A 112,921-nucleotide genomic window follows, 5' to 3' on the forward strand; every position below is an offset into this window, starting at 1 on the left:
GTCGGCCGAGATGATGGTGATGTGAAAATATCATATATTTCAAATATATGCATCATATGAGACGGGCTATTGCCTTCCCAATTTTTGGGTACGTGTTTCAATGAATTGAAAAATCTAACCCGACTGCATCGGGTCACCAGGGCCGATCTCCTTTCAGAGCGGCAACGAATCTAGTACTCATGGTTGCAAAAGCTCCATTGAGGTCCGACGGTGCCAAAGCTCCAACGAATTAGAGACCCATTGCACGACCTTATCGAATTCGACACATCCGATTTCGAGCAAATGATATGGTCTGCCATCGATTCCGATGAATTCCAGAGATTGCGCAGGATAAAGCAACTTGGATTTTCTGAGCTTGTATATCCAGGCGCGTCGCACACTCGATTTATACATTGTATCGGCGTATTTCACACATCGAGACAATTATCATCCCACGTAAAGCACATACTTGGAAGTGAGTTTGACGAACATCGTGCGCAAGTATCTATGGCAGCGGCACTTGTGCATGACTTAGGTCACGGCCCATTTAGCCACGCGTTTGAAGATGCCATAAAAGAGATAGATAGAAATAAATTAAGAAAAACAAAAAAACATGAACTATGGACAGGCGACATTATATCTGGAGACACCAGCGTCGGGAATGTGATTGAAACTAATTTTGGAAGTTCATTTAGATCAGATGTTGCGTCTTTATTAACGACAGAGCCAAGAGATATATATTCGTCTATTGTATCTAGTCAATTTGATGCCGATCGACTTGACTATATAAGGCGCGATAGATTGATGACAGGAACTCAACATGGAGGATTTGATTATTCCTGGCTGCTCGCGAATCTGGAAGTAGACACGATTACATTATCAACAGATAATGAACGATTTGCTGAGGTGCAAAGCCTTGTGCTCGGCAACAAAGCGCTGCAAGCTGCAGAGGCTTATGTTCTCGGTTTGTTTCAAATGTACTTTGCTGTATATTTTCATAAGGCGACGCGGTCAGCAGAGAAAATGCTCACTGCCATTCTCTGCCACCTGGGCGATCTGTGCGAGAGGGAAGAGTGGGAGAGTGTCGGGCTACCAGAAAACAACCCGCTTGTGGCATTTCTCCGCGAGCGCTCTTTGAAGACCTATCTTGCATTGGACGATTTTGTGATATGGGCCGCGCTGGGTGTTATATCAAGTAGCAGCGATTCAGAATGCGCGCATTTGGCTCAACGTTTACGAAGCAGGAAGTTATACAAGGCTATTGACGTAGGGACTGCCTTTGCCGGGAGGGATGATTCGGTCGTCAGGTTCAAGGCGGCCCTAAAGAAGGCAAAAGACTCAAATGAGATTGATAAATTTTCCGTGTTCGAAGACGAGCCATCCCGAGATCCCTACAAAAGGAGGGGGTACGAGGGGATGGAAGCGCTTCAGAAAGTGCTGATTCGCCGCGAAGATGGAAGCTCATATGAGGATTTGTCAAATCGCTCAGAAGTGGTCAAGGCACTTAGTAAAAAGTCTGTATATCGTGTGTACGTGCGAGACGCAGAGGCAAAAGAAAAGATCTGGAAAATGATAGAGGGTATGAAAAATGGTCAACGCCCCTGAAGCAATCGCTGAAGTTGTATCCCTTAACGGGGGGAAGATTGTTGGCCGGACGAGGTTGCAGAAGACTCTCTATTTTCTAGAAGTTGCGCATTTAGGGTATGGATTTGATTACGATTATTACCATTATGGCCCCTATAGCGAAGAGGTAGCAACCTCTGCCCGCGATGCTGAAGTCTTGCAGATTCTTAATGTGGATTGGCGAAGCACCGCCGATGGCATAGAGTATGCAGTATATACGGCGCCAATTGTCGGCATTGAAGAGCCTGAGTCGCAGCAAAAGCGCGCGATCTTGGGCAAGCTCGCATCGGTTGATTCAATTACCCTTGAGCTCGCAGCCACAGCGAACTTCCTCGAAAGGAATGGTTTTGCGGCTGATCCCTGGGCGGAAACAGCCATTCGGAAGCCATCTAAAGCTACGCCAAAGAGGATTGAAAAGGCGAAAGCGCTGCTGGCGGATCTCGGTTCATTTTTGGTTTAAACTGCCATAGGAACAGCTTATATTTCCGAAATGATTGGCTAATTCAAATATTGTGTTTTCGGAGGACTGTTTATTAGGATGGTCGCGTGAGGAAATCTTACTCTTAGATCCGCTTATGGACGCTCGCCCACGCAACGATTACGTCTCAAGCGTTTGTTCTCGCCTCTCTGAGCGTCTCACCATCGGACATACGGCCGGGCAGAGAAGGCACGCGCGCGAGGAAGCTCCCGCCATCCTCTTCGGCCAGCGGTCGATGACGACGCGACACACACAATGCGTCACCGCCCCGTTTCCACTGCCTCAAGCCCACCATCTCGCGGTGGACTTGAGGCGCACCGCACGAACGTGAGCACAACCGCTCGAGCCTACGGCAATTAGCCCTCAAGCCGCGCGCGTGTCGGGACGTGTCTGATCGCGCCGGCCTGCCAGGATGCCATTGATGGAGATATCCTCATCCAACGCATCCCAATGCAGACCGCTGGGGCTGATGAAATAGTCTGCGCGCTGTTCCAGGGCCCCGCGAAGCAGGCGCGGGAACCACACCAGCGGAACGCCGATGGTCCGCCCATCCTCAAGCGCGCCCCACATCTATACATCATCAAACCAGACAAAGGTCGCCCTAGCCGAAATGTCCATGCCTTCCTTCGAATAGAAATGGAAGCGGAAGCCCTCGGCGCGGAAAACGACAGACGTTGTCTATGCCATCAGAAACGACGAGGGCGCGCTGAAACGACTTCGTCCGGCGCGCCCTGCCATCGCGAGATGGTCTTTCAAGCCCGATGAACGGGAACGCTCATTCTCCTGCCGGGAGATGCTTGCCGTGATGCTGCGCCGCCTCACGGCGGGCACGCAAACCGACCACCACCCCGAACGCTGCAATGGCGGCGGGCAGGATGACAAGCGCAAACCATTGAATGCTAGTCATCGGAAAGGCCCTTCAACACACCGGATGCCCCATAATGTAGGCTGAAAGCCGCGCCGATCCAAGTGGCGCAGCCCGTGGCCATGATCAGCAAAGACGGCAGCGCATCCTCTGGTCCGTAATAGGCCGCGGCCATTGGGGCCAGAAAACCAACCGTGAGGCACGCGGTGGATGCTCTGTCCAACGCATTCGCCAACAGCTTCAAACGTTCGTCTCGCACCCTGCTCATTCAGCCGGCGCCTTCCGCAGCCGCACACCGGCCCCGCCGCCATTCTCGGGGATGAACTCGACGCCGGCGGCTTCCAGGGCATGCTGGATCGCCTCGACCGTGCGGGGAAGCAATACCTCTCCCCTCTCCAGCCGGCTCACTGTGTCGACTGAAACGCCAGCAGCCTTCGCGAGATCGCGCACTCCCCAGCCCACAGCGGCTCTCGCCATGCGGCATTGAACAGCCAACATCGTGACAGTGTCCTGATTTCCTATTGACGTACTGACGATGTACAGTTATCAGTACGATGCACTGAAATCAGTTCTACCACAGGAGCACGCGCATGGGCACCCATGTCCGCGAACGGGAGACGCTTGCCAACTGCGGCCTGCCTTTCAAAGCCGCCGCCGCCCGCTTCGTTGCGGGCGCAACGCGCACGAACGGGGAGATGCACTGATGTCGATCATCCCCAAGCGCCACACCCTCCTCACCGATCGCCGCAATTTCCTGGTTCGGGCCCTCGGCTTCACGGCAGCGGGCGCCACGCTTGCGGTGCCCGTGGTAGCGATGGAAACCCCGGAAGAACGTATCCGCCACCACATGAAGGGCCTGCAGGAAGCCTTCGCCGACTATTACGGCGCGGATATGCCGATCACGCCCACCTTCAGCGGCACGACACCGGAGATGATGCAGCGAGGCCCCCACATGGCTGCCTATGCCATCGTTCGCGCCGGCCCCCGACTCTATCCCAATGCCAGGACCTTCTACGGCGTCGATGATGGCCCTCTCTTCGCGGAGGATCGCTGAAATGGGCAAGAGCATCCGCACCTTCGAGATGGTGGAGACAAGCCGCTTCCGCGCCCGCGTCGCCGCAGCCATCGAAAGCTTGGTGGACCTCCTCGACAGCTTGGAGGACGACCCGGACCTTGAGCCCGACAATGACGACGAGCCCAGCCTCAGCTGGGAAGGAGGACAACCGGGCCGATACTTCCCCGAGGGCTCACCGGGCGTCGGCATTGTTCGGTACGATGATGCTGACCGGGAGCGAGACGCTGGGGATGGGCCTGAAGGCCCAGACGCCGATCGCGAGTTCACTTCGCTGGAGCGTCATGGCAGCGGCTTCGTCTATTCCGGCCCGGACGATTGCGAAATGAACGGCGATGAGGACGACGACGACGGCGATACAGAGCCAAGCCTTGGCTGGGTGACCCGCGAGAACGGAGGGACGTATTGCGGGGTGTGCTCGGACCGCGAGCAAGATGCGCGGTGACGGATCTTGGCATTCAGAGAATGCCACTGTTGCACCGCGGCTAAAATTCAAAACGTAGCCCTTCCAACGATTTTTGAATCGTGGTAGACACTACGTATGGCAACGATCGTTCCCAGCCTCAACCTCTTTCGCCCTGCTGAGGCAGAGGCCGTCACCGGCCTTTCCACGGCAATGCAGCGCGACTATCGGCACCGCGGCTTTCTCCCGAGCTTTACCGGACACGCCCGCTTCAATGTGTTCGACCTTGCGGAGATGTACGCACTCAAGCAGCTGTCCGACCACGGATTTGGGCCGGACACGTTCGGAAGTTCCGCGAAGATCGTAGCGAGGGGGCTTGTCTATCATGCCCTCAAGTTTGCGGATGCGTATGAGGGTGAAGCACAGGACATCGAAAGGTTCTGCGTCGAATCAAATACGCCGGAAGAGAAAGTATTTTCCGATTGCGGACTCGACACTGATTTTCGCCGTTACCTCGTCATTTGGTCGTGGTCATTTCCCCACAATGAACACGAATTCACAGACGATCTCAATCGTTCATTCTCCGAAGACATGAAGGGAAACAAGGCGTTTCTTCAGCAAAGCGGTCCAGTTACAGTATACAATTTAAAATATATGGGCGTGCAATTCCTCGCACAGCGTCTTGAAGGCAAGGCATTCGTCCGACTTTCCCGTCGCGGCGACTGACGCAATGACCATGCCGAATGAAAATCGCCCCCTGAAGACCGCAAAGCAGATCGCCCACGAGCTGGGCGTCTGCGAGCGCACCGTAACCCGGATGGTCCGCAAGGGCATTCTCCCCGCCACCAAGGGCGGCTGTGGCGGACGCACAAGCCCGCTGATCCTTGAGCGCGAAGCGCTGAAAAACCTCAACCGCAAGAAAGGATGACCTCATGGCGCGCCGTCCCGTGCCCTTCAAGCAAGCCGATGTCGCCCGCGCCGTGAAGGGCGTTGCATCTGCCGGTGAGAAGGTGTCGCGCGTTGAGATCGATCCGGCCGGAAAGATCACGATCATTACCGCCGAGGCCACTTCCGCCCCGGCGGCCACGTCCTTTGATAAATGGATGAACAATCGTGGCTCGCGTTAGGCTCAAGGGCCTGAACTCCAAGCGCAAGGTGCTCGCTGATGGCACCCTGAAGACCTACTGGTATGCCTGGAAGGGCGGCCCGCGCCTGCCCGGTAAGCCGGGTGATCCGAAGTTCATGGACGCGTACAACGAGGCGGTTTCGCGCAAGCATCAGCCGCCGGCTGGCGTGATGCTCTCCATTCTTTCGGCCTATCAGCAGAGCGACGATTTCCGCCAGCTCGCCGAGCGCACCCGCTTCGACTATGTGCGCCAAATCAAGAAGATCGAGGCCGAGTTCATCGACTTTCCTCTCTCCGCGCTCGCCGACCGTCGCAGCCGCGCCGTCTTCATGGAATGGCGCGACCAGCTCGCCGCCAATTCCCGCCGACAGGCGGATTATGCTTGGAGCGTGCTGGCCCGCATTCTGTCATGGGCACATGACCGGGGCCTGGTGGTGGCCAACCCCTGCACCCGTGGCGGGCGCCTCTATCGTGGCTCACGTGCGGAGAACGTCTGGACGGCCTATGACGAGGCGCAGTTCATGCAGCACGCGCCGGCCCATCCCCGTCTGGCCTTCATGCTCGCCCTGTGGACGGGGCAGCGCCAGGGGGACCTCCTGTCCTTGGTGTGGTCCGCCTATGACGGGGGGAAGATCCGCCTTCGTCAGAACAAGACCGGCGCGCGCGTCGTCATCCCCGTTGGCGCGCCGCTGAAGGCGTTGCTTGACTCCGCGCCGCGTCGCAGCCCGGTCATGCTGGTGACATTGGAGGGGAAGCCTTGGACGCCGGACGGCTTTCGCGTCTCGTGGCGCAAGGCCTGCACGAAAGCCGGCATCGTGGGCCTCACTTTCAACGATTTGCGCGGCACCGCTGTCACGCGCCTAGCGCTCGCTGGCTGCACTGAAGCGGAAATCGCCACCCTCACCGGGCACAGCCTGCGCGACGTGCGCTCGATCCTCGACGCGCACTACCTCGCCCGCGATCCGGCCTTGGCCGAGAGCGCAATCAGGAAGCTCGAAACGAGAACGAAAATTCCCGACTGAGCGTCCGACCAACGCATTTTGTTCTGTTCTGAGAAAGAGAAAAGCGTAGCGAAATCAATTGGCTGGGGGACCTGGATTCGAACCAGGATTAACGGAGTCAGAGTCCGCGGTTCTACCGTTGAACTATCCCCCACCATTTGGCTCCGGATCGCGCTTCGGCGGCGGGCCAATTGGCTAGCTCCTCATGAGGAGGAGGGCTCTATACGCAATCCTCCGCAGCCGGTCTAGCCCCTTTTGACGTCATCCACAGGCCAGCTGCCTGCTTCACGCATTCGGCGCCCGCAATGGTGCTATGCACAAATCCATCTGTTGCATTGCACGCAAGAGGCCTATCTCAAAGTCAACAGATGGAGATGACGATGGCTTCCGTAACCGCCGACATGGCGAACATTCATCATCATGGGTTCCTGGCGCGTATCGGCACCGCAATGGTGGAGTTCTTTGGTGCGGTTGCCGAAGCTCGGCGCATGGCTGACCGCTACGAAGACTTGGCGCATCTGAGCAACAGCGAGCTGGAGCAGATGGGCCTGAAGCAGGAAGACATTCCGCAGGTCGTCGTTTTCGGTCATCATTGACGGTAGCTGTGGTGTTCCACTTCCGGGGCCATGTCCCGGAAGACCACAGCACGGGATCTATAATAGGTGGCGCCGATGTGCTTCACCCGTTGATAGCCTGCTCTTTATCGTTTCCTCCCAGTGCCTCATCCCGCCACCTTCGGTGCGCGGGATTTTCTTTGGCCGCAACGGCCCAGTTGCAACGGCCCAGTTGACGCCTATTCGACCCGCACCATGACACTGTCGGTCAGCCCGGCGGCGTCGATCACGGTGAGCCGTGCGAAGCCCTTGCCACGGGGCGTCCAGAACAGCACCCGGCGCTGGCTGGCCGCTGCAACCGGGCGTCCGTCGAGCAGCAAGGTCAGCGGCAGAACGCCCCCCTCCACCTTCACCACCAGCCCGTCGACGTCACGCCCCGCCGCGGCGCCGTCCGCATCCTGGGAGAGGCGAGCGCCCTCCGGCGGATAGACCAGTTGCAGGCCCCCCCCGCGGCCATCGCTGGCAAAGTGCCGCTGCGGCGGCGGCAGGCGCGGATTGGCGGCCACCACGGCGCCGCGCGGGGCCAGCGCCAGCGGCGCCGGGCGGCGAACGATACGCGCGAAGGCATCGAACAGCAGCGGCGCGGCGGCGGCCCGCCCGGTGAGGTCGGCCACCGGCTGTCCATCGGGCCGCCCCACCCACACCGCCACGGTGCGCCGGCCGTCGAAGCCCACCGCCCACGAATCCCGGTAGCCGTAAGAGGTGCCGGTCTTGAAGGCGATCCGTCCACCGAGCGCGTTCTCGGGCGCCGGGGTTCCGAGCAGGCACTGGCCGACGTACCAGGCGGCCACCTCGCCCACCAGTTCCGCCCGCCGCGGCGCTGCCAGCGCCCCCTCGTCCAGCCGGTAGACCAGCGGATGCGCCGTTCCCCCGCGCGCCAGGCTGGCATAGAGCATAGCGAGATCCACCAGGCGGATGCCGACGCCACCGAGCCCCATGGGCAGCCCTGGGGCGGCGCCCGGCGGCAGTTCCAGATGGGCGCCGGCCTCGCCCAACCGGCTTGCCAATCGCTGCGGCCCCACCGCATCCAGCAGGCGCACGGCGGGAACGTTGAGGGACAATTGCAGCGCCTTGCGCACCGACAGCGTGCCCTGGAATCCGCGGTCGAAATTCTCCGGCCGCCACGCCCCGAACCGCACCGGCCGATCCTCGATAAGGGTTTCGGGGTGGGCGATGCCGTCATCGAAGGCGAGGGCATAGATGAAGGGTTTCAAGGTGGAGCCGGGCGAACGCACGGCGCGGGCGAGATCCACCTCGCCGGCCCGCGTGCGATCGGTGAAATCAGCACCCGCCACATAGGCCCGCACCTCGGCGCTGGCGTTGTCCACCACCACCATGGCCGCCGACAGGCCCCGGCCCAGCGCCGCCGTCCGCTCCCGCACCAGGCTTTCGAGCCGCTCCTGCAAGCCACCGTCCAGCGCCAGGTGATGCCGGGACAGGGTGGGCCGCGCTGCCACCATGTCCTCGGCCAGATGCGGCGCCCGCTGCGGCATGGGCCGGCGCGCCCGGGGCACCGGCTCGGCCTTCGCCACCCGCACCTCATCGGCGGAGAGCACCCCTTCGCGCAGCAGGCGCTCCAGCACCCGGTCGCGGGCGGCGCGGGCGCGCTCGGGATGCCGGTCGGGCCGGCGCGCCTCCGGCGCCTGGGGCAGCGCCACCAGCAGCGCCATTTCCCCCAGCGTGAGCCGCCGGGGCTCCTTGCCGAAATAGGTCAGGGTCGCCGCGCGGATGCCCTCGATATTGCCGCCGTAGGGCGCAAGGGTGAGGTAGAGAGTGAGAATCTCCGCCTTCGACAGCCGCGCCTCCAGCTCCAGCGCCCGGCGCATCTGGGCGAGCTTGGCGGCGAGGGTGCGCGGCCGCGGCGGCTCCAGCAGGCGCGCCACCTGCATGGTGAGGGTGGATCCGCCGGACACCACCCGCGCCGCCCCCAGCCCCTGCCCCGCTGCCCGCAGGAGCGCCAGGGGATCAACGCCGCCATGGCGAAAGAAGCGTTTGTCCTCATAGGCTTCGAGCAGGGCGAGAAAGCGCGGGTCCACCGCGTCGACGGTGGCGGCGAAACGCCAGCGCCCATCAGGCAGAGCGAACGGGCGCAGCAATTGGCCATCCCGGTCCACCACCTCGCGCGCCACCTCCGGCTGCGGCGCGCGCGGCGCGGCGGCCCGCACCCCGGCAAGGCCGGCGACGCCCGCCCCCACCGCGCAGGCAGCGACGATGAACGCGATGCCAGCCCCCCGCGCCACAGCGCCGTGGCGCACCGGGTCGGCGGACCGAGGCACACCCGAGGGGGGTGGACACGACGGGCTCATCGCGCCGCTCCCACCTCCACCATGCCGGTGCCGGTGCGGGCAAAACGATCGGGGCGGTACATATCCTCCACCACCGCCGGAGGATGGGCATAGCGGCCCGGCGAGACCGCGCGCACCACATAGGCCACCACGAACGGCGCATCCCCTTCCTGGCGGGTGACGGCGGCGACGAAGCGGTCGTCGCGGAACTCCACGTGGCTGGTTTCGCTGGTCTCATCGAGCCAGGCGAAACCGCCATCGGCGCCCCCCTGCACCAGGCTGGGATTCTCGATCTCGAAGCCGGCCGGCAGATAGTCCACCAGCAGGATGTCGGCCAAGGCGCTTTCGGTCTCCTCCACCTTGAGGACCACGGCGAAGCGTTGGTTCTGCGCCGCCTTGGCGGGATCGGCGGGCTTGCCGTCGAGGCTGTAGTAGCGCCGCTCCAGGCTGAAGCCATGGGCGGTGGCAGGTTCGGGCGCCACCGGCGCGCCGAGCACGGAGACCACCACCTTCACCGGTTCCGCCCCGGTGTTGCGAAGGGTCACCGTGCCGGCATCCAGGTCCGCCCGAGACAGGGTGCGGCCGAACACGCCGTGCTCCACCGCGCCGTTCACCTCTAGCGTCATGGCCTTGGCGCGCTCCACCAGGGACGCCGCCGCCAGCACCATCCAGGCATTCTCCTGGGTGGAGGTGCGCCCGGTCACGCTCCGCGCCGCGTCGACCCGGGCCAGGGCGCGGCTGGCGTCCTGGGCGAAGCCGGCCTCGCGGGCCAGCACGGTGAGGGCGGCCGCATCACGCAGCAGCGATCCGAAATCCGCCCGCCCGGCCACGGGCGCGACCGGCGTCGCCGGCAGGCCGCCGAGGGCGGTGTTGAACACCCGCTCCGCCCGGGTGCGGTCGCCCAGCAGGGCCAGCGCGGCACCCACCTGCCCCTGAGCCAAAGGCGACGACAGATCCTTCAGTCGGGTATCGGCGAGATAGCGCAGATCGCCCAGCGGAGCCCGGCCGTTGCGCGCCAGCACGTAGAGGGCATAGGCCACCCCCTCGCCGGAGGACTGCATATTGGCCCCGGCCATGTTGACCACGTTGCGCAGGCGATCAAGGGCGAGGGCGAAGGCCTGGTCCGGCACCGCATAGCCCTTCTCCTTCGCCCGCGTCAGGAAATCCGCCACATAGGCGTCGAGCCAGGCATCATCGCCGCCCGCCGCCCACAGGCCGAATGAGCCGTCCGAGCCCTGGCGCGCCATCAGCCGCGTGATGGAATCGCGGATGCGCCCGCCGGCGTCGGGATCGCTGGCGCGGCCCACCAGCGCCGACAGCTCGTTGAAGGAGAGCAGCGGCAGCGCCCGGCTGGTGATCTGCTCGGAGCAGCCATAGGGATAGCGATCGAGGGCGGCCAGCAGGGCCGGCACATCAAGGGCACTGTCGGGGCTCACGCTCACCGCCACCGCGCCGGTGCCGGGCAGCACATCGCCCAGCAGGGCCTTGGACAGGGTGAGGCTCTCCCCCGGCGCAAGGCTGCGCACCGTGCGCCGCTCGATCTCCGGATAGGCCGGGCGCACGGTGAAGGCGAAGCGGCGCACCAGGTCCACCCCATGCCCGCTCAACCGCACATCGACATGCGCCGGGCCGACGCTTTGGCCTTCCACCGGCAGCCGCAGGGTCTGCCGCTGCTTTTCCCCGAGGCTCACCGCCGGTGCCGGCGCGGTGATGCGCGCGCCACCGCTGGCCGTCACGTCCAAGGCATAGGTGCCGGCCGGCGCCTCCACATTGGTGAGGTCCAGGGTGAGGGTGGAACGATCCCCAGCGGCAAGGAAGCGCGGCAGCGTGGCAAGCACCACCACCTTGTCGCGCACCACCACGTCGGTGGCGGCATGGCCGAGCTTCTCCGCGCTCCAGGCCATGGCCATCAGCCGCACGGTGCCGTCGAAGGCGGGGATGGGGAAGGTGACGAGGGCGGTGCCATCGGCCGCCACCGGCACGATGCCCGAGAACAGGGCGAGGGGCGCCTGGGTGGGCGGGCTCGCCTGCAGCGCCTGCTCCATGCCGTCGCCGCCCGAGCGCAGCCGCCCGCTGTTGCCCTGCATGCCATCGATGAGAGCGCCATAAAGGTCGCGGATCTCGCTGGAGAGCCGCCGTTGGCCGAAGATCACGTCATCGGGCGCGGGAGTCTTGAAACCGGTGAGGTTCAAGATGCCCACATCCACCGCCGCAATGGTGATGAAGGCACGGCCGCCGGGCTCCACTCCGCTCACCCGCACCGGCACCGCAAGATCGGCATCGGGCCGCATCTGCGCCGGCGGGGTCAGCTCCACCTGCAAGGTGCGCTCGGCTCGATCCACCGAGAACCAGGCGAGGCCGATGGCGCGGCCGGGCATGCGGCCCGCCGCCACGTCCAGCGGCCGGTGCATGAAGGCCACCAGGTAGGCCCCCGGCCCCCAGCTCGGGTCGGCGGTAAAGCTCACCCCGTTGGCGCCGGCCCGCACCGGCAGCGTCTGCTGCGCCAGCAGGCCCTCGTTCACCACCATGACGGTGGCGGTGCCGGCAGTGCGGGCGGTGAGGGTCGCCTTTACCGTATCGCCGCTGCGATAGGCGGAGCGATCCAGACTGAGCTCCAGCTTGTCCGGGGTGTCGGCGGTGCCGTCGCCACCGAAGCCGGCATCGAAATAGAAGCTCGTCAGCGGCAGGCCGTCGCCAGTGAGATCAAGCCGGTAGCGGCCATAGGTGGTGGGCACGGTCAGGCGCGCGGGTCCGCCCGCCACCGCATCCATCTGCCCCTCGCCAACCCGGCTGACGATCTTGACCGGCTCGTAATCCCACGAGCCGCCAACCTTGTACCATTGGTAGCGGGTCTCCAGCCGCGACAGGCGCCACGTGAGGCCGGGCGCCGCCAGCAGGGTATCGTCGACGCCCGCCACCACCACGTCGAAGCTGGCGGGCTCGCCCTCGCGCACGCGATCGGAGAACAGCGGCTTCACGCCAATCACGCTGCCGGCGGGCGCCACCGGCAGCACCAGGGTGCGCTGGACCGCGCGGCCCCCCGCCTCCACCAGCCGCACCAGCGCCTGCATCTCCAGCGGCCGGTCGGTGCGCGGCAGGTCGCCGGTGGTCAGCCGCAGGGTGGAGCGGCCGGTGGCATCGGTGCGGGGCGTCTCCGCCACCGGCTGGCGATCGGCCAGCACCTCGTCATCCCCATTGCCGAAGCGATAGCCGTCGAAGCCCTTGCGCGCGCTGGCCAGGCGGATCTCCGTCTCGGCCTCCACATCGAGGGCGGCGGCGGGTGCGCCGAACAGGAAGCGCCCTTCCAGCAGCACCTCCACCGGCCGGCCACGGGACACCTGAGGGGCACCGGTGGAGAGGGTGAATTCCACCCGGTCCGGCACATAGTCTTCCACCAGGAAGGCGGTCTCGCCGATGGCCGCCGCCTTGGGGTCGCTGAACGCCTTCACCCGCCAGGTGCCGGTCATGGCGCCCTTCAGCAGGTCGAGATCCACCACCCGCCCGCCGGCGGCGCGCGGGTTGAGCACCAGCCGGCGATCCTCCACCCCATCCGGCCGCTGCAGCACCAGGGTCACCGGCACGTCGGAGGCGCGGCCCTGGGCATCGCGCAGCAGCGCGGTGAGATGCACCGTCTCGCCGGAACGGTAGACCCCACGCTCGGAGGTCAGGAACGCATCGAGGGCGCGCGGCGCCTCGCGCCCGGCCACACCCCGGTCAGTCAGATCGAAGGCGCTGTCCTTGAGCGAAAGGAAGGCATAGTCGCCGGCCGTGGTACGGGCGATCACCACCTCCGGCTCCAGCCCCGCGGCCCCGCGCGACAGGCCGGGGTCGAAGCGGGCATAGCCGGCGGCGTCGGTGGTCACCTCCCCCAGCACCTCATTGGAGCGCGCCACCAGTTGCAGGCGGGCACCGGCCATCGGCTCGGCACTGCTGAGCGCCCGCACCAGCACATGCACGCCATCCTGACCCGACAAGGCGGTCAGGCCGAGGTCGGAGACGATGAACCATTGGGTCGCCTCGGCGCCATAATCGTCCTCACCCAGCTCGTGCTCGGGCTTGGCGGTCATGACATAGACGCCCGGCAGCAGCGGCCCGACCGCCTCGGTGATGGGCACCGCCGTGGTGACATCGGTATTGAGCGGGCTGTCCACCTCCAGCACCCCGGAATAGACGGTAATGGCGCTGCCATCGGCCAGCCGCTCGCGCACATAGCTGTCGAGCCCCTGGCGGAAATCTCCCTGCAGCGCCGTGGGCACCAGGGCCCGATCGCCGATGCGCAGGATGTTGACCGCCACCGCCCGTGTGTTCACCGACACCAGCGGAATGCCTTTCTGGCCGGTGCGCGGCAGCACATAATTGCGGCCGGTAAAATGCACGCCGGGCCGGCGATCACGCACATAGATGGAGAGTTCGGTGGGGCGGCGGGTGCGTTCGCCATTGGCGGCGGGCACGCCGGGCCGCACATTCAGCGTGTAATGCTCACCATGCGTGAGCCCCTCCACGCAGATCTGCCGCGCCTCTGAGGTGAGGGCCGGCTTATCGCGATCGCGCACCTGCAGGAAGGGCGAGAAATCCGTCGCCGGCGCCAGGTCATCGGAAAACTGCACGCACACGCGGGGCGCGGCGGCATCGGATTCCACCGTGTAATCCACCAGCCGAAAGCCGTGCTCGTCGCGCAGCTTGTCATAGAACGCCCGCTCCTCCGGTGTGTCGCGCAGGGCGAGCGCCGTCTTCATGGTCTCGAGCGCCGCGCTCCACAGGCCCCGCGCCGCATATTGGCGGGCCAGGAAGGCCAGCGCCTCCGCCTCGCCGGCGCGGGTCGGGGCGCGGCGATAGGCGATGTAGGCAGCGGCAAACGCGTTGTCGGTGAAGGCGCTGCCGTCTTCCGTGTCGGTGGGGCGGATGGCCGCCAACGACCGGGCGAGGCGCATCCACACCGTGGCATCCTGCGGCGTCGCCAGGGCCAGGGCGGCATAGGCCGCGGCGGCGGAACGGGCATCGTTGCGCTGGAAGGCCTGGTCCGCCTCCCGCCGGGCCCGCTCCAGCGGCACCGCGAGCGGCCGGGCCTCGCGCCGCAGCTGACGCTCGTAACGTCTGGCGCCAGTGACCAGGTCGCTCCGCTGGAAGGTCTTGGCGCCGGCGGGCTCCGCCGGTGCCATGGTCGCCGGCGCCGGGCGCGGCACCGGCGGGCGCTGCGGCTGGGCCCAGGCAAGGCCGGCCATCCAGCTGGATGCGACCACGCAGCCGACCGCCAGAACGCCCGTGAGCAGGCCCTTCATCGCCCGGGCACGCCGGCGCCCTTCAGCCTTCGCGAGACGACGTTCCATGGCCCCTCCCTCGACGCGATGCGCCGTGGCTTGGAGGGTCTGCGCGCGGGCGGTGGTCCGGGCAAGGGTGCGATGGTCGTGCGGGTTTAGGGCACTTCCGGCACATGGGCTCCGCGCTGCGCGTCATCCCCTCATGTCATCAGAAATGGCTCACCGGCACCGGCTCACCGCATCCCGCGACGAACCGGCCCGACCCCGCGCCGTCATCTAGGCGCAAGGCGCGTCGCTCGCCAAGGGGGAATCGTTCCCTCGCGGAATTTCGCTGCCGCTCAGGTTGGATCGGGCAGGAGCACGTGGGTCCGCAGCAAATGGATGCGGCGCCGGCCGATGCGCGATGCCAGCCGCCGTTCCGCCCGCACCCCTGCAGGATGTCCGCCCAGCCGCTCGTAATGCTTGCGGGAAATGAGCAGGCCCTGGGGGGGCTGGGGCAGCCCCAGCAGCGCCAGCCGCGCCGCCGCCATGGCCTCGCCCAGCCGCGGGCGCAGGCCATAGCCATCCACAGCCAGGCGGAAGGTGGCGGCCACCCGCTCGGACTGCCCGCGACGCTCTGCGGTTTCGATGAAATTGGCCACCTCGCGCACCCAGCCTTCTTCCAGCAGAGACTGGGGGGCGAGAAACAGCAGCCAGCGCCCGCGCGACTGGGCAGCGCCCTGCTTCAGCCGCACGCCCACGTCGCTCACCGTATGCAGAAAGGTGCAACCTGCCGCATCGGCGATGGCGGCGGTGTCGTCGGTGGAGCCGTTGTCCACCAGCGCCACATCCCGCAGCACGCCGGCCGTGACCCCCGGAACGAGGGCCGACAACACCGGCACCAGCTGGCGTTCGGAATTGTGCGTGGCGATGACGACCGACAGCAAGGACAAGGGCTCCGCAACTTTGTGACAGCTATATCTCCTGTGCATGGCAACGTCGATGCCGCAATGCAACCGAAGGGGCGTGAAACCGTACCGGAATGGCGCAAAATCACCGCTCTGCGACCCCAGCCCTGCGCCATTCGCCCATCATCACAGCCAAAAGCCACTTATTTGCATACACGCAATCTGTAATTGCATGGCCCGTCAGCTGCCTCGCCCTGGCCTCGGCGATGTGGCAAGCCCTCGGGTGAGGGTGCCGCCGTGAGATTCGCGTCCTCCAAGCCATGCCGGAAAGCCGCTATGAAATCGTCCGACACGTCCATCCTCATTGTCCCCGGCTGGAACGATTCCGATGCCGATCACTGGCAGAGCCGTTGGGAAAGCCGGCTGACCACCGCCACCCGCGTGCGCCAGGCGGATTTCTCCCAGCCGAGCCGCACGGCCTGGACGCAGGCCGTGGTGGAGGCGGTGGCCGCGGCGCCGCGGCCGGTGGTGATCGTCGCCCACTCGCTCGGCGTCACCACCCTCGCCCATGCCGCGCCCCTGCTGCCGGCCGGCAAGGTCGTGGGGGCCTTCCTGGTGGCACCGCCGGACCTGGAGGCCGAGCCGCGCAACCCGCTGTTCGCCAGCTTCGTCCCCATGCCGCGCCAGCCCCTGCCCTTTCCCAGCGTTGTGGTAGCGAGCCGCACCGACCCCTATTGCAGCTACGAGGCGGCCGAAAAGTTGGCTGCAGCCTGGGGCGGCGAGCTGGTGGATGCCGGCGATGCCGGCCACATCAATGGCGGTGCCGGATTCGGCCCCTGGCCGGAAGGCTCCATGCGGTTCATGGGCTTGCTGCAATCCCTCCGCTAGGCGCGGCGGCGTTAACAACCTTTTAACCGTTTTTGTGGACCGCGCCCGCGTTTGCCGCTACCTCTTGCGCCATTGGACAGCGAGCAGGAGCCGTCATGCGGGCACCAGAGGCCATGGTCGACAATCCGAAGGCCCCCGCCACGCCCGACCACCCCTCACGCCACCCGTCGAACGGCCTGCGTGCCGCACCCGCCGTGCTGCGCACCGGCATGCTGTTGATGAGCCTTGCGCTCGCCGCATGCCAGACCGACGGAGCCGGGATGTCCGCCAACGGCGCGCTTGCCTTCGACTCCATCGACGGACCGCCCAAGGCCACGTTCGACAAGCTAGTGGGCCACTTGTCCGATGAGGCCCAGAGCCGGCAGGTGAAGGTGGCCTCACGGGAGGACCAGGGCGCCTATCGCGTCAAGGGCTACCTGTCCATGCACGTGGAACGGGGCAAGGCGAGCTGCGCCTATGCCTGGGATGTCTACGACCCCGGCAAGACCCGTGTGGTGCGCATCACCGGCGAGGAAAAGGGCGCGTCGACAAAGGGTTCCGCCAATTGGTCGGCGTGTGACGACGCGGTTCTGGCCCGCATCGCCGATCGCTCGATGGCCGATTTCGCGCAGGCGCTCGGCGTCGGAGGCAGCACCGCCCCGGCGGCCCAGCCGGCGCCGGTGGAAACCGCCGCGACAGCCGCGCCGGCGGCAACGGGTGCCGACGCGGCACCGGCAGCGTCGGCCGCCACAGCCACCGGGCCGGTGGCTGATGCAACCGCAGCGCTGGCCCCTTCCTCACCGGCCGCACTTGCCTATGCAGCTCAGTGAACTGGACCTTTACAAGGTCCGAACGAGGCGCCTATCAGAGCGTCCCAAGCCTTGAGAGACCCGCAACGCCGGGGCGGAGCGTCAGATGTCAGCGGAAAATGGTCCTATGAAGCTCGTCGCGGGCAATTCCAACCGCGCGCTCGCGGAAGCTATTGCCGCCTATCTCGCGACCCCCCTCACCAAAGCGGTGGTGCGGCGCTTCGCGGACATGGAGATCTTCGTCGAGATCCAGGAAAACGTGCGCGGCCAGGACGTGTTCGTCCTCCAGTCCACCTCGTTCCCCACCAATGATCACCTGATGGAGCTGTTGATCATCATCGACGCGCTCCGCCGCGCCTCGGCCAAGCGCATCACCGCGGTGCTGCCGTATTTCGGCTACGCCCGCCAGGATCGCAAACCCGGCCCGCGCACCCCCATTTCCGCCAAGCTGGTCGCCAATCTCATCACCCACGCCGGCGCTGACCGCGTGATGACCCTCGACCTCCACGCCGGGCAGATCCAGGGCTTCTTCGACATCCCCACCGACAATCTCTATTCCGCCCCGGTGATGGTGCGCGACATCAAGGAGCGGTTCGAGCTCTCCAACCTCATGGTGGTGTCGCCCGACGTAGGCGGCGTGGTGCGCGCCCGCGCCCTGGCCAAGCGCATCGACGCCCAGCTCGCCATCGTCGACAAGCGCCGCGAGCGCCCCGGCGAGAGCGAGGTGATGAACGTCATCGGTAATGTGGAAGGCCGCTCCTGCATCCTGGTGGACGACATCGTGGATTCCGGCGGCACCCTGGTGAACGCCGCCGAGGCGCTGCTCGCGCGTGGAGCCAAGGAAGTCACCGCCTACATCACCCATGGCGTGCTCTCCGGCGGCGCGGTGGCCCGCATCACCGCATCCAAGCTCAAGGAATTGGTGATCACCGATTCCATCCTGCCGACCGAAGCGGTCCGGGTGGCCCGCAACATCCGCGTGCTCTCCATCGCCGGCCTCATCGGCGAGGCGGTGGCGCGGACCGCCCATGAGGAATCGGTCTCCAGCCTGTTCGACTGAGCCGACGACACCGCGCAAGGCTGCCCCACGCTAAACCTCCGCCCTCCGGCGGAGGTTTTCTTTTGTCCGCGCCTCTCCGATGCGACGCGGCAGCGGCTCAGCCCGCTTCCGCCCAGGGCGCGGCGGCCAGGCGCGCGGCCAGGAAATCCACCACCACCGTGACCCGCGCCGGCTTCAGGCCACCCGGAGGCAGCAGAATGCTGAGATCCACGTCCGGCATCGACCAGCCGGACAATGCCCGTTCGAGCCGACCAGCCGCCAGATCCTGCCACACCATGAATTCCGGCTGCACGGCGATGCCCTGCCCCGCCAGCAGCATGGGCGTCAGCGCGTCGGCATTGTTGGCGCGCAGCGGCCCCGAAGGCGTCACCGTCTCGACCTCGCCGGCGGCATTCACGAAGCGCCAGCGGTCCGGGGCGGGCAGATAGGCATAGCCCAGGCAGCGATAGCTGTTCAGATCGCGGGGATGCTCCGGCCGCCCGGCGCGGGCGAAATAGGCCGGGGCCCCCACCAGCATGCGCCGTACGGTGCAGATGCGCCGCATCTTCAGGCTTGAGGCCGGCAGGCTGGCAATGCGCAGTGCCAGATCGAACCCGTCCGCCAACAGGTCCACCTGCGCATCGGCCAGATGCAGGTCGATGGAGAGCTTGGGAAAGATCTCCAGCAACTCCGGCAACAGCGGCGCCACGTGGCGCAGGCCGAACGACATGGGAGCCGCCAGCCGCACCACCCCCTGCGGCTCCACGGATTGGGAGAGGGCCTCGGCCTCCGCCGCCTCCGCTTCCGCCAGCAGTCGCCCGGCGCTCACCGCAGCGGCCCGCCCGGCGGCGGTCAGCGAGAGATGGCGCGCGGTGCGGTTCAGCAGGCGGGTGCCAAGCCGCAGTTCCAGGCGGCCGATGGCCTTGGAAACCGTCCCCTTGGAGAGGTTGAGATCGGCCGCGGCGCGGGCGAACGAGCCCACTTCGACAACCTTGGCGAAGATCGCCCAGGCTTCGAGATCCGGCAGGCGCTGTGGGATAGAAATGGAAACCATGGGTTTCGATTGTTTCCACTTTTGGCCCACGAGATCAATGCCATATTCCCTCCATGTCCAACGGGACCGGAAGCGCTGCCCGCGCCCTTGTGCGGGAACGCCGGCCGGGAGGAGTTCACCCCATGATCGACCTGCGTCCCTTCTCGCGTCTCGGCGGCGCCGACCACGGCTGGCTCGATACGAAGCACCATTTCTCGTTCGCGGATTATTTCGACCCCAACCGCGTGCACTGGGGCAATCTGCGGGTGTGGAACGATGACGACATCGCCCCTGGCACCGGCTTCCCGCTGCATCCCCACCGCGACATGGAGATCATCACCTATGTGCGCGAAGGGGCCATCACCCACCAGGATGACCATGGCAATCGCGGCCGCACCGAGGCCGGCGATGTGCAGGTCATGAGCGCCGGCACGGGCATTCGCCACTCGGAGTATAATCTGGAGAAAGGTCCCACCAAGATCTTCCAGATCTGGATCATCCCCGAGACCCGCGGCGGCGCGCCGCGATGGGACGCCCGGCCCTTCCCGAAGGGCGAGCGCTCCGGCCGGTTCGTCACTCTGGCGAGCGGCCGCGACGGCGACGCCGACGACGCCCTGATGATCCGCGCCGACGCGCGCCTCGTGGCCGCCACCCTCAAGGCCGGCGAGAGCGCGGTCTATGAGCCGGAGGCCGGCCGCCACCTTTATCTGGTGCCCGCCCGCGGATCTGTGGAGGTCAACGGCACGCCGGTGGCGGAGCGGGATGGCGCCGCCATCCGTGACGAGGCGCGGATCGAGGTGAAGGCGCTTGAGGATGCGGAAGTCATCCTGGTGGACGCCGCCTGACGACCTGCGAAAGACCCACACACAAAAACGGCCGGTGAGTGATCTCACCGGCCGTTCGTCGTGAACGCGAACCGTCTCCCGCAGGCCGATCCCTCTCAGTCCTCCGGACCGTCGGCGGTGGCGAGGGCCAGCTGGTCCGTGGCATCGGGTATCCGGCCCGACAACGCCGCGTTCAGCTGGTCGCGATCCAGGTCCTTCTCCCAGCCCGCCACCACGATGGTGGCCACCGCATTGCCGACGAAATTGGTGAGTGCGCGGCATTCCGACATGAAGCGATCAATGCCGAGAATCAGCGCCATGCCTTCCACCGGCACCGAGGGCACCACCGAAAGGGTGGCGGCCAGGGTGATGAAGCCGGCACCGGTGATGCCCGCCGCGCCCTTGGACGACAGCATGGCCACCAGCAGCAGCAGCAGCTGATCCCAGAGCGACAGCTGGATGCCCACCGCCTGGGCGATGAACAGCGAGGCCAGCGTCATATAGATGTTGGTGCCATCGAGGTTGAACGAATAGCCGGTGGGAATGACAAGCCCCACCACCGACTTACCGCAGCCGGCCCGCTCCATCTTCTCCATAAGGCTCGGCAGCGCCGCCTCGGAAGAAGAGGTGCCCAGCACCAGCAGCAGCTCCTCGCGGATGTAGCGCAGCAGCGCGAAGATGGAGAAGCCGTTGTAGCGCGCCACCAGCCCCAGCACGCCCACCACGAAAATGATGGAGGTGAAGTAGAACGTGGCGATCAGGAAGGCGAGATTCGCCACCGAGCCGATGCCGTACTTGCCGATGGTGAAGGCCATGGCGCCAAACGCGCCGATGGGCGCCGCCTTCATCAAGATCGCCACCAGCCGGAACATGGCCTGGGCCGCCGACTGCAGCACCGTCATGACCGGCTCGCCGCGCTCACCGATGCCGCCAAGCGCGATGCCGAACAGCACCGAGAAGAACAGCACCTGCAGGATGTCGCCCGAGGCCAGCGCGCTCACCGGCGTGTTGGGGATGATGCCCATCAGGAAGCCGATGATGGACTGGTCGTGGGCCTTGGCGGCGTAGCCGGCCACCGCCTTGTGGTCGAGGGTCGCCGGATCGATGTTGAGGCCGGCGCCGGGTTGAATCGTATTGCCGACGATCAGGCCGATGATCAGCGCCAGGGTGGAGAAGGTGAGGAAGTAGATCATGGCCTTGCCGGCCACGCGCCCCACCTTGCCGAGATCGCGCATACCGGCGATGCCGGTCACCACCGTCAGGAAGATGACCGGCGCGATGACCATCTTCACCAGCTTGATGAAGGCGTCGCCCAGCGGCTTCATGTCCGCGCCGAGGCTTGGATAGAAGTGGCCGAGCAGAATGCCCGCGCCGATGGCGACGAGGACCTGCACATAGAGATGCTGATGGAGCCTGCGGGGCGCAGCAGGCGCCGCCGCCGGGAGCACTGGGGCCATGGACCGTTTCCTCCGCCAGCCGCGTCGCACCTCTTATGTCGGGGGGCGTCGCAGCAGGATGGGTTGCGCAACGCTCGCGGGGGGGATTGCCTGCGAGCACCGCGCTTTCGCAAGCCCCATGCCATGCGCCGGCCGGTGGCGCGCCACCGATAAGCCATTGAAAAAACGTTAACACCGCGAGGGTGGCGCCAGCAGCCTCGACTTTTCGTGTGGCCTGCCGCACAACTCGCCCCTCCTGCCGTGCGGAAATCCGCACATTTTGGATGTGCCCACGTGATGTTCTTTCGGTTTCGATCCGCCGGGCACGCCCTGGCCGCGCCGGGCACGGGCCGGGCCAGCCGGTGGACGCGCCTGCGCCCGGCGCTCGGCTTCATCGCGGTAGCGCTGGTGGCGCTGGTGGGCCTCGACCGGCTGGCGGTCTATGGGGCCGAGCGCCTGGCGCTGGCGCGGGTGCACGGGGAAGGCGTCTTCGCCGCCGACCTGCGCGTGGCCGCACTGCGGGCGGAGATCGAGAAGCAGCGCACCCTGCCGGTGGTGCTGGCGCAGGATCCGGACGTGCATGCGGCCCTGGACCACGGCGACGCCGCCAGCATCCAGGCCCTCGACAACAAGCTGCGGGCCCTCGCCACCGCCACCCGCACCGGCGTCATCTACCTGCTCGATCCCCACGGGCTGTGCATCTCGGCCAGCAATGCCGGCACCCCCATGAGCTTCGTGGGTTCGGATTATTCCTTCCGCCCCTATTTCGTGCGGGCCATGGCCGAGGGGGCGGCGGAGCATTTCGCCTTCGGCACCGTGAGCCTTCATCCCGGCCTCTACCTGACCCGGCGGGTGGACGGACCCGACGGCCCTCTCGGGGTGCTGGTGGTGAAGGCCGAGTTCGACGAGATGGAGAACGACTGGCGGCGGCTGCCCCTGCCGGCCCCCACCTTCGTGACCGACAACCATTCCATCGTCCTCATCACCAGCGAGCCGGCCTGGCGGTTCAGAGCACTGGGGCCGCTCGCCCCGGCGGAGAAAGCGGCGCTGCGCAACAGCCTCCAGTTCGGCGAGGCGCCGCTGGATCCGCTCCCCCTGCAGCCAGGCCCCGAGGGCGCCGACACCGTGCGCACCACCCTGCCCGGCGCCCGCACGGCCCAGACCTTCGTGGAAACCGAGGCGGCGGTGCCCACCACCGGCTGGACCCTGCACGTGCTCTCCCCCACCGCGCCGGCGCTGGCCCTCGCCGCCACCGCCACCCGCTCGCTGGCGCTGCTGCTGGGCGTGGTCGGCTTCGGCACCGCCGGCCTGGTCCTCACCCGGCGCCACCAGCTCAAGGGAGAGAAGGCCCGGGGCGCCGCGGCCCGCCGGGAGCTAGAGGAACGGGTGGCCACCCGCACCGCCGAGCTGCAGGATGCCAACGAGCAGCTGCGCGCCGAAATGGCTGAGCGGCGCCGCGCCCGCATCGCCCTGGAGGTGCTCCAGGACGAGCTGGCCCAGGCCTCAAAGCTGGCGGTGCTGGGCCAGATCGCCGCCAGCATCGCCCATGAGGTGAACCAGCCTCTGGCGGCCATCCGCGTGTTCGCCGACAACGCCGGCACCTTTCTCGACCAGCACCAGCCCGACGCCGCCCGGGCCAATCTCACCACCATCGCCGCCCTCACCGAGCGCATCGGCACCATCACCCAGGAGCTGCGCGCCTTCGCCCGCAAGCGCGCCCGCGACGTGGGGCCGGTGGAGGTGGAGGCGGCCATCAACGGAGCCCTGCTGCTCATGGGCTACCGCCTGCGCCAGCAGGACATCAGCTTGAGCGTGAAGGTGAACCCGCCCGAGCTTCAGGTGCGCGCCGATCGCGCCCGGCTGGAGCAGGTGTTCGTCAATCTCCTGCAGAATGCCGCCGAGGCGCTCACCGGACAGCCGCACGGCAACATCCACATCAGCGCCGGGCGGGTGGGCGGCGATGTGCGCATCGTGGTGGCGGACGACGGCGCGGGCCTGCCCGCGGAAGTGATGGAAGCGCTGTTCCTGCCTTTCACCACCACCAAGCCCAATGGGCTCGGGCTGGGCCTAGTGATCTGCCAGGACATCATCCGCGAATTCGGCGGCGCCATCACCGTTGAAAACGACCACGGCGCCCGCTTCACCCTCACCCTGCCGGAGGCCCGCTAATGGACGTCGCCTTCATCGATGACGACGAGGTGCTGCGGGCGGCCAATGTCCAGGCGCTGATGCTGGCGGGCCTCACGGTAGCGGCCTATGGCTCGGCCGAGGCGGCACTGGCCGAGCTCGATGCGGATTTCCCCGGCGTGGTGGTGAGCGACGTGCGGATGCCGCGCATGGACGGGCTCACTTTGTTCCAGAAGCTGAAGCGCCTGGATGGCGACCTGCCGGTGATCCTCATCACCGGCCATGGCGACATCGCCATGGCGGTGGAGGCGATGCGCGAGGGCGCCTATGACTTCGTCGCCAAGCCCTACCCCATGGAGCGGCTGCTGAGCGCTGTGCGCCATGCCCTCGAAAAGCGGCGTCTGGTGCTGGAGAACCGCGAACTGAGGCGACAGGCAGAGGCGGCCAGCGCCGACCTGCCGCTGCTCGGCATCGGTCCGGCCATGGACCGGCTGCGGCAGGTGCTGCGCCAGCTCGCCGACGCGGATGTCGATGTCCTGGTGGAAGGCGAAACCGGCACCGGCAAGGAAGTGGTGGCGCACACGCTGCACCGCTGGAGCCGGCGTGCCGGCCAGCATCTGGTGGCGGTGAATTGCGGCGCCCTGCCCGAGGCGATGATCGAGAGCGAATTGTTCGGACACGAGGCCGGCGCCTTCACCGGCGCGGTGAAGAAGCGTGTGGGGCGCATCGAGCACGCCAGTGGCGGCACCTTGTTCCTGGACGAGATCGAGGCCATGTCGCCGGCGCTGCAGGTGAAGCTGCTGCGGGTGCTGGAGGCGCGCGAGGTGCAGCCGCTCGGCACCAATGAGATCCGGCCGGTGAACCTGCGGGTGGTGGCGGCATCGAAGGTCGACCTGATCGACCTGGTGCGGAAGGGGGATTTCCGGGAGGATCTCTATTACCGCCTGCACGTGGCGGCCGTGCACGTGCCGCCCCTGCGCGAGCGGCGGGAGGATCTGCCGGTGCTGTTCGGCCATTTCCTCGGCCAGGCGGCCCAGCGCTTCGGTCGCGAGCCGCCGGCGCTCACGGCGGCGGTGCGTCACCATCTGGACACCCACAGTTGGCCCGGCAATGTGCGCGAGCTGGCTCATTTCGCCGAGCGCGTGGCCCTCGGCCTGCCCGGTCCGCGCAGCGCCCCACCGCCGGCGGACGCAGACCTCGCCAGTCCGTTGCCCTTGCCGGAGCGCGTGGAGGCATTCGAGGCGGCGGAGATCCGCGCCGCCCTGTCGGCCACCCGGGGCGACGTGCAGGCGGCGGTGCGCACCCTCGGGATTCCACGCAAGACGTTCTATGACAAGCTGCGCCGGCATGACATCGACCAGGCCAGCTACCGGCACGACCGCTGACGGCACCTGGGCCGGTGGCACGCCCGGCCCAGGTTCGAGCGGCATTTCGAGCCAGGTGGATAGCGGCGCGGCGACGAGACGGCGCTCATTCCATGCGCGAGCGCCTTTTCACGGCTGTCCGGACCACCCGAAAGGCCTCAGGCGTCGGTCTCCTCGCCCCGCGGGGTTTCCACCTCACCCGTGTGCTGCAGCCACAGCATCACCAGCCAGCACAGGCAGGCCCACGCCGCGCCCAGCATCCAGCCGCCGAGCACGTCGGTGGGCCAATGCACGCCCAGATAGATGCGGCTGACGCCGACGATCACCGTCAGGGTGGCGGCCACCGCCAGCAGGAACACCTTGACCCGGGTTCGCGCCTGGGTGCGCGCCAGCAGCGCGCCGAGAGTGAGATAGACCACGGCGGAGAGCATGGCGTGGCCGCTGGGGAAGCTCTGGGTGTAGACCGCCACCCCGTGCGGCACCAGATCCGGCCGCGGCCGATCGAAGCCCCACTTCATCACCTGCGACAGCGCCGTTCCACCGGCCACCGACACCGCCACCAGCAGCGCTGCGTGGCGCTTGCCGGTCATCATCAGGAACGCCAGCACCACCAAAGTGAGGAGGGTCAGCACCCCGGTCGAGCCCAGGGCGGTGAAGTCCCGCATCATCTCTTCGAACCAGGGCGGGCCGAGGGGATCGGAAAGGTTGTTGGGATCGCGCAGCGCCAGCAGGATCGAGCGATCGAGGCTCCCCGCGTCCCCTTCCAGCACCTCGTCCGCCACCTTGACGAAGGCGTAGAGCGCGCAGGCAATGAAGCCCAGGGTCGCCAGCGTCATGCGCTCCATGTGGCTCACCGAGGCGAGCAACGGGCCGAGCACGGGGATGGATTCGAGGCGGCGGCGGCCGCGGGTGATCAGCGAAGTCATGCGCCCAGGGTTGGCGCGCGCCGACGCCGCCGTCAACAGGGCCGATGCGTGCCGCCAGCCTTTGCCCCGCGCTTTTCCAGACCGATGCGGACACGGCGCCACATACCCTTAGGTCAGAAACCAAAAGGCGCGGCGCACCCTGATCGTCCACCCACCCTCGCGACGCTCGCCCTTGCGGCGTGTGCCTGCAGCTGCCATGTGGGCCCCATGACCGCCCGCGCCACGCCCATCGCCCTTTATATCGACGCCGATGCCTGCCCGGTGAAAGCGGAGGCCTACAAGGTGGCCTGGCGCCACGGCATTCGCGCCCATGTCGTGGCCAACACGGCGATCGCGGTGCCCCAGGATCCACTGATCCTTCGCGTCGTGGTGCCGAGCGGCCCCGATGCCGCTGACGATTATATCGCTGAGCGGGTCTGTCGCGGCGACGTGGTGGTGACCGCCGACGTGCCCCTGGCCGACCGCTGCGTGAAGGCCGGCGCCGATGTGATTAGCCCCACCGGTCGCCCCTTCACCCGCGATTCCATCGGCATGGCCCTGGCCACGCGCAATCTGATGGAAGATCTGCGCGGTGCCGGACTTGCCACCAGTGGGCCGCCCCCCTTCTCCGCGCGCGACCGCTCCACATTCCTGGAGAAGCTCGATCTCGCCATCGTCCGCCTCAAGCGCGCCGGCTTCCAGACCGGCCTGTGAGAACCAGCGACAGCGCCCCTCCGCACGCCGCTGCCCACAGGATCTGCGCTGAGGGTTTGCCACGATGAAGCCGCATGGATAGGTTACGCGCCCACTGCCGGTACGCCGGCACTTTGTAGCCGCGGACCGCCGATGACCGATATTTTTCACGAAATCCAGGAAGACCTGCGCCGCGAGCGCCTGCGCAAGCTGTGGGACCGGTTCGGGGCCCTCATCATTGCCGCGGTGGTGCTCGTCATCGTCGCTGCGGGAGCCTGGAGCGGCTATCGCTATTGGCGCACCCAGCAGGCCATCGCCGCCGGCGCGGAATTCCAGCAGGCGGTCACCCTTGCCGATGCCGGCAAGTTCGCCGAGGCCGAAGCCGCCTTCGAGACCATCGCCAAGACCGGCCCCGAGGGCTACCGCGCCATCGCCGCCTTCCGTGCCGCCGGTGCCGCCGCCGCCCGCGACCCGGCAGCCGGCGTTGCCGCGTTCGATGCCATCGCCGCCAACCGCAGTGTGGAGCCGCTGCTGCGCGACATGGCCCAGCTGCGCGCGGGCATGATTCTGCTCGACACCGCCGATCTCGGCGAGGTGAAGAAGCGGGTGGGCGACCTGGCCGCCGGCACCGGCGCCCTGCGCAATTCCGCCCGTGAGGTTCTGGCCCTCGCCCAGCTCAAGGCCGGCGATTCCGCCGCCGCCTACAAGACCGCCACCGACATTACCGAGGATGCCGGCAGCGCGCCGGGCGTGCGCTCGCGCGCCGACCTGATCCGCCGCATCACCGCCGAGGCCGCAGCGCCCGCCGCACCTGCTACCGCGCCCGCCACTACCGGCGGCACCGCGTCCAAGGATGCTGCGCCCGAGGATGGTGCGTCGAAGGCTGCTGCACCGGCGACGGCTCCGGCCGCGCCTGCTTCACCGATGCCCGCCGCGACGACGCCCGCCGCGACGATGCCTGCCGCGCCGCCTGCGGCCCAGTAAGAGAGGCCCGCCATGAAGTCGTCATCCGGCCTGCTGCGACCACTGCGTCTGGCACTCGTCCTCGGTCTCGCCCTCACCGCCACCGGCTGCGAGACCCTGGAGAAGTTCAATCCCTTCGAGGAGAAGGAAAAGCCCCTGCCCGGCGAGCGCCATGCGGTGTTCCCGACCGGGGTGCCCGGTGTCGACTATTCAACAGGCCCCGGCCAGCCCACCAACGCCAACGCCCCCATTGATCTGCCTGCCCCGTCGGCATCCGGCGCGACCTCCTCGCGCTGACCCTGTGCCGACGTCGGCGATGGCCCTGCTTTTGAGCCTCTTTCCATGAGCTTTACCCTGGCCATCGTCGGCCGCCCCAATGTGGGCAAGTCCACCCTGTTCAACCGCCTCGTGGGCAAGAAGCTCGCGCTGGTGGACGATCGTCCTGGCGTCACCCGCGACCGCCGCGAAGGCGAGGCCCATCTGGGCGATCTCACCTTCCGCATCGTCGATACCGCCGGCCTGGAAGAGGCGAGCGCCGCCAGCCTCGAGGGCCGCATGCGGGCCCAGACCGAGGCGGCCATCGGCGATGCCGATGCCATCTTGTTCCTCATCGACGCCCGGGTGGGGCTCACCCCCACCGACCGGGCCTTCGCCAGCCTGGTGCGCCGCTCCGGCAAGCCCACCATCCTGGTCGCCAACAAGAGTGAGGGACGCGGTGGCGAGGCGGGTGCGATCGAGGCCTTCGCTTTGGGCCTGGGTGAGCCGGTGCCGTTCTCCGCCGAGCATGGCGAAGGCCTGTCTGACCTCTACGACGCCATCTGCGCCGCTCTGCCAGAGCAGACCAAGCTGCCGGAAGACGAGGACGAGGACGAAGAGGCGGATGCCGGCGAGGCCGATGACGGCGCGCCCAAGCGTCCCATCAAGGTGGCGGTGCTGGGGCGGCCCAATGCCGGCAAGTCCACCCTCATCAACCGCCTGCTGGGCGAGGATCGCCTGCTCACCGGCCCGGAAGCCGGCATCACCCGCGATTCCATCGCCGTGGAGGTGACGTTCCACGGCACCCGGCTGGAGGTGTTCGACACCGCCGGCCTGCGCAAGCGCGCCCGCATCGACGACAAGCTGGAGAAGCTCTCCGCCGCCGATGCCCTGCGGGCCATGAAGTTCGCCGAGGTGGTGGTGGTGCTGATCGACGCCACCCGCCCGTTCGAGGAACAGGACCTGCGCATTGCCGATCTGGTGGCGCGCGAAGGCCGCGCCGTGGTGATCGGCTACAACAAGTCGGACCTCATCGCCCGTGGCGGCCTCGCCACCCGGCTGCGGGAGGAAGCGGACCACCTGTTGCCGCAGCTGCGGGGCGTACCCATCGTGGCGCTCTCGGGCCTCACCGGGCATGGCCTCGACAAGCTGGTGGAAGCCATCGCCCAGGCCCACAAGGTGTGGAACAAGCGCGTCGCCACCAACCCGCTCAACCGCTTCCTGCAGCAGATCGTCGACAACCACCCGCCGCCGGCGGTGTCGGGACGCCGCGTGAAGTTGCGCTACATGACCCAGCCGAAGGCCCGCCCGCCATCGTTCGTGCTGTTCTGCTCACGGGCCGATGCGCTTCCGGAAAGCTATATCCGCTACATCACCAATGCCCTGCGGGAAACCTTCAATCTGCCGGGCGTGCCGATCCGCCTGACCCTGCGCCAGAAGGACAATCCCTACGCCGACTGAGCCGTGTCTGCAGCGGCGCGGCCGCAAGGGCCTCCTTCAGGGCACCGCAAGGGCATGATGGGTGGCGAATGGAGAGACGGCATTAAGCTCTCGACGGCATAATCGCGCGGATTTCGCCCCTGCGGAGACCGCTTGATGTCCGTCGATTCGCCGTCCGTGCCTGCGCCCTCCAGCCGTCCGAAGCTGGCGCACGGCTTCAGCCGCCGCCGCTTTCTGCAGCTCGGCATGGCGCTGAGCGGCGGCGTCGCCCTCGACGCCCTGTGGCCGGTACAGGCCGCTGATGATCCGGACCTCGCCGCCATCGCCGCCCTCAAGCCGGGCCAGTATGTCTGGCATCCCGAGCGGGCGCCGGAGGGCTTCGTGGCGGTGGTGGTGAACCTCGACGATCAGCGCGCCTATGTCTATCGCAACGGCGTGCGCATCGGCGTGTCCACGGTCTCCACCGGTCGCGAGGGGCACGACACGCCCACCGGCGTGTTCACCATCCTCGGCAAGGATGCCGATCACCACTCCTCCATCTACAACAACGCCTCCATGCCGTTCACCGAGCGCCTGACCTGGTCGGGCGTGGCGCTGCATGCGGGCGGCCTGCCGGGCTATCCCTCCTCCCACGGCTGCGTTCACCTGCCGCTCGCCTTCGCCAAGGAGCTGTTCTCCATCACCCATGTGGGCACGCCGGTGATCATCGCCGACAACCACACCGCGCCGCAGGATGTGCTTCATCCCGGCCTCATCATGAGCGAAGGGCTGGAGCAGGAGCTGGCGGTGAATGCCACCGGCGCCGGCGCGCCGGAGGACATGGCGGCGGCCGAGACCGCGGTCGCCATGGTGGCGAGCGCCGCCGACAAGTCCCTCACCGTGCTGCGGGGCGGCCAGGTGGTGCTGCAGGGCCCCATCGCCATCTCTGATCCGAGCGCGCCCCTGGGCAATGTGGTCTATGTGCTGGCCAGCCGCGATGGCACCCCGCGCTGGAGCGCCATTTCCTACGAAGGCAACGCCGCGCCCGCCGGAGAGGCCGCGCAGGCGCTGGCCCGCATCACCGTGGATCCCTCCATCAACCGCCAGGTGGCGAGCCTCATGCACCCTGGCGCCACCTTGCTGGTCACCGATCTTCCGGCCCATCCGGGCACCCGCACCGGCCGCGATTTCGTGGTGCTCACCCACAAGATGGTGAGCTGAGCATGGCGCCAGCCTCGCCCGGCCGCCTCCGGCGCGCCCTGCGGCTCGGCGCCGCCACGCTGGCGACGCTGCTGGCGACGGGCGCCCACGCCGAGCAGGCGCCGCCCGCCAAGGAATTGTTCGGACGCGCCCGGGCGCCCGCCAGCGAATTCCTGCCGGAAGCCATCGGCTTCTACTCCAAGGGATGCCTGGCCGGTGGCGAGGCCCTGGCCATCACCGGGCCGGAGGCCAAGGGGCCCCTGTGGCAGGTCATGCGGCTTTCGCGCCATCGCAATTTCGGCCACCCGCAGTTGATCGCCTTCCTCGAACGGTTCGCCCAGAAGGTGCCCCAGGTCTCGGGCTGGAGTGGAATCCTTGTCGGCGACATGTCGCAGCCGCGTGGCGGCCCCATGCTCACCGGCCATGCCTCCCACCAGATCGGCCTCGATGCCGACATCTGGCTCACCCCCAGCCCCGGCCGCGTCCTGACCACCGAAGAGCGGGAGAAGATCTCCGCCACCATGATGGTGCGCGCCGACCGGCGCGACATTAACCCGGCGAACTGGCGCCCGGACCATTGGAAGGTGATCCGCGCCGCCGCCACCGATCCCGGCGTCGAGCGCATCTTCGTCAACGCCGCCATCAAGAAGGCGCTGTGCCGGGATGCTTCGGGTGATCGCGCCTGGCTCGCCAAGGTGCGCCCCTATTGGGGTCACGACTACCACATGCACGTGCGCCTGGCCTGCCCCACCGGCAATGCCGACTGCCGGCCCCAAGAGGCGCCGCCCCCCGGTGACGGCTGCGGCAGTGAACTCGACTGGTGGTTTTCCGACGCGGTGCTGCACCCCAAGCCCGACAAGGAACCCGCAAAGCCCAAACCGCCTTTAACGCTCAAGGACCTGCCGCCCGCATGCGCGGTGGTCCTCAACGGGAAATAGGGCCAAAACGCCAACCAGGGAGCCCGCCATGGCCGACCTCTCCGATCTCTTCCCGGGCTTTGCCTCCCATTATGTGGAAACCAAGGCCGGCCGCATCTTTCTGAGGCAGGGGGGCGAGGGGCCGCCGCTGCTGCTGCTGCACGGCTACCCCGAGAGCCATGTGATGTGGCACCAGGTGGCGCAGCGCCTTGCCGAGCACTTCACCCTGGTGATCCCCGACCTGCCCGGCTACGGCTGGAGCGCGGCGCCGGAACCGGGCCCGGACCATTTCCCTTATGCCAAAAGGGCGATGGCGGCGGCCATGGTGGAGCTGATGGAGCATCTCGGCTTCGCCCATTTCAACCTCATGGGCCATGACCGCGGCGCCCGGGTGGGCTACCGCCTCGGCCTCGACAATCCGGGCCGGCTCGACCGCCTGGTGCTGCTCGACATCGCCCCCACCTACATCATGTGGCACAAGATGGACCGGGCGCGGGCGCTGCAGGTCTATCACTGGTCGTTCCTCGCCCAGCCGGCACCGCTGCCGGAGAAGCTGATCTCCAGCCGATCCGATTTCTATCTCGAATGGACGCTGGCGAGCTGGACAGCCACAAAAGACCTCTCCGCTTTCGACGCCCGCGCCCTCGCCTATTACCGGGCCGCCTACGCCTCGCCGGACCGGCTCCATGCCATGTGTGCGGATTATCGCGCCGGCGCCACCCTCGATCTCGCCCATGACGAGGCCGACATCGCTGCCGGCCGCACCCTCTCCTGCCCCACGTTCCTTGCCTGGGGAGAGGCGGGCATTCCCGGACGCGGCGCCAATCCGCTGGATGCCTGGCGGGTGCTGGCGCCGGAGGTGACTGGGGCCGCGGTGCCCGGGGGCCACTTCATGTGCGAGGAGGCCCCCGGCCCCACCCTTGATACGGTGCTGCCGTTCCTCACCAAAGCTTGACGGCATCACCAGCCATCGGCATTGCCTAGGGTCAATGTCGATGGCTGGCGCGCCGACCTAGAATGGCAGCCTGAGTTCCGTCTTTCCGATTTCTGCCGACCACTCCCCCAAGATCGCTCCCAAGAAACGCTCCCAAGAAACGTTCCCAAGAGTCGCACCTAAGGATCGCACCCATGGCCATCGGCGATGCGCTCAACGTCCGCGCCCGTGCTCCCCTCCGCCTCGGCCTTGCCGGGGGCGGCACCGATCTGTCGCCGTATTGCGACGAGTTCGGCGGCAATGTGCTGAATGCCACCATCGACCGCTTCGCCTATGCGCATGTTCGCACCAACCGCATCGGCGCGCTGGTGCTGCGCGCCCGGGACGTGGGCACCGAAGAGGTGCTGGAGCCGAGCCTGGATCACCCCATCCGCGAGGGATTGATCCTGCATCGCGCCGTCTACACGCACATGATGCGGACCTATTGTGACGGGGTGGCGCTGCCGCTCACCATGTCCACCACCATCGACGTGCCGGCCGGTTCCGGGCTCGGCGCCTCCTCGGCGCTGGTGGTGGCCTTGATCGAGGCGTTCCGCTACGCGCTCCACCTACCGCTGGGCCCTTATGACGTGGCGCGCCTCGCCTTCGAGATCGAGCGCGAGCATCTCGGCCTTGCCGGCGGCCGGCAGGATCAGTATTCGGCCGCCTTCGGTGGGGTGAACTTCATCGAATTCCTGCCGTCCGATCGGGTCATCGTCAATCCACTGCGTATTCGCCGTGAGTTCCTGAACGAGTTCGAGGCCTCCCTGGTGATCTGCTTTACCGGCCAGTCGCGCCAGTCGGAGACCATCATCAAGGAACAGGTGGCCGGCCTGAAGCAGATGGACACCAAGACCGTCGAGAACATGCACAAGCTGAAGCAGGACGCCATCGAGATGAAGCTCGCGCTGCTGCGCGGCGACATTCGCGGCACCGCCGAGATCCTCGGCCGCTCCTGGGCCGCCAAGAAGGCCACCGCCGCCGGCGTCGCCACCGCGGCCGTGGACCGGTTGTATGACGAGGCGATGGCGGCGGATGCGTGGGCCGGCAAGGTTTCCGGCGCTGGCGGCGGCGGCTTCCTGATGTTCCTGACCGACCCGGAGAACGCCTATCGCCTCAAGCAGGTGCTGAACGCCGCCGGCGGCCAGGCCAGTTCGGTGAAGTTCACCTTCGAGGGCGCCGAAGGCTGGCCGATCTGCCTGTGACCGGCGGCACGCGAAAGAAGGGGTGGGGATCGTGGTGAAGCAGTGTGTCATTCTCCTCGGTGGTCTCGGCACGCGCCTCGGCGCGCTCACCGCCGATACGCCCAAACCCCTGCTTCCGGTGGGTGACATTCCCTTCGTCGAGGTCCTGATCGCCGAGGCGCGCCGGCGCGGCTTCACCCATTTCCTGCTGCTCGCCGGCCACCGCGCCGAGGTGGTGCGGGACTATATCGACAGCACCGACGTACGCGGCCGCTTCGATGCCACGGTGGAGATCGCGGTGGAGACCACCCCGCTCGGCACCGGCGGCGCCCTGGTGAACGCCCTGCCGCTGCTGGACGACACCTTCCTGCTGCTCAACGGCGACACCTGGTTCGACTTCAACTGGCTGGATCTGGTGGCCACCACCCTCGACCACGGTGCCGATTTCGGCATGGCGCTGCGGCTGGTGGAGCAGCCGGACCGCTATGAGACCATCGTTCTGGAAGGCGCGCGGGTGCGCGCGGTGCGGCCGCGCGCGGCCGGGCTGGCGCGGGCGCTCATCAATGGCGGCGTCTATGTGCTGCGCCGCGCCTGCCTGGAGCGGCTCGCCATGCCCTCTTCGCTGGAGGCGGACCTGCTGCCCGCCCTGGTGGCGGAGGGGCGCATGGCCGGCGTCTCCTATGACGGCTTCTTCATCGACATCGGCATTCCTGAGACCTATGCGGCCGCCCAGACCTCCGTGCCAGCGCAGCGCTGCCGGCCGGCGGTGTTCCTCGATCGTGACGGCGTGCTGAACGTGGACACCGGCTATGTCCACGCGCCGGAGGACTTCACCTGGATCCCCGGCGCCAAGGCGGCGGTGAAGCGCTTCAACGACCTCGGCTATTACACCTTCGTCGTCACCAACCAGGCGGGTGTCGCCCGCGGCTATTATGACGAGGCGCAGGTGGGGCGCCTGCATGCCTGGATGCAGGAGGAGCTGCGCGCGGTCGGCGCCTCCATCGACGACTGGCGCTACTGCCCCTACCACCCGGAAGGCACGGTGGAGCGCTACCGGCAGGTCCATGATTGGCGCAAGCCCGCGCCGGGCATGCTGCTGGACCTCTTGGCCCACTGGCCTGTGGACCGCGCCCATGCTTTGCTGATCGGCGACAAGGGCTCGGATCTCGAGGCGGCCACCGGTGCCGGCGTCCCCGGCCATCTGTTCACCGGCGGCAACCTGCTGACATTCGTTGAAGGACTGCACCCCGGCGCCGCCCACCCGGCCCCCAACCGCTGAAGGCCTGCCCGATGTCCACCGTCGTCGCCTCGTCTGCCGTGGCCAGCCTGGCCGACCTCGCCGCCGATGCCCGCGGCTGGCTGCTGGATGTGGCGGCGCCGCTCTGGTCCACCCGCGGCCACCTGCCCAAGGGCCTGTTCGTGGAGCGCCTGTCGCGCACCGGCGAACCCGATGACGCCCCGCGCCGGCTGTTCGTGCAGGCGCGCGATGTCTATTCGTTCGGCGAGATCGGCCGGCTCGGCTGGAACGGGCCCTGGCGCGCGCTCGCCAACGCGACGGTGGATTATCTGCTCGCCCATGGCCGGCGCGAGGATGGCCTGTTCATCCATTCCTTCACCACCGACGGTGCGGTTCATGACGCCCGCGCCGACCTCTACGACCAGGCGTTCATGCTGTTCTGCCTCGGCCACGCCTCCAAGGCGCTGGATCGCCCGGACCTGCTCGACGTGGCGGACGCGCATTATGCGGTGCTCGCGGCGACCCATGCCCACCCCGCCGGCGGCTTCGTGGAACGGGACATTCCGCGCCCGTTCCGCCACCAGAACCCGCACATGCATTTCTTCGAGGCCTTCTCGGCTCTGTATGTGCTGAGCGGCCGGCCGCAATGGAAGGCCCGCGCCGAGGCCATGGCCGGGCTGTGCCGCGACCATTTCATCGACCCGGCGAGCGGCGCGCTGCTCGAATATTTCACCGACGACCTCGCGCCGGCCCCCGGGCTGGACGGCACTCTGGTGGAGCCGGGCCACTGCTTTGAATGGGCGTGGCTGTTCGAGGGGCTGGAGCTGTGGGGCTGGCCCGGCGCCGCCGGCATCTCCGATCGCCTCACCGCCTTCGGCCGCACCTTCGGCATCGACCCCGTGCGCAATGTCGCCATCAACGAGGTGACCACCGCCGGCACCGTGCACAAGGCCACCGCCCGGCTCTGGCCGCAGACCGAGCGCCTCAAGGCGGCGCTGGCCCGCCTGCGCCGGCTCGGCACCGCCGCCGAGGCCGAGGAAGCGCGGCGCGCCTATACCGGCCTCAAGCTCTATCTCGACATGCCGGTGCCCGGCACCTGGCAGGATGTGTCCAATCCCGATAGCAGCTGGGTGGAGATGCCGGCGCCCGGCTCCTCGCTCTATCACATCACCTGCGCCATGGCGGAGCTGATCGACACGGTGGACGGCCGCCCCTGAGGCGCGCCGTCAGCGGTGGTCGGCCAGAGCCTGAAAGACTACCGGGCGACCATAGAAGCGGGTGGCGATCTGCCCCGCGCGGGCCGGATCGCCGGTGGTGAGGAACACCCGCCGCCCGCTGCCGGTGGCGGCAAAGTCGGGATGGCGCTCCAGATAGGCCAGAAGGCTGCGCGCGGTGACCTCGGGCTGCGACAGGATGCGGGTCGTTGCCGGCAGGGCCGCGCGGAACAGCGGCTCGATCAGCGGATAATGGGTGCAGCCCAGGATGCACACATCGGGCAGCCGGCCATGCATCTGTGCCGCCAGCTGCCCCACATAGGCCTCCACCGCCGCGCGCAGCACCGGCTCGGGTGCATCGGCCTCGATCAGCGGCACCAGATCCGGACAGGCCTGCTGCCAGACGTCGACATGGGCGGTGCGTTTGTGGATCTCGCCGGCGAACGCGCCACTCTCCACCGTATGGCGGGTGGCGAACACGGCGACGGCCACCTGCGCGGCGGCGGGCGGGCGCAGCACCGGCGCGGCATCGGCCACCCAGGGCACCCCGGTCACCTCCTCGACCACCGGCACGATAACCCCGAGCACCCGGTGATGCGGATGGGCGCGTGGCAGCCAATTGCGCTGCAGACGGCGCAGGCCGTGGGCGGCAGCGGTGTTGCAGGCCAGGATCACCAGCCGGCAATTGGCCTCGAACAGCCGCTGCACCCCTTGCACGGTGAGGGCGTAGATGTCCCCCGCCGCGCGGTCCCCATAGGGCGCGTTGGCGTGGTCGCCGAGATAGACGAGATCATGGGCCGGCAGCGCCCGATCGAGGGCGCGCATCACCGTGAGGCCGCCACTGCCGGAATCGAAGATGCCGATGGCCACGCTCAGAACACCCCGGGGCCGGCCATGCCTTTGGTGATGGTGAGGAGCATGATCCGCAAGTCCAGCCAGATCGACCAGTTCTCGATGTAATAGAGATCCAGCGCCAGCCGGCGCTCGGCCTTCTCCACCGACTGGATGGGCCCGCGCGACCCGTTGATCTGGGCCCAGCCGGTGATGCCGGGCTTCACGCGGTAGCGTGAAACATATTGCTGGATCGCCTCATAGACCACGTTCGGCGACACCAGCATATTGGGCACGTGGGGCCGCGGGCCGACGATGGACATGTCGCCCTTGAGCACGTTCAGGAGCTGCGGCAGCTCATCGATGGAGGAGGCCCGCAGGAAGCGCCCGACGCGGGTGATGCGGGGACTGTCGCGGCTGGTGCCGGCCGAGCCGTCATCCGTCAGGTCCACGGTCATGGAGCGGAACTTGTAGACCATGAAGACCTTGTTGTTGCGACCCACGCGCGGCTGCTTGAACAGGATGGGACCGGGCGATTCCAGCTTGATGGCAAGGGCCGCCGCCAGCAGGATCGGCGAGGTGATGAGGAGGCCGATCGTGGCGACCACATAGTCCTCGATCGCCTTCATGAGGCCCAGGGAGCCCTTGAAGGGCTGCTGCTGCACCTGCAGCGCCGGCTCGCCCGCCACCATGGTCAGGTTGGCATAGTTCAGCGAGAAGCTGCGCGGATCGAGCTCGACGATGACATCGACGGCAATCTGGTGCAGCTGGCTCACCACGGCACTGATGGCCGCCGGCTCGGCCCACGACTTGGTGACCACCACCATGTCGACGTGCTCGTCCTTGGCGTATTCGAGCAGCTGCGCGATGCCGCCGCGCTCCGGCGGATAGGGTTTGCCGGTGATCTCGGAGAGCACGGGGACGCCGTCGCCCTCCGTCCCGCCGTCATCGGTGAAGATGCCGACGAAGGACATGAGGCCCTTGGCGCCTTCCTCCTCCTCGTAGCGATCCACCAGCGCGCGCGCCCGGTCGCGCTCACCGAGCACCGCCACGTGGCGCCGCAGCACCGCCTTGCGGCGGACCAGCACCATGCCGAGCCGCACCAGCACCAGGCGGCCGAACAGCAGCGCCGCAGCGGTGACCGCGCCCCAGCCCATGAGGGCCTTGAAGTTCGTCGCCTCGGTCGGAATGAGCGCGTAATAGCAGACGCCGACCACGAAGCCGGCCGGCACGCCGCCCACCACCACGTGGCCGATCTGCCGCCGCAGGCGCGAATAATGCTCAACCCGGTAAGCCCGTCCGAACTGCAGGATCTGCACGAAACTGAAGATGCCGATCAGCCACAGAATGCCGATCTGGCTCCAGGACAGGAAATCCCACGCCACATGCGCGATGATCGCCGCCAGGAGCGACATGACCACATCGCACACGATAACGAAGCGATTGATGAGCCCGTGGGTCCAACGTGTCATAGTTGTGATGTCCAGCCCGCCCAACCGTCTGTGCGATGGTGCTTTATGGTCAACTTCTGCTTAATCGGCGCTGGAGCGTCAAGGGTAACCGGCCACTCACTTTAAGCTTTGCTTAACGCGACGGGACGCGGCGGCGCCGGTCCGGCGCTGGACGCCTCCGGCGCGAAGGTTCACACTCGCGCTGTCCACGGGCGACATTTGCCGCAGGACAGGTTTTCAGCATCCATTTTGTCGAATGACGGATTTTCACCATGTACAACAAGCGCCTTGAAGCATTGCGCAGCAATCCAGGCGGGGATTGGATCCCGGCTGATCTTGAGATCACCGCCTCCCAATATGCCGTGAAATTTCGCAAGGTCACGGGAACTCATGTGGTCTTCACCCATCCCTCGGTGCCCAATTGCGTCGCCGTGCCGATGAAGAAGAAGATCCGGCCCGCCCATGTGCGGGCTTTCGTCGAGATGATCGACCGCATGGACGAGATGGACCAATGAGCGACCTCAACACATATCCCCACGATCTGGCCCCCCTGCCGGCCGATGAGGGCGGTGGCTTCATTGTGCGCTTTCCCGACATTCCCGGCTGCCTGGGTGTCGGTGATACGCCAGACGACGCCATGGCGGACGGCCTCGAGGCCCTGTTCGCCTGCATCGATGCGCTGAAGGCGGCCGACCGCGAGCCGCCCGCGCCATCCGCCCGCTGACCCGTCAGCCGCCGTCGGGGTGACGCCTCTCCGCCTGCTCCTCCAGCCAGGCGGACACCGTGTCCAACAACCGGATCGCCGCCGGCAACTGGGCATGGGCCTGCTGTTGCGCCGGCGTCTGCGGCTCCAGCGTCCGCCACCAGACGATGAAGCGCTCGATCAGCGCGCGCCCCGGAACCTGTCCAAAAGCAAGGCCGGGAAAGGCCTGGAGACCGAACGCTGCCTCCACGTCGGCCAAGCGCGCCGCCACATAGGCCCGGTCATCGTCGCCGAGGGGAAATGGCGTCTGCGGAGCGCGCCGCACCATGCGCACCTCGCTCAATTCCGGAATGTAATCCACCTTCGTCACACAGGCCCCTTCTCTGCCAGACCCCGCTCCCATGGCGCCAGTCCGCGCCGGCGGCGGCCCGGCGCCGGCGCGGACTGGCGCGCGGCCGCATTCTTGCACGTTTGATGCCATGCACTGCGCCAGCGACACTAGGGGTGCCGTCGCCACCCGCATCCTGGAAGCCCTGCGGCGGGCCGCGATGGAGCGCGCGTGCTCTAAGGGGGCGGATGCCCTGTTCGGGCAGCGCGACCTCCCCTTCCCGCGCCGATTCGACACGATCGTGCGCGTGTTCCCTCGGCGCACCGCCCCTGCGCTGCGCCGCCATGGCGCGCACGGCTACGACGAGCCCGCGCCGCTCCTGGGGCCCGCCGGCCGCCGACCGGCGACCACTTTCGCCACCACCCGCGCGGAGGCGGAGCCGTTCATTGACCGGGCGGGCCTGCACCCATGACGACCCCCGCGCTCCAACCCGCCCCCACGCTGTCGGCCCCGGCGCACACCGACGCCACCGCCATCCATGCCGTACCGGCCCGGCTCCGGCCCTGGGGCTTCGAGGTGCTGGTGCTGCGCGAATTCCGACCAGCCGATGCCCCGCCCGCCTTCGCGCGGATCGAGCAGCACCTGCTCCGCGCGCCCGAGCGGCTCAATCGCCACGGTGTGTCCTTCGCGTTGGCACTGCGCCCGGAGATCGTCTCCGCCCTGACCGGCCTGGTCGGCCGCCCCTCCCAGCGTGACGCGGCGGACCGGCCCATCCGCAATCCCCTCTGGCCCGCCCTCACCTGGCAGGCGCGTCCGTACGACTGGCCCGATGGCACGCGCACCACCGAATGGTGGGCTCAAGCGCGATTCCCCACGTTCGCCCCCTGGGACGCCCTTCGTCGCCAGTTCGCCCCGGCGCTCGCGGGGCACGGCGCCCCATGCCCGTCACCATCCCCGGAGCCGCAGCCATGAGCCCCCCCTCGAACGCCGCCCCGCCCGCGCCGACCGCCGCGTCATCGCCAGCCACCATCGCCTGCCCGCATTGCAACGGGGCCAACGCCGCCGGGACCGATCTTCTGGCAACCTTTCGGAGCATGCGCTGCAGCCACTGCGGCAGCCCGCTCTTCACCGGCACTCCGCTGACCCTGACCGCCGCCAATTTCGACGCCCATACCGCCGCCGACGGCCTGCCGCTGCTGGTCGACTTCTGGGCGTCGTGGTGCGGCCCCTGCAAGAGCATGGCGCCGGTGTTCGACCGCCTCGCCGCCGAATTCGAGCCCCATGTGCGCTTCGCCAAGGTGGACACCGACAGCGAAGGCGATCTGGCCACCGCCTTCCGCATCCGGACCATCCCCACGCTGAGCCTCGTCCATGATCGCCGGGAGGTGGCACGCATCGCCGGCGCGCTGTTTGCCGGTGATCTGCGCCGCTGGCTCTATGGCGCCCTGTCCGAAGCGACAGGCACCGAGGCCGCGACGGGCTGACTCAGCCGATCCCCCTCCACCCTTTTTGCCCCATGGGAGTTGCCCCAATGACCACGACCGTTGCCGAGACCCGCGCCATCATGAAGGAAGCGGACTTCGATTTTCCCGTGGATACCGTCTGGCGCGCGCTCACCGATTCCGAGTGGCTCGCCGTCTGGTTCTTTCCCAACGACATCCAGCCCGTGGCCGGGCACCGGTTCACCATCTGGGGCCGGCCCATCGAGCGCTGGGACGGCGAGTTCCAATGCCAGGTGAAGGAGGTACAGGCCCAGCATCTCATTTCCTTCCGCTGGAGCGGCGGCCATGAGGAGCTCAAGGGCTTCGGCCATTATATCGACACCACCGTCACCTGGCGGCTGGCCGCGACCGAAGCCGGCACCCACTTCACCTTCCTGCACGAAGGCTTCGCCACTGATGCCGGCACCGATGCGGTGTTCGAGGTGATGTCCAAGGGGGCTGAGAGCGTGTTGCGCACCCTCGCCAAGCGCCTGCCCGACCTCGTGACCCACGGCGCCTGAACGCGCTTCGGTCCGCAAACGAAAAAGGGCCGCCCTGGGGCGGCCCTTTTCCATTCTCACGCGCTGCGGATCACTCCGCGGGGCCAGCCGGCTCGCTGGGCGCCGGCGCTTCCGCCGGGCCCTCCACGAGCGCCACCGGGGCTTCCGTCTGCTCGTCGCGGGTGGCGACGATGAGATCGTCCCGCGAGTTCGCGACGGCCCGCAGCTTGTTCATCTGCGCGCCCGTGCCCGCCGGGATCAGCCGGCCGACGATGACGTTCTCCTTGAGGCCTTCCAGCGGGTCCACCTTGCCGTTCACGGCAGCTTCGGTGAGCACGCGAGTGGTCTCCTGGAACGAGGCCGCCGAGAAGAACGAGCGGGTCTGCAGCGAGGCCTTGGTGATACCCAGCAGTACCGGGTGACCGGTGGCCGGCTTCTTGGCTTCTTCCGCCGCCTTCTCGTTCGCCTCGATGAACTCGATACGGTCCACCTGCTCGCCGTCTAGGAAGTCGGTCTCGCCGGCGTCGTCGATCTCGACCTTCTGCAGCATGTTCCGGACGATCACCTCAATGTGCTTGTCATTGATGGTCACGCCCTGCAGCCGGTAGACCTCCTGGATTTCGTTGACGAGGAAGGCCGCAAGCTCTTCCACGCCCTTGATCGCCAGAATGTCGTGCGGCGCCGGATTGCCGTCGACGATGAAATCGCCCTTCTCCACCACGTCGCCGTCCTGGAGATGGATGTGCTTGCCCTTCGGGATCAGGTACTCGACCGGATCTCCACCCTCGGTCGGCTCGATGGAGAGCCGACGCTTGTTCTTGTAGTCGCGGCCGAAGCGGATGGTGCCGGAGATCTCGGCGATGATCGCCGCATCCTTCGGACGCCGGGCCTCGAACAGCTCCGCCACCCGCGGCAGACCGCCGGTGATGTCGCGGGTCTTGGCGCTTTCCATCGGCACGCGGGCCACCGCATCACCAGCCTTGATGTGCTGGTTGGGGTCCGTCGAGATGATGGCCTCAACCGGCAGCGCGTAGCGGGCGTCACCGCCGCGCGGCAGCTTCGAGACCTTGCCATCCGGCCCCTTGATGAGGATCGCCGGACGCAGCTCCGGCCCACGGCCCGAGCGGCTGTCGGTCACAACGCGCTTGGCGATACCGGTCGATTCGTCGACCGTCTCGTTCATGGACGCGCCTTCCACCAGATCCTCGAAGGCCACCGTCCCGTCCACCTCGGTGAGGATCGGACGGGTGTAGGGGTCCCACTCGGCGATGCGCTGGCCGCGCTTGATGGTGTCGCCCTCGTCCACCTTGAGTCGGGCGCCGTACTGGATGCGGTTCACCGCGCGCTCGGTGCCGTCGAGATCGACGATCACCACGGCGAGGTTGCGGCTCATCACCACGAGGTCGCCATCCGAGTTCCGTGCCACGTTGCGGTTGCGGATGCGGACGGTGCCCTCGAAGTTGCTTTCCACATAGGAGCTGTCCGCGAGGGTCGCGGCGCCGCCGATGTGGAAGGTGCGCATGGTGAGCTGGGTGCCCGGCTCGCCGATGGACTGGGCGGCGATGACGCCGACCGCCTCACCCATGTTGACCGGCGTGCCGCGGGCGAGGTCGCGCCCATAGCAGGTGGCGCACACACCGTTGCGCGTCTCGCAAGTCAGCACCGACCGGATCTTGATCTCCTGGATGCTGGACTTGTTGATCTGCGCGATGTGGTGCTCCTCGATCATGGTGCCCTTGGGCACCAGCACGGTGCCGGTGGCCGGCTCCACCACGTCTTCCGCCGCGGTACGGCCGAGCACGCGGGACGCCAGCGACGCCACGATCTGGCCCGCGTCGAGGATGGCGCGCATGTGGATTCCCTTGTCCGAGCCGCAATCGCGCTCGGTGATGATGGAATCCTGCGCCACGTCCACCAGACGGCGGGTGAGGTAGCCCGAGTTCGCGGTCTTCAAGGCGGTGTCGGCCAGGCCCTTACGGGCGCCGTGGGTGGAGTTGAAGTACTCCATCACGGTCAGGCCTTCCTTGAAGTTCGAGATGATCGGGCTCTCGATGATCTCGCCGGAGGGCTTCGCCATCAGTCCGCGCATGGCGGCCAGCTGACGCATCTGGGTCGGCGACCCACGGGCACCGGAGTGGCTCATCATATAGATGGAGTTGATCGGCTTCTCGCGGCCGGTCTCCGGGTCCTTCTTCACCGAGGAGATTTCCTTCATCATCTCTTCGGCGATGCGGTCGGTGCACTTGCCCCAGCAATCGACGACCTTGTTGTACTTCTCACCCTGGGTGATCAGGCCGTCGTTATACTGCTGCTCGTATTCCTTGGTGAGGGCACGCGCCTCTTCCACCAGGTCCCACTTCTTCTTCGGCACCACCATGTCGTCCTTGCCGAACGAAATGCCGGCGCGGAAGGCGTTGTAGAAGCCGAGCGACATGATGCGGTCGCAAAAGATCACGCTCTCCTTCTGACCGCAGTGGCGATACACCGTGTCGATCATGTTGGAGATTTCCTTCTTCGTCATCAGCTTATTGACGACGTCGAAGGTGATCTTGGGGTCGCGGGGGAGCAATTCGGCGATCTTCATGCGACCGGGAGTGGTCTCATAGATCTTAGAATATTCTTTGCCCTCGGCATTCACGCCGATGTAGCGGCCCTTGATCTTCGTGTGCAACGTGATCGACTTGGCGTTCAGCGCATGGTCGATCTCCGCCATGGTGGCGAACGCCATGCCCTCGCCGGGCTCCTTCTCCCGCATCAGCGAGAGATAATAGAGGCCGAGCACGATGTCCTGAGACGGCACGATGATCGGCTGACCATTGGCCGGGTGCAGGATGTTGTTGGTGGACATCATCAGCACGCGCGCTTCCAGCTGGGCCTCAAGGCTCAGCGGAACGTGCACGGCCATCTGGTCACCGTCGAAGTCGGCGTTGAAGGCCGAACACACCAGCGGATGCAGCTGGATCGCCTTGCCTTCGATCAGCACCGGCTCGAAGGCCTGGATGCCCAAGCGGTGCAGCGTCGGCGCGCGGTTCAGCATCACCGGGTGCTCGCGGATGACCTCGTCGAGGATATCCCAAACCTCAGGACGCTCCTTCTCCACCAGCTTCTTGGCCTGCTTCACCGTGGCCGAGTGGCCCTTGGCGTCGAGGCGCGAGTAGATGAACGGCTTGAACAGCTCCAGCGCCATCTTCTTGGGCAGGCCGCACTGGTGCAGCTTCAGCTCCGGGCCCACCACGATGACCGAACGGCCGGAATAGTCGACGCGCTTGCCGAGCAGGTTCTGGCGGAACCGGCCCTGCTTGCCCTTGAGCATGTCGGCCAGAGACTTCAGCGGCCGCTTGTTGGCGCCGGTGATGACGCGGCCACGACGCCCGTTGTCGAACAGGGCATCCACCGCCTCCTGAAGCATGCGCTTCTCGTTGCGGATGATGATGTCCGGCGCGCGCAGCTCGATCAGCCGCTTGAGGCGGTTGTTGCGGTTGATGACGCGACGATACAGATCGTTGAGGTCGGAGGTCGCGAAGCGGCCACCGTCCAGCGGAACCAGCGGACGCAGGTCCGGCGGAATGACCGGCACATGCGTGAGGATCATCCACTCCGGCTTGTTGCCGGAAAGCTGGAAGGCCTCGACGATCTTCAGCCGCTTGGCCAGCTTCTTGGGCTTCAGCTCGGTGGTGGCCTCGGCGATCTCCTGGCGCAGATCGGCGGCGATCTTCTCCAGGTCCATGGAGCGCAGCAGCTCACGGATGGCCTCGGCGCCGATCAGCGCCGTGAAGTTGCTCTCGCCATACTCGTCCTGAGCGCGCAGATACTCTTCTTCCGAGAGCAGCTGGCGATACTTGAGCTTGGTGGTGCCCGGCTCGATCACCACGAAATACTCAAAGTACAGGATGCGCTCGAGATCCTTAAGGGTCATGTCGAGCAGCAGGCCGATGCGCGAGGGCAGCGACTTCAGGAACCAGATGTGAGCCACCGGGGCGGCGAGCTCAATGTGCCCCATGCGCTCGCGCCGCACCCGCGACAGCGTGACTTCGACGCCGCACTTCTCGCAGATGATGCCCTTATACTTCATGCGCTTGTACTTGCCGCACAAGCACTCATAGTCCTTGATGGGACCGAAGATGCGGGCGCAGAACAAGCCGTCACGCTCGGGCTTGAACGTGCGGTAGTTGATGGTCTCCGGCTTCTTGATCTCACCGTAGGACCAGGACTTGATCTTTTCCGGGCTCGCGATCGAGATGCGGATCTGATTGAAGCTCGGGGCCGGAACGGTCGGATTGAAGACGTTCAGGACTTCCTGGTTCATAAGCTGGCTCCCAAACGAAGTGGGCCTTGTCTCGTAAAGCCTGGCCGGCACGATCGCCGGTCAGGCCGTCCGCCGGGGGGCGGAGCGACGGGGGCGAGCCCCCGTCAGGTGTTCTCGAGATCGACGTTGAGGCCGAGCGAGCGCATTTCCTTCACGAGCACGTTGAAGCTCTCGGGAATACCGCTCTCGAACGTGTCCTCGCCACGCACGATGGCCTCATAGACCTTGGTGCGGCCAGCCACGTCGTCCGACTTCACGGTCAGCATCTCCTGCAGCGTATAGGCGGCGCCGTAGGCTTCGAGAGCCCACACCTCCATTTCGCCGAAGCGCTGGCCACCGAACTGCGCCTTGCCGCCCAGCGGCTGCTGGGTCACCAGCGAGTAGGGACCGATCGAACGGGCGTGGATCTTGTCGTCGACCAGGTGGTGGAGCTTAAGCATGTAGATGTAGCCCACCGTGACCTTACGATCGAACGGCTCGCCCGTGCGCCCGTCGAACAGGGTCGACTGGCCCGACGGATCGAGACCCGCCATCTCCAGCGAATGCTCGATGTCGTCTTCGTGGGCCCCGTCGAACACCGGGGTCGCGATCGGCACACCCTTGCGGAGGTTCTCGCCCAGCTCGGGCAATTCCTCGTCCTTGAGGGCATCGATCTCCGGCTTGCCGTAGATGGTCTCAAGCCGCGAGCGCAGAGGCTTCAGGTCCTGGTTGCCGTAATAGGCTTCCACCGCCGCCGCCACCTGCTTGCCGAGCCCGGCGCAGGCCCAGCCCAGATGCGTCTCAAGGATCTGTCCGACGTTCATGCGCGAGGGCACGCCCAGCGGGTTCAGCACGATGTCGACATTGGTGCCGTCCTCCAGGAACGGCATGTCTTCCACCGGCACGATCCGCGAGACCACGCCCTTGTTGCCATGGCGGCCGGCCATCTTGTCGCCCGGCTGGATCTTGCGCTTCACCGCGACGAAGACCTTCACCATCTTCATCACGCCGGGCGGCAGTTCGTCACCGCGCTGCAGCTTCTCCACCTTATCGAGGAAGCGCTGCTCAAGACGCTTCTTCGACTCGTCATACTGCGCGCGGATGGCCTCCAGCTCGCTCATGATGGCGTCGTCCGCCACAGCGAACAGCCACCACTGCGACCGCGGGAACTCGCCGAGGACATCGCGGGTCACCACGCTGTCCTTCTTGAAGCCCTTGGGGCCGGCGATGGCGGTCCTGCCGTCGAGGATCTCGGTGAGACGGCCGTAGACGTTGCGGTCCAGGATCGCCTGCTCGTCGTCGCGGTCCTTGGCGAGCCGCTCGATCTCCTCGCGCTCGATGGCCAGCGCACGCTCGTCCTTGTCCACGCCATGGCGGTTGAACACCCGGACCTCGACGATGGTTCCCTTGGTGCCGGGGGGCAGCCGCAGGGAGGTATCGCGCACGTCCGCCGCCTTCTCGCCGAAGATGGCGCGCAGCAGCTTCTCTTCCGGGGTCATCGGGCTCTCGCCCTTGGGGGTGATCTTGCCCACCAGGATGTCGCCGGCGTTCACCTCGGCGCCGATGTAGACGATGCCCGCCTCGTCGAGATTCTTCAGCGCCTCTTCCGAGACGTTGGGAATATCGCGGGTGATTTCCTCCGGCCCAAGCTTGGTATCGCGGGCCATGCACTCGAACTCCTCGAGATGGATCGAGGTGAACACGTCGTCCTTGACGATGTTCTCGGAGAGCAGGATGGAGTCTTCGTAATTGTAGCCGTTCCACGGCATGAACGCGACCAGCACGTTCCGGCCGAGCGCCAGATCGCCCAGCTCGGTGGACGGGCCATCGGCGATGATGTCGCCCTTACGCACCTGGTCGCCCACCCGCACCAGCGGACGCTGGTTGATGCAGGTGGACTGGTTGGAGCGCTGGAACTTCATCAGCCGATAGATGTCCACGCCCGACTTGGACGGGTCCGGTTCCTCGGTGGCACGGATCACGATACGGGTGGCGTCCACCTGATCAATGATGCCGGTGCGGCGCGCGGCGATGGCCGCACCCGAGTCGCGGGCGACCACGGCTTCCATGCCGGTGCCCACCAGCGGCGCCTGCGAGCGCACCAGAGGCACAGCCTGACGCTGCATGTTCGAGCCCATGAGCGCGCGGTTCGCGTCATCGTTCTCAAGGAACGGGATGAGCGCCGCCGCCACCGAAACCAGCTGCTTCGGCGACACGTCCATGAAGTCCACACGGTCCGGGGAGACCATCAGCACGTCGCCGGCGTGGCGGCAGATGATGAGGTCCTCGGTGAACTTGCCGTCGGTATCGAGGGGCACGTTCGCCTGGGCGACGTAGTACTTCCCCTCCTCCATGGCCGACAGATAAACCACCTCGTCGGTGACCTTGCTGTCCACCACCCGGCGATAGGGCGCCTCGATGAAGCCGTACTTATTCACGCGGGCGAAGGTCGCCAGCGAGTTGATGAGGCCGATATTCGGGCCTTCCGGCGTCTCGATGGGGCAGATGCGGCCGTAGTGGGTCGGGTGCACGTCGCGCACTTCGAAGCCGGCACGCTCACGGGTCAGACCGCCCGGGCCCAGGGCCGAGAGACGCCGCTTGTGGGTGATCTCGGAGAGCGGGTTGGTCTGGTCCATAAACTGCGACAGCTGCGAGGAGCCGAAGAACTCGCGCACCGCAGCCGCCACCGGCTTGGCGTTGATGAGGTCCTGCGGCATCACGGTGTCGATGTCGACGGACGACATGCGCTCCTTGATGGCGCGCTCCATCCGCAGCAGGCCGACGCGGTACTGGTTCTCCATGAGCTCGCCCACGGAGCGCACGCGGCGGTTGCCCAGGTGGTCGATGTCGTCGATCTCGCCCTTGCCATCGCGCAGCTCCACCAGCGTCTTGATGACGGCGAGGATGTCCTCGCGGCGCAGCACGCGCACGGTGTCGGGGCAATCGAGGTCGAGGCGCATGTTCATCTTCACGCGACCCACGGCGGAGAGGTCGTAGCGCTCCGCATCGAAGAACAGCGAATGGAACATGGCCTGCGCCGAATCGATGGTCGGCGGCTCACCGGGGCGCATCACGCGGTAGATGTCGAAGAGCGCATCCTCGCGGGTCACGTTCTTGTCGGCCGCCAGGGTGTTACGGATATAAGCGCCGGTATTGACGTGGTCGATGTCGAGGATCGGGATCTCGTCGTAACCGAGCTCCTCAAGCTGCTTGAGGTTCTTCTCGGTCAGCTCATCACCGGCCTCCAGATGGATCTCGCCGGTCTGCAGATCCACCAGATCCTCGGCCACATACTGGCCCACCATCTCCTCGTCGGAGATCTTGAGGGCCTTGAGGCCCTTCTCGGCCAGCTGACGGGCGGCGCGGACGGTGAGCTTCTTGCCCGCCTCCAGCACCACTTCGCCGGTGTCCGCGTCGATCAGATCGGCAACGGCCTTGTAGCCCTTCATCCGCTTGGGATCGAACGGCATGCGCCAAGCGCCCTTGTCGCGGGAGAACTGGATCTTCTCATAGAAGGTATCCAGGATCTCTTCAGCGTCGAGGCCGAGGGCCAGCAGCAGGCTGGTGACCGGAATCTTGCGGCGCCGGTCGATGCGCGCATAGACGATGTCCTTGGCGTCGAACTCGATGTCGAGCCAGGAGCCGCGATAGGGAATGATGCGGGCCGCGAACAGCAGCTTGCCCGAAGAGTGGGTCTTGCCCTTGTCGTGGTCGAAGAACACGCCCGGCGAGCGGTGCATCTGCGAGACGATGACGCGCTCCGTGCCGTTGACGATGAACGTGCCGTTCATGGTCATCAGCGGAATGTCGCCGGTGTAGACGTCCTGTTCCTTGATGTCCTTGACCGACTTGGCGCCGGTATCCGGATCCACATCGAACACGATCAGGCGCAGCGTGACCTTCAGCGGGGCGGCAAAGGTCATGCCACGCTGGCGGCACTCGTCCACGTCATATTTCGGCGGCTCGAACTCGTAGCGCACGAATTCGAGCATCGATGCGCCAGAGAAATCGGAGATGGGGAATACAGACTTGAACACCGCCTGCAGGCCGTCGTCGTCGCGCCCGCCCTTGGGTTCCTCAATCTGAAGGAACTGGTCGTAGGATGCCTTCTGAACCTCGATGAGGTTCGGCATCTCAGCCACTTCCTTGATCTTCCCGAAGAACTTGCGGATCCGCTTACGACCGGTGAACGTTTGCGCCATCTCGATCCTCGTCCGTCCAGGTCCCATTCGGGCCGGCACCCTGCTTTGAGGGCTCGCCGCGCCGGCACCGGAACCACTTCACCGTCGGCCTGAAGAGGTGGGGGCGCGCACGCCATCCCTCTCCAGCGCCATGACGGCTCTCCCGGCCGCCGGGGATTTGCCCACCGGCGGCCGGGAGAACCGTCTCTCTCACTCCATCGCCCTGACCACCGGCCCGGACGACCCCTTCCGAAAGCGCTCCGGGCCGAGGCCCGGAGCGCGAACGTCAAAGGCTCACTTGAGCTCGACCTTGGCGCCAGCCTTCTCGAGCTGGGCCTTAAGCTTCTCAGCCTCGTCCTTGGCCACGCCTTCCTTGACGGGCTTCGGAGCGCCTTCCACCAGATCCTTGGCCTCCTTCAGGCCGAGACCGGTGATGGCGCGCACTTCCTTGATGACCTCGATCTTCTTGTCGCCGGCGGAAGCCAGGACAACGGTGAACTCGGTCTGCTCTTCCACCGCGGCGGCAGCAACGCCAGCGCCGGGAGCGGCAGCCACGGCCACGGCGGCAGCGGCGGAGACGCCCCACTTCTCTTCGAGGAGCTTCGCGAGCTCGGCGGCCTCGAGCACGGTGAGGGCGGAGAGCTCGTCAACGAGCTTGGTCAGGTCAGCCATGGGATTCTTCCTTAAGAGATAGGTTCGATTTCGAGATTTGCGAGATCAGGCCGCCACGGATGCGCATCCGGGCCGCCCGGGCCTCACGCAGCTTCGTCCTGTTTGGCATAAGCCCCGAACACGCGGGCGAGCTTCGCCGCCGGCGCGGTGGAGAGCTGGGCGATCTTGGTCGCCGGGGCCTGGATGAGGCCAACCAGCTTCGCGCGCAGTTCGTCCAGAGACGGCATGGTGGCAAGCGCCTTCACACCATCTGCATTCAGGGGCGTGGTGCCCATCGCACCACCAAGGATCACGAACTTGTCGTTGGCCTTGGCGAACTCGACAGCAACCTTCGGCGCCACCACCGGATCGCTCGAATAAGCGATCAAGGTCGGTCCCTTGAGAAGGGACGCCACATGGGCGACGTCGGAGCCTTCCAGAGCGATCTTGGCGAGGCGGTTCTTGGCCACCTTCACGGTCGCACCCTCAGCCTTCATCTGCCGACGAAGTTTCGACATCTGGGCCACGGTGAGACCGGAATAGTGGGCGACCACGACGACGGAAGTGGTCTTGAACACTTCCGTGAGCGTCGTGACGAGCTCTTGTTTTTCCGCTCGATCCACGTCTGGCTCTCTTTAAGCCTGTGGCGGAACGCCACTCCTTGCGGAGCGAAATTCCACCGGTTGCGCCTTGCCGCCCGTTGCGGCCGACCCGTTCTAGAACGGCATGCCGACCGCAGCGCGCGGCGCTCATGCCCTGTCCCCTCGGATCCCGACGAAGCTCGAGGCTCGACATGGAACACAAGGCGCTGGTTCGAACCGATCTCTTCAGTGACCGCCACAGCGACCACCGACCTGAATTCCGGTTTTCCCCGTCTATGCGGGCTCCCGCCACCCGACACCAAGCCGGGCCATGAGATTTAAACCGATGCCGACCTTGCGGCGACACCGACACCTGCAGTCTCGGACAGGACCTTCGACCGTCTCGCGAGAGATTCCGTTAAGAATCACCATCGAGACAGACGATAAGGCCGGGCGGGCGAACCCTCCCAGCCCTTCCACCCGGTCAAGGGGGAAGCTCAAATCCTCTTCCCGCCGGCATGCCGGCTAGGAAACAGCCCATATAATGCCTCGGGCCCCGCTTGTCACGTCCCTTGGCACATTTTTCGCTAACCGCCGCCCGCCCCTCTCGGTGCGGCGACGGCGCGTGCCCGGCGCGAAGGCCCGGCACGCCGATCAAACGACCGAGGCCGCAGCGCATGGAACGCTGCGGCCTCAGGCCCGACTTGGTGTGCCGATCAGGCGGTCAGCACGGTGGAGGGCTCCACCTTGATGCCCGGGCCCATGGTGGACGACACGGCGATGCGCTGCACATAGGTGCCCTTGGCGCCGGTCGGCTTGGCCTTGACCACCGCATCCGCGAAAGCGCGGATGTTCTCGGCGAGCTTCTCGGTGGAGAAGGAGGCCTTGCCCACGCCGGCGTGGATGATGCCGGCCTTCTCCACGCGGAACTCCACCGCGCCGCCCTTCGCAGCGCCAACGGCGCCCTTCACGTCCATGGTGACGGTGCCGACCTTGGGGTTCGGCATCAGGCCGCGCGGGCCGAGCACCTTACCCAGACGACCGACCAGCGGCATCAGGTCCGGGGTGGCGATGCAGCGATCGAAATCGATGGTGCCGCCCTGGATGGTCTCCAGCAGGTCCTCGGCGCCCACGATGTCGGCGCCCGCCGCCTTGGCCTCGTCGGCCTTGGCGCCACGGGCGAACACGGCCACCCGCACGGTCCGGCCGGAGCCGTTCGGCAGGTTGCACACGCCACGCACCATCTGGTCCGCGTGGCGGGGATCGACGCCGAGATTCATCGCGACCTCGATGGTCTCGTCGAACTTGGCGGTGGACCGCTCCTTCAGGAGCGCGATGGCCTCGTCGAGCCCGTAGAGCTTGACGTGGTCGATGCCTTCATGCGCGGCACGGATGCGCTTGCCCTGATTTGCCATGGCGCTCACCCCTGAACCTCAAGGCCCATGGACCGGGCCGAACCTTCGATCATCTGAACGGCCGCCTCGACGGAGTCACAGTTCAGATCCTTCATCTTCTTCTCGGCGATCTCCGCGAGCTGAGCGCGGGTGACCTTGCCGGCGAAGCCGCCCTTGCCGGGGGTCTTCGAACCGGAGCCGGGCTTCTTCTTGGTGTCGAGGCCAGCGGCCTTCTTCAGGAAGTAGGAGACCGGCGGAGTCTTCATCTCGAAGGTGAAGGAACGATCCTGGTAGGCGGTGATCACCACCGGGATGGGCATGCCCTTTTCCATCTGGGCGGTCTGCGCGTTGAACGCCTTGCAGAACTCCATGATGTTGAGACCGCGCTGACCCAGCGCGGGACCAATCGGCGGGGCCGGATTGGCGCTGCCGGCGGGCACCTGCAGCTTGATGAAACCTGCAATTTTCTTCGCCATTTCAACTTCTCCCAACTAAGCCGGACGCCGGCAGAAGCCAGCGCGACAGGGATGCGTGGTGCGGTTCGCGGCGCGCTTGGCGAGACGCGCCATCCCCTCCCACGCTGGCACCCCCGAAGGGACGCCGACTTGCGACTTGCGCCGCATCCAGCCGCACCGAAGCACGGCCGAAACTGGATCAGGCGACCTTCTCAACCTGATTGAATTCGAGCTCCACCGGCGTCGCGCGGCCGAAGATGGACACCGCCACCTTGAGACGCGAGCGGGTGTCGTCCACCTCTTCCACGATGCCGTTGAAGGACGCGAACGGACCATCGGCGACCTTCACCGTCTCGCCCACCTCGAACGAAATGGAGGGCTTCGGCCGCTCAATGCCTTCCTGCACCTGCTGCAGGATGCGCATGGCCTCGCCCTCGGAGATCGGCATGGGCTTGTTGTCGGCACCCAGGAAGCCGGTGACCTTCGGGGTGTTCTTGATGAGATGGAAGGCCTCGTCGGTGAGGTCCATCTTCACCAGCACATAGCCGGGGAAGAACTTGCGCTCCGTATCGACCTTCCGGCCGCGGCGCACCTCCACCACCTTTTCGGTCGGCACCATGATCTGCTCGAACAGATCGGTGAGACCCCGCTGCTCCGCCTGCTCGCGAATCGAGTCAGCGACCTTCTTCTCGAAGTTGGAATAAGCGTGAACGATGTACCAGCGCTTCGCCATGGTTGCCTCCCTTCCGCCTCACTGCCCAAGAGTGAGGAGCGTGGAGACGCCAAAACGAATGACCTGATCGACGACCAGGAAAAAGATGGCGGCGAGAAACACCATGGCGAACACCATGGCGGTGGTGATCAGCGTCTCGCGCCGGCTCGGCCAGGTCACCTTCGCCGTTTCGGCACGGACCTGCTGAAAGAACTCGACAGGACTGTTCTTCGCCATGTGCCACAGGACGGCTCCTTGAGGCATGCCCCGGTGACCGCCACCTCTCCCTGTTCGATGGTGGCAGGCCCGATTGCGCCGCACACCTTCGCCAAACCCAATAGCCCTCAGGGCCCGATTTCGGAAGGCCGCGAACGCTGAACCGAACCGGGTTGAAGGAAAATCGATCCGATCGCGGGCCAATGCCCCGGGCGTGGATCATTCCCTGAACCGCCGCGCTGCCCACCACCCACCGGAACCCTGTTCCGGAAAATGGCAGGAGTGGAGGGACTCGAACCCCCAACCCCCGGTTTTGGAGACCGGTGCTCTAACCAGTTGAGCTACACTCCTAGGCCGGCCCTCGTCTGCGCGGCCTGTAAGGCGCTGCATTCGAGGGTAAAGCCCACCGCGCCGGGAAGCGACCCAGCGCATCGGTGACGTGTCTTTAGAGGGATGCGGATCGCCTGTAAAGGGGATCGCGTCGCCGCATCGGCGCCATCCCCAGGCGCGCGCCGGCAAAGTCGCGCCACTCAAGGCGCCGGGACGGCCGGCCGGCGGCGCGGCGAGGTCGCGGCATCGGCCTCACCCAGGGTACAGGCGCGATTCGCCCCCGTTCCGGGCGCATTCTCGAACACACAGGGCGGGCCCGGCGGCTGGCCGCACACGCGCTCCAGATTCTTGAAACTGACACATCGCCCGTCCGGACCACGATAGCCCGGCCCGCCCTTGCAGCCGCAGCCCTGGCAGGATGGCCGCTCCGGGCAGCGCGTCTCCGCCGCGGCCGGCGCCGCCAGCGAAACACCGCCGCAAAAGAAAAGGGCGGCGCACAGGCGCCGCCCCTTCCCAATGCCAAAGGTGAACCGGAGGCCCACCGCGAGGCCTCACTCGATGATGGAGGCCACCACGCCGGCGCCGACGGTACGACCGCCTTCACGGATGGCGAAGCGCAGCTTCTCTTCCATGGCGATCGGCACGATCAGCGCCACGTCCATGGACACGTTATCGCCGGGCATCACCATCTCGGTGCCTTCCGGCAGGGTGCACACGCCGGTCACGTCCGTGGTGCGGAAGTAGAACTGCGGGCGGTAGTTGGTGAAGAACGGCGTGTGACGACCGCCCTCTTCCTTGGTCAGGATGTAGGCTTCGGCCTTGAACTTGGTGTGGGGCTTCACCGAGCCGGGCTTGCACACCACCTGGCCACGCTCCACGTCCTCGCGCTTGGTACCACGCAGCAGGATGCCGACGTTGTCACCGGCCTGACCCTGGTCGAGCAGCTTGCGGAACATTTCGACGCCGGTCACCGTGGTCTTCACGGTGGGACGGATGCCGACGATTTCCACTTCCTCGCCGACCTTGATGATGCCGCGCTCCACGCGACCGGTCACAACGGTGCCACGGCCGGAGATCGAGAACACGTCCTCGATCGGCATCAGGAACGGCAGGTCCACAGGACGCTCCGGCTGCGGGATGTAGGCGTCGACCTGGGTCATGAGCTCCAGGACGGCGTCACGGCCGAGCACGGGGTCGCCGTTCTCGAGGGCCACCAGGGCCGAGCCGCGCACGATCGGGATGTCGTCGCCGGGGAAGTCGTACTTGGAGAGGAGCTCACGCACCTCCATCTCGACCAGCTCCAGCAGCTCCGGATCGTCGACCATGTCGCACTTGTTCAGGAACACCACCAGGGCCGGCACGCCGACCTGACGGGCGAGCAGGATGTGCTCGCGGGTCTGCGGCATCGGGCCGTCGGCGGCGGACACCACCAGGATCGCGCCGTCCATCTGGGCCGCGCCGGTGATCATGTTCTTCACATAGTCGGCGTGCCCGGGGCAGTCGACGTGCGCGTAGTGGCGGTTCTGGGTCTCATACTCCACGTGGGCGGTGGAGATGGTGATGCCGCGGGCCTTCTCTTCCGGCGCCTTGTCGATCTGGTCGTAGGCGGTGAAGGTGGCGCCGCCGGTCTCGGCCAGAACCTTGGTGATCGCAGCGGTCAGCGAGGTCTTGCCATGGTCAACGTGACCAATGGTGCCGATGTTGCAGTGCGGCTTCGAACGGTTAAACTTCTCTTTGGCCATCGTTCTCTCTCACTCGGTCGGGCGCCCGCGCGGGCCGCAAAAAAAGCCGCCGTGGGATAGGTGGTTTCGCGCGCGGATGCAAGAGCCCCGCGTCGCCGGGCCTGCGCCTATCGCGCGAATCAGGAAAAGAATGGAGCGGGTGAAGGGAATCGAACCCTCGTATTCAGCTTGGAAGGCTGCTGCTCTACCATTGAGCTACACCCGCTTAACCGGGAACGAGGCCCGAAACCGAACGCTCGTCGCCCCGGCTTCTGTCTTTCGGATTGACGGGTGGTGGAGGGGGTTGGATTCGAACCAACGTAGGCAGAGCCAACGGATTTACAGTCCGTCCCCTTTAACCACTCGGGCACCCCTCCGCCCCGTCATCGCATTGGATCGACCAAAGGCCACTCCACTGCAACTCCGCTATGTGAGCCAGTGTGTCGCAACCGCGATCTCGCAAGGAGCGGGCACTGGCTGGGACGGCGACGAGCTGGCTCAAACCGCCGTCCGAGGAGCGGCTTTATGTAAGCCAGCCGGCCGCAAGTCAACCGCAAATCGCCGCCGGTGGAGAAGCCTGTGGACGACGCCGGAAGGCTCCTGGCCTGCTGCCGGCACGCAGGCGGGAAGCGTCAACGACGCAGTCGCCCCGGCCCACCGGCATGGGTCCTCTCGCGTCGGCCCTCTCGCGTCTGCCCTCTTTGCCTCTGCCCTCTTGCGCCGTGCGCCCGGCTCTGACAAAGCCTCGCTCATGTCCGATCCATCGTCTTCCCGCCCCCCGCGTGGCCCTGGCGGCCGCCGCCCGTTTGCCGGCAAGTTCGGCGGCAAGCCCCACGCCGCGCCCGGCGGCCGTGGTCGCTCCGGCAGGGGCGGGGCCCCGACCTGGGCGGGCGAGGACGATGTCGCCCTGCTCTATGGTTGGCACACAGTGGCCGAGGCGCTCGCCAATCCGCAGCGCCGCTTCCGCAAGATCCTCGCCACCGAGAATGCGGTGAACCGCCTGGCCGAATCCAACCTCCCGCTACCCGTCGCGCCCGAGATCGTGCGGCCTTCGGAGATCGACAAGCTGCTCGGGCCCGATGCGGTGCACCAGGGGCTGCTGGCGGAGGTGGACCACCTGCCCTCCCCCCGGCTCAAGGACATCGCCAAGACCGACCTGGTGCTGGTGCTCGACCAGATCACCGACCCCCACAATGTGGGGGCCATCGTGCGCTCGGCGGCGGCGTTCGCGGTCTCCGCCATCGTCACCACCGCGCGGCACAGCCCCGCCGCCACCGGCGTGCTCGCCAAGAGCGCGTCCGGCGGGCTTGAGCATGTGCCCATCTGCCTGGTGCAGAATCTCGCCCGCGCCCTCAACGAGCTCAAGGACAACGGCATGCTGGTGGTGGGGCTCGACAGCGAGGGCGCGGCCGATCTCGCTGACACGCCGCTGCGGGCGCCCCTCGCCCTGGTGCTGGGCGCCGAGGGCAAGGGCCTGCGTCAGCTCACCCGCGAGACATGCGATGTGCTGGCGCGAATCGATCTGCCCGGCGTCATCAAGAGCCTCAACGTCTCCAATGCCGCCGCCCTGTCGCTCGGCATGGCGCGCCAGGCCCTGCGGAGCCGCTGAGAGGCGCACAAGCGCCCCCTCGATACCGCCACCCTCCCGTTGCGGCATTGCACCTAAGACCAATAGACTATCGTCGTAGCGCCATTCTTTCGCCAGAATGGTGACCAGGCGCAAAAGCGCCCTGCGCCGCCGAACCACACGCCAAAATAGTGGAAAGGTGAGCCAACTGAGGAACGCCCCGTCACCGGCGCCCTCGTGGCGCGCGGATGTATTGACATGGCCCGACGTCGGCCCGCTGCGGCAGTGCACAGCCTGGCTCAAGCCTCGCGCCGAAAGATGCGCGTGGTACCGACGTGGGAGGACATGTCCATGAGCATCACGACCGCGACAGCGGCCGCACCGCCGCGCCCCATGACCCGCGAGGAGAAGAAGGTCATCTTCGCCTCGTCACTGGGCACCGTCTTTGAGTGGTATGATTTTTATCTTTACGGGTCACTGGCCGCCATCATCGGCGCGCAATTCTTCTCGGCCTATCCGCCGGGCACCCGTGACATCTTCGCATTGCTGGCCTTCGCCGCCGGCTTTCTGGTTCGCCCCTTCGGCGCGCTGGTCTTCGGCCGGCTGGGGGATCTCGTCGGGCGCAAATACACCTTCCTCGTCACCATTCTGATCATGGGCCTGTCGACCTTCATCGTCGGCATCCTGCCCAATGCCGCCTCCATCGGCATCGCCGCACCGGTCATCCTGATCGCGCTGCGCCTGCTGCAGGGCTTGGCCCTCGGCGGCGAATATGGTGGCGCCGCCACCTATGTGGCCGAACACGCCCCCCATGGGCGGCGCGGCTTCTACACCTCGTGGATCCAGACCACGGCCACCCTCGGCCTGTTCCTGTCGCTGATCGTCATCCTGTTCACCCGCACGCTGACCGGAGAGGAAGCATTCCGCACCTGGGGCTGGCGCGTGCCATTCCTGGTGTCGGTGCTGCTGCTGGGCGTCTCGGTGTGGATCCGACTGCAACTGTCCGAATCACCGACCTTCAAGCGCATGAAGGAAGAAGGCACCACTTCCAAGGCGCCGCTGTCGGAGGCGTTCGGCCATTGGGGCAACCTCAAGATCGTGCTGATCGCCTTGTTCGGCCTCGTCGCCGGCCAGGGCGTCGTCTGGTACACGGGCCAGTTCTACGCCCTGTTCTTCCTGCAGAGCATTCTGAAGGTGGACGGTTATACCTCCAACCTGCTGATCGCGTGGTCGCTGGTGTTCGGCACGGGCTTCTTCGTGTTCTTTGGCTGGCTGTCGGACAAGATCGGCCGCAAGCCCATCATCCTGGCCGGCTGCCTGGTGGCGGCGGCGAGCTATTTCCCGCTGTTCAACCTCATCACCACCTATGCCAATCCGCCGCTGGAACGGGCGGTGCAGACGGTGCGGGTGAGCGTGGTGGCCAGTCCCGGCGAATGCGGCTCCCTCTTCAATCCGGTGGGCACCCGCATCTATTCGGCGCCGTGCGATCTCGCCCGTGACTTCCTGGCGAAAGCGGGCGTGAAGTACGCCACCACCGCGGCCCCCGCCGGCACGCCGGTAGAGTTGAGGATCAACAATGAGGTGGTGCCCTACGGGCCCGACTTCGCCAAGACCGCCAGCGCCGCCCTGCAGGCGGCGGGCTATCCCACCACCGCCACCAATAAAGAGGTCGTGAAGATGGCGCATCCGTTCGACATCTTCCGCCCACAGGTGGCGGCGGTGATCGGACTGCTGTTCATCCTGGTGCTGTTCGTGACCATGGTCTACGGGCCGATCGCGGCGGCGCTGGTGGAGCTCTTCCCTGCCCGCATCCGCTACACCTCCATGTCGCTGCCCTATCACATCGGCAACGGCTGGTTCGGCGGCCTGCTGCCGGCCACCTCCTTCGCCATGGTGGCCGCCACCGGCGATATCTACTACGGCCTGTGGTACCCGATCGTGATCGCGCTGATGACCTTCGTCATCGGCCTCCTGTTCATGCCGGAGACCAAGGATCGCAACATCGATCACTGGCACTGACAGCCGCAGCGCCGGTCTGACCTGTTCCGGAAACGGCCCCGCCCCGCGCGGGGCCGTTTTCATCCGTCGGTGAGACATGACCGGCCATGGGACGTGAACCACCATGGGACACGCCAGTCCCGGTCTTGTTCCCGCCGGGCACCGCTGCTAGAGCTTTGGACGATCCGAGGCCAGCCTGGCTCACCGGAATGCCGGCTTAGCACAGCGGTAGTGCAGCGGTTTTGTAAACCGAAGGTCGGGGGTTCGATCCCCTCAGCCGGCACCATTTTCACCCTCTGAGGGCGGCGTTGAAACGGTTGTCGGAAGGCGCGGCCTGCGCCACTCCGCGGTTCCCGACCGGCCGACGCCGGATCTGCCAAGATGAATGCGCGGTGACACAATCACGAGGTCACGACATTCGCGCGGCGCGACCGTAGATACGTCTGTCAGCTGCATCAAGACCGCTCAAGATCCGGTTTCGACTATGACTCGTGTTGATTCGCCCGACGAGGACGCTACGTTACCTGCTCAGGGGCGGGAGACGGGCCTGGTGGGCGGGCAGATCAATCGACAGCGGCGGCGAACCAGTCACACGGGGCGCAGGCCCGTATTACTCGCGACCGCGAGCCTGGGTGCGGGGCTTCTCACCCTCTCGCCCGTGGGTGCGCTGGCGGCCGACGAAAGCGCCTATATTCCGCTGCACATGGATTTCGACAGCCAGTCCGCCAGCGTGGCGGTCTCGGTGGGCGGCGGAGCGCAAACCCAGGTTCTGCTGGATACCGGGTCCAATGGCCTGCGGCTCAACTCCACTTCGGTGGGGCCGGATGTGACGGTTTCCGATATCACCATCACCTATGGCTATGGCTCCGGGCTGCAGCTCGAAGGCCGGCTCGCCTATGCGAACGTCACCTTCACCGAGGCCGTCACCCCGGACGGCGCGGCGCTGACCATCGCAGCGCCCATCGCCATCCAATATGTGACCCATTGCAACGGCTCCACGGACCTTACAGCCTGCCATTGGCCGACCGGCACCACCGGCATCATGGGCGTGGGCTATGAGAACCTCGGCAGCGGCGCCAACGATCTGCCGTTCAACCCCTTGGCGCAACTGCCGGGAAACTTCGCCAGCGGCTTCATCGTCCAGGGCTGGAACACGGCCGATGCGGTGCTCACGGTGGGCCTCACCGCGGAGAACACCGCGGGCTTCATCTTCGAGCCCCTCGACCCGTCGACCACCTCATCGCCACCGGCGGGCACCAAGGCCTGGAACACCACGGTCGCCACCTGCTTTCAGGTGAATGGGGCGACGCCCATCTGCGACAAGGCCCTGCTCGACACCGGCCAGACGGTGGGTCATTTCAATGGCGCGGTGGATCCTGCCATTCTCTCGCCCGATGGCCGCATCGCGCCGGGCAACAGCGTTGCCGTCCAGGTCGGCTCCTTGCCCACCCTGGTCATCACCACGTCCGACGCGGAAAATGGTGACAGCTACGACGTCACCTCGGAGACGCGCGGCAATACCGGCCAGCTTATCTATCAATACTACACCATCGCCTTCGATGCGGTGAACGGGCGCCTGGGCTTCGCCCCCCTCATGAGCCTCATCTACGGCGACTTCTACCCGGACAGCGATGCCGACTGCGGCGCCGCCGGCACATCGGTGGGCCTTGATGCCACCTTGCACCTGAAGGATGGCTTCACCAGTTCCCGCCCCTTCCTGCTGGGTTCCGACGCCGTCCTTCATGTGGAGGACGGGGCCACGGCGGCGCTCTCCGGCACCCTTTCCGGCGGCAACGGCCTGTGGGTGGAAGGGCCCGGCACCCTGGTTCTTCAAGGGCTGAATACCTATAGCGGCGGCACCCTCGTCGCCCACGGGACTTTGAACGTCACCGGCGACGGCGCGCTCGGCGCAGCCGGCGAAGGGGTCTGGCTGGAGGGCGCCACCCTTGGCACCACTACAGGCTTCGCCAGTCCGGACCGCGCGCTCCACATCGGCACGGCGGGCGGCACGCTGCGGTCCGGAGGCAGCGCCACCTGGGGCGGGACCATCTCGGGCGACGGCACCCTGCATGTGAGCAGCGGCACCTGGGCCTTCACCGGCAGCGGGGCCACCGATGGCGGCTTCCATGTAGATGACGGCGCGACGCTTGCCGTCACCGGCGACTTTTCATCCGCCCATGTGCAGATCCATGCCGGCGCCACCCTCATGGGCACCGGAGAGGTGGGCGCCACTGAGGTGGCCGGCACCCTCGCGCCCGGCGCGTCCATCGGCACCCTGAAAGTCGATGGCGACCTGGCCCTCACCTCCGGCGCCATCCTGGCCATCGAGCTCAGTACCGCCGGCGCCAGCGACAAGGTGGAGGCCAAGGGCGCCATCACCGTCGACGACGCCGAGCTGTCGCTCGCCCTGGCGGCGGGCGCCGCGCCGTCGCTCGAGCGTTTCACCCTGCTGACCTCGGAGACGGCCGTGGGCGGCTCCGGCTTCAGCGCCATCAGCGGCCCCTTCGGCGGGCTCTATCCGTTCCTCGAGGCCCAGGTGGACATCGACGCGCGCACGCTCGTCGTGGACATCACGCGCAATGACGTACCCTTCACCACCGCCGCCGCGACGGGCAACCAGCGATCGGTGGCCGGGGCGCTGGACCGGCTGCCTGACGCCACGCCGGTGGCACAGGATGTGGCGGTGCTGACGGCCCCCCAGGCACGCCGCGCCTTCACCGCGCTCTCCGGCGAGATCCATGCCGCGACGCCCACGGTGCTGCTCAACCAGAGCACCACCCTGCGGCGAGCGATCCTCGATCATGCCCGCCTGGGCGACGCCGCAGTGCCGACGGCGGAGCGCGTTCCGCTCTCCTATGCCGCCGCCCCCATCACCAGCCCCATCACCCGGGCCCTGGCGACACCCGCCCGGCCCCCGGAAGCGCAGAGCGCCTTCTGGGCCGAAGCGTTCGGCGACACCGGCTCCATCGGCGCCACCCTCAACACCGCCAGCATCAGCACCCGCAATGCCGGCCTGCTGGTGGGCTATGACCGCACCTTCTCGGGCGGCTGGCGGTTCGGCGTGGCGGCGGGCTACAGCGGCGCCAGCTACACGGCGGGGTCCCTCGCCTCGTCCGGCTCGGCCGACAGCTATCACGTCGGGGCCTATGGCGCGCTTGGCTCTGGCCCCTGGTCTCTCACCCTCGGCGGCCTCATGAGCTGGAGCGACCTGTCCACCACCCGCAACGTGGTGTTTCCCGGGCTCACCAGCGTCGCCAATTCCGATTCCGATGCCCGCACCGGGCAGGCCTTCGGCGAGGTGACCTATGATATGATCCTCGGCCAGCTGGGCCTCGCGCCGTTCGCCGGGCTTGCCTATGTGAACGTGGACATGTCCGCGTTCCAGGAAACGGGCGGCGTGGCGGCGCTGCATGGCTTCGGCGGCCAGACCGGCGTCACCTCTTCCACCCTGGGGGCACGCGCCGCCGTGCCCCTCCCCCTGTGGGGCCTGCCGGTAGAGGTGGTGGGGCTGCTCGCCTGGCAGCACGCCTTCGGCGATGTGGAGCCGGTGGCCACCCTCGGCTTCGGGGCGGGGCTGGCCCCATTCACCGTCGCCGGCGCCCCCGTTGCCGAAGATGCCGCCTTGGTAGAGGCCGGCATTCGGCTGCGCCCCAGCGCGACCGCCAGCCTGCGGCTGACCTATTCCGGCCAGTTGGCCGCCGGCACCACCATCAACGCGGTGGAGGGCGGCTTCACGCTGCAGTTCTGAGCCGGCCGCTCAGCGCGCCGGCTGCGCCAGCAGGCGCAGGGCATTGGCGGTCACCAGCACGGTGGCGCCGGTGTCGGCCAGGATGGCTGGCCAGAGGCCGGTGATGCCGGCAATGGTGGTCACCAGGAACACCGCCTTCAGCCCCAGGGCGATGGTGATGTTCTGGCGGATATTGCCCATGGTCCGCCGCGACAGCGCGACCATGGCGGCGATGTCCTTCACCCGGCTGTGCAGCACCGCCGCATCCGCCGTCTCCAGCGCCACGTCAGTGCCACCGCCCATGGCGATGCCCACGTCGGCGGCGGCCAGCGCCGGTGCGTCGTTGATGCCGTCGCCCACCTTGGCCACCACCGCGCCGGTGGCTTTCAGATCATTCACGATCTTCTGCTTGTCCTGCGGCAGGAGGCCGGCCTTGACCTCGATCCCCAGAGCCTCGCCCACGGCGGTGGCGGTGCGCACATTGTCGCCGGTCAGCATGAGGGTGCGGATCCCCAAGGCCTTCAGCGCCTTGAGCCCCTCCAAGGCATCGGCGCGCGGCTCGTCGCGCAGCGCGATGGCGCCGGCGATGGCCCCATCGGCCACCAGCAGCGACACCGTCTTTCCCGCATCATTGAGCTCCGCAATGCGCGCGTCCAGCGCCGCGCCAAGCGGCACCATGTCGGCGACGCTGGCCGGCGAGCCGAGGAACAGCGTGCGCCCCGCCACCTGCGCGCTCACACCCTTGCCGCCCAGCGCCCGCGCATCGGTCGCCGGCGCCAATTGCAGGCCGTCGGCGGCGGCGCGGTCCAGAATGGCGGTGGCGAGGGGATGGGTGGAGCCGGTCTCCAGCGCCGCCGCGCCCGCCAGCACCTCCGCTTCGCTCCAGGCGAGGGGGATGATGTCGGTGACCTGCGGCCGGCCGGCGGTGAGGGTGCCGGTCTTGTCGAGGCACACCACATTCACCTTGCCCACCTGTTCCAGCACCGCGCCGCCCTTCAGCAGCAGGCCGCGCCGGGCACCGGCGGACAGGCCGGCGGCGATGGCCGCCGGAGTGGAGATGACGAGGGCGCACGGACAGCCGATGAGCAGGATGGCGAGGCCCTTATAGACCCACTCATCCCAGCTGCCGCCGAAGGCCAAGGGCGGCACCACCGCCACCAGCGCCGCCACCACCACCACGGCGGGGGTGTAATAGCGGGCGAAACGATCGATGAAGCGCTCGGTGGGCGCGCGCGCCTCCTGCGCTTCCTCCACCAGCTTCACCACCCGGGCAATGGTGTTGTCGGCGGCCGCGGCGGTCACGCGCACGGACAGCGCCGCCTCGCCATTCACCGTGCCGGCGAATACCGAAGCGCCGGGCCCCTTGAGGACCGGCACGCTCTCGCCGGTGACGGGGCTTTCATCGATGCCGCTCTCGCCGGCCAGGATCAGCCCATCGGCCGGCACCCTCTCGCCGGGGCGCACATGCACCACCTCGCCCACGGCGAGGCGCTCGGCGGGCACCTCCTTCAAGGCGCCATCCCGCTCCACCAGGGCGGTCTTGGGCACCAGAGCGGTGAGCGCGCGGATGCCGTCGCGGGCGCGGCCGGCCGCCACCCCTTCCAAGAGTTCGCCCACCAGGAACAGGAACACCACCGCCGCCGCCTCTTCGGCCGCGCCCAGCACCACGGCGCCGAGGGCGGCCACGGTCATCAGCATCTCGATGGTGAAGGGCATGCCGTTCATCGCCGCCGCGAAGGCCCGGCGGGCGATGGGCACGAGGCCCACCAGCATGGCGGCGATGAACAGGGCATTGTGCGCACCGCCCTGCAACTGCGGCAGCACCAGCCCGGCGATGAAGGCGACCCCCAGGGCGGCGCCACTCGCCAGCGTCAGGCGCGCCTTGGCGCTGCGCCAGAAGCTGCCCGGCGCCGTCTCGGCCTCTTCCGCCCCGTGGTCGTGGCCCGAATGATCATGCGCCGCGTGATCATGGTTCGCATGATCATAGCCGGGATGGTCGTGAGCGGGGTCATGCGTGTGATGATCATGGTCATGGCCGCAGCAGGACGCTTTTTCGGCCGGCGCGGCGCCGGAGGCGGCGGGCGCGATCTCATAGCCCATGGGCTTCAGGCGCGGGGCGAGAACCGACAGGTCTGCCTCCGCCGTGTGGCGGATCACCAGGGTGCCGGCGGTGACCGAGACATTCACCTCGTCGACGCCGTCGATGCGCCGGGCCACACCCTCGATTTTAGTGGCGCACGCGGCGCAATCCATGCCCGTGACACGGAACCGGCTCTGAACCTGCGGAGCGGTCATGACGAAACCTTCCTCGCACTGCCTTTCATTCTCACCAAGGGCACCCTAAATCCTCTAGTGACTAGAGGAGCAAGCCCCGTGTCCCCTGCCGAGAGCATTCCCCCCTGCGATCTTCTGTCCATCGGCGCGGCAGCCCGGGCCAGCGGGGTGAAAGTGCCCACCATCCGCTTCTACGAAGAGGCGGGCCTGTTGCCGCCTCTGCCGCGCACCGACGGCAACCGCCGGCTCTACGATACGGCGCAGGTGCAGCGGCTCGCCTTCATCCGCCATGCCCGTGAGCTGGGCTTCGACCTCGATGCCATCCGCGCCCTGCTGCAGTTGCAGGGCCATCCCGACCAGTCGTGCGCCGAGGTGGACGCCATCGCCCGCGCGCGGCTCACCGAGGTGCGCCGGCGCATCGCCGCGCTGAAGGCCCTGGAGGCGGAGCTCGACCTCATGGTGCGCGCCTGCGACCACGGCCGCATCGGCGACTGCCGGGTGATCGAAACCCTGGCCGATCACACCCACTGCCGTTTCCACACGGAGACGGATGAGCGCCCCGCGCCGCCGCCCCACGCGCCTCAGACCCGACCACCGCAGGCGACGCCGAAACGGCGAGCGCCGCGCTGACCCATTCGCGAGACGCCGGTCCCGGCACCGTCACCCCTCCCCACGCGACAGGCCGCACCTGTCGCGACGAACTCAAGGCTTATCCATGGCTGCTCTGTCCATCCTCGATCTGGTGCGGGTGCGCATTGATGCCGATGCCCGCGACGCCCTCGACAATGCCCGTGACCTCGCCGCCCATGCCGAAAAGTGGGGCTATCGCCGCTTCTGGGTGGCGGAGCATCACAACATGCCGGGTATCGCCTCCGCCGCCACCTCGGTGGTGATCGGCCATATCGCCGCCGGCACACACACCATCCGCGTGGGCGCCGGGGGCATCATGCTGCCCAACCATGCGCCCATGATCATCGCCGAGCAGTTCGGCACCCTGGCCCGCCTGTTCCCGGGCCGTATCGATCTCGGCCTCGGCCGCGCGCCGGGCACCGACCAGACCACCCTGCGCGCCCTGCGCCGCTCCTATGCCGATGCCGAGCGCTTCCCCCAGGATGTGCTGGAATTGCAGGCCTATTTCCGCCCCGTCCAGCCCGGCCAGAGCTTGCAGGCGGTGCCGGCGGCGGGCACCGAGGTGCCATTGTGGATTCTCGGCTCCTCCACCTTCGGTGCCTATCTCGCCGCCCAGCTCGGCCTGCCCTACGCCTTCGCCTCCCATTTCGCGCCGGACCAGCTGATGGACGCGCTGGCGGTCTATCGCGAGCGCTTCAAGCCCTCGGCGGTGCTGGACAAGCCCTATGCCATGGCCGGCATCAACGTGATCGCCGCGGAGAGCGATGCGGAGGCCCGCCGGCTCGCCACCACCCAGCAGATGTCCTTCACCAACATCTTCCGCGGCGCCCGCGGCCTCAGCCAGCCGCCCATCGACGACATCGAGACCTATTGGAGCCCCATGGAAAAGGCCCAGGCCATGCGCATGCTGGCGCGCACCGTGGTGGGCGGCCCCGCGACCGTGCGCGAAGGCCTCTCCGCCTTCATCGCCGAGACCGGGGTGGATGAGGTGATGGTGGTGTCGGACATCTACGACCCCATCCTGCGGCTGCGCGCGTTCGAGATCATCGCCGGCCTCGGCCTCGACACCGGGGTGACCCCGCCGGTGTAGGCTCGATCGACATCCAGAACAGCCCGGTTGTTCCGGGGCGCTTTCCCTCTCCCGCTTGCGGGAGAGGGAGCGGCGCATGAGACCCACTGTGGTGAAGGGACGGTGCGCCCTCCCCACTGCGGAAGCTCTATGGCTTCAAAGCCCCCTCCCGCCGGCGTGCTTCTTGCTTGCGCGCGGTGGCGGGAGCGTGCGGCATGAAGACATTTCTCGACTGGTCGGCTTACGACACCTACGGCATTGGCGATGCCTACTCCGGAATTCCTGCAACCGGAGGCAATTACGCCAAGGCGGTGGCGGTGTGCATGCACAGCCGCGATTGTCGCAATACCGGCAAAGGAGTGATGTGCCCGTCGTACCGCATCACCGGCGACACGGCCCATTCCACCGAGGCGCGGGTGGCCGCCTTCAAGGCCGCCCTCAACGACGGCTCCGGCGCCACCGCCTTCGCCGATCCCCGGCTCGATGCGGCCATGGACCTGTGCGTCTCCTGCAAGGCCTGCAAGAAGGAATGCCCGAGCACCGTGGACATGACGCTCATCAAGACCGAATACCTCGCCCAGCGGCACGAGATCAAAGGCGTGCCCACCCGCACCCGCCTGTTCGGCGGGGTGCCCGAATGGACCGGCCGGCATCGCCGCCTGCTGCGCGCCGCCGTCCGTCTGCGCAACCGCTGGCGGCTCGCCGCCGGGGTGGCCGAAAGGTGGCTCGGCATCACCGCCCGCCGGCCCATTCCCGAGCCCAGCCCCCGCCCGTTCACCCCGGCCCCGACCCTCGCCGCCGACGCGGCGCCGCGCGGCGAGGTGATCCTGTTCGTGGACACCTTCTGCCACCATTTCGATCCGGAAGTGGCGGCCGCCGCCCAGAACGTGCTGGAGACCGCCGGCTATCGTGTGCGCATCGCCCGCCCCGCCGCCGACGATGCCGAACCCGACCGGTCCCTGTGCTGCGGGCGCACCTATCTCACCACCGGCATGGTGGAGAAGGCCCGCGGCGAAGCGAAGCGCGTGCTCGCCGCCTTCCGGAACGAGATCGCCGCCAAGACCCCCATCATCGGCCTCGAACCCTCCTGCCTGCTATCGCTGCGCGACGAGCTCTACAGCCTGGGCCTCGGCCCGCAGGTGGGGGATCTGGGCAAACAGCTCTATCTGCTGGAGGAGTTCCTCTCCCGCGAACATCAGAACAAGGGCCTGCGGCTGGATCTAAAGCCCCTCGACCTGCCCCGGGCCCTGCTGCACGGCCACTGCCACCAGAAAGCCTTCGGGGTGATGAAGGCGACCCGCAAGGTGCTGTCCTGGATCCCCGGCTTCTCCTATGACATCGTCGAGACCAGCTGCTGCGGCATGGCCGGATCGTTCGGCCTGGAGGCGGAGCATTATGACGCCTCCATGCGGATGGCAGAGCTGGCGCTCTTGCCAGCCGTGCGCGCCGCCGGCGACGAGACCCCGCTGATTGCCAACGGCTTTTCCTGCCGCCACCAGATCGAGCACGGCACCGGCCGCAAGGCCCGCCACATCGCCCTCCTGCTCCAGGACGCCCTCGCCCATCCGCTGCGCTGAACTCTCGCTGCGTCAGGCACTTGCCGTGGGCGGGCAGCGCCGGCGATCCATGCCGGATGGCGATGAGTCCCATCTCCACAATCCATTTGATGGATCGGCCGCCCCGGACCATGGTGCCCCCGATGGCGTCGGCGGTGGCCGTGCCGGCGGCGCTTGGGACCACAGCCGGAGAGGATGCAGCCCATGCAGATTGGATTGCAGGTCGGGTTCATCGGGTTGGGCCAGATGGGTTCGGGCATGGCCCGCAACCTCATGAAGGCCGGCCATACCGTCACCGTCTTCAACCGCACCCCGGCCAAGGCCGAGGCCCTGGTGGCCGAGGGGGCGCGCCGCGCCGCCACCGTCGCCGATGCCTGCCGGGGCGCCGCGGTGGTGACCATGTTGGCCCACGATGCGGCCGCCGAAGAGGTGGTGTTCGGCGCCGAAGGGCTGCTCGCCACTTTGCCCAAGGGCGCCGTGCACGTCTCCGCCAGCACCATCTCCGTCGCCTTGTCGGAGCGGCTCGCCGCCGCCCACGCGGCCGCCGGCCAGCTCTATCTCTCCGCCCCGGTGTTCGGCCGGCCCGACGTGGCGGCCGCGGGCAACCTGTTCGTGGTGGCCGCCGGCGCGACAGCGGCGCTCGATGCCGCCCAGCCGCTGCTCGACGCCATGGGCCAGAAAACCTTCGTGGTGGCGCAGGAGCCGAGCCGCGCCAATCTCATCAAGCTTTCCGGCAATTTCCTCATCGCCTGCGTCATCGAATCCCTCGGCGAGGCGATGGCGCTGGTGGGCAAGGCGGGGCTCGACAAGACCCAATATCTGGAGCTGCTCACCACCACCTTGTTCGGCGCGCCGGTCTACAAGAATTACGGCCGCCTGCTGGCGGAGCCCGGCGACGCGCCGGTGGGCTTTGCCGCGCCGCTCGGCCTCAAGGACATCAAGCTGGCGCTCGCCGCCGCCGAGGCGCTGGAAGTGCCGCTGCCTCTGGCGAGCCTGCTGCGCGACCGCTTCCTCACCCTGCTCGCCACCGGCGGCGCCGATCAGGACTGGTCCGCAATCGGCCGCCTCGCCGCCCGCGATTCCGGGCAACCCTGATCCCGTCCTGACCCACAAGGAGACATTGCCATGGAGCAAATCGAGATCGGCACCAGCGGCCTCGCCACCTCCCGCATCGGCCTCGGCACCTGGGCCATCGGCGGCTGGATGTGGGGCGGCTCCGACGAGAAGGACGCCATCGCCACCATCCGCTCCGCCGTGGAGCGCGGCATCACCTTGATCGACACCGCCCCGGTCTATGGCTTCGGCCGTTCGGAAGAGATCGTCGGCAAGGCGCTCACCGGCGGGCTCAGGGACAAGGTGCAGATCGCCACCAAGGTCGGCCTTGCCTGGGCCGACGGCAAGGTGTTCCGCGACAGCCGGCCGGCCCGCATCCGCGCCGAGATCGAAGACTCCCTGCGCCGGCTCGGCACCGATGTCATCGACCTTTATCAGGTGCATTGGCCGGATCTGGAGACGCCGTTCGAGGACACCGCCCGCACCCTGGACGCCCTGCGCCAGGAGGGGAAGATCCGCGCCATCGGCGTCTCCAATTACGCGCCGGCGCAGATGGAGGCCTTCCGCGCGGTGGCGCAGCTCGATGCGGTGCAACCGCCTTACAATCTGTTCGAGCGGGAGATCGAGGCGGATGTGCTGCCCTATGCGACGCGCACCGGCCTCACCGTGCTCAGCTATGGCGCCTTGTGCCGGGGTTTGCTCTCCGGTCGCATGAGCGCCACCACCACCTTCGAGGGCGACGACCTACGCAAGGTGGACCCCAAGTTCACCCCGCCGCGCTTTGCCCAATATCTCGCGGCGGTGGAGGAGCTGAAGGCGCTGGCCAAGGTGCGCTATGGCAAATCGGTGCTGGCACTGGCCCTGCGCTGGGTGCTGGACCAGGGGCCGACCATCGCCTTGTGGGGTGCCCGCCACCCCGGCCAGTTGGACCCGGTGGGTGACGTGGATGGCTTCCATATCGACGCCGACACCAAGGCTGAGATCGACACCATCCTGGCCCGCACGGTGACCGATCCCGTCTCCCCGGCCTTCATGGCGCCGCCCACCCGGCGCCCCGCCGGCACCCCCTGAGGCTCAGCCGCCCCGCATCAAGCGGGGCGGCGCCCTCAATGGCTCTGGTCCACCAGGCGGAAGGCCCGGGCCAGCACTTCCCCATTGTCCTCCTGCAGCCGGGCCATGTGGGCCAGCTCCTCGCCGATGGCATCGGCGAGCACCGCGGCGGCGGGGGATGTGGGGCGCGGCGGCAGTGGCAGGCCCGCGCGCTCCGCCGGTGTCGCTGCCACATAGACGGCAAGCGCCTCCAAGGCGGCGGCGTCGTCGGGCGGCAGGGCGGGCCACCCGCCCCCGGCATAGGTGGTCACGTGATCGCAAATCCGCTCGGCCACGGCGATCAGCGGAAACCAGGCGGCCGCCTCGGTGCTTGCGGGCGGCGGCTCCATGGCCGCCGTGCGCAGGTGGCCCCGCATGTCCGCCAGCTGGCCATAGGCCTGCCAGCGATATGCGGCGAGGCTCGCCGCCGAGGCCGCCGGCTTCAGCGCGCAGGCGGCGCGCAGATAATCAGCCAACGCACTCTTCGCGCCCTGGAAGGTCTTGGCCAGATGCCGGGATTGGGTGCGGGGCCATAGGAAATAGCCGAACACCAGAACGATGAGGCCACCGATCGCGGTGTCCACAACGCGCTGCACGGCATAATCCACGTTGCGCGGCCCGGGTTCGATAATGTCCACCAGCAGCAACACCAGCGGCGTCAGCGCCACCGCCTGCACCACATAGGAATAGCGCTTGGCCCAGGGCAGCACCGCCGCGAACAGCGCCAGCACCAGCACGATGCCCTGGCCCTTGGGCACCAACAGCAGGGCCGCCACCCCGAGCGCCGCGCCTCCCATGGTGCCGACGGTACGCAGCACGGCCCGGGCGAAGATGGAGCCCAGATCCGGCTTCATCACGAGCGCGACGGTCAGCGGAATCCAGAACCAGTGGTTTTCGCGATCCAGCCAGTGCGCTGCATAGGCGAGGCCCATGCACAGGCCCAGCGCCAGCGCCGCACGGACCGCATCGGCGCCGGGCGCGAGCCGACCCAGCCAGCCGCTCCAATCGTGTCGGGCCGGGGCGCCGGAAGGGGGCGCCACCGGCCCGCCATCCGCCCGGCCGACCACGGCCTCCACCAGATCCTCCGCCGCCGCAATCAACCGATCGCCGCCGGAACGGCGCGCACCGTCATCGCCCGCGGCACCGGCAAGCAGCACGTCACGCGCACGGAGTAGCGTGGTGCGATCGGCGGTGGCCATCAGCGCGGCGAACACCGCGTCGCAGCGCTGCACCAGCACCGCCAGATGATCGGCGGCGCTGCTGCGGCCGACATTGCCCGACTGCACCTCCATCATCACCGTGGTGAGGCCACGATAGGCATCGGTGACCTGTGTGCGGGCGGCTTCCACGCGGCTGGCGTCCTCCCGCTCACCGGCGAGCGCTGCGGCCAGTTGCGCGAGCGCGCGCAGCGCCGCGGTCGTCGCCTGGTGCTGCGGGCGCTCCCGCGCCACCAGCGCCTGCACGCCCAGCGCCGCCACATAGAACACGACGCCGACGAGGTAGAGCAGGCTCAGCCGCCAGTAGGGCCCGATATCGGGAACACCGATGGCGATGGAGGCCAGCAGCAAAGCCTGCATGACGCCAATGGACCAGACCGCGCCATAGCTGCTGAGCAGGCCCGCCACCACGCCGAGAACGGCCATCGCCGCCACCACCGCGCCCCAGGGCAGAACGGTGAGATAGCCGGCCAGAAAGCCCAGCGCGCCGATGACGCCGGACAGCACCAGGAAGCGGGCGGAGAAGCGGTAGCCGCCGACAGGCTCGCCCGCCGTCATCATCAGCGCTGACAGGGACACCCACATGCCCGTGGTGGTGGCATCGAAAGCATAGCCCAGGGAGAACGGCAAACCGATGCAGAACGCCGCCCGAATCGCCTTGCCCCAGAGCCACGGCGCCGGCTTGCTCCGCGCCAGTTCCCTCAGCCATGACCCCGGATGCGAAAACCCGCGGCTCTTGTCCTCCGCCGCCGTGGCGGCCCGTTCTGCGTCCATCCCTGCCCTCTACGCGCTGCAGCCGAACCCAGAGGTTATATGAAACCATGCGCCTTGTCCCCGCGCCGGGGCGATCACCCATGGATGAGCACAAAAAACCCGGCTGGCACAAGCCAGCCGGGCCATCACACGCGCGAATGCGCGGACCGCGCCTATTCGGCGGCGCTCACATAGAGCTTGCCGCCTTCGGCCAGGAACTCCTCCGATTTCTGTCGCATGCCCTCGGCCACCACATCGGCGGTGAGTGCCGGATCCATGCCTTCCAGGGCCTTGGCTTCGGCACGCAGCTCCTGGGTGATCTTCATGGAGCAGAACTTCGGCCCACACATGGAGCAGAAGTGCGCCACCTTGTGGGCGTCCTTGGGCAGGGTCTCGTCGTGGAACTTCTGCGCCGTGTCCGGATCGAGGCCCAGGTGGAACTGGTCCTGCCAGCGGAAATCGAACCGGGCCCGGCTCACCGCATCGTCGCGGATCTGCGCCGCCGGGTGGCCCTTGGCGAGATCGGCGGCGTGGGCGGCGATCTTGTAGGTGATGACGCCGGTCTTCACGTCGTCGCGGTCGGGCAGGCCCAGGTGCTCCTTGGGCGTCACATAGCAAAGCATGGCGCAGCCGAACCAGCCGATCATGGCGGCGCCGATGCCCGAGGTGATGTGGTCATAGCCAGGCGCGATATCGGTGGTGAGCGGGCCCAAGGTGTAGAACGGCGCCTCGCCGCAGGCCTTGAGCTGCTTGTCCATATTGGCCTTGATCTTGTTCATGGGCACGTGGCCCGGTCCCTCGATCATCACCTGGCAGCCCTTGTCCCACGCCACGGTGGCGAGCTCGCCCAGGGTCTCCAGCTCGGCGAACTGGGCGGCATCGTTGGCATCGGCGATGGAGCCGGGGCGCAGGCCGTCGCCCAGAGAGAACGACACGTCATAGGCCCGCATGATGTCGCAGATCTCGTCGAACCGCTCGTAGAGGAACGATTCCCGGTGCCCGGCGAGGCACCAGCGCGCCATGATGGAGCCACCGCGGCTGACGATGCCGGTGGTGCGCCGGGCGGTCAACGGCACATGGGCGAGCCGCACGCCGGCATGGATGGTGAAATAGTCGATGCCCTGCTCAGCCTGCTCGATGAGTGTATCCTTGAACACCTCCCAATCGAGCTTGAGCGGATCGCCGCCCACCTTCTCCAGCGCCTGATAGATGGGCACCGTGCCGATCGGCACCGGCGAGTTGCGCACGATCCACGAGCGGATGTTGTGGATGTTGCGGCCGGTGGAGAGGTCCATCACCGTATCGGCGCCCCAGCGGATGGCCCACACCATCTTTTCCACCTCGTCGGCGGCGGAGGAGGTGACGGCCGAATTGCCGATGTTGGCGTTGATCTTCACCAGGAAATTGCGGCCGATGATCATCGGCTCGATTTCGGTGTGGTTGATGTTGGCGGGGATGATGGCCCGCCCGCGCGCGATCTCGGAGCGCACGAACTCGGGGGTCACGAAGGCCGGCACCTCGGCGCCAAAGGTCTCGCCGTGGGCCAGCGCTTCTTCAGCCCGCTCCAACTGCTCGGCCCGGCACAGGTTCTCGCGGTGCGCGGCGAAGATCATCTCCTCGGTGATGATGCCGGCGCGGGCGAACTCATATTGGGTCACCATCTGGCCCGGCGCGGCACGGCGCACCACCCGCGTGGCGGGACAGGCCGCCACCAGGCGGTCGCCGGCAAAGCCGTTGTCCTCGGGCTTCACCTCCCGAGGGGTGACCACCTCATAACCGCGCTTGGCGATCCAGGCGTCGCGCTGGCCCTGGATGCCCTGTTCCAGATTGATGCGCGGATCGCATTCCGTATAGGGGCCCGAGGAATCATAGACCCGCACCGGGGCTTCGGCGGGATCGGACAAGGCAATCTCGCGCAGGGGCACCTGTATATCGGCCTGGCCGGGGACCTCCACATAGACCTTCCGCGAGCCCATGATGGGGCCGGTGGTGACGGTCTTGGGATCACCCGTGTGCAACTGGTTCGGATCGACGGCTGTATTCATGGCGCATCCTCTCTGACACGAGCGATCCGCACTCGATTGGGGCAGATTGGGTGCCGGCGCGCGACAACGCGCGAATGCCGCAGGTTCCCGTCCCTCCGCCGGTATGAGCCGGATCAGGTTCAAGGGTCAGGGCGGCGCGCCCAATCTCAGCCCCCGAACTCGGGGCCCCCCTCGGAACGCTGCAACTGTCAGGGGCTGGCGCGGCTTTGTCAATGTGGGCGTAGGGGAAGCTGCCCAAGTCCGGGGCCTTGACCCATTGCCGGTGCAGGGCTCAAACACAAGCCGGGCGCGCCGGGCCGCGTCCGCCAGCGCGCGAGGACATTTCATGGACGTGAAGACCTTCGACATTCCCGATGTGAAGCTCGTGACACCGAAGCGGTTCGGGGACCATCGCGGCTTTTTCAGTGAGACGTGGAGTGATCGCGCCTTCCGCGCCGAAGTGGCCGACATGGGCTTCGTGCAGGACAACCACTCACTCTCGGCCCAGAAGGGCACACTGCGCGGCCTGCATTATCAGAAGCCCCCGACCGCCCAGGGCAAGCTGGTGCGCGTGGTGCGCGGCGCCATCTTCGACGTGGCCGTGGACATCCGCCATGGCTCCCCCACCTTCGGCCGCCACGTAGCGGTGACCTTGGATGCGGTCACCGGCGCCCAATTGTGGGTTCCGCCCGGCTTCCTGCATGCGTTCTGCACGCTGGAGGAGAATTGCGAGGTGGTCTACAAGGTGACCGACTATTACAGCGCCGCCGATGATGGCGGCGTCGCCTGGGACGATCCCGATATCGGCATCGCCTGGCCGGTCGCCGCCGCGGAGGTGGTGCTTTCCGACAAGGACCGCAAGCATCCCCGGCTGAAGGACCTGCCGCCGCTGTTCCGCTACGGCTGAGCCGCGCGCACCGACGCTTCCCGTGGACCGGCGCCCCGCGCCGGTCTAGCCGCCGAAGGCGAGGATCGCGCCCACCAGCAGGGCCTCGCCTACCAGCACCCCGACGAACACCGAGCGGCGCGTGAGCATGAAGGCGAGCACGCCGCCCGCCACCGCCGCCAGGCGCACCGCCAGCGGCACCACCTGCAGCGGCGCGGCGGGATCGAACAGCAGGCGCGCCACCACCGCCGCCAGCAGCGCCGCGGCCACCGCCTTCACCCACAGAAAGACCTCGCTACCCGCCTCCACCCGGCGGCCAGCCAACACCGCCAGGGTGCGCCACACCTCGGTGGGCAAGAACCCCACCAGCACGACGATGAGGATGGCGGCGCCCTCGCCCAGCTGCCAGCTCATGCGCGCCCCCGTCGCAGCCGGCCGGCCACATAAGCCAGCGAACCGCCCCCGACCCCGGCGATGAGCAGATCAAGCCCGCCATCGAGGCCAAGAGCGAAAGGCATGATGAGGAAGCCCGCCGCCAGCGCCAGCCAATCGGTGAACCCCACCGCATTGCGCACCATCAGCACCGAGAACGACAACGGCGTGAGGAAGAGGAAGGCCGCCGCAATGGGTCCCGGCAGGCTGCCGGCGATGAGATAGCCCACGGCGGTGCCGGTGACGCTCACCGACAGCAGCATGTTGCCGAGGCCCAGGGTGAACGGCACCCGGGCTTCCCCGGGCAGATGGGGCAGCAGGCGCAGGCCCTCCAGCCACAGGGTCATGGCCACATAATGGGAGCAGAGGAGCTCGGCGAACACGTTGCGACGCGGCCCGCGCATATAGGGCGCCACCGAGACCACCATGGGCAGCAGCCGCATGGACGACAGGCCGATGGCCAGCGCCAGGGCCGGCAGCGCCGTGCCGGCCACCAGCCCTCCCACCAGAATGACCTGCGCCGGCAGGGCCCAGATGAGCAGGGTGGACAACAGACCCGCACCGAGCGGAAAATTCACCCCCTGCAGCAGCGCGCCAAAGCCCGTGTAGCTGGCGAACAGCACCAGCGCCGGCACTGAGATGCCGTGGCGCATGCCATTCAAGAACCAGCCCGGCGCCGAGCGGTGGCGCGGGCCCGGATGGGGCGCGGAAGACGGCGGCTCAGGGGAGGAAATCAGGCTGGACATCTCGGGTCTTGGCGACAGCTGAAAACAAATGGAGGAGAGGCCTCGTAAGGGAGCCATATCATTTACATGGGAGTGCCGACAGGCACACTTTGCGCAGAGCTGGCCACGCCCGCCATGCAGCCGACCGGCGCGCGCCGAACCGGATGTTGCCGCAGGGGCGTGGCTCGGCCATCCTTGGCATTCTCGCTCGAATCGGTCGCCTGCCCGTGCTTTGCCTCGACTTTCCCTATCGCGACCCGTTCGCCGTCTTCCACGCCTTTGCCGACGCTCCCTTCTGCGCGTTCCTCGACAGCGCCGCCACGGGGGACGCCCGCGCCCGCTATTCCTACATCGTTGCAGACCCCTATGGGGTGATCACCGCCGATGCCGCGGGCACGCGGATCGACGGCCGCGCGGTGCCGACGGACCCGTTCGCGGCGCTCGCCGCCGCCCTACGGATTCCCGCATCGGCCCGCCCGGTCGACGGGCCCGTGCCCTTCCTGGGCGGCGCGGTGGGCTTCCTCGGCTACGAACTCGGCCGCCACCTGGAGCGGCTGCCCCCGCCCCGTGCGGGTCATCCGCCGATCCCCGAAATGGCCATCGGCCTTTATGACGTGGTGCTGGCGTTCGACCACCAGCAGCAGCGCGCCTGGCTTTTGTCCAGCGGCCTGCCGGAAACGACGGCGGACGCCCGCGCCCGGCGCGCCGAAGCCCGCGCCGAAGCCATGATGGCCCGTCTCCAGTCCGCGCCCCTGGCCACACCGGCACCCGACTGGTCGGTGACCGCGGATTTCACGCCCGACCAGCCCCGCGCTGCGGTGGAAGCGTCGATCCAGCGGGTCATCGACGCCATTTATGCCGGAGACATCTTCCAGGCCAATCTCACCCAGCAGATGCGCGCACCCGTACCCGCAGGCCTGGACGACCTCACCCTCTATGCCCGCCTGCGCGCCACCAGCCCGACGCCGTTCGCCGCCTTCCTACGCTGCGGCACCGATTTCGCCGTGCTCAGCGCCTCGCCGGAACGCTTCCTGAGCTTGAGCGCCGACGGCCGGGTGGAGACCCGCCCCATCAAGGGCACCCGCCGGCGCGCCGCCGATCCGCAGGCCGACCAGGCCCTCGCCGCCGCCCTGCAGCGCTCGGTGAAGGACCGCGCGGAAAACCTGATGATCGTCGACCTCATGCGCAACGATCTCTCCCGCGTGAGCGTGGTGGGCAGTGTGAAGGTGCCGGCGCTGTGCGCGCTGGAAACCTTCTCCAGCGTCCATCATCTGGTTTCGGTGGTGGAAAGCCGGCTGAAGCCGGGGCTGGGGCCGGTGGATCTGCTCACCGCCTGCTTCCCCGGCGGCTCCATCACTGGCGCCCCGAAGATCCGCGCCATGGAGATCATTCATGAGCTGGAGCCGTTTCCGCGCGGCGTCTATTGCGGCTCCATCGCCTGGATCGGCTTCAACGGCGCCATGGATTCCTCCATCGTCATCCGCACCATCACCCGTGCGGGCGAGACCCTGCTGGCCCATGCGGGGGGCGGCATCGTCGCCGATTCCGACCCGGCCGACGAATATGAGGAAAGCCTCGTGAAGCTCGCCCCCATGCGGCGCGCCCTGTCCGGAGAGCGGCCATGAAGCTGTTCCTCAACGGCGCCCTGATAAACCCCGAAGAGGCCCATATCGCCCCCGGCGATCGCGGCTTCACCCTGGGCGACGGCCTGTTCGAGACCCTGCGGGTGCGGGGCGGCTTCCTGCGCCGCCTGCCGGCGCACCTCGCCCGCCTCACCCGCGGCGCCGCGGTGCTGGGCCTGCCCCTGCCGGCGCTGGATTTCGGCGCGGCGCTGGAACAGGTGCGCGCCGCAAACGGCCTCGACAACGGGGTGCTGCGCCTGACGGTGACACGGGGTAGCGGGCCACGCGGGGTGCTGCCGCCCGTGGAGCCGCACCCCACCGTGCTCATCACCGCCGCCCCCATGACGGAGCCGCCACCGCCGGCGCGGCTCATCATCGCCAGCGTCACCCGCCGCAACGAGCGCTCGCCGCTGGCGCAGGTGAAATCGCTCAATTATCTCGACAATATCCTCGCCCGCCAGGAAGCGGCGCGGGCCGGCGCCGATGACGCGCTGCTGCTCAATACCCAGGAGCGCCTGGCCGAAAGCAGCATCGCCAACCTGTTCGCGGTGATCGACGGGCGGCTCGTCACCCCGCCCCTGTCGGAGGGCGCCCTGCCCGGCATCATGCGTGCCGCGGTGAAGGCGCAGGGCGCCGAGGAACGGCCGCTGACGGCCGCCGATCTCGCCCTGGCCGACGAGATCTTCCTCACGTCCAGCCTCGGCATCCGTCCGGTGGCGCATCTCGCCGGCCGCGACTACAGCCTTTTCCCCGTGGCCGAGCGCCTCTCCGCCCACCTGGGGGAAGGGTGACCACGCCCCCCACATTGACGACCCCACGGCTGCTGTTGCGCCCGTGGCGGGACGCCGATCGCGACGCCCTATGGGCCATGCAATCCGATCCGCAGGTGATGGAATTCCTGATGCCGGTGGCGGACCGGGCTGCCAGCGACGCGGTTGCCGATCGCATTGCCCGCCATTTCGCCGATCACGGCTTCGGCCTTTGGGTGGTGGAGGTGCCGGGGGTGACCGCGTTCGCCGGCTATACCGGCCTGGTGCACGTGCCCTATGCGGCGCATTTCACCCCCGCCATCGAGGTGGGCTGGCGCTTCCTGCGCCATTCGTGGGGCCACGGCTACGCCACCGAGGCCGCCCGCGCCTGCCTCGGCTTCGGCTTTGAGAGGCTCGGGCTGGAGGAGATCGTCGCCATCACCGTGCCCAGCAATCGCCGCTCACGGGCGGTCATGGAACGGCTGGGGATGACCCACGATCCGCGCGACGATTTCGACATGCCCACCGTGCCCGTCGGCCATCCGCTGCGCCACCACGTGCTCTACCGCATGAGCCGCGAGGCGCCGGAGCCCGACGCCAGCGCGGCGCCGCACGATCAGCGCAGACCGGTGCCTGCGCCATAGGGAATACGCATCGCGCTGCGTTTATGCCGTTCCTTGATCTCCGCGATACCGTTCAACATCACCCGCAACCCGTCCAGCGCATCTATCTCCTTCTCCGTCAGCGGCTTCTGGGGATGGAAATGGGTGACGAGCACCGCCAGCGCATCATTGATGCGGCCGAGCTGGGTGCCATAGCTGCCCACCTCATCCAGCACCTGCTCTTCCACCTCCGGAGCCTTCGACGACCCGAGGTTGATGTTGATGAAACCGATCTGGTTGCCCACCGCCGCGAGATTGGAGGTGAGCAAGCGAAAGAACTGGGTCACGTCGCCGGACAACGGCAGCTTGAACGTCGCCATCTGCGCCTCTCTGAGATCCATACCCGCGAGTGTCTCAGATGCCGGGCCGAATGCAACCTGTGAGAGAAATGCCAGATCCGCGCGGGTGATCCCGTCCGTCAGGTGGCAACACCGCGATCGCAACGAAAAGGGGCGGCCGAAGCCGCCCCGATCCCACCTTTTGTGCGTTCTCGCGCCGCCCTCAGGCCTTCACCAGCGGCTGCTTGGGACCCGACTTCGGACCAGATTTCGGGCCAGATTTCGGCCCCGACTTCGGACCGGAACCGGCCTTGGGCGCCGCCTTGGCTGCAGCCGCCGGCTTGCGGCGCGCCGCCCGCTTGGGCTCGTCGGTGATCTTCTCCGGCTTGGGCGTGACCGGCCCTTCCGGGAACTGGAAGCCGAGCTTGGACTCCTGGCCCTCGCCCTCCACCACCACCCGCACGTGCCCGCCGTGCTTCAGGGCGCCGAACAGCACCATATCGGCGAGCGGGGTCTTGATGTGCTCCTGGATCACCCGCGCCATGGGCCGGGCACCCATCTGCTCATCGTAGCCGCGCTCCACCAGCCAGCGGCCGGCATCGTCCGACAGCTCGATGGTGACGTTGCGGTCGGCCAGCTGCGCCTCCAGCTGGAGAACGAACTTCTCCACCACCTGGGTGATGACCTCGGTGGGCAGATGGCCGAACGGGATCACTGCATCGAGCCGGTTACGGAACTCCGGCGCGAAGGTGCGGTTGATGGCCTCGCTGTCGTCCCCCTCCCGCTTGGTGCGGGTGAAGCCGTAGGCGGGCTTGGAGAGATCGGCCGCACCCGCATTGGTGGTCATGATGAGAATGACGTTGCGGAAGTCGATCTGCTTGCCATTGTGGTCGGTCAGCTTCCCGTGGTCCATCACCTGCAGCAGGATGTTGAAGAGGTCCGGATGGGCCTTTTCAATCTCGTCCAGCAGCAGCACGCAGTGCGGGTTCTGGTCCACCCCGTCGGTGAGCAGGCCACCCTGGTCGAAGCCCACATAGCCGGGAGGCGCGCCGATGAGGCGGCTCACGGTGTGGCGCTCCATATATTCGGACATGTCGAAGCGCAGCAGCGGCACCCCCAGAATGGAGGCGAGCTGCTTGGCCACTTCCGTCTTGCCGACACCGGTGGGGCCGGAGAACAGATAGTTGCCGATGGGCTTCTCCGGCTCGCGCAGGCCCGCCCGGGCGAGCTTGATGGAGGCCGCCAGCGCATCGATGGCCTTGTCCTGGCCGAACACCACGCGCTTCAAGGTGGTCTGCAGATTGGCCAGCACCTCGGCGTCGTCCTTGGAGACGGACTTGGGTGGAATCCGCGCCATGGTGGCGATGGTCGCCTCGATCTCCTTGAGGCCGATGGTCTTCTTGCGCTTGGCCTCGGGCAGCAGCATCTGCGCCGCGCCGCTCTCGTCGATCACGTCGATGGCCTTGTCAGGCAGCTTGCGATCATGGATGTAGCGGGCGGACAGCTCCACCGCCGCCTTGATGGCCTCGGTGGTGTAGCGCAGCTTGTGATAGTCCTCGAAGCAGGGCTTCAACCCCTTCAGGATCTCGATGGCGTCGGCCACGGAGGGCTCGGCCACGTCGATCTTCTGGAAGCGACGAACCAGCGCCCGGTCCTTCTCGAAATACTGGCGGTATTCCTTGTAGGTGGTCGAGCCCATGCAGCGCAGGGAGCCGGAGGCCAGCGCCGGCTTCAGCAGGTTGGAGGCATCCATCGCCCCGCCCGAGGTCGCACCGGCGCCGATCACCGTATGGATCTCATCGATGAACATGATGGCGTTGGGATAGGCCTCGATCTCCTTCACCACCTGCTTGAGGCGCTCCTCGAAGTCACCGCGATAGCGGGTGCCGGCGAGCAGCGCGCCCATGTCGAGGGCGAACACCGTGGCGGTGGCGAGCACCTCCGGCACATTGCCTTCGTTGATGCGCTTGGCCAGGCCCTCGGCGATGGCGGTCTTGCCGACACCGGGATCACCCACGAACAGCGGGTTGTTCTTCTGCCGGCGGCACAGCACCTGGATGGTGCGCTGGATCTCGGCGTCACGGCCGATCAGCGGATCCACCTTACCCTCGTGCGCCTTCTTGTTGAGGTTCACGCAATAGGCTTCGAGGGCATCGGCCTTCTTCTGCTTGTCGTCGCCGGACTTGGTCTCCGTCTCCTCGTCGGCGCCGCGGGCGGGCCGGCTCTCGGACATGCCGGAGCGCTTGGCGATGCCGTGGGAGATGTAATTGACCGCGTCATAGCGCGTCATGTCCTGCTCCTGCAGGAAATAGGCGGCATGGCTCTCGCGCTCGGCGAAGATGGCCACCAGCACGTTGGCGCCGGTCACCTCCTCGCGGCCCGAGGACTGCACATGGATCACCGCCCGCTGGATGACCCGCTGGAAACCGGCCGTGGGCTTGGAATCGTCCGAGCCCGACTGAACGAGGTTCTCCAGCTCGGCATCCACATACTCGACGAGGTTGCGGCGCAGCTTGTCCATGTCGACGTTGCAGGCCCGCATGACGGCGGCGGCATCCTGGTCATCGACAAGGGAGAGCAGAAGATGCTCCAAGGTGGCGTATTCGTGGTGGCGTTCGTTGGCGAGGGCCAGAGCGCGATGAAGCGACTGCTCGAGGCTGCGAGAGAATGTAGGCATCGACACCTCTTCCGCGCATCACCCGCGGATCTGCGGAGGGGCCGCAGACCTCGAAGGCATGTGCACCATTCATACAAACTTCGTACTGGATGCCGCAGTGCGCAAGTCCCCCGATGCGGATCGCCGCATCACCGTTGCGAAATCCGCCCCTGCGACCTCCCCTTCCGCCACCGATTGCAACAGACGAGGCTTGCGCCAAGCCGTGCGCTGAGCCTTGCTCCAACCCTTGCGTCAAGCCGAGGTCAGGCGCTCACTTTTTTTCCATCACGCACTGGAGCGGGTGCTGGTGCTTGCGGGCGAAATCCATCACCTGCGTCACCTTGGTCTCGGCCACCTCATAGGTGAACACGCCGCACTCCCCCACGCCGTGGTGGTGGACATGGAGCATGATGCGGTTGGCCTCATCCTGATTCTTGTTGAAGAACCGCTGCAGCACATGCACCACGAAATCCATCGGAGTGTAGTCGTCGTTGATGAGCAGCACCCGATAGAGGCTCGGCCGCTTGGTCTGCGGCTTGGTGCGGGTGATAACGGCGGTGCCGCTGCCATCGCGGCGGGTGTTGTCCGGCCCCGCCATGGTGGGTCCCCGCGGCGTGGTGGCCCGGGGCGCTGGAGAAGCAAGGGGGCCGGCAATGGCCACCGAAGAAAAAAGAAAAGTGGTGTCGTGCATCATGTCCGTCGCGGCCTGGCCCGCAGCACCGGCCCGGGGGCGGCGCTTCAGCGCAATCCATTCCCTGCAATAATAAGAAAGGGAGCTGTCCGCTGCCAGTGCTGCACGGCACCGCACTGCGAATCCTCCCGCCGGCAGCGGCGCGGGAATGGCGCCGAAAGCATGCGGCACTCTTGATGTCGCAACGGAAAAGGCCCGACGCAAGGTCGGGCCTCTTGAACTTTCGTCCCTCGGCGCAGGGGCAGGTTGAACGCCGGAGGAAGACAGCCGGAGCGCGAAAGGCTCAGCTCTTGACCTTGCTCAGAGCGGTCTCGAAGGGCTTGTAGGCCTCCTTCGCCAGCTCGGTATAGAGCTCGCCGATCTTGGTGGCCTGGGCGACCGCGCCCTCATAGGCCGACTTCAGATAGGTCTGCTGAATTTCGATGGCCTGATCCAGCGACTTGGCGCCGAGCAGCTTCTCAAGGGCGGCGGTGCCCTGCTCGAAGGAGCTCTTGGTGTAATCGGCCACTTCGACCGCGATCGCCTGGGCGCTCTTCGAGAGCAGGCCGAAGCTCTTCATCGCGTTCTCGATATTGTCCTTGCTGAGCTGCTGGAGCTCTTCCGTGCTCTGCACCATGGGTGTCCTCATTCCTTTGCGCCGGCGCAAGGCCGGACCTGCCATTTCCGAGCGGGCGGGCTCTCCGTCTCGCCCGAAGTTAAGAATATGCACCGCAGCATAGATGTCAACAAAATTTGTGCACTGCACAAAAGGCCGAGACACGCCCTGTCCGCGCCGGATTCACGCCTTGGTAACTCCGACTTCTTAGGCTTCCTTTCAGGTCGCTTTACCCTGCCCCTCATGTTGCCGTGCAACCTCCCGGCAAGCCGCGTATGGGCAAATGAGGCGCAGGGCTGGGCCGAGTGAGCGACCGACGATACGGGGCAATGTTCATGCGTACAGCTTCCGCGAGCCTTTCGCTCCTCACCAAGACCGTCGCCATGGCGGTGCTCGCAGGCTTTGTCTTTTCGGCCACCACGGCCGATGCCAAGCCGCGCAAGCGCGCGCAGATCGAGCGCTCCAAGGAGCGGGGCAAGAGCAAGCCGCGCAAGGTGGTCAGCCGTTCCGCCCCTTCCAGTGCAGAAACGAGCCGCTGGCATTATGGTTCCGCCGCCATCGTGGTGGATGCCAACACCGGCCGCGTGCTCTACGAGCAGGACGCCGACGCCCTGCGCCATCCGGCCTCGGTTACCAAGGTGATGACCCTCTACATGCTGTTCGAGCAGCTGGAGAACGGCCGCCTCAAGCTCACCAGCCAGTTGCCGGTCTCCTCCAAGGCCGCCGCTCAGTCGCCGTCCAAGCTCGGCCTGCGCCCCGGCTCCAGCATCGAGGTGGAGGATGCCATCAAGGCGGTGGTGACCCGCTCCGCCAATGACGTGGCGGTGGTGATCGCCGAGGCCATCGGCGGCACCGAGAGCAATTTCGCCGAGATGATGACCGCCAAGGCGCGGGCGCTCGGCATGGAGCGCACCACCTATCGCAACGCCTCCGGCCTCCCCAACCCCAACCAGCTCACCACCGCCCGAGACCTGTCCATCCTCGGCCGGGCGATCCAGGATCGCTTCCCCAAGCAATACCGTTACTTCGCCACCCGCACTTTCTATTATCGGGGCGAAGCCATCGGCAATCACAACCGCCTGCTCGGTCGCATGGAAGGCGTGGACGGCATCAAGACCGGCTACACCAACGCCTCGGGCTTCAACCTCCTGACCTCCCTCAAGGATGACAACCGCTATCTGATCGGCGTGGTGCTCGGCGGCCGGACTGCCTCTTCCCGCGACGCCCGCATGCGCGACATCCTGAACGACAACCTGCCGCGCGCCTATGCCGGCGGGCGCACCGTTCCGAAGATCACCGAGAACGGCAATCGCCTGGCTTTCAATGCGCCGCTGCCCCAGCCGGTGGAGCGCGAAGCGATCCCGGCCCACGAGGTGGCACCGCTGCCGAAGCCCGCCCTGGCGGTGTTCAGCGACGATCCGGAGATCACCGCCTCGCTCGCGGCCCGCGCCAAGTCGGGCTCGGTGGAGCCCATCAAGCCGGTGGCGGTGAAGACCGTGTCCATCCAGCGGCAGGTCGCCGTTGCGGCGCCGCCGCCGCAGGCCGCCGCAGCCTCCGCCAACGCCGCGGGCCGCGGCTTTGCCATGCCGGCCGGAGTGCTCGGCTATCTCGGCCCGTCGGATGCCAGCGCTTCGCCCGCGACCCAAGCGGCGACCCAAGCGGCACAAGGCCGCGCACGGGGCCGTGCCCCGGCGCCCACGCCGGCGCCGGCCCGCACGGAAGTGGCCATGCTTGATGAGGCAGATGGCGGCAAGGACGACTCCCGTTTCATCCCGCAGCAGCGCCCGGCGGATCTCGCCACCCGCGCCGCCCAGGTGGCCTCGCAGGAGCCCGCACGCAGCCAGCCGCGCACCATCACGGAACGGCCAGTGCAGGTGGCCTCCATCGCCCCCGTGAGCCTGCCGGCGCCGCGCCCGCAGCCCGCGGCCGTGCGCAGCGGCTGGAAGATCCAGATTGGCGCCTTCGATGCCGAGAGCCAGGCTCGCGCCCGTCTCGACCTCGCGCAGAACAAGGCCAAGTCCCTGCTGGGCAACGCCGATCCCTATACGGAGAAGGTCACCAAAGGAAACTCCGCGCTCTATCGGGCCCGTTTCGCCGGGCTCGACAAGAAGAGCGCCGAGGCGGCCTGCCGTTTACTACAGCGTAACGCCTTCGCCTGCATGACTATCCGGAACTGAACGTCACGCAGGAGAATCAGCGATGTCTGCGCAGGATCACATCCTTGGCCTGATTGATCCGCGCGGCCAGATAGCTGGAGCCCCCGGCATCGGGGTGGACCTTCTTCATGAGCGCATGGTGGGTGGCGCGCACCGTCGCGGCATCCGCACCCGGCTGAAGCCCAAGGACCTCGTAGGCTTCCTGTTCGGTCATCGGGCCGCTGCTCGCCGCACCGCCCATCTGCCCGCCACCCGCGTCAGCCTGAGCGTCTTCACGCCAAGCGGGCGCCCGGCGGTCGAGATAAGCTTCGAGTAGGGCCAGGGACTGCGCGTCGCACACCGCGCGCAACGACAACAAGGTGGGCAGGTCCAGCTGTTCGAGGCTGCTGCCCGCATGGGGGCCCGCCACCACCCGCCCGCTCAAGGTTCCCCTGGCGTGGTCCAGCTCCATCTCGAACCAGGCGGACCGGACCTGAGACGTCTTCGGCGTCCGGCGGGACCGGAACAGGCCGCCGAGCCAGCCACCAATCCCACCGGGATCGAGCCGCCCCAGCAGCGCCAGCCCCACCGCCGCCAGCGGGATCGCCGCGCCCACCCGGCCCAGCGCCAGGGCGCCGGCAGCCCCCAGCAGCGCCGCATAAGCGAGGGTCCGCATCAGCATCTCGGCCAGCACCTTCGGATCGGCCTTGGTCCACACCTTGAGGCCGTAAAGGCCGATGGCCAGCAGCAGCGCGCCGGCGATAAGACTGATCACATCAAGCTCCTGCGCCGGCCCCACTTCGAGCCGGTCATCGACAGCCATAGCAGGCCGTGCCGCCCCGACGAAGGCACGCAGCGCGGCTGCATTGTCGCGTCACCGGACGAGGCTAGGGCTTCGACAAGGCCGTCAGCAGGCGCCGGGCCTCCGCATCGCCGCGCGCTTCCAGGGCGCGTGTGCCACCGGCCGCATAGGCGGCCACCGCCGACAGCAGCGCCCGCAACTGCGCGCCGGCGCGGGCGTCGAACTGGCAATAGGCGCCGCCCGTCACCCGCGCCAGGCCCCGAAAGGCGCGCTCCACCCGAAGGTCGCGCCCCTCCTGGAACATGAACAGGCGCACGCCGCGCAAGGCGAGCTGCCCGGCCGCCGCATGCAGGGCATCCTCGTCCTCTTCCAGTGCATCGCCGATGAAGACCGCGGCCTTGAGCCCGGAGCGCTCCGCCTCCTTGCCCAGATGGCCGAGCACCCGGTGGATCTGCGTCAGCCCGCCTTCACAGCTGATGCGCCCCATCAGCCGGCGCAGGGTGGCCGCATCGCCCACAAACGGCGAGGCCCGGCACTCGTCATGGCCGCGGTAATAGATGATCTGCATGGCGAGGCCGCCATGCTCAGCGGCGGCGGCGAACATGTCCGCCTGGATCTCGCAGGCCAGCGACCAGGTGGGCTGACGCGAGGCGGTGGCATCCAGGGCGAAGGCCAGCCGCCCCTCCCCCGCGCGCCCCCGCACCGGCGCCCGGCTCTTCACATCGGCCAGGAAGCGGGCGATGTCGGCGCCGCTGGAGGGCTGCGGCGGCGCGGTGCCCGGCCGGGTCGAAAGACCGGCCGCCGTCTTGTCGTCTGCGCGCGCCATGCTGCCTCGCCCTTCCTCTCGTGAACCGTCGCCAACACACGGACCATAGGGCCTGCCGCAGCCGGAACCAAGAAAGCGCCCAAGGCCCCCCGATGCCCGGGCATGCGCCGGGCAGCGGGTGCCGCTTCCCTCGCGCCGCCTCCCGATCTAGGGTCCGGCCCGCTTGAAGCGCGGGGAGTCGCGAGAACATGACCAACAAGCCGGCAGTGGTGGAAACGGTTCGGGATCTCCGGGCCACGGTGGCGGCGTTTCGCGCTGATGGCGCCCGCATCGCCCTGGTGCCCACCATGGGGGCGCTGCACGCGGGCCACATGGCGCTGGTGCGCCAGGCCAAGGAGCTGGTGGAAAAGGTGGTGGTTTCGGTGTTCGTGAACCCCACCCAGTTCGGCCCCAATGAGGATTTCTCGCGCTATCCGCGCACCTTTGAGGCGGATCTCGCCAAGCTCACCGAGATGGGCGTGGACGTGGTCTATGCCCCCTCCCCCGCCGAGATGTATCCGGACGGCTTCTGCAGCAAGATCAGCCTTGCCGGCCCGGCCGAGGGGCTGGAGAGCGATTTCCGTCCCACCTTCTTCGCCGGCGTCGCCACCGTGGTGGGCAAGCTGTTCATCCAGTGCCGGCCGGACATCGCCACCTTCGGCGAGAAGGACTATCAGCAGCTGAAGGTGGTCACCCGCCTGTCCCGCGATCTCGACCTCGGGGTGGAGATCGTGCCGGTCGCCACCACCCGCGAGGCGGACGGCCTCGCCCTGTCCTCCCGCAACGCCTACCTCTCTGCCGACGAGCGGGCCACGGCGCCGGTGATCCACGATGCCCTGAAGCATGCCGCCCTCAACATCGCCGGCGGCACCACGCCCGATGCGGCGGTGGCCAAGGCGGCGGAGACCATCGCCGCCAAGGGGCTGAAGGTGGATTATGTGGTGGCCCGCCACGCCGAGACCCTGGCCCCGCTTACCGGCGCCATGGACGAGCCCATCCGTCTACTGGCGGCGGCCTGGCTGGGCAAGACCCGGCTCATCGACAACATGCCGGCCTGATCTTTCGCGCCCAGGTCACGGAGCGCCGATACAGGCGGATGCACTGTGCCTGGCCGTCTGGGCGCAGCTTCAAGCCCGCCCCGACGCACCCGCCACCCCGATGGCCGCGGTCGGAAGGAGTCCGCGCCGGCGTGCACCGGAGGCCGTTCCAAACAGCCTCCGGCCTGTCGCGCGCGGCCAGCGCTGGCATGGAGCGGCACCAAGGCCGTTTTGCCTCAGTCGTCGAACAGATGGTCGGCGGCGGTGATCAGGCCGATATCCGGATTGGCCGCGCAATACTCGCCCAGCCGCTCGGCGTTCTTGGTGAATGTGTCGGTGTCGATCACCGGCGGAGCGTCGCCATCTTTGTAATAGGCATCGAGCCAGGTCAGGATCACCATGATGGTGGTCTTGTCGCTGGTGACGAACTGCCGACAGGTCATGGTCGACAGATCCCATTTCTCAGCAAATGCGGGAGTGGAGATGCAAACGGCCGCGGCCAGCATCGCTGGCGCCAGGATGGCAGGGCACTTCATGATGGGCACCCGTGAGCAGCACTCATGTCGCCGATGACGACTGCGACATCCTGACGCTACCACAGCCTGAAAGACGCCGCCACGGCTGCCCCCGCCGTCCCGCCTGCTTCGGATCGGCCCGATCTCGGCATCGGCGACGGCGCCGGCCCGTCCGGTCGGCGCGGGGCACGCGGCGGCGAACACGGCCGCCCAGCGCAGAACGTTCAGTGCAGGATCTGGCTCAGGAACAGCTTGGTGCGCTCGTGCTGCGGGTTCGAGAAGAAGGCGTTGGGCTCGTTCATCTCGATGATCTGGCCGGCGTCCATGAAGATCACCCGATTGGCCACCTGCCGGGCGAAGCCCATCTCATGGGTCACGCACAGCATGGTCATGCCGTCCTGGGCCAGCTCCACCATGGTGTCCAGCACCTCCTTCACCATTTCCGGGTCGAGCGCCGAGGTGGGCTCATCGAACAGCATGATACGCGGGCGCATGCACAGGGCGCGGGCGATGGCCACGCGCTGCTGCTGGCCGCCGGAAAGCTGGCCGGGATACTTGTTGGCCTGGTGGGGGATCTTCACCTTCTCGAGGAAGTGCATGGCCAGCGCCTCGGCTTCCTTCTTCGGCATCTTGCGCACCCACATGGGGGCGAGCGTGCAATTCTCCAGAATGGTGAGATGGGGGAACAGGTTGAAGTGCTGGAAGCACATCCCCACCTCGCGCCGCACCTCGTCGATGCGCTTCAGATCGTCGGTGAGCTCGATGCCGTCGACGATAATACGCCCCTTCTGGTGCTCCTCCAGCCGGTTGATGCAGCGGATGAGGGTGGACTTGCCGGAACCGGATGGCCCGCAGATGACGAGCCGCTCACCGCGGGTGACGGTGAGGTTCACGTCGCGCAACACATGGAACTCGCCATACCATTTGTTCACGCCCACCAGCTCGATGGCCACTTTCGGGGCGTCGGCTTCAGTCTTGGCGATCATCGGATCTTTGGCGATCATCGGATCGGTGCTCATGGCCTGCGGCCCTTTCAGTGACGTTGGGCCCGATCGAGACGCTTCTCGAGCGCCATCGAATAGCGGGACATGCCGAAGCAGAAGACGAAATAGATGAGACCGGCGAAGCCGAAGCCCGTGAACAGGGTGGTCGGCGTCGCCCAATTGGGATCGGTGAAGGCGGCCCGCATGGCGCCGAGCAGATCGAAGATGGAGACGATCAACACCAGCGTCGTGTCCTTGAACAGGCCGATGAAGTTGTTGACGATGCCCGGGATCACCAGCTTCAGCGCCTGCGGCAGCACCACGAGGCGCATCATCGGCCCATAGCGCAGGCCCACCGCCATGGCCCCCTCATACTGGCCCTTGGGAATGGCCTGCAGGCCGCCGCGCACCACCTCCGCCATATAGGCCGAGGCGAAGAGCGCGACACCCACCAGGGCCCGCAACAGGCCATCGATGGTCATGCCGTCGGGCAGGAACAGGGGCAGCATGTAGGTGGCGAAGAACAGCACGGTGATGACCGGCACGCCGCGCCAGAACTCGATGAAGAGGATGGAGCAGATCTTCACCAGCGGCACCGAGGAGCGCCGCCCCAGCGCCAGCAGGATGCCGAAGGGCAGCGACACGGTGATGCCGCTCACGGCGATCACCAGCGTCACCAGCAGGCCGCCCCACAGGCGGGTTTCCACCGGCTCCAGGCCGAAGTTCACATCCACCGCCAGCAGCACCAGCGCCAGCGGCACCATGATGGTCGCCACGGTCCGCACGGCGCCGCGCACCGCATCGGGCCCCGCCACCACCCGCGCGATGCCGCCGGCCAGCGCCGCCAGCAGCACGCTGGAGAGGACATAATCGGTCCAGAACACCCACGACACGCTCACGCCCGGCGCCACACGCGGGAACAGCGCATCGAAGCCGAGATAGCCGAGCAGGAAGTGGCGCAGCTGGAAATTGCCGCCGGTGAGCAGCACGAACGCCACCACCGGATAGACGCCGAAGAAGGCGATGGCGTTGAGGCGCTTGTAGGGCACCTGCTGCAGAACCAGCGGCAGCAGCAGCAGGGCGCCGAGGGCATAGACCACATTGACCCGCCAGCGCTCACCCGCGGGGTAGAAGCCATAGATGAGTTGGTTGATCTTGGCCCAGATGAACGGCCAGCAGGCCCCCACCGGGTGGCCCACGTCGGCGGGCAGGCAAGCGGTGCGGTTGGTGCCGCTCCATACCGCGTCCACCAAGAAGAACTGCACCAGCGGCGGCACCACCACATAGAGCAGCCACAGGCCGAACAGGGTGAGCAGCACCTGGGGCACCGTGCCCAGAAGGTGCGCGCGCACCCAGCGCACCGGGCCGCGATCGGAAACCGGCGGCGGCTCCGGCTCGCGGAATGTGGAGGAGACGAAGATGGTTTCGCTGGTCATGCTACCGCTCCACCAGCGCGACGCGCTTGTTGTACCAGCCCATGATGAGCGAGGTGACAATCGAGATCGCCAGATAGACCGCCATGGTCATGGCGATGATCTCGATGGCCTGTCCGGTCTGGTTGAGGGTAGTGCCGGCGAAGATGGCGAACAGGTCCGGATAGCCCACCGCCACGCCCAGCGATGAATTCTTGGTGAGGTTCAGATACTGGCTGGTGAGGGGCGGCACGATTACCCGCATGGCCTGCGGAATGATGACGAGGCGCAAGGTGGGCCCGGTGCGCAGCCCCAGCGAATGGGCGGCCTCGCTCTGTCCCTTCGAGACCGCGAGAATGCCCGAGCGCACGATCTCGGCGATGAAGCCGGCCGTGTAGGTGGACAGGGCCAGCAGCAGCGCCACGAATTCGGGGATGACCGAAAGTCCGCCCTGGAAGTTGAAGCCGCGCAGGTGTGGCACATCCATGTGAACCGGAAAGCCCACCAGCGCCGCGGCGATCAGCGGCAGCACGATGATCAGGCCGAGGGACGACCAGAACACCGGAAACTGCGCACCCGTGGCCTCCCGCCGCTTGCGGGCCCAGCGGGCGATAAGGAAGCTGACCACCAGCGCCAGCACCAGGGCGGCCAGGATCAGCCCAGAGCCCTCGCCGAAGATGGGCTTGGGCATCATCAGCCCGCGGTTGTTGATGAACACCGCCGGGGCGCCCAGGTCCGCGGCGAAGGCGCTGAGGGGCGCGCCGAGAAAGCCAAGGCCGATGGCCGACAGACCGGAGCCGAGGGCACCAAACAGCGGCTGCAGCCCCACACCCCAGCTCTGCCGCGGCGTGGGCAGGGCCGCCAGCACCGCCAGATACCAGAACAGGATCTGGAACAGAGGCGGCAGGTTGCGGGTGACCTCCACGTAAGCAGAGGCCAGCGCCTTGATCACCACATTCTTGGAAAGGCGCGCCACGCCCACCAGGAAGCCGAGGATGGTGGCGAGGATGACGCCAAGGAAGGCGACCAGCAGGGTGTTCAGCAGGCCGACCAGGAAGGCCCGCCCATAGCTCATGTTCTCATTATAGGGAATGAGCGTCTGGCTGATGGCGAAGCCGGCGCGGTCTTCAAGAAAGCCGAAGCCCGAGGCGATGCCGAGCCGCGACAGGTTGCCCTGCGCATTGGCATAGAAGGACCACACAAGCCAGACGAGAACGAGCCCGAGCACGATCTGAATAACAGATGAGCGGAGCTTCGGATCCGTCCACGACCAACGCCGCCGCCCGAGGGCGGGGTCAGAGAGGCGAGCATCCGACATGAAACCCTCGAAGGTGCGGAAGCTCTTCGGCTTCCAATTCTTATTTTATGCAATTTTTATGCTGTGGAAGCGGGCACACCGGCGCCCGCTTCCTTTTCGGTGAGGAAATGCCGCGCCTCAGCGCACCGGCATGCCGTACTGGATGCCGCCGTGGTTCCACAGATTGTTGAGGCCGCGCTCGATGCCGAGCGGCGTCGAGGGACCCACGTTGCGGTCGTAGATCTCGCCGTAGTTACCGGTGGCTTTCACGATCCGCACCACCCAGTCCGCGGTGAGGCCGATACCCTCGCCATACTTGCCGTCGGTGCCCAGCAACCGCTTCACTTCCGGATTGGCGGAATTGACCATCTCACCCACGTTCTTGGAGGTGACACCCAGTTCCTCCGCATCGAGCAGGGCGAAATAGGTCCACTTCACGAGATCGAACCACTGGTCGTCGCCATGGCGCACCAGCGGGCCGAGGGGCTCCTTGGAGATGGTCTCGGGCAGCAGCACGTGGTCGGCGGGATTGGTGAGCTTGAGGCGCACCGCCGCGAGCTGGGACTTGTCGGAGGTGAACACGTCGCATCGGCCCGACTCATAGGCCTTCACGGTCTCGTCGAGGGTCGCGAAGGCGATCACTTCGCGATACTTCATGTTGTTGGCGCGGAAATAGTCGCCCACGTTCAGCTCGTTGGAGGTGCCCGTCTGCACGCAGATGGAGGCGCCCTCCAGCTCCTTGGAGCCCTTCAGCCCCAGCGACTTGCGCACCAGGAAGCCCTGGCCGTCATAGTAAGTGACGCCGGCGAAGTTGAAGCCCAGCGTGGTGTCGCGCGACATGGTCCAGGTGGTGTTGCGCGACAGGAGGTCGATGGCGCCGGAGGTGAGGGCCGTGAAGCGGTCCTTGGCCGACAGGGGGGTGAATTTCACCTTGGTGGGATCGTTGAAGATCGCCGCCGCCACCGCGCGGCAGAAATCCACGTCGAATCCGGTCCATTCATTTTTGTCGTTCGGCGAGGAGAAGCCCGGCAGGCCCTGTGACACGCCGCAGTTGAGCGCGCCCCGTGCCTTGACCTCGTCGAGGGTGGAGGCATGAGCCACACCGACCAGGGACAGGAGGCCGGCGGCTGCGAGGAGGATGCGTTTCACGGAAGGTTCCTTCTTTGGATAAATCCGAGCCCACTGCCGGGCGGACCTTCCCGCTGCGGTGAAGGCTCGACGCCGCGGCCCGAGACGTCTATCCCGCCCATCACAAACCGATGTTGCGGTACGGTCAATAGCGACGCACGGCTTATCCGGGACTTATGACAGGAGCTCGAAATGGCGGATGGACACGACGGGATCGACACGGCAGGGTTGAAGACTGCCACCCAGCTGGTCCTCCTTGGCCGCGATCCCCAGCGCTTCGACGGCTTCGTCAACACGCCGGTGGTGCGCGGCTCCACCGTCCTGTCCGCCAGCTATGACGATCTCATCCACCACCGCGGCCGCTACAGCTATGGCCGGCGCGGCAATCCCACCACCGAGGGTTTCGAGGCGGCTCTGCAGGCCATCGAGGGCAGCGACGGCGTCGCCCTCACCCCCTCGGGCCTGTCCGCCTGCTCCATCGCTTTGCTCTCGGTGCTGAACGCCGGCGACCACCTCTTGATGGTGGACACCGCCTATCGCCCCACCCGCACGGTGTGCGACACGGTGCTGAAGCGCATGGGCGTGGAGACCACCTATTACGATCCTTTGATCGGCGCCGGCATCGAAAGCCTCATCCGCGACAACACCAGGGCCATCTTCCTGGAGGCCCCGGGCTCGCAGAGCTTCGAGATGCAGGATGTGCCCGCCATCACCGCGGTGGCGCGGGCGCGCGGCGTCGCCACCCTTATCGACAACACCTGGGCGACGCCGGTGTTCTTCAAGCCGCACGCGGCCGGGGTCGACATCTCCATCCAGGCCGGCACCAAATATATCGGCGGCCACGCGGACCTGAACCTCGGCACCATCTCGGCGGTGGGGCCGGCCTGGAAGAAGGTCATCACCACCCACGGCAACCTGGGCATCACCATTTCGCCGGACGATGCGGCGCTCGGCGCGCGCGGGCTGCGCACCCTGGCGGTGCGGCTCGCCCATCACCAGCAGGCGGCGCTGGAGATGGCGCAATGGCTGCAAGGCCGGCCCGAGGTCTCCCGGGTGCTGCACCCGGCGCTGCCTTCCGATCCCGGCCATGCCATCTGGAAGCGGGACTTCACCGGCGCCTCGGGCCTGTTCAGCCTCATCCTGAACCCGGTGCCGGAGCAGGCGGTGGCGGCCTTCTTCGATTCCCTGAAGCTGTTCGGCATGGGCTATTCCTGGGGCGGCTTTGAGAGCCTCGCCATCCCGTTCGATTGCAGCGACTACCGCACCGCCACGGCGTGGAATGTGGAAGGCCCGGCGGTGCGCCTGCATATCGGCCTCGAGGACACGACCGACCTGAAGGCGGACCTCGACCAGGCCTTCGCCAAGATGCGCGCCGCCGCCTGAGGCCTGGCCATGATCGTCCGCGAGCGTCCCGGCCTGGTACGCCTGTTCCTGATTCTGAGGGGCTCCGTGCTGCAGCGGATCTTCCCGCAGGTGCTTGTGGTGATGGCGCTTTCGACGGTGGTGGTGTTCGCCCACGGGCGGGCACCGGGGGCCTTCCCCACCTTCAGCGGCGCCCCCTTCGCCTTGCTGGGCATCGCCCTGTCGGTGTTCCTCGGTTTCTCCAACAATGCCTGCTACGACCGCTGGTGGGAGGCCCGCAAAGCCTGGGGCGCGCTGGTCGCCGCCTTGCGTGACCTCACCCGCCGCACGCTGCTGCTGGAGCATTACGGGCCGGATGCCGCCGCCGCGCGGTGGCGGCTGATCGACCTCGCCATCGCCTTCCCCCATGCGCTGGTGGCCCACCTGCGCCCCGGCGCCGCCGCCACATCGCTAGACCGGGTAATGCCCGCCGGCCTCGCGGCGGCGATGGCCGCCAGCCCCAATCCGCCCGAGCGGCTGCTGCGCGAGATGGGCGAGACCCTGGCCCGCCTGCGCGCCCGGAATGTGCTGTCCGACGTGGAATACCGCGCCATCGACGATGTGGTGGCGCGAATGAATGATGTTCTGGCCGCCTGCGAGCGCATCAAGAGCACGCCGGTGCCGTTCGGCTACCTGCTGCTGCTCCATCGCACCGCCTATCTGTTCTGCTTCCTGCTGCCGTTCGGCTTCGCCGACGTGCTGGGCTGGGGCACGCCGGTGGCCACGGCCCTCGTCGCCTACACCTTCTTCGGCCTCGATGCGCTGGGCAGCGAACTGGAGGAGCCGTTCGGCACCCTGCCCAATGACCTGCCCATCGCGGCGCTCGCCACGGCCATGGAGATCGGCCTGCGGGAGGCCCGGGGTGAGAGCGACCTGCCGGCGCTGCCGCAGCCGGTGGACCACATCCTGCATTGACGTTGCACGCGCATAAGGGACAACGGCCCGCGCAGCGGCTGCTGTACGGGCCGTAGATCATGTGCCAGTGAATGAGAAGAGCTCAGGTCACCGCCCGGGCCGCCCGCCGCTCGCGCAGGGCGAACTGCAGGTTGCGGATATAGATGAAGGTGCTCAGCGCCTGGCCGGCGATGAACACCGGATCACGCCGATAGAGGGCATAGACCAGGAGCAGGGTGCCGCCACCCAGCGAGAAGGTCCAGAAGGCGAACGGAATCACCGAGCGCTGGGCCCGTTCCGAGGCGATCCACTGCACCACGAAGCGCATGGTGAACATGAACTGGGCCACCAGGCCCAGCACCGTCCACCAGTCGAACTGCTCCACGAACACCTCGTGGAAGTACCGGACGATCTCCGAGAGGTAATAGACCATCTCAGCCGTGCTCCACCACGCGGGGCATGCGGCGGCGGCGAATGAGCCACCACACCCCGATGAGATCAGCCATGCCCACCCACAGGCGGTTCCAGAAACCGTATTTGGAGACGCCGTGCCAGCGTTCGCGATCCACCACCTGCACGGTGCGGATCTCATAGCCCTCGCGCCGCACCAGCGCCGACATGAAGCGGTGCAGCCCGTCGAACATGGGCAGCCGCAGGTGCACGTCGCGCCGCACCACCTTCAGGCCGCAGCCGGTATCGCGGTTGCCGTCATTGAGCAGCGCCCGGCGCACCGCGTTGGCGAGGCGGGACTGGAAGCGCTTGAAGGCGGTGTCCTTGCGGCCCTGCCGCTCGCCCTGCACCATGCCGACGATGGGACCGCCGGCATCGATCACCCGCACCATCTCCGGCAGATAGGCGGGATTGTTCTGGCCATCACCGTCGAGCAGCAGCAGCAGTTCGCCCCGCGCCGCCCAGGCGCCCGTGTCCAGGCCCGCGGACTTCCCGCAGGAGGTCTCATGCACGAAGATGCGCATGTAGGGGCGGCTCGCGGCCGCCACCCGCAGCGCGGCCAGGGTGCCATCGGACGAGCCGTCGTCGACGAAAATCAGCTCAAAGGGCTCGAACGACAGCGCCTGATCGATCTCATCGATCAGCGGCGCCACATTCTCCGCCTCATCCCGAACGGCGATGATCACCGAGAGGCGGGGGACGACAGCGGTACTTGGATCAGCGGAGGTCACGATCTCGCCTCTTCAAGGGATACGGGAGAGCGGCGGCACCAGGGCAGCAGCAGGCCGAGCCGCCGCGCCGAGGGCCCCGCCATGGGGGCGATACACCCTTCGGCGTCCACCTGGAACACCAGCCGGCGTGCGGCAAATACCTTTACCATCCACAGCACGAACACGCAGGCCACCACGCCCCCGGCGATCACATCGCTGGGGAAATGGGAGCCGAGCACCACCCGGGTCGCCGCCACCACCACCGCCAGCGCCAACAGCGCGCGCCGGGCCCGCGGGTAGAGCGCACCGAAGGCGACAGCCGTCGCGAACACGGTGGTTGCATGACCCGAGGGAAATGACGCGAACGTGGATTTCCACGCCAGCCAGTGGAACGTCAACTGCGGATATTCCCCCGGCAGGTGCCACGCCGCATAGGGACGGGCCCGCCCGAGCAGCCGCTTCACCACGGTCACCAGCAGTCCCACCCCGGCGATGGACAGGAACAGGAAGCCCAGGCGAGCGATCACCGCGCTGGCGACGCGGCGGCCCATGTCGTCCAGGGTGCCGCGCAGCGCCAGCACATAGGCCAGCAGGAGCCCGAGCGGCCACAGCACTACCCCGCCGAGGCCAAGGTCGGTCAGCCGCTCCGCCACCACCAGTACGGGCGCCGCCAGCCGGCTGCGCAGCCCCGCCACCAGCGGATCGACCAGCAGCATCGCCGCCACCACCAGTCCTATCCCCACCGCCAGGCCCGCCAGAATTTCCGGCCAGCCGGCCCGCACCACCCGCGGCGCCGGCACCCGGTGCGCCGGGCGGCGCAACAGATAGGCCAGCCCCGAGACGAGCCCAGCCACCACGGCGCGGCCGCCCTCGATCACCCGTGCGGCGGCCTGCCCGCTCGTGGCGCTCACCGGGCCGGCTCCATGGAGCGGTAGACGGTGATGCTGATGGGTCGCCCGCCGTTGTAGGTGAAGCCCTCCACGGTGGCGATGGCGCGGTACTTCAGATCAAGCTCCGCTGCCCGCCTCTGGAATGGCTTCTCGAATTTCTGGCCGATGAAGGCCAAAGCGCAACCGCCCTGCTTCAGCAGATCGGCCGAGGCGGCGGCCGAGGTGTAGCGGATGTCCGTTCCCACCAGGAAGACGAGGCTCGGCTCCTGATAGGGGATGGAGGCAATATTGCCGGCCGGGCACCCGCTCTCGGCGGCGATGGCGGCCAGCCGCTCGGAGATCCATACCGCCCGCATCTGCGGCAGCAGCAGCTGATAGACTGTGAAATAGAGCACCAAGGCCGCGCAGGCGGCGGTCAGGAACGCCCCTTCGGGCCCGGCTCCCGGAAGCGCGCGCGCAGCCAGCACCGCCAGCAGCACCGCCACCAGCAGCAACGGCCAGGCGGCGAGGCCGAAGGCGAAGCCGCTGCCCAGCACCACATAGCCGCCGCCCAGCACCACCGCCAGCACGCCGGCGAGGATGGGCCATAGCCACACCAGGCCCGCCAGCCGACTGCCGACCTTGGCGAGGCTGTTCTTCTCGATCGCCAGCACCGCCAGGATGGCGAGGCCCGGATAGAGCGGCAGCACATAATGGGGCAGCTTGGTGGCCGCCAGCTCGAAAGCGATCCAGGCGGGCACCACCCAGGCCAGCAGGAAGCGCACCCGTGGCGCGCGCCACATGCGCCAGGCGAAAGGCACCGCCATGGCCACCAGCACGATGGCCGGCCAGAAAGTGCCCCACACCGCCAGGAGATAGGTGCCGGGGGGGCCCCAATGTCCCTCTTGGCCTTCCGTCACCTTGCCCAGCATGTCGACGCCCACCGCGTGCTGGTAGAAGGCGCCGTCGGTGACGATGTAAATGGCGATGAACCACGGCAGCACCAGCAGCAGGCACCACAGCAGACCCACCAATGGCTTCAGTGGCTTGAGGAAGCGGCCGGAGCGCTCGGTGATGGCGAGCGCCAGCACCGCCAGGCCCACGAACAGCGGCCCCATGGGCCCCTTCACCAGGATGCTGGCAGCCATGGCGGTCCAGAAAATGGCCGCCAGGCCCCAGTCTCCCACCCGGGGATTGGGCGGCCGCAGATAGGCCCGGGCCAGCGCGCCGAAGGCGGCGACGATGGTGAACAGCAGCACCGCATCGGTCTTGGCGAGGCGCGCCTCGACCCCCAGCAGCACGCAGGTGGCCATCATCAGGCCGGCCAGCAGCGCCCCGCGCCGGGTGACGAACACCAGCGCCGTCCAATAGGTGAGCAGCACCGCGCCGATGGCGGCGATCAGCGAGGGAAGGCGGTAGAAGGCAATGGAGGTGCGCGCGGAAGGGCCCACCACGGCCTCACCCAGCTTCACGGAAGCGGCCTGCAGCCAGTGGATGCCCACCGGCTTCTTGTGGCGCGCCTGCACGTGGAAGCGGATGTCCACGTAATTGCCGCTCTCCAGCATCTGCTTGGTGGCCTGGGCGAAGCGCGCCTCGTCCCGGTCGATGGGCGACAGCGAGAACAGCCCCGGCAGGAAGGCCAGCAGTGCCACCACCACCAGCACGAAGCAGGCACGCCCGTGGCTGGTGGCGGCGAGATCCAGCGCCCGCGGCAGACGGTGCGGAAGGTCGAGGACGGACGCCCGGCCCTTATGGGGGGCGGGCTCTGAGATGGCCATGCTTGTGGTCGGACCCGGTTGAATTGGGCGCGGACAATAACAGAAAGCCCCGCCCCGGAAAGACCCGACCCGACCGCAGGAAGGTGCCCCCGCCCCGCCTCACGCCATCGACCCGTGCCAGCGGCACCTCGTGGCAAAGGAACAGGGCAAAGGAAAGGCGCGAATTGCCACGGCGCCCGCCCCTGCGGACAGCCGCGGCCCGCCGCCTCGACGCGCCGCGCCGCGACCCGGCACCGGGCCTATTTGGTTAGGATCAGCTTGTTCTGGGCGGTGAGCCGCAGCTGATAGGTCTGGTCGCCATGGGCGATGGTGATGAGCCGGCCGGCCACGAACAGGTCGCGGCTGTCGAGCTGGGTATCCACCATCGGAATGGCCCGCACCGGGCCGGAACCGCCGCCCGACCACCCCTCGCCCATGGGCTGAGCGTCTGACCAGGCGGCGCGGAGATATTCTTGCTTGGTCATTTTTGAATCACTCCAGATCACTGATTGCCATGAACCGCAGTATTCAAGCTTCATTCGGCTACTTTAGAAGCATTCAATATTACAGTCTTCAGCCGTATTGTTTGGATAATACGTGCTGTCGCGTGGATCAACATGGCATGCGACGATATGGAGACATTCTCAATCACGCGGGCATCGCGCACCGGCCGCAAGCGCCCCGCTTAACCCCTCACCAGCGCAGCAGGCGCGCGCCCAGCACCGCCCCCAGCGCCCCCACCGCGCCGATGGCAAGGGTGTACCAGACGGCCACGAACAACGGCGAATCGTCCGGGCAATGGGCGGCGTAGAAGAACGCGCCGATGGCGCCGGCGAGCAGCCCCGCCACCAGCCCGGCCACCGGCGCCTGGGCGGGGGCGCCGCGCCGCAGCGCCCAGAGCGCCAGCGCCAGCGGCGCCAACGACAGGCCCGGCACCGCCACCAGGCACACCGCCCAATTGGTGCCCACCAGCCGCGCCTGCCAGCCGGTGGCCGGCACGCTCAGCAGTTCCACCACCACCGCGCCGACCAGCAGCACCGCCGGCAGCCACAAAAGCCGCAGCGCGCGCAGGTGATCGGCACCCGGGCGCGACAGCACCAAAGCCAGGCGTGCCGCCGTCACCACAAGGCTTGCGGTGACCGCGAACTTGAACAGGAAGCGTGGCGATGCCAGCGCCGCCGCGAAATCAGGACGGGGCCCCAAAGTGAGCAGCAGCGCCACCGCCGCCAGCAGCCCGCCGGCGATCACCGCGCCGATGAGGCCCGCCACCAGTGACGGCCCATGGGGGCGGGCATCGGCGGCGAGAGCCAGGATCAGGTCGTCGGTCTTCATGGCTTGGCTCCTCCATAGGCCGCGGCGAGACGCTTCAGCGCGCGGTGCAGTGCCACCCGCACCGCCCCCTCGCTCATGGCCAGGCGCTGGCCGGCTTCCCGCGCGCTCGCCCCCGAGAGATAGACCGCCTCCACCACCGCGCGCTCGCGGTCGGACAGGCTCTGGGTGAGGCGGGCCACATCGCGTTCCGCCAACCCCGCCTCGGCCGGCTCCGGGGCGGCCACCTCCTCCAGCACCGAGTCCAGGGCGTCGAGGGGCACCTCGGCGCGACGCCCCTGGCGGCGCAGCACATCGAGCGCCTTGTGGCGGGTGATAGCCCATACCCAGGGCATCAATGGCGTGCTGCGGTCCCAGGTCTGCCGCTTCAGATGAATGGCAAGCAGGGTCTCCTGCACCACATCCTCGATCTCGCCCGAGCCCTGTCCGGCGCGTGCGAGCATGCGTTGCGCCACGCGCCGCAGCACCGGCGCGAGTTCGCTGAGCAGGCGATGGTAGGCCGCCGTGTCGCCGTCCAGTCCGGCACACATGAGCTGGGCCCAGTCCTCGCGCATGGAAGCGACGATGTTCACCTCCCCTGTTCGCGCGCCGGCGCACCGACGTTACAGCCGCCCGCAGAATTTCCGACGATCGCCGCCGATGCGAACACAGGCGCGTGATGCCGGTAACGCCGCCCCCGGTGGCCGCGAAGTGCGGATGAGGTCGCGATGGACGCGGCCTTTCTCACACGGAGCAATCCCATGAAGCCTGTCGCCACCCTCGCCATCCTTGGCAGCCTGGCCGCCACCCTCGCCGCCGTCTCCACCCCCGCCGCCGCCCAGGAGGCGGGCAAGGAGAAGTGCTTCGGCGTCGCCCTCAAGGGCCAGAACGATTGCGCCGCCGGTCCCGGCACCACCTGCGCCGGCACCGCCAAGATGGACTATCAGGGCAATGCCTGGAAGCTGGTGCCGGCGGGCACCTGCACCACCCTCAAGACCCCCCACGGCATGGGCTCCCTCACCCCCATCAAGTCCTGACCCCGGCGGCCGCGTCCGGCCGCCGCGCCGCCACCATCCGGGCGCCCCGCGGCCCGGGTGGTGGCCGGCGCACACCGTGTCACAGGAGAGCCCCATGCCCGCGCATCCGCCCCGTCACGACGTCGCCGTTGGCGCGCTGCCCGCCGGCCCCGGCGTCGGCTACAAGCCGCAGCATTTCGCGGCCATCACCGCCGCCGCCCAGCCGCTCGCCTTCTTCGAGGTGCACGCAGAAAACTACATGGGGGACGGGGGCCGCCCCCATGCGGACCTGACGCGGCTGCACCAGGATTATGCCGTGTCCATCCACGGCGTCGGCCTTGGCCTCGGCGGCAGCGCGCCGCTGGATGCGGCCCACCTCGCCCGTCTGGTGCGGCTGTGTGATCGCCACCAGCCGGAGCGTTTCTCCGAGCACCTGGCCTGGGCCGGCCACGACGGACTCTTCCTCAATGATCTGCTGCCCCTGCCCTACACGCCCGAGCGGCTCGATCAGGTGGTGGCCCATGTGGACCAGTTGCAGGAGGCGCTCCGCCGCCAGATCCTGCTGGAGAACCCGGCCACCTATCTCACCTTCGCCGAAAGCACGATCCCCGAGCCCGAGTTCCTCGGCGAGATCGCCCGCCGCACCGGCTGCGGCCTGCTGCTGGATGTGAACAACCTGTTCGTCTCCGCCACCAATCACGCCCTGAGCCCGCAGGCGCTGCTGCGGGCCTTTCCCCTCGCGCCGGTGGGCGAGATCCACCTGGCGGGCCACGCCTCTGCCACCAGCGCGGGCCCGGCACCGCTGCTGCTGGATGCCCATGGCGGGGTGGTTGCAGATCCCGTCTGGGCACTTTTCGAGACCGTCATCGCCCGCACGGGTCCACTGCCCACGCTGATCGAATGGGACAATGACGTCCCCGCCTGGCCCGTCCTGCGGGCCGAGGCCGAGCGTGCCGGCGCGGTGCTCGCCCGGTGCCGGAAGGCGGCTTGAGATGACCGCGCCCGCCCTGCCCCCGCAAACCGGCGATGCCGCCTTCGCCCACGCCTGCCTCACCCCCGCGGCGCCGCCGCCCCAAGGCCTGCGCGCCGCAGGGGGCGATCCCGTGGCCCGGCGCTTCGCCATTCACCGCACCACCGTGCGCGTCACCCTGATTGATGCCCTGGCGGTGGCGTTTCCGGTGGTGCGGGCGCTGGTGGGCGACGCCTATTTCGTCGCCGCCGCCGGCGCTTTCGTGGCGCACAACCCGCCACGCTCACCGGTGCTGGCGCATTACGGCCAGGAGTTTCCCGAGCATCTGGCGCAGCTTCCGGGCACCGCGCCGCTGCCCTATCTGCCCGACGTGGCGCGCCTGGAACGGCTGATGATCGAGGCCTATCACGCCGCCGATGCCCGCGCCGCGTGCCGAGCCGACCTCGCGGCCGAGACCCTCGCCGCCGCCGCCACCCTGCCTCTGGCCCGCCATCCCGCCACCCGCTGGCTGCGCTCGCCCTGGCCGGTGGTCACCCTGTGGCGCATGAACAGCGGCCACCTGCCACTGCGCCCGCTGGACCAGTGGACCGCCGAGGCGGCCCTGGTCACCCGGCCGGAGCTGGACGTGGAACTGTCGCTGCTCCCCCCGCACGGCGAGCGGCTGCTGGAGGAGCTGGCGACGCCGCGCACGCTCGGCGCCCTGGCGGAGCGGCTCGCGGCACCGGCGGATCTCGCCACCGTGCTGCCCCCGCTGCTCGATCGGGGGGCCCTCACCTGGCCAACCACAAGCCAACCGCGACCGGGAGGTGCCTCGTGATGACCACACTGCCCCTGTCCCGCTTCTGGGATGATGTCCTGGCGCTGGGCGCCCGCATCTTTCCCGCCGGCGTCTTCTTTCAGTCGGGCCTCACCAAGCTCGACGCCAACGGACACGTCTCCGACAGCGCCATCTACCTGTTCCGGGAAGAGTATCGCCTGCCGCTGCTGGACCCCACCTGGGCCGCCCACATGGCGAGCGCCGCCGAGCTCGGCCTGCCGGTGCTGCTGGTGGCCGGGCTCGCCACCCGGCCCGCCGCCTTCGCCCTGCTGGTAATGACCCTGATCATCGAGATCTTCGTCTATCCCGATGCCTGGCCCACCCACGGCACCTGGGCCACCTTGTTCCTGCTGCTGGTGCTGCGCGGCCCCGGCCGGCTCTCCCTCGACCACCTGCTCGCGCGCTGGTGGGCCCGGCGCCGTGAGGCGGCCGGCGAGCCGCGCCCCTAGCCGCCGTGGGCGAGGGCGCAGCCGCTGGCCGCGGTGAGGCCGTTGGGCGCGCCCCAATCGTTCTGCGGCAGGTTCGCATAGGGCCCGTCATAGACCTGCTTCTGCTTGGCGAACTGGGTCACCTGGCCCGTAGCGGGATCGAAATCGATGATCCAGAAATAGTCGTAGGTAGCCCCCGGCCAGGAGGCCAGGGCACCGGGCACATCCTTCAGCCCCAGCAGCCCATAGAGGGTGGAGGGGGCTTCCGGCCGATGGCCCGAGGCCTTTGCGCCATCCTTGTGCCCGCCGCCCTTGTGTGCCCCCTCTGTCTGGCCGCTGTCATGGGGAGCATCGCCGTGGGCCTTCGCCGCCCCGGCGGCCGGGGCCTTCTCCTTCTTGGCGATGTGGTCGTGCTCCCAGGTGATGACCACGGTGCTGCCGTTCCAGATCGGGTCGGCGAGCAGGTTCTGAACCAACTGCCCGGTCCGCACGTCGATGGTGTCATCCAGCGCCTGGGCGCTGCCGCCGGGCAGGCTCGAATAGATGGTCACCGGCATGGCCCACGACATGGCCGAGGGTGAGATGGTCTCCAGCGTGTGCAGGGTGACGGCGAAGAATGCCTTGGGCGTCTCGCCGGGGCGAAACAGGCTTTGGGTCGCGCTCTTGCCGAGATAGCGCGCCGCCAGCGCCTGGGCCCGTTCGGCGCCGGTCGCGCACAGGCGATAGGCATCCTGCTTCTCGCCGTGGCGCAGCAGGATGATGCGGGCCGGGGCCGCCATAGCCGCCGTGGTGGCGAGCCCGAACACACCCGCAAGCGCCGCGACAGCAAGGCCCGTGCGGCCCCTGGCAAGCCTTCCGACAGCCGCGCCGCGACCCTCCACCGTGCGCATCGTCATCCCCCATCTCCCCAGAATCGAAGCCGGAGAGCAACTTAACGACTGGCCGCACCACACGCAGCGTCAATTTCAGGACCCATCGCCCCATCACCCCCGTTGCGGCAAGGCCCTTCACACTCCGGCGCGAACGTGCTTCAAGGCGAGCAGTCAAGTGCAAGGTCCGGATTGGAGGCGGGGCACGTCCATGCTCACTATCAGGTTGGCATCCAGCGCTCGGGCCATGATGCTGCTGACAGGCCTCACCGGCCTGAGCGCCGTGGCCGTGGCGCAGAACTCGCGCCCCCACGTGGTCATCACCCCGCGCGTCATCCAGCTGCCGGTCATTCCCCAGGGCAATTACCTCGATCCGGGCCCTGGTCCGGCGATCCGCCCCGACGTGAAGATCGGCAACGACCGCAACATGAACTACGCCTTCCCGCCGGATCTCACCGGCGGCTGGGGCGGTGGCCCGCCCGGCGATCCCACCAACAACGGCTCCTGGAGCCCGCTCGCCGGTAACACGCCGAGCTTCTGAGGGTTTGCCGCCTAGCAGCTCCCTTTTGCTGAGCAGAACAGGGGCGCGATGAAAACCCTGTTTCTGCCCGGCGCCGGCGCCAGCGCGGACTTCTGGAAACCGGTGGCCCGGTGCGCCGGGATCGAGGGGGTGTTCCTCTCCTGGCCCGGGCTCGGCCATGAGCCGGCCCGCGCTGATGTGAGCGGCCTCGACGACCTGGTGGCGCTGGTTCTGCGGGAGATGGACGAGCCCGTCCATATGGTCGCCCAGTCCATGGGTGGGCTGATCGCCGTCAAGGCCGCCCTGGCGGCGCCGCACCGGCTGGCGCGACTGGTGCTCACCGCCACCTCTGGCGGCATTCCGACCACCCCGCTCGGCGCCATCGACTGGCGACCGGACTATTACCGCACCTATCCTAGCGCCGCGCGCTGGCTCGCCTCCGCCGGCGCCGACCTCTCCGCACAGATCGCGACCCTGCGCACGCCAACCCTGCTGCTGTGGGGGGATCGTGATGCCATCAGCCCGCTGCCGGTGGGTGAGCGGCTGGCCGCCCTGCTGCCCGATTCGCGGCTGCATGTGGTGGCCGGCGGCGACCATGACCTGGCGCAGACCCATGTGGAGGAGGTCGCGGCGCAGGTTCGCGCCCACCTCGTCCCCGGCTCCTGACATCGCGGACAGGGCGAAGCCGCGGGCAAAAAGAAAACGGCGGGGACATCCCCGCCGTTTCCAAACATCCGGTCTGAACCGCTCGTCCGCGCTCAGCGCTTGGAGAACTGGAACGAACGACGCGCCTTGGCCCGGCCGTACTTCTTGCGCTCGACCACGCGGCTGTCGCGGGTGAGGAAGCCGCCCTTCTTGAGGGGGGAGCGCAGTTCCGGCTCGTAATAGGTGAGCGCCTTGGAGATGCCGTGACGCACCGCACCGGCCTGGCCGGAGAGGCCGCCGCCGGCCACCGTGCACACCACGTCATACTGGCCTTCACGGGCCGCGGCCTGGAACGGCTGGTTGATCATCAGACGCAGCACGGGACGGGCGAAATACACCTCGATATCCCGGTCGTTGACGGTGATCTTGCCGGTGCCGGGGCGAACCCACACGCGGGCCACGGCGTCCTTGCGCTTGCCGGTGGCATAGGCGCGGCCGAACTTGTCCAGCTTCTGGACATGCACGGGAGCAGAGGACTCCTCGGTGGCGATGGACGCAGCGCCGAGGGCGTCGAGGGACTGGAGAACCTCGGCCATGTCAGTTCCTCACGTTCTTACGGTTGAGAGCCGCCACGTCGAGAGCGACCGGCTGCTGGGCCTCGTGCGGGTGGGACGGGCCCTTGTAGACACGCAGGTTGCCGAGGATCTTGCGGCCGAGCGGGCCGCGGGCGAGCATGCGCTCCACCGCCTTCTCGATGACCCGCTCCGGGAAGCGGCCTTCGAGGATGAACTTGGCGGTGCGCTCCTTGATGCCACCCGGGAAGCCGGTGTGGTGGTAGTAGGCCTTCTGGTCCTTCTTGCGCCCGGTGAACACCACCTTCTCCGCGTTCACGACGATGACGTTGTCACCGCAGTCCACGTGGGGGGTGTAGATGGGCAGATGCTTGCCCTTCAGGCGCATGGCGATGATGGTCGCGAGACGGCCCACTACGAGGCCGCTGGCGTCGATCACCACCCACTTCTTTTCGATATCGGCGGGTTTGGCCGAATACGTCTTCATGGGTCGGTTTCCGATTATAAAGGCCGGCCCAGACGGCAGGTCCAAGAACCCACCCCACGCTCCGGCGATGTAGGCGGCTTGTAGCGGACCCCCAAAGGCGCGTCAACGTCATTGCGCCACAATTTATATATGAATATCAATTACTTAGAAAAATGGTAATTTAACACCATCAAAAAAGTGCCGGAAATTCGGAGGGTTCCGCCCTCCCTTGCCGTTCGACCACCGCAGACCTCCGCTCAGGCCCCGACTTGCGGCCGGGCGGGCGTGGCGGTGTCCACTGCCGGGCGGGCATAGGTGGAGAGGGTGACGCGGTTTCGACCGCTCTGCTTGGCGATGTAGAGAGCGGCATCCGCATCGGCGAACAGCTCGTCCTGCGGCCGCCCGCCATCGGCGCACGCGGCCACACCGACCGACAAAGTGGCGTGAACTTCGCCTTCCGGCAGAGTGATGATCAGCGCTTCAAAGGCCCGGCGAATGCGTTCGGCCACCACCTCGGCCTGCCCGAGCGCCGCGTGGGGCAGGCGGCAGACGAACTCCTCGCCCCCCAGCCGAAAAGCCTGATCGCTGCGGCGGATGCAGCGTTCAATGGCCCGCGCCGCCTCCACCAGCACCGCGTCGCCCACGTGATGGCCAAAGCCGTCGTTGATCTTCTTGAAGTGGTCGATGTCGATCACCAGCAGGGCATAGGGCGCCTGGCTCTCAGCGCCGGCGGCATCGAAGGCGCGCCGGTTCAGCAGCCCGGTCAATTGGTCGTGCAGGGCCAATTGGTGATACTGCTCCGCCACCCGCTCGCGCGAGAGGGAGACCATCAGAATGGTCACCGCCAGCGCCACCAGCAGCACCGCCAGATTATAGGCGATGGCCGCCCAGGCTTCCGTCGGGCCCAGCCCCAGGGGGGCCGGCAGGACCGGCGCATAAAGATGGCTGACCACCTGGAATACGGCGTTCGCCCCGAGAATCGCCGCCAGCGCCGCCCGCGAGGGCAGCGGCTCTTCCTGCCGGCCGCGCCAGAACTCATAAGCGGCCAGCCCGTTGAACGCGCCGATGACCAGGCCGCGCACCACCGAGCTGACATAAGCCTCGGGGGCGCCGGGGGCGCCGATGCCCGGCAGCAGGCACCACACGGCGATGACCGCCACGACCGGCAGCAGCACCCCGCGATGACCGTTGAACACGCGCGCCGCCTGCCACACGGCGCCATAGGCCAGCATGATCAGCACCACGGCCAGCCGCGGCGCCAGAACATCCGGCAAGGCATCGTGGCCGGCGCTGGCGCCCGCCGCCAGCAGGCCGAAGACGAACGGCAGGCACCACCACAGCAGCCCGCCGGTGCGCGATTGCCAGAACCAGTAGAACAGAAACAGGCTCCCCAGGACGGCGAGCGCGACGCCATTCCAGATGATGAGGGTTTGGATGTCGATCATGGTAACAGCAGCGAGAGGTGCGGGCAGCGCGTCCGTTCTAGACCTTCGCGCGGCGTTCCGGAATGGAGTAAGTCGCCACGCAATGAGCCACGAGGTCGCGGTCGGACGCACCGCGGATGCCCACATCCCCCACCGCCAGCCGTTTCCCCAGCTTGATCAGCCGGGCATCGGCGAAGATGGCACCCGGTTCCGGCTTGCGCAGGAAATTGATGTTCAGGCTGGTGGTGACCGCCAGTGCCACGGGCCCGATCCGCGCCAGCAGGGCCACATAAACCGCGATGTCGGCCAGCGCCATCAGGGCGGGCCCGGAAACGGTGCCGCCCGGGCGCAGATGCTCGTCCGCCGCATCGAGCCGCACGGTCACGAGGTCGGTGCCCACCCGCTCGATGTGGTGGGCGCGCCCGGGGCCGAAGGCCTGGGGAAACTCGACGTGGAGAAACCGCTCCATCGCCGCCTGGCTCATCGCCGCCTGCGCCACCCCTGCGTCCATGCCCGTCATCCCTCGCCTCCCCATCGCTGCCCCACCATGCCGGCTTATATGCCGGCCGAGCTTTGGCTCGCGCCGCGCTTGCGCATAGAATGCCGCGAACCAAGAGCAAACGCAGCACCACCGGGAGAAGATCGCCCATGCCCGTTCCCACCGCCGCCCACGCCGAGACCTCTTCCACCCCGGAAGCCGTGCTCAAGACGGAGCTTCGGGACGGCGTCGCCACGCTCACCCTGGCCCGCCCGCAGGCGCGCAACAGCCTGTCGGAAGCCATGATGGCGGCCCTCACAGGGGCGTTGGCGGAGATCGCCCGGGACGACGCCGTCCGCGCCGTGGTGCTCACCGCCGAGGGGCCGGTGTTCTCCGCCGGCCATGATCTCAAGGAGATCCAGGGTCATCGCGGCGATGCCGATCGGGGCCGCGCCTATTTCGAGGACGTGCTGAAGCGCTGCTCCACGCTCATGACCGCCATCGTGCGGCTGCCGCAGCCGGTGATCGCAGCGGTGGAAGGTATGGCCACCGCGGCCGGCTGCCAGTTGGTGGCGAGCTGCGATCTGGCGGTGGCCGGCGCGGATGCCCGCTTCTGCACGCCCGGCGTCAATATCGGCCTGTTCTGCCACACCCCCATGGTGGCCCTGACGCGCAACCTCGCGCCCAAGCACGCGCTGGAAATGCTGCTGCTGGGCGAATGGGTGCTGGCGGAGGATGCCTATCGCATGGGCCTGGTGAACCGGGTGGTGGAGCGGGGCGCCGCCGTCACCGCCGCCACCGAGCTCGCCGGGCGCATCGCCGCCAAGTCACAGGTGCCGGTGAAGCTCGGCAAGGCCGCCTTCTACGCCCAGGCCGAAATGGGGCTCGACGACGCTTATGCCTATGCCTCGCGGGTCATGACCGAGAACATGCTGGCCCGCGACGCGGACGAAGGCATTTCGGCGGTGCTCGCCAAGCGCGCGCCGCAGTGGGAGGACCGCTGAGGCGGCGCGGTTAACCTTCTCTCAACCATAAATCGGCTCTTCTGCCAGGAGAGGCCCCAGCACTGCGCCGGGGCAACGGCAGGACAAACCCCATGGTCCCGCGCATCACGGTCCCGAAGCTCCCCCAAGGAGTTGGCGCCCGGTGGTCCCGCCTGGTCGCGACGCCCCACCGGGTGGGCGGCTTTGGCGCGGGCGCGGCGGTGCTGGCGGCACTGGCGCTGGCCAGCGCCCTGCCACCTCGCTTCTCGGCCACCGCCGCCGTGACCTTCGATGTGGGTGCGCAGCCCCCGGCCGCGATGGTGAAGGGCATCAGCCAGGTTCTGGCCTCGCGCGAGATGGCGCGGGATGTGATGGGCCACCTGTCCGCCGCCGATGTGGCGCGGCTCGCGGCGGGCGACAGCCTGTTCGCCGCAGCCGCCGAATCCGATGCGAAGACCCTCGCCGACGAGGCGGCGCGGCGCACCGTCCAGGCGGTGGAGATCTCCGCCCAGGACGGCGGGCGCACCCTGCGCATCTCGGTATCGACCCCAACCCCCAATCTGGCGGCCCGCCTGGCCAATGCCTATGTCACCGCCGCCGTCGACCTCAATGCGGGCACCCGGGCCACCAGCGGGGCCGGCGCCGGCCGGCTCCCGGGATTGAGCGCGGGAATACCCGCCACACCGCGCCTTGTTCCCGATCTGCCGGGGCCGGTGTCCCTGGCGCTGCTGGCCGCCGCCATCGGCACCTTCGGCCTGGGCCGTCGCCGGCGACGGGAGCCGCCGCGGCAGGGGCGCCTCAATCCGTCCGACCTGCCCCGCGAGCTTTCCAGCCACCATCGCATCAGCTGGCTCGATGGCACCGAGAGCCGTGGCCTGCCCATCGCCGATGCGGTGCCGCTGCTGGTGCCCCATGCCCGGGCGGTGCCGTCGGCCGCCGCCGGGCGCATTCGCGGGCGCCTGCTGCTCGTCACATCCGATGGCCTGCCCGAGCCCGCCAATGCCTGCGCCACCACCCTCGCCCGCCGGCTGGCGGATGAGGCCGGCGTGGTGCTGGTGGTGCTGGGCCACACCGGCAACGGCACCGAGATGCTGGCCGATCTCGGCTGCGAGGTCAGCGCGCCGGGCATGCGCGAGCTGCTGCTCGGGCGCGCCCGCTTCGGCGAGACCCTGCATCGCGATCCCCACTCCCGCGCCCACATCATCCCACCCGGTCATCTGCCCCCCGGCAGCACCAATGCCATGGGCCTCGACCCGGCCAGCGCCAGCCCCCTGGCGGCGGTGCTGGAGGCGCTGCGGCACACCTATGATTATGTGGTGGTGGCCAATCCGCCCCTGGTGGCCGACGACACGGCCTTGCCCAGCCTCGACCCGCTGGTGGTCTGCCTGCACGCGGACAGCGCCCCGGCGACAGCGGCGGTGGAGAGTTTCGACGCCCTGGCCCGGATGCGCTTCTCGCGGGTGGTGATGCTGCGCCACGAGACCGGCGAGCCGCCGGCGGATGCCCCGCTGGGCGACGATCTCCTCGTCGCGGCGCCGATCACCGGCCCCCTGCCGATGCCCAGCCCCGCGCCCACGGCGGACGCCGAAAGCGCACCGGCGGAACCGGCGCATATGGAAGACGAGCCGCTGCCGGCCCTGCGCGGCGCCGCCTGAACCTTCAGGCCTTGCGGTCGGGCCGCTCCATCCACGAGATGAGCACGCCGGCGGGCAGCACCCACAGGCTGCCCAGCAGCACGTAGCACACGGTCTGCAGCGCCCAGTGCAGTTCGGTGACCCGGCCTTGCGCCAGTGCCATGGCGCCAAGGGCCCACACCACCACCAGAGCCAGCATCAGCACGGTGCCGATGAGCTTGCGAACGCGCTGGGGCATGGTCGCGGGGCCTCCTGTTCCATGGACGATCGCGCGCCTTGTGGCGCGCCGCTCCCGCCCTCTATAACGGATTGGCCGCGAGAGCCACGGCAGAATGGCCCGCCGGCGGGAGAGAACGCCATGCTCCAGCCCAGTGGACCCGTCGCGGGGCCGCGTGACGCCGCGCGATCAGAGACGCCATCGGCCGATGCGCTGCGGCCGGTGCGGCTGTGGCTTTATGCGGTCGCGGCCCTCA

At 67.5% G+C, this 112,921-nt stretch carries 106 protein-coding genes, 5 tRNA genes and 1 riboswitch (2 of these 112 cut by a window edge); of the genes, 57 read left to right on the forward strand and 54 right to left on the reverse strand.

Translation table 11 applies throughout. From position 1 onward, the window contains the following. The 3 genes from MEU52_RS01335 to MEU52_RS01345 all read left to right on the forward strand — a co-directional run. Window positions 1-25 carry the 3' end of a terminase large subunit gene (locus MEU52_RS01335; protein ID WP_238121751.1) on the forward strand. It extends 1,571 nt beyond the left edge of the window, so only the last 25 of its 1,596 coding nucleotides appear in the window; its start codon lies off the left edge, out of view; the stop codon is at window positions 23-25. Between the two features lie 215 nt (window positions 26-240). Next, window positions 241-1,584, forward strand: a complete 1,344-nt coding sequence (locus MEU52_RS01340; protein WP_238124994.1) for an HD domain-containing protein — start codon at window positions 241-243, stop codon at window positions 1,582-1,584. Continuing rightward, a complete protein-coding gene (locus tag MEU52_RS01345; RefSeq protein ID WP_238121750.1) occupies window positions 1,568-2,062 on the forward strand; it encodes a hypothetical protein in 495 nt (164 codons plus the stop codon). The genes MEU52_RS01340 and MEU52_RS01345 overlap by 17 nt, the downstream gene beginning before the upstream one ends. Before the next feature lie 381 nt (window positions 2,063-2,443). Here the strand turns inward: MEU52_RS01345 and MEU52_RS01350 are convergent, their stop codons facing one another. The 3 genes from MEU52_RS01350 to MEU52_RS01355 form a co-directional block, all read right to left on the reverse strand. Then, complete coding sequence (locus MEU52_RS01350; protein WP_238121749.1) at window positions 2,444-2,650, reverse strand: DUF2442 domain-containing protein; 207 nt, start codon at window positions 2,648-2,650, stop codon at window positions 2,444-2,446. Between the two features lie 205 nt (window positions 2,651-2,855). Further along, window positions 2,856-2,987, reverse strand: a complete 132-nt coding sequence (locus MEU52_RS21715; RefSeq protein WP_273546210.1) for a hypothetical protein — start codon at window positions 2,985-2,987, stop codon at window positions 2,856-2,858. 222 nt (window positions 2,988-3,209) lie between these two features. Continuing rightward, a complete protein-coding gene (locus tag MEU52_RS01355) occupies window positions 3,210-3,443 on the reverse strand; it encodes a helix-turn-helix domain-containing protein (protein WP_238121748.1) in 234 nt (77 codons plus the stop codon). A gap of 205 nt (window positions 3,444-3,648) precedes the next feature. On the opposite strand from MEU52_RS01355, the gene MEU52_RS01360 reads away from it, so the two are divergent. From MEU52_RS01360 to MEU52_RS01385, 6 genes are all read left to right on the forward strand, one after another. Beyond that, window positions 3,649-3,999, forward strand: coding sequence for a hypothetical protein (locus MEU52_RS01360; RefSeq protein WP_238121747.1), 351 nt, complete (start codon window positions 3,649-3,651; stop codon window positions 3,997-3,999). A gap of 1 nt (window position 4,000) precedes the next feature. Next, window positions 4,001-4,462 (forward strand): hypothetical protein, encoded by a 462-nt coding sequence (locus MEU52_RS01365; protein ID WP_238121746.1) that lies wholly within the window; start codon window positions 4,001-4,003, stop codon window positions 4,460-4,462. 96 nt (window positions 4,463-4,558) lie between these two features. Further along, a complete protein-coding gene (locus MEU52_RS01370; protein ID WP_238121745.1) occupies window positions 4,559-5,146 on the forward strand; it encodes a hypothetical protein in 588 nt (195 codons plus the stop codon). 4 nt (window positions 5,147-5,150) lie between these two features. Continuing rightward, the gene (locus tag MEU52_RS01375; protein ID WP_238121744.1) at window positions 5,151-5,348 is read left to right on the forward strand and encodes a helix-turn-helix domain-containing protein; all 198 of its coding nucleotides are present in this window, start codon (window positions 5,151-5,153) and stop codon (window positions 5,346-5,348) included. A 4-nt stretch (window positions 5,349-5,352) separates the two neighbouring features. After that, window positions 5,353-5,547 (forward strand): hypothetical protein, encoded by a 195-nt coding sequence (locus MEU52_RS01380; RefSeq protein ID WP_238121743.1) that lies wholly within the window; start codon window positions 5,353-5,355, stop codon window positions 5,545-5,547. A gap of 28 nt (window positions 5,548-5,575) precedes the next feature. Beyond that, entirely contained in the window at window positions 5,576-6,568 is a 993-nt protein-coding gene (locus MEU52_RS01385) for a tyrosine-type recombinase/integrase (RefSeq protein ID WP_238121742.1), read from the forward strand. A gap of 59 nt (window positions 6,569-6,627) precedes the next feature. Here the strand turns inward: MEU52_RS01385 and MEU52_RS01390 are convergent. Next, a tRNA-Gln gene (locus MEU52_RS01390) sits at window positions 6,628-6,701 on the reverse strand. A gap of 226 nt (window positions 6,702-6,927) precedes the next feature. Between MEU52_RS01390 and MEU52_RS01395 the strand changes: the two genes are divergently transcribed. Then, window positions 6,928-7,143, forward strand: a complete 216-nt coding sequence (locus MEU52_RS01395; protein WP_238121741.1) for a DUF1127 domain-containing protein — start codon at window positions 6,928-6,930, stop codon at window positions 7,141-7,143. A gap of 197 nt (window positions 7,144-7,340) precedes the next feature. Here MEU52_RS01395 and pbpC read toward each other — a convergent pair whose 3' ends face one another. The 3 genes from pbpC to MEU52_RS01410 form a co-directional block, all read right to left on the reverse strand. Then, window positions 7,341-9,467: a penicillin-binding protein 1C gene (gene pbpC, locus MEU52_RS01400; protein ID WP_238121740.1), complete on the reverse strand. Its 2,127-nt coding sequence runs from the start codon at window positions 9,465-9,467 to the stop codon at window positions 7,341-7,343. Then, window positions 9,464-14,773 (reverse strand): alpha-2-macroglobulin family protein, encoded by a 5,310-nt coding sequence (locus MEU52_RS01405; protein ID WP_238121739.1) that lies wholly within the window; start codon window positions 14,771-14,773, stop codon window positions 9,464-9,466. Before MEU52_RS01405 ends, pbpC begins: the two co-directional genes overlap by 4 nt. A 269-nt stretch (window positions 14,774-15,042) precedes the next feature. Beyond that, complete coding sequence (locus MEU52_RS01410) at window positions 15,043-15,630, reverse strand: glycosyltransferase (RefSeq protein ID WP_238121738.1); 588 nt, start codon at window positions 15,628-15,630, stop codon at window positions 15,043-15,045. Window positions 15,631-15,927: 297 nt separating this feature from the next. On the opposite strand from MEU52_RS01410, the gene MEU52_RS01415 reads away from it, so the two are divergent. From MEU52_RS01415 to MEU52_RS01425, 3 genes are all read left to right on the forward strand, one after another. Further along, a complete protein-coding gene (locus MEU52_RS01415) occupies window positions 15,928-16,479 on the forward strand; it encodes an RBBP9/YdeN family alpha/beta hydrolase (RefSeq protein ID WP_238121737.1) in 552 nt (183 codons plus the stop codon). Between the two features lie 113 nt (window positions 16,480-16,592). Continuing rightward, window positions 16,593-17,288, forward strand: coding sequence for a hypothetical protein (locus tag MEU52_RS01420; RefSeq protein ID WP_238121736.1), 696 nt, complete (start codon window positions 16,593-16,595; stop codon window positions 17,286-17,288). Window positions 17,289-17,373: 85 nt separating this feature from the next. After that, on the forward strand, window positions 17,374-18,327 hold the full coding sequence (locus MEU52_RS01425) for a ribose-phosphate pyrophosphokinase (protein ID WP_238121735.1): 954 nt from the start codon (window positions 17,374-17,376) through the stop codon (window positions 18,325-18,327). Window positions 18,328-18,424: 97 nt separating this feature from the next. Here the strand turns inward: MEU52_RS01425 and MEU52_RS01430 are convergent, their stop codons facing one another. After that, a complete protein-coding gene (locus MEU52_RS01430) occupies window positions 18,425-19,360 on the reverse strand; it encodes a LysR family transcriptional regulator (RefSeq protein WP_238121734.1) in 936 nt (311 codons plus the stop codon). 122 nt (window positions 19,361-19,482) lie between these two features. Between MEU52_RS01430 and MEU52_RS01435 the strand changes: the two genes are divergently transcribed. Next, the gene (locus tag MEU52_RS01435) at window positions 19,483-20,184 is read left to right on the forward strand and encodes a pirin family protein (RefSeq protein WP_238121733.1); all 702 of its coding nucleotides are present in this window, start codon (window positions 19,483-19,485) and stop codon (window positions 20,182-20,184) included. A 95-nt stretch (window positions 20,185-20,279) separates the two neighbouring features. On the opposite strand, the gene MEU52_RS01440 is transcribed toward MEU52_RS01435, so the two are convergent. After that, window positions 20,280-21,620, reverse strand: coding sequence for a dicarboxylate/amino acid:cation symporter (locus MEU52_RS01440; RefSeq protein ID WP_238121732.1), 1,341 nt, complete (start codon window positions 21,618-21,620; stop codon window positions 20,280-20,282). Between the two features lie 276 nt (window positions 21,621-21,896). Here MEU52_RS01440 and MEU52_RS21720 point away from each other — a divergent pair, with 276 nt between their 5' ends. Next, window positions 21,897-23,768, forward strand: a complete 1,872-nt coding sequence (locus MEU52_RS21720; RefSeq protein ID WP_273546240.1) for a sensor histidine kinase — start codon at window positions 21,897-21,899, stop codon at window positions 23,766-23,768. Next, a complete protein-coding gene (locus MEU52_RS01450; RefSeq protein ID WP_238121731.1) occupies window positions 23,768-25,111 on the forward strand; it encodes a sigma-54-dependent transcriptional regulator in 1,344 nt (447 codons plus the stop codon). The genes MEU52_RS21720 and MEU52_RS01450 overlap by 1 nt, the downstream gene beginning before the upstream one ends. Window positions 25,112-25,248: 137 nt before the next feature. On the opposite strand, the gene MEU52_RS01455 is transcribed toward MEU52_RS01450, so the two are convergent. Next, window positions 25,249-26,016: a phosphatase PAP2 family protein gene (locus tag MEU52_RS01455; protein ID WP_238121730.1), complete on the reverse strand. Its 768-nt coding sequence runs from the start codon at window positions 26,014-26,016 to the stop codon at window positions 25,249-25,251. A gap of 207 nt (window positions 26,017-26,223) precedes the next feature. On the opposite strand from MEU52_RS01455, the gene MEU52_RS01460 reads away from it, so the two are divergent. The 10 genes from MEU52_RS01460 to MEU52_RS01505 all read left to right on the forward strand — a co-directional run bounded on the left by MEU52_RS01460 (window position 26,224) and on the right by MEU52_RS01505 (window position 36,053). Then, window positions 26,224-26,709, forward strand: coding sequence for a YaiI/YqxD family protein (locus MEU52_RS01460; protein ID WP_238121729.1), 486 nt, complete (start codon window positions 26,224-26,226; stop codon window positions 26,707-26,709). A gap of 132 nt (window positions 26,710-26,841) precedes the next feature. After that, window positions 26,842-27,672 carry a tetratricopeptide repeat protein gene (locus MEU52_RS01465; protein ID WP_238121728.1) on the forward strand — a complete coding sequence of 277 codons (831 nt, stop codon included), beginning with the start codon at window positions 26,842-26,844 and terminating at the stop codon, window positions 27,670-27,672. A gap of 12 nt (window positions 27,673-27,684) precedes the next feature. Continuing rightward, window positions 27,685-27,948 carry a hypothetical protein gene (locus tag MEU52_RS01470; protein WP_238121727.1) on the forward strand — a complete coding sequence of 88 codons (264 nt, stop codon included), beginning with the start codon at window positions 27,685-27,687 and terminating at the stop codon, window positions 27,946-27,948. 45 nt (window positions 27,949-27,993) lie between these two features. Then, window positions 27,994-29,367 carry a ribosome biogenesis GTPase Der gene (gene der / locus MEU52_RS01475; protein ID WP_238121726.1) on the forward strand — a complete coding sequence of 458 codons (1,374 nt, stop codon included), beginning with the start codon at window positions 27,994-27,996 and terminating at the stop codon, window positions 29,365-29,367. A gap of 135 nt (window positions 29,368-29,502) precedes the next feature. Next, a complete protein-coding gene (locus tag MEU52_RS01480; RefSeq protein WP_238121725.1) occupies window positions 29,503-30,546 on the forward strand; it encodes a L,D-transpeptidase in 1,044 nt (347 codons plus the stop codon). A gap of 2 nt (window positions 30,547-30,548) precedes the next feature. Then, complete coding sequence (gene mepA / locus MEU52_RS01485; RefSeq protein ID WP_238121724.1) at window positions 30,549-31,463, forward strand: penicillin-insensitive murein endopeptidase; 915 nt, start codon at window positions 30,549-30,551, stop codon at window positions 31,461-31,463. Window positions 31,464-31,491: 28 nt separating this feature from the next. Then, complete coding sequence (locus tag MEU52_RS01490; RefSeq protein ID WP_238121723.1) at window positions 31,492-32,397, forward strand: alpha/beta fold hydrolase; 906 nt, start codon at window positions 31,492-31,494, stop codon at window positions 32,395-32,397. Between the two features lie 173 nt (window positions 32,398-32,570). Further along, on the forward strand, window positions 32,571-33,620 hold the full coding sequence (locus tag MEU52_RS01495; RefSeq protein ID WP_238121722.1) for a GHMP family kinase ATP-binding protein: 1,050 nt from the start codon (window positions 32,571-32,573) through the stop codon (window positions 33,618-33,620). A gap of 31 nt (window positions 33,621-33,651) precedes the next feature. Then, on the forward strand, window positions 33,652-34,878 hold the full coding sequence (locus tag MEU52_RS01500) for an HAD-IIIA family hydrolase (protein WP_238121721.1): 1,227 nt from the start codon (window positions 33,652-33,654) through the stop codon (window positions 34,876-34,878). Between the two features lie 11 nt (window positions 34,879-34,889). Continuing rightward, window positions 34,890-36,053, forward strand: a complete 1,164-nt coding sequence (locus MEU52_RS01505) for an AGE family epimerase/isomerase (protein ID WP_238121720.1) — start codon at window positions 34,890-34,892, stop codon at window positions 36,051-36,053. A 9-nt stretch (window positions 36,054-36,062) separates the two neighbouring features. On the opposite strand, the gene MEU52_RS01510 is transcribed toward MEU52_RS01505, so the two are convergent. Beyond that, on the reverse strand, window positions 36,063-36,920 hold the full coding sequence (locus tag MEU52_RS01510; protein ID WP_238121719.1) for a glutamate racemase: 858 nt from the start codon (window positions 36,918-36,920) through the stop codon (window positions 36,063-36,065). A 2-nt stretch (window positions 36,921-36,922) separates the two neighbouring features. Beyond that, window positions 36,923-38,353 (reverse strand): exopolysaccharide biosynthesis polyprenyl glycosylphosphotransferase, encoded by a 1,431-nt coding sequence (locus MEU52_RS01515; RefSeq protein ID WP_238121718.1) that lies wholly within the window; start codon window positions 38,351-38,353, stop codon window positions 36,923-36,925. Between the two features lie 251 nt (window positions 38,354-38,604). On the opposite strand from MEU52_RS01515, the gene MEU52_RS01520 reads away from it, so the two are divergent. Together MEU52_RS01520 and MEU52_RS01525 are read left to right on the forward strand one after the other, a co-directional pair. Then, window positions 38,605-38,847, forward strand: a complete 243-nt coding sequence (locus tag MEU52_RS01520) for a hypothetical protein (RefSeq protein WP_238121717.1) — start codon at window positions 38,605-38,607, stop codon at window positions 38,845-38,847. After that, on the forward strand, window positions 38,844-39,056 hold the full coding sequence (locus tag MEU52_RS01525; RefSeq protein ID WP_238121716.1) for a type II toxin-antitoxin system HicB family antitoxin: 213 nt from the start codon (window positions 38,844-38,846) through the stop codon (window positions 39,054-39,056). Before MEU52_RS01520 ends, MEU52_RS01525 begins: the two co-directional genes overlap by 4 nt. A gap of 4 nt (window positions 39,057-39,060) precedes the next feature. Here MEU52_RS01525 and MEU52_RS01530 read toward each other — a convergent pair whose 3' ends face one another. Continuing rightward, window positions 39,061-39,405, reverse strand: a complete 345-nt coding sequence (locus MEU52_RS01530) for a hypothetical protein (protein ID WP_238121715.1) — start codon at window positions 39,403-39,405, stop codon at window positions 39,061-39,063. 426 nt (window positions 39,406-39,831) lie between these two features. On the opposite strand from MEU52_RS01530, the gene MEU52_RS01535 reads away from it, so the two are divergent. Genes MEU52_RS01535 through MEU52_RS01545 form a run of 3 tightly spaced genes read left to right on the forward strand, consistent with a single transcriptional unit; the run spans window position 39,832 to window position 41,365 of the window. Then, window positions 39,832-40,335 carry a hypothetical protein gene (locus MEU52_RS01535; RefSeq protein ID WP_238121714.1) on the forward strand — a complete coding sequence of 168 codons (504 nt, stop codon included), beginning with the start codon at window positions 39,832-39,834 and terminating at the stop codon, window positions 40,333-40,335. Then, window positions 40,332-40,847 (forward strand): thioredoxin family protein, encoded by a 516-nt coding sequence (locus MEU52_RS01540; RefSeq protein ID WP_238121713.1) that lies wholly within the window; start codon window positions 40,332-40,334, stop codon window positions 40,845-40,847. The genes MEU52_RS01535 and MEU52_RS01540 overlap by 4 nt, the downstream gene beginning before the upstream one ends. Window positions 40,848-40,894: 47 nt before the next feature. After that, the gene (locus MEU52_RS01545; RefSeq protein WP_238121712.1) at window positions 40,895-41,365 is read left to right on the forward strand and encodes an SRPBCC family protein; all 471 of its coding nucleotides are present in this window, start codon (window positions 40,895-40,897) and stop codon (window positions 41,363-41,365) included. Window positions 41,366-41,435: 70 nt separating this feature from the next. Here the strand turns inward: MEU52_RS01545 and rpoC are convergent, their stop codons facing one another. The 12 genes from rpoC to MEU52_RS01605 form a co-directional block, all read right to left on the reverse strand. Continuing rightward, window positions 41,436-45,650, reverse strand: coding sequence for a DNA-directed RNA polymerase subunit beta' (rpoC, locus tag MEU52_RS01550; RefSeq protein WP_238121711.1), 4,215 nt, complete (start codon window positions 45,648-45,650; stop codon window positions 41,436-41,438). Between the two features lie 104 nt (window positions 45,651-45,754). Then, window positions 45,755-49,831: a DNA-directed RNA polymerase subunit beta gene (rpoB, locus tag MEU52_RS01555; protein WP_238121710.1), complete on the reverse strand. Its 4,077-nt coding sequence runs from the start codon at window positions 49,829-49,831 to the stop codon at window positions 45,755-45,757. Between the two features lie 273 nt (window positions 49,832-50,104). Continuing rightward, window positions 50,105-50,482 (reverse strand): 50S ribosomal protein L7/L12, encoded by a 378-nt coding sequence (gene rplL, locus MEU52_RS01560; RefSeq protein ID WP_238121709.1) that lies wholly within the window; start codon window positions 50,480-50,482, stop codon window positions 50,105-50,107. An 83-nt stretch (window positions 50,483-50,565) separates the two neighbouring features. After that, a complete protein-coding gene (gene rplJ / locus MEU52_RS01565; RefSeq protein WP_238121708.1) occupies window positions 50,566-51,084 on the reverse strand; it encodes a 50S ribosomal protein L10 in 519 nt (172 codons plus the stop codon). Between the two features lie 674 nt (window positions 51,085-51,758). Beyond that, window positions 51,759-52,457: a 50S ribosomal protein L1 gene (gene rplA, locus MEU52_RS01570; RefSeq protein WP_238121707.1), complete on the reverse strand. Its 699-nt coding sequence runs from the start codon at window positions 52,455-52,457 to the stop codon at window positions 51,759-51,761. A gap of 5 nt (window positions 52,458-52,462) precedes the next feature. After that, entirely contained in the window at window positions 52,463-52,912 is a 450-nt protein-coding gene (gene rplK / locus MEU52_RS01575) for a 50S ribosomal protein L11 (protein ID WP_238121706.1), read from the reverse strand. 178 nt (window positions 52,913-53,090) lie between these two features. Next, on the reverse strand, window positions 53,091-53,624 hold the full coding sequence (gene nusG / locus MEU52_RS01580) for a transcription termination/antitermination protein NusG (RefSeq protein ID WP_238121705.1): 534 nt from the start codon (window positions 53,622-53,624) through the stop codon (window positions 53,091-53,093). A gap of 18 nt (window positions 53,625-53,642) precedes the next feature. Then, window positions 53,643-53,840 (reverse strand): preprotein translocase subunit SecE, encoded by a 198-nt coding sequence (gene secE, locus MEU52_RS01585; protein WP_238121704.1) that lies wholly within the window; start codon window positions 53,838-53,840, stop codon window positions 53,643-53,645. A 253-nt stretch (window positions 53,841-54,093) separates the two neighbouring features. Then, window positions 54,094-54,170: transfer RNA gene (locus MEU52_RS01590), tRNA-Trp, on the reverse strand. 530 nt (window positions 54,171-54,700) lie between these two features. After that, window positions 54,701-55,891, reverse strand: a complete 1,191-nt coding sequence (gene tuf, locus MEU52_RS01595; protein WP_238121703.1) for an elongation factor Tu — start codon at window positions 55,889-55,891, stop codon at window positions 54,701-54,703. Window positions 55,892-56,022: 131 nt separating this feature from the next. Further along, window positions 56,023-56,096 (reverse strand) — tRNA-Gly (locus tag MEU52_RS01600). A 66-nt stretch (window positions 56,097-56,162) separates the two neighbouring features. Then, window positions 56,163-56,247: transfer RNA gene (locus tag MEU52_RS01605), tRNA-Tyr, on the reverse strand. Window positions 56,248-56,621: 374 nt separating this feature from the next. Here MEU52_RS01605 and rlmB point away from each other — a divergent pair. From rlmB to MEU52_RS01625, 4 genes are all read left to right on the forward strand, one after another. After that, window positions 56,622-57,479, forward strand: a complete 858-nt coding sequence (gene rlmB / locus MEU52_RS01610) for a 23S rRNA (guanosine(2251)-2'-O)-methyltransferase RlmB (protein WP_238121702.1) — start codon at window positions 56,622-56,624, stop codon at window positions 57,477-57,479. A gap of 309 nt (window positions 57,480-57,788) precedes the next feature. Beyond that, complete coding sequence (locus tag MEU52_RS01615) at window positions 57,789-59,456, forward strand: MFS transporter (protein WP_238121701.1); 1,668 nt, start codon at window positions 57,789-57,791, stop codon at window positions 59,454-59,456. A gap of 190 nt (window positions 59,457-59,646) precedes the next feature. Beyond that, window positions 59,647-59,721, forward strand: a tRNA-Thr gene (locus MEU52_RS01620). A 198-nt stretch (window positions 59,722-59,919) separates the two neighbouring features. Continuing rightward, on the forward strand, window positions 59,920-63,183 hold the full coding sequence (locus tag MEU52_RS01625; RefSeq protein ID WP_238121700.1) for an autotransporter family protein: 3,264 nt from the start codon (window positions 59,920-59,922) through the stop codon (window positions 63,181-63,183). A gap of 9 nt (window positions 63,184-63,192) precedes the next feature. Here the strand turns inward: MEU52_RS01625 and MEU52_RS01630 are convergent, their stop codons facing one another. Continuing rightward, complete coding sequence (locus tag MEU52_RS01630; RefSeq protein ID WP_238121699.1) at window positions 63,193-65,457, reverse strand: heavy metal translocating P-type ATPase; 2,265 nt, start codon at window positions 65,455-65,457, stop codon at window positions 63,193-63,195. Between the two features lie 96 nt (window positions 65,458-65,553). Here MEU52_RS01630 and MEU52_RS01635 point away from each other — a divergent pair, with 96 nt between their 5' ends. From MEU52_RS01635 to MEU52_RS01655, 5 genes are all read left to right on the forward strand, one after another. Next, a complete protein-coding gene (locus MEU52_RS01635; protein ID WP_238122025.1) occupies window positions 65,554-66,066 on the forward strand; it encodes a MerR family transcriptional regulator in 513 nt (170 codons plus the stop codon). Window positions 66,067-66,151: 85 nt separating this feature from the next. Beyond that, complete coding sequence (locus MEU52_RS01640) at window positions 66,152-67,156, forward strand: LLM class flavin-dependent oxidoreductase (RefSeq protein ID WP_238121698.1); 1,005 nt, start codon at window positions 66,152-66,154, stop codon at window positions 67,154-67,156. 194 nt (window positions 67,157-67,350) lie between these two features. After that, window positions 67,351-68,712 (forward strand): (Fe-S)-binding protein, encoded by a 1,362-nt coding sequence (locus MEU52_RS01645; protein WP_238121697.1) that lies wholly within the window; start codon window positions 67,351-67,353, stop codon window positions 68,710-68,712. Window positions 68,713-68,907: 195 nt separating this feature from the next. Further along, complete coding sequence (locus MEU52_RS01650) at window positions 68,908-69,786, forward strand: NAD(P)-dependent oxidoreductase (protein ID WP_238122024.1); 879 nt, start codon at window positions 68,908-68,910, stop codon at window positions 69,784-69,786. 30 nt (window positions 69,787-69,816) lie between these two features. Further along, window positions 69,817-70,815, forward strand: a complete 999-nt coding sequence (locus tag MEU52_RS01655) for an aldo/keto reductase (protein ID WP_238121696.1) — start codon at window positions 69,817-69,819, stop codon at window positions 70,813-70,815. Window positions 70,816-70,850: 35 nt separating this feature from the next. Here MEU52_RS01655 and MEU52_RS01660 read toward each other — a convergent pair whose 3' ends face one another. Continuing rightward, complete coding sequence (locus MEU52_RS01660) at window positions 70,851-72,824, reverse strand: FUSC family protein (protein ID WP_238121695.1); 1,974 nt, start codon at window positions 72,822-72,824, stop codon at window positions 70,851-70,853. A 152-nt stretch (window positions 72,825-72,976) separates the two neighbouring features. Further along, window positions 72,977-74,848, reverse strand: a complete 1,872-nt coding sequence (gene thiC / locus MEU52_RS01665) for a phosphomethylpyrimidine synthase ThiC (protein WP_273546209.1) — start codon at window positions 74,846-74,848, stop codon at window positions 72,977-72,979. Between the two features lie 73 nt (window positions 74,849-74,921). Beyond that, window positions 74,922-75,030, reverse strand: a riboswitch (TPP riboswitch). A 143-nt stretch (window positions 75,031-75,173) separates the two neighbouring features. Between thiC and rfbC the strand changes: the two genes are divergently transcribed. Continuing rightward, window positions 75,174-75,734: a dTDP-4-dehydrorhamnose 3,5-epimerase gene (gene rfbC / locus MEU52_RS01670; protein ID WP_238121694.1), complete on the forward strand. Its 561-nt coding sequence runs from the start codon at window positions 75,174-75,176 to the stop codon at window positions 75,732-75,734. Between the two features lie 45 nt (window positions 75,735-75,779). Here rfbC and MEU52_RS01675 read toward each other — a convergent pair whose 3' ends face one another. Both MEU52_RS01675 and MEU52_RS01680 read right to left on the reverse strand, forming a co-directional pair. Continuing rightward, complete coding sequence (locus MEU52_RS01675) at window positions 75,780-76,127, reverse strand: AzlD domain-containing protein (RefSeq protein ID WP_238121693.1); 348 nt, start codon at window positions 76,125-76,127, stop codon at window positions 75,780-75,782. Continuing rightward, entirely contained in the window at window positions 76,124-76,891 is a 768-nt protein-coding gene (locus MEU52_RS01680) for an AzlC family ABC transporter permease (protein ID WP_238121692.1), read from the reverse strand. Before MEU52_RS01680 ends, MEU52_RS01675 begins: the two co-directional genes overlap by 4 nt. A gap of 206 nt (window positions 76,892-77,097) precedes the next feature. Here MEU52_RS01680 and pabB point away from each other — a divergent pair, with 206 nt between their 5' ends. The 3 genes from pabB to MEU52_RS01695 are packed head-to-tail and all read left to right on the forward strand — an operon-like array spanning window position 77,098 to window position 79,885. Beyond that, window positions 77,098-78,495 carry an aminodeoxychorismate synthase component I gene (pabB, locus tag MEU52_RS01685; protein WP_238121691.1) on the forward strand — a complete coding sequence of 466 codons (1,398 nt, stop codon included), beginning with the start codon at window positions 77,098-77,100 and terminating at the stop codon, window positions 78,493-78,495. Then, complete coding sequence (locus MEU52_RS01690) at window positions 78,492-79,283, forward strand: aminotransferase class IV (protein WP_238121690.1); 792 nt, start codon at window positions 78,492-78,494, stop codon at window positions 79,281-79,283. Before pabB ends, MEU52_RS01690 begins: the two co-directional genes overlap by 4 nt. Continuing rightward, the gene (locus MEU52_RS01695; RefSeq protein ID WP_238121689.1) at window positions 79,280-79,885 is read left to right on the forward strand and encodes a GNAT family N-acetyltransferase; all 606 of its coding nucleotides are present in this window, start codon (window positions 79,280-79,282) and stop codon (window positions 79,883-79,885) included. Before MEU52_RS01690 ends, MEU52_RS01695 begins: the two co-directional genes overlap by 4 nt. On the opposite strand, the gene MEU52_RS01700 is transcribed toward MEU52_RS01695, so the two are convergent. The 4 genes from MEU52_RS01700 to MEU52_RS01715 all read right to left on the reverse strand — a co-directional run bounded on the left by MEU52_RS01700 (window position 79,858) and on the right by MEU52_RS01715 (window position 84,144). After that, complete coding sequence (locus MEU52_RS01700; RefSeq protein ID WP_238121688.1) at window positions 79,858-80,223, reverse strand: hypothetical protein; 366 nt, start codon at window positions 80,221-80,223, stop codon at window positions 79,858-79,860. The two genes, MEU52_RS01695 and MEU52_RS01700, sit on opposite strands and share 28 nt — an antisense overlap. A 181-nt stretch (window positions 80,224-80,404) precedes the next feature. Continuing rightward, window positions 80,405-82,858 (reverse strand): ATP-dependent Clp protease ATP-binding subunit ClpA, encoded by a 2,454-nt coding sequence (gene clpA, locus MEU52_RS01705; protein ID WP_238121687.1) that lies wholly within the window; start codon window positions 82,856-82,858, stop codon window positions 80,405-80,407. Window positions 82,859-83,108: 250 nt separating this feature from the next. Further along, complete coding sequence (gene clpS, locus MEU52_RS01710; RefSeq protein WP_238121686.1) at window positions 83,109-83,435, reverse strand: ATP-dependent Clp protease adapter ClpS; 327 nt, start codon at window positions 83,433-83,435, stop codon at window positions 83,109-83,111. A gap of 376 nt (window positions 83,436-83,811) precedes the next feature. Beyond that, the gene (locus tag MEU52_RS01715; RefSeq protein WP_238121685.1) at window positions 83,812-84,144 is read right to left on the reverse strand and encodes a phasin family protein; all 333 of its coding nucleotides are present in this window, start codon (window positions 84,142-84,144) and stop codon (window positions 83,812-83,814) included. Between the two features lie 308 nt (window positions 84,145-84,452). On the opposite strand from MEU52_RS01715, the gene MEU52_RS01720 reads away from it, so the two are divergent. After that, window positions 84,453-86,300 carry a serine hydrolase gene (locus MEU52_RS01720; protein ID WP_443265802.1) on the forward strand — a complete coding sequence of 616 codons (1,848 nt, stop codon included), beginning with the start codon at window positions 84,453-84,455 and terminating at the stop codon, window positions 86,298-86,300. 16 nt (window positions 86,301-86,316) lie between these two features. Here the strand turns inward: MEU52_RS01720 and MEU52_RS01725 are convergent, their stop codons facing one another. Further along, window positions 86,317-87,081 (reverse strand): molecular chaperone DnaJ, encoded by a 765-nt coding sequence (locus MEU52_RS01725; RefSeq protein ID WP_238121683.1) that lies wholly within the window; start codon window positions 87,079-87,081, stop codon window positions 86,317-86,319. A 64-nt stretch (window positions 87,082-87,145) separates the two neighbouring features. Continuing rightward, window positions 87,146-87,886: a VWA domain-containing protein gene (locus tag MEU52_RS01730; protein ID WP_238121682.1), complete on the reverse strand. Its 741-nt coding sequence runs from the start codon at window positions 87,884-87,886 to the stop codon at window positions 87,146-87,148. Window positions 87,887-88,074: 188 nt separating this feature from the next. Between MEU52_RS01730 and panC the strand changes: the two genes are divergently transcribed. Next, complete coding sequence (gene panC, locus MEU52_RS01735; RefSeq protein ID WP_238121681.1) at window positions 88,075-88,923, forward strand: pantoate--beta-alanine ligase; 849 nt, start codon at window positions 88,075-88,077, stop codon at window positions 88,921-88,923. A 215-nt stretch (window positions 88,924-89,138) separates the two neighbouring features. On the opposite strand, the gene MEU52_RS01740 is transcribed toward panC, so the two are convergent. The 5 genes from MEU52_RS01740 to MEU52_RS01760 all read right to left on the reverse strand — a co-directional run bounded on the left by MEU52_RS01740 (window position 89,139) and on the right by MEU52_RS01760 (window position 94,258). Further along, on the reverse strand, window positions 89,139-89,438 hold the full coding sequence (locus tag MEU52_RS01740; RefSeq protein ID WP_238121680.1) for an HdeA/HdeB family chaperone: 300 nt from the start codon (window positions 89,436-89,438) through the stop codon (window positions 89,139-89,141). A 203-nt stretch (window positions 89,439-89,641) separates the two neighbouring features. Continuing rightward, the gene (locus MEU52_RS01745; protein WP_238122022.1) at window positions 89,642-90,403 is read right to left on the reverse strand and encodes an amino acid ABC transporter ATP-binding protein; all 762 of its coding nucleotides are present in this window, start codon (window positions 90,401-90,403) and stop codon (window positions 89,642-89,644) included. A gap of 47 nt (window positions 90,404-90,450) precedes the next feature. Next, window positions 90,451-91,836: an amino acid ABC transporter permease gene (locus MEU52_RS01750; RefSeq protein WP_238121679.1), complete on the reverse strand. Its 1,386-nt coding sequence runs from the start codon at window positions 91,834-91,836 to the stop codon at window positions 90,451-90,453. A gap of 1 nt (window position 91,837) precedes the next feature. Continuing rightward, window positions 91,838-93,130 carry an amino acid ABC transporter permease gene (locus tag MEU52_RS01755; RefSeq protein WP_238121678.1) on the reverse strand — a complete coding sequence of 431 codons (1,293 nt, stop codon included), beginning with the start codon at window positions 93,128-93,130 and terminating at the stop codon, window positions 91,838-91,840. Window positions 93,131-93,247: 117 nt separating this feature from the next. Further along, entirely contained in the window at window positions 93,248-94,258 is a 1,011-nt protein-coding gene (locus MEU52_RS01760) for an amino acid ABC transporter substrate-binding protein (RefSeq protein WP_238121677.1), read from the reverse strand. A 171-nt stretch (window positions 94,259-94,429) separates the two neighbouring features. On the opposite strand from MEU52_RS01760, the gene metC reads away from it, so the two are divergent. Both metC and MEU52_RS01770 read left to right on the forward strand, forming a co-directional pair. Continuing rightward, on the forward strand, window positions 94,430-95,620 hold the full coding sequence (gene metC / locus MEU52_RS01765; protein WP_238121676.1) for a cystathionine beta-lyase: 1,191 nt from the start codon (window positions 94,430-94,432) through the stop codon (window positions 95,618-95,620). 9 nt (window positions 95,621-95,629) lie between these two features. After that, complete coding sequence (locus tag MEU52_RS01770) at window positions 95,630-96,553, forward strand: bestrophin family protein (protein WP_238121675.1); 924 nt, start codon at window positions 95,630-95,632, stop codon at window positions 96,551-96,553. An 82-nt stretch (window positions 96,554-96,635) separates the two neighbouring features. Here MEU52_RS01770 and MEU52_RS01775 read toward each other — a convergent pair whose 3' ends face one another. The 7 genes from MEU52_RS01775 to MEU52_RS01805 form a co-directional block, all read right to left on the reverse strand. Next, window positions 96,636-96,965, reverse strand: coding sequence for a lipid-A-disaccharide synthase N-terminal domain-containing protein (locus MEU52_RS01775; RefSeq protein ID WP_238121674.1), 330 nt, complete (start codon window positions 96,963-96,965; stop codon window positions 96,636-96,638). A 1-nt stretch (window position 96,966) separates the two neighbouring features. Then, window positions 96,967-97,713, reverse strand: a complete 747-nt coding sequence (locus MEU52_RS01780; protein WP_238121673.1) for a glycosyltransferase family 2 protein — start codon at window positions 97,711-97,713, stop codon at window positions 96,967-96,969. Further along, window positions 97,710-98,603: a phosphatase PAP2 family protein gene (locus tag MEU52_RS21905; RefSeq protein WP_238121672.1), complete on the reverse strand. Its 894-nt coding sequence runs from the start codon at window positions 98,601-98,603 to the stop codon at window positions 97,710-97,712. The genes MEU52_RS01780 and MEU52_RS21905 overlap by 4 nt, the downstream gene beginning before the upstream one ends. Further along, window positions 98,600-100,339 (reverse strand): ArnT family glycosyltransferase, encoded by a 1,740-nt coding sequence (locus MEU52_RS01790; protein WP_238121671.1) that lies wholly within the window; start codon window positions 100,337-100,339, stop codon window positions 98,600-98,602. Before MEU52_RS01790 ends, MEU52_RS21905 begins: the two co-directional genes overlap by 4 nt. 239 nt (window positions 100,340-100,578) lie before the next feature. After that, the gene (locus MEU52_RS01795) at window positions 100,579-100,755 is read right to left on the reverse strand and encodes a hemin uptake protein HemP (RefSeq protein ID WP_238122021.1); all 177 of its coding nucleotides are present in this window, start codon (window positions 100,753-100,755) and stop codon (window positions 100,579-100,581) included. Between the two features lie 256 nt (window positions 100,756-101,011). Continuing rightward, on the reverse strand, window positions 101,012-101,650 hold the full coding sequence (locus tag MEU52_RS01800; RefSeq protein ID WP_238121670.1) for an NrsF family protein: 639 nt from the start codon (window positions 101,648-101,650) through the stop codon (window positions 101,012-101,014). Then, on the reverse strand, window positions 101,647-102,219 hold the full coding sequence (locus tag MEU52_RS01805) for a sigma-70 family RNA polymerase sigma factor (protein ID WP_337927124.1): 573 nt from the start codon (window positions 102,217-102,219) through the stop codon (window positions 101,647-101,649). Before MEU52_RS01805 ends, MEU52_RS01800 begins: the two co-directional genes overlap by 4 nt. Before the next feature lie 168 nt (window positions 102,220-102,387). Here MEU52_RS01805 and MEU52_RS01810 point away from each other — a divergent pair, with 168 nt between their 5' ends. The 4 genes from MEU52_RS01810 (at window position 102,388) to MEU52_RS01825 (ending at window position 104,878) form a co-directional block, all read left to right on the forward strand. Beyond that, the gene (locus MEU52_RS01810; protein ID WP_238121669.1) at window positions 102,388-102,663 is read left to right on the forward strand and encodes a BufA1 family periplasmic bufferin-type metallophore; all 276 of its coding nucleotides are present in this window, start codon (window positions 102,388-102,390) and stop codon (window positions 102,661-102,663) included. Window positions 102,664-102,757: 94 nt separating this feature from the next. Next, entirely contained in the window at window positions 102,758-103,633 is an 876-nt protein-coding gene (gene bufB / locus MEU52_RS01815; RefSeq protein WP_238121668.1) for an MNIO family bufferin maturase, read from the forward strand. Window position 103,634: 1 nt separating this feature from the next. Beyond that, a complete protein-coding gene (locus MEU52_RS01820; protein WP_238121667.1) occupies window positions 103,635-104,429 on the forward strand; it encodes an HvfC/BufC N-terminal domain-containing protein in 795 nt (264 codons plus the stop codon). Further along, complete coding sequence (locus MEU52_RS01825) at window positions 104,429-104,878, forward strand: DoxX family protein (RefSeq protein WP_238121666.1); 450 nt, start codon at window positions 104,429-104,431, stop codon at window positions 104,876-104,878. The genes MEU52_RS01820 and MEU52_RS01825 overlap by 1 nt, the downstream gene beginning before the upstream one ends. On the opposite strand, the gene MEU52_RS01830 is transcribed toward MEU52_RS01825, so the two are convergent. Next, entirely contained in the window at window positions 104,875-105,753 is an 879-nt protein-coding gene (locus tag MEU52_RS01830) for a histidine phosphatase family protein (protein WP_238121665.1), read from the reverse strand. The genes MEU52_RS01825 and MEU52_RS01830 overlap by 4 nt on opposite strands. Window positions 105,754-105,973: 220 nt before the next feature. On the opposite strand from MEU52_RS01830, the gene MEU52_RS01835 reads away from it, so the two are divergent. Together MEU52_RS01835 and MEU52_RS01840 are read left to right on the forward strand one after the other, a co-directional pair. Beyond that, window positions 105,974-106,267 carry a hypothetical protein gene (locus tag MEU52_RS01835; protein WP_238121664.1) on the forward strand — a complete coding sequence of 98 codons (294 nt, stop codon included), beginning with the start codon at window positions 105,974-105,976 and terminating at the stop codon, window positions 106,265-106,267. Between the two features lie 48 nt (window positions 106,268-106,315). Continuing rightward, window positions 106,316-106,912, forward strand: coding sequence for an alpha/beta fold hydrolase (locus MEU52_RS01840; RefSeq protein WP_238121663.1), 597 nt, complete (start codon window positions 106,316-106,318; stop codon window positions 106,910-106,912). 92 nt (window positions 106,913-107,004) lie between these two features. Here MEU52_RS01840 and rpsI read toward each other — a convergent pair whose 3' ends face one another. The 4 genes from rpsI to MEU52_RS01860 form a co-directional block, all read right to left on the reverse strand. Further along, window positions 107,005-107,487, reverse strand: a complete 483-nt coding sequence (gene rpsI, locus MEU52_RS01845; RefSeq protein ID WP_238121662.1) for a 30S ribosomal protein S9 — start codon at window positions 107,485-107,487, stop codon at window positions 107,005-107,007. A 1-nt stretch (window position 107,488) separates the two neighbouring features. Then, entirely contained in the window at window positions 107,489-107,950 is a 462-nt protein-coding gene (gene rplM, locus MEU52_RS01850; protein WP_238121661.1) for a 50S ribosomal protein L13, read from the reverse strand. Between the two features lie 236 nt (window positions 107,951-108,186). Next, the gene (locus MEU52_RS01855) at window positions 108,187-109,374 is read right to left on the reverse strand and encodes a GGDEF domain-containing protein (protein WP_238121660.1); all 1,188 of its coding nucleotides are present in this window, start codon (window positions 109,372-109,374) and stop codon (window positions 108,187-108,189) included. 37 nt (window positions 109,375-109,411) lie between these two features. Further along, the gene (locus MEU52_RS01860) at window positions 109,412-109,873 is read right to left on the reverse strand and encodes a PaaI family thioesterase (protein ID WP_238121659.1); all 462 of its coding nucleotides are present in this window, start codon (window positions 109,871-109,873) and stop codon (window positions 109,412-109,414) included. A gap of 128 nt (window positions 109,874-110,001) precedes the next feature. Between MEU52_RS01860 and MEU52_RS01865 the strand changes: the two genes are divergently transcribed. After that, on the forward strand, window positions 110,002-110,835 hold the full coding sequence (locus tag MEU52_RS01865; protein WP_238121658.1) for an enoyl-CoA hydratase: 834 nt from the start codon (window positions 110,002-110,004) through the stop codon (window positions 110,833-110,835). A 92-nt stretch (window positions 110,836-110,927) separates the two neighbouring features. Beyond that, window positions 110,928-112,469, forward strand: a complete 1,542-nt coding sequence (locus tag MEU52_RS01870) for a hypothetical protein (protein ID WP_238121657.1) — start codon at window positions 110,928-110,930, stop codon at window positions 112,467-112,469. Window positions 112,470-112,473: 4 nt separating this feature from the next. Here MEU52_RS01870 and MEU52_RS01875 read toward each other — a convergent pair whose 3' ends face one another. Continuing rightward, window positions 112,474-112,686 carry a DUF2842 domain-containing protein gene (locus MEU52_RS01875; RefSeq protein ID WP_238121656.1) on the reverse strand — a complete coding sequence of 71 codons (213 nt, stop codon included), beginning with the start codon at window positions 112,684-112,686 and terminating at the stop codon, window positions 112,474-112,476. 120 nt (window positions 112,687-112,806) lie between these two features. Here MEU52_RS01875 and MEU52_RS01880 point away from each other — a divergent pair, with 120 nt between their 5' ends. Next, window positions 112,807-112,921: the start of a COX15/CtaA family protein gene (locus MEU52_RS01880; RefSeq protein ID WP_238121655.1), read on the forward strand. It continues 1,010 nt past the right edge of the window; 115 of the gene's 1,125 nt are visible here — the first part of the coding sequence; its start codon is at window positions 112,807-112,809; the stop codon falls past the right edge of the window.

It is taken from the genome of Xanthobacter sp. NM-25 (genome assembly GCF_022138605.1).
Taxonomy (GTDB): Bacteria; Pseudomonadota; Alphaproteobacteria; order Rhizobiales; family Xanthobacteraceae; genus Xanthobacter.

Bases quoted from the DNA above. Each gene is read 5' to 3' on its own strand.
- MEU52_RS01345 (WP_238121750.1), top strand. From the start codon at position 1,568: ATGGTCAACGCCCCTGAAGCAATCGCTGAAGTTGTATCCCTTAACGGG.
- MEU52_RS01350 (WP_238121749.1), bottom strand. From the start codon at position 2,650: ATGTGGGGCGCGCTTGAGGATGGGCGGACCATCGGCGTTCCGCTGGTG.
- MEU52_RS21715 (WP_273546210.1), bottom strand. From the start codon at position 2,987: ATGACTAGCATTCAATGGTTTGCGCTTGTCATCCTGCCCGCCGCCATT.
- MEU52_RS01355 (WP_238121748.1), bottom strand. From the start codon at position 3,443: ATGTTGGCTGTTCAATGCCGCATGGCGAGAGCCGCTGTGGGCTGGGGA.
- MEU52_RS01360 (WP_238121747.1), top strand. From the start codon at position 3,649: ATGTCGATCATCCCCAAGCGCCACACCCTCCTCACCGATCGCCGCAAT.
- MEU52_RS01365 (WP_238121746.1), top strand. From the start codon at position 4,001: ATGGGCAAGAGCATCCGCACCTTCGAGATGGTGGAGACAAGCCGCTTC.
- MEU52_RS01370 (WP_238121745.1), top strand. From the start codon at position 4,559: ATGGCAACGATCGTTCCCAGCCTCAACCTCTTTCGCCCTGCTGAGGCA.
- MEU52_RS01375 (WP_238121744.1), top strand. From the start codon at position 5,151: ATGACCATGCCGAATGAAAATCGCCCCCTGAAGACCGCAAAGCAGATC.
- MEU52_RS01380 (WP_238121743.1), top strand. From the start codon at position 5,353: ATGGCGCGCCGTCCCGTGCCCTTCAAGCAAGCCGATGTCGCCCGCGCC.
- MEU52_RS01395 (WP_238121741.1), top strand. From the start codon at position 6,928: ATGGCTTCCGTAACCGCCGACATGGCGAACATTCATCATCATGGGTTC.
- pbpC (WP_238121740.1), bottom strand. From the start codon at position 9,467: ATGAGCCCGTCGTGTCCACCCCCCTCGGGTGTGCCTCGGTCCGCCGAC.
- MEU52_RS01405 (WP_238121739.1), bottom strand. From the start codon at position 14,773: ATGGAACGTCGTCTCGCGAAGGCTGAAGGGCGCCGGCGTGCCCGGGCG.
- MEU52_RS01415 (WP_238121737.1), top strand. From the start codon at position 15,928: ATGAAATCGTCCGACACGTCCATCCTCATTGTCCCCGGCTGGAACGAT.
- MEU52_RS01420 (WP_238121736.1), top strand. From the start codon at position 16,593: ATGGTCGACAATCCGAAGGCCCCCGCCACGCCCGACCACCCCTCACGC.
- MEU52_RS01425 (WP_238121735.1), top strand. From the start codon at position 17,374: ATGTCAGCGGAAAATGGTCCTATGAAGCTCGTCGCGGGCAATTCCAAC.
- MEU52_RS01430 (WP_238121734.1), bottom strand. From the start codon at position 19,360: ATGGTTTCCATTTCTATCCCACAGCGCCTGCCGGATCTCGAAGCCTGG.
- MEU52_RS01435 (WP_238121733.1), top strand. From the start codon at position 19,483: ATGATCGACCTGCGTCCCTTCTCGCGTCTCGGCGGCGCCGACCACGGC.
- MEU52_RS01440 (WP_238121732.1), bottom strand. From the start codon at position 21,620: ATGGCCCCAGTGCTCCCGGCGGCGGCGCCTGCTGCGCCCCGCAGGCTC.
- MEU52_RS21720 (WP_273546240.1), top strand. From the start codon at position 21,897: ATGTTCTTTCGGTTTCGATCCGCCGGGCACGCCCTGGCCGCGCCGGGC.
- MEU52_RS01450 (WP_238121731.1), top strand. From the start codon at position 23,768: ATGGACGTCGCCTTCATCGATGACGACGAGGTGCTGCGGGCGGCCAAT.
- MEU52_RS01455 (WP_238121730.1), bottom strand. From the start codon at position 26,016: ATGACTTCGCTGATCACCCGCGGCCGCCGCCGCCTCGAATCCATCCCC.
- MEU52_RS01460 (WP_238121729.1), top strand. From the start codon at position 26,224: ATGACCGCCCGCGCCACGCCCATCGCCCTTTATATCGACGCCGATGCC.
- MEU52_RS01465 (WP_238121728.1), top strand. From the start codon at position 26,842: ATGACCGATATTTTTCACGAAATCCAGGAAGACCTGCGCCGCGAGCGC.
- MEU52_RS01470 (WP_238121727.1), top strand. From the start codon at position 27,685: ATGAAGTCGTCATCCGGCCTGCTGCGACCACTGCGTCTGGCACTCGTC.
- der (WP_238121726.1), top strand. From the start codon at position 27,994: ATGAGCTTTACCCTGGCCATCGTCGGCCGCCCCAATGTGGGCAAGTCC.
- MEU52_RS01480 (WP_238121725.1), top strand. From the start codon at position 29,503: ATGTCCGTCGATTCGCCGTCCGTGCCTGCGCCCTCCAGCCGTCCGAAG.
- mepA (WP_238121724.1), top strand. From the start codon at position 30,549: ATGGCGCCAGCCTCGCCCGGCCGCCTCCGGCGCGCCCTGCGGCTCGGC.
- MEU52_RS01490 (WP_238121723.1), top strand. From the start codon at position 31,492: ATGGCCGACCTCTCCGATCTCTTCCCGGGCTTTGCCTCCCATTATGTG.
- MEU52_RS01495 (WP_238121722.1), top strand. From the start codon at position 32,571: ATGGCCATCGGCGATGCGCTCAACGTCCGCGCCCGTGCTCCCCTCCGC.
- MEU52_RS01505 (WP_238121720.1), top strand. From the start codon at position 34,890: ATGTCCACCGTCGTCGCCTCGTCTGCCGTGGCCAGCCTGGCCGACCTC.
- MEU52_RS01515 (WP_238121718.1), bottom strand. From the start codon at position 38,353: ATGACACGTTGGACCCACGGGCTCATCAATCGCTTCGTTATCGTGTGC.
- MEU52_RS01520 (WP_238121717.1), top strand. From the start codon at position 38,605: ATGTACAACAAGCGCCTTGAAGCATTGCGCAGCAATCCAGGCGGGGAT.
- MEU52_RS01525 (WP_238121716.1), top strand. From the start codon at position 38,844: ATGAGCGACCTCAACACATATCCCCACGATCTGGCCCCCCTGCCGGCC.
- MEU52_RS01535 (WP_238121714.1), top strand. From the start codon at position 39,832: ATGACGACCCCCGCGCTCCAACCCGCCCCCACGCTGTCGGCCCCGGCG.
- MEU52_RS01540 (WP_238121713.1), top strand. From the start codon at position 40,332: ATGAGCCCCCCCTCGAACGCCGCCCCGCCCGCGCCGACCGCCGCGTCA.
- MEU52_RS01545 (WP_238121712.1), top strand. From the start codon at position 40,895: ATGACCACGACCGTTGCCGAGACCCGCGCCATCATGAAGGAAGCGGAC.
- rpoC (WP_238121711.1), bottom strand. From the start codon at position 45,650: ATGAACCAGGAAGTCCTGAACGTCTTCAATCCGACCGTTCCGGCCCCG.
- rpoB (WP_238121710.1), bottom strand. From the start codon at position 49,831: ATGGCGCAAACGTTCACCGGTCGTAAGCGGATCCGCAAGTTCTTCGGG.
- rplL (WP_238121709.1), bottom strand. From the start codon at position 50,482: ATGGCTGACCTGACCAAGCTCGTTGACGAGCTCTCCGCCCTCACCGTG.
- rplA (WP_238121707.1), bottom strand. From the start codon at position 52,457: ATGGCAAATCAGGGCAAGCGCATCCGTGCCGCGCATGAAGGCATCGAC.
- rplK (WP_238121706.1), bottom strand. From the start codon at position 52,912: ATGGCGAAGAAAATTGCAGGTTTCATCAAGCTGCAGGTGCCCGCCGGC.
- nusG (WP_238121705.1), bottom strand. From the start codon at position 53,624: ATGGCGAAGCGCTGGTACATCGTTCACGCTTATTCCAACTTCGAGAAG.
- secE (WP_238121704.1), bottom strand. From the start codon at position 53,840: ATGGCGAAGAACAGTCCTGTCGAGTTCTTTCAGCAGGTCCGTGCCGAA.
- tuf (WP_238121703.1), bottom strand. From the start codon at position 55,891: ATGGCCAAAGAGAAGTTTAACCGTTCGAAGCCGCACTGCAACATCGGC.
- rlmB (WP_238121702.1), top strand. From the start codon at position 56,622: ATGTCCGATCCATCGTCTTCCCGCCCCCCGCGTGGCCCTGGCGGCCGC.
- MEU52_RS01615 (WP_238121701.1), top strand. From the start codon at position 57,789: ATGAGCATCACGACCGCGACAGCGGCCGCACCGCCGCGCCCCATGACC.
- MEU52_RS01625 (WP_238121700.1), top strand. From the start codon at position 59,920: ATGACTCGTGTTGATTCGCCCGACGAGGACGCTACGTTACCTGCTCAG.
- MEU52_RS01630 (WP_238121699.1), bottom strand. From the start codon at position 65,457: ATGACCGCTCCGCAGGTTCAGAGCCGGTTCCGTGTCACGGGCATGGAT.
- MEU52_RS01640 (WP_238121698.1), top strand. From the start codon at position 66,152: ATGGCTGCTCTGTCCATCCTCGATCTGGTGCGGGTGCGCATTGATGCC.
- MEU52_RS01645 (WP_238121697.1), top strand. From the start codon at position 67,351: ATGAAGACATTTCTCGACTGGTCGGCTTACGACACCTACGGCATTGGC.
- MEU52_RS01655 (WP_238121696.1), top strand. From the start codon at position 69,817: ATGGAGCAAATCGAGATCGGCACCAGCGGCCTCGCCACCTCCCGCATC.
- MEU52_RS01660 (WP_238121695.1), bottom strand. From the start codon at position 72,824: ATGGACGCAGAACGGGCCGCCACGGCGGCGGAGGACAAGAGCCGCGGG.
- thiC (WP_273546209.1), bottom strand. From the start codon at position 74,848: ATGAATACAGCCGTCGATCCGAACCAGTTGCACACGGGTGATCCCAAG.
- rfbC (WP_238121694.1), top strand. From the start codon at position 75,174: ATGGACGTGAAGACCTTCGACATTCCCGATGTGAAGCTCGTGACACCG.
- MEU52_RS01675 (WP_238121693.1), bottom strand. From the start codon at position 76,127: ATGAGCTGGCAGCTGGGCGAGGGCGCCGCCATCCTCATCGTCGTGCTG.
- MEU52_RS01680 (WP_238121692.1), bottom strand. From the start codon at position 76,891: ATGTCCAGCCTGATTTCCTCCCCTGAGCCGCCGTCTTCCGCGCCCCAT.
- MEU52_RS01690 (WP_238121690.1), top strand. From the start codon at position 78,492: ATGAAGCTGTTCCTCAACGGCGCCCTGATAAACCCCGAAGAGGCCCAT.
- MEU52_RS01700 (WP_238121688.1), bottom strand. From the start codon at position 80,223: ATGGCGACGTTCAAGCTGCCGTTGTCCGGCGACGTGACCCAGTTCTTT.
- clpA (WP_238121687.1), bottom strand. From the start codon at position 82,858: ATGCCTACATTCTCTCGCAGCCTCGAGCAGTCGCTTCATCGCGCTCTG.
- clpS (WP_238121686.1), bottom strand. From the start codon at position 83,435: ATGGCGGGGCCGGACAACACCCGCCGCGATGGCAGCGGCACCGCCGTT.
- MEU52_RS01715 (WP_238121685.1), bottom strand. From the start codon at position 84,144: ATGGTGCAGAGCACGGAAGAGCTCCAGCAGCTCAGCAAGGACAATATC.
- MEU52_RS01720 (WP_443265802.1), top strand. From the start codon at position 84,453: ATGTTCATGCGTACAGCTTCCGCGAGCCTTTCGCTCCTCACCAAGACC.
- MEU52_RS01725 (WP_238121683.1), bottom strand. From the start codon at position 87,081: ATGGCTGTCGATGACCGGCTCGAAGTGGGGCCGGCGCAGGAGCTTGAT.
- MEU52_RS01730 (WP_238121682.1), bottom strand. From the start codon at position 87,886: ATGGCGCGCGCAGACGACAAGACGGCGGCCGGTCTTTCGACCCGGCCG.
- panC (WP_238121681.1), top strand. From the start codon at position 88,075: ATGACCAACAAGCCGGCAGTGGTGGAAACGGTTCGGGATCTCCGGGCC.
- MEU52_RS01740 (WP_238121680.1), bottom strand. From the start codon at position 89,438: ATGAAGTGCCCTGCCATCCTGGCGCCAGCGATGCTGGCCGCGGCCGTT.
- MEU52_RS01745 (WP_238122022.1), bottom strand. From the start codon at position 90,403: ATGATCGCCAAGACTGAAGCCGACGCCCCGAAAGTGGCCATCGAGCTG.
- MEU52_RS01750 (WP_238121679.1), bottom strand. From the start codon at position 91,836: ATGACCAGCGAAACCATCTTCGTCTCCTCCACATTCCGCGAGCCGGAG.
- MEU52_RS01755 (WP_238121678.1), bottom strand. From the start codon at position 93,130: ATGTCGGATGCTCGCCTCTCTGACCCCGCCCTCGGGCGGCGGCGTTGG.
- metC (WP_238121676.1), top strand. From the start codon at position 94,430: ATGGCGGATGGACACGACGGGATCGACACGGCAGGGTTGAAGACTGCC.
- MEU52_RS01770 (WP_238121675.1), top strand. From the start codon at position 95,630: ATGATCGTCCGCGAGCGTCCCGGCCTGGTACGCCTGTTCCTGATTCTG.
- MEU52_RS01775 (WP_238121674.1), bottom strand. From the start codon at position 96,965: ATGGTCTATTACCTCTCGGAGATCGTCCGGTACTTCCACGAGGTGTTC.
- MEU52_RS01790 (WP_238121671.1), bottom strand. From the start codon at position 100,339: ATGGCCATCTCAGAGCCCGCCCCCCATAAGGGCCGGGCGTCCGTCCTC.
- MEU52_RS01795 (WP_238122021.1), bottom strand. From the start codon at position 100,755: ATGGGCGAGGGGTGGTCGGGCGGCGGTTCCGGCCCGGTGCGGGCCATT.
- MEU52_RS01800 (WP_238121670.1), bottom strand. From the start codon at position 101,650: ATGAAGACCGACGACCTGATCCTGGCTCTCGCCGCCGATGCCCGCCCC.
- MEU52_RS01810 (WP_238121669.1), top strand. From the start codon at position 102,388: ATGAAGCCTGTCGCCACCCTCGCCATCCTTGGCAGCCTGGCCGCCACC.
- bufB (WP_238121668.1), top strand. From the start codon at position 102,758: ATGCCCGCGCATCCGCCCCGTCACGACGTCGCCGTTGGCGCGCTGCCC.
- MEU52_RS01820 (WP_238121667.1), top strand. From the start codon at position 103,635: ATGACCGCGCCCGCCCTGCCCCCGCAAACCGGCGATGCCGCCTTCGCC.
- MEU52_RS01825 (WP_238121666.1), top strand. From the start codon at position 104,429: ATGACCACACTGCCCCTGTCCCGCTTCTGGGATGATGTCCTGGCGCTG.
- MEU52_RS01830 (WP_238121665.1), bottom strand. From the start codon at position 105,753: ATGACGATGCGCACGGTGGAGGGTCGCGGCGCGGCTGTCGGAAGGCTT.
- MEU52_RS01835 (WP_238121664.1), top strand. From the start codon at position 105,974: ATGATGCTGCTGACAGGCCTCACCGGCCTGAGCGCCGTGGCCGTGGCG.
- MEU52_RS01840 (WP_238121663.1), top strand. From the start codon at position 106,316: ATGAAAACCCTGTTTCTGCCCGGCGCCGGCGCCAGCGCGGACTTCTGG.
- rpsI (WP_238121662.1), bottom strand. From the start codon at position 107,487: ATGGCCGAGGTTCTCCAGTCCCTCGACGCCCTCGGCGCTGCGTCCATC.
- rplM (WP_238121661.1), bottom strand. From the start codon at position 107,950: ATGAAGACGTATTCGGCCAAACCCGCCGATATCGAAAAGAAGTGGGTG.
- MEU52_RS01855 (WP_238121660.1), bottom strand. From the start codon at position 109,374: ATGATCGACATCCAAACCCTCATCATCTGGAATGGCGTCGCGCTCGCC.
- MEU52_RS01860 (WP_238121659.1), bottom strand. From the start codon at position 109,873: ATGACGGGCATGGACGCAGGGGTGGCGCAGGCGGCGATGAGCCAGGCG.
- MEU52_RS01865 (WP_238121658.1), top strand. From the start codon at position 110,002: ATGCCCGTTCCCACCGCCGCCCACGCCGAGACCTCTTCCACCCCGGAA.
- MEU52_RS01870 (WP_238121657.1), top strand. From the start codon at position 110,928: ATGGTCCCGCGCATCACGGTCCCGAAGCTCCCCCAAGGAGTTGGCGCC.
- MEU52_RS01875 (WP_238121656.1), bottom strand. From the start codon at position 112,686: ATGCCCCAGCGCGTTCGCAAGCTCATCGGCACCGTGCTGATGCTGGCT.